106 protein-coding genes, 1 pseudogene and 1 riboswitch (1 of these 108 running past the window's edge) are annotated in these 115,343 nt (G+C 56.5%); of the genes and pseudogenes, 38 read left to right on the top strand and 69 right to left on the bottom strand.

The genetic code is table 11. The features are described from left to right. The 29 genes from tri1 to IM299_RS08450 form a co-directional block, all read right to left on the bottom strand. Positions 1-726, bottom strand: partial view of an ADP-ribosylarginine hydrolase Tri1 gene (gene tri1, locus IM299_RS08590; RefSeq protein WP_193357326.1) — the 5' portion only. Its footprint begins 345 nt before the window's first position; only the first 726 of its 1,071 coding nucleotides appear in the window; its start codon is at positions 724-726; its stop codon lies off the left edge, out of view. After that, positions 723-2,057, bottom strand: coding sequence for a PAAR domain-containing protein (locus tag IM299_RS08585; protein ID WP_193357325.1), 1,335 nt, complete (start codon positions 2,055-2,057; stop codon positions 723-725). Before IM299_RS08585 ends, tri1 begins: the two co-directional genes overlap by 4 nt. A 2-nt stretch (positions 2,058-2,059) precedes the next feature. Next, positions 2,060-2,854 (bottom strand): DcrB-related protein, encoded by a 795-nt coding sequence (locus tag IM299_RS08580; protein WP_193357324.1) that lies wholly within the window; start codon positions 2,852-2,854, stop codon positions 2,060-2,062. 11 nt (positions 2,855-2,865) lie between these two features. Further along, positions 2,866-4,794 (bottom strand): type VI secretion system Vgr family protein, encoded by a 1,929-nt coding sequence (locus IM299_RS08575; RefSeq protein ID WP_193357323.1) that lies wholly within the window; start codon positions 4,792-4,794, stop codon positions 2,866-2,868. A gap of 64 nt (positions 4,795-4,858) precedes the next feature. Beyond that, on the bottom strand, positions 4,859-5,359 hold the full coding sequence (locus IM299_RS08570) for a hypothetical protein (protein WP_193357322.1): 501 nt from the start codon (positions 5,357-5,359) through the stop codon (positions 4,859-4,861). A 189-nt stretch (positions 5,360-5,548) separates the two neighbouring features. Continuing rightward, positions 5,549-6,970, bottom strand: a complete 1,422-nt coding sequence (locus tag IM299_RS08565) for a serine/threonine-protein kinase (RefSeq protein WP_193357321.1) — start codon at positions 6,968-6,970, stop codon at positions 5,549-5,551. A 24-nt stretch (positions 6,971-6,994) separates the two neighbouring features. Then, positions 6,995-9,610: a type VI secretion system ATPase TssH gene (gene tssH, locus IM299_RS08560; protein WP_193357320.1), complete on the bottom strand. Its 2,616-nt coding sequence runs from the start codon at positions 9,608-9,610 to the stop codon at positions 6,995-6,997. 35 nt (positions 9,611-9,645) lie between these two features. Beyond that, a complete protein-coding gene (gene tssG, locus IM299_RS08555; RefSeq protein WP_193357319.1) occupies positions 9,646-10,689 on the bottom strand; it encodes a type VI secretion system baseplate subunit TssG in 1,044 nt (347 codons plus the stop codon). Continuing rightward, positions 10,686-12,557 carry a type VI secretion system baseplate subunit TssF gene (gene tssF, locus IM299_RS08550; RefSeq protein ID WP_048956575.1) on the bottom strand — a complete coding sequence of 624 codons (1,872 nt, stop codon included), beginning with the start codon at positions 12,555-12,557 and terminating at the stop codon, positions 10,686-10,688. Before tssF ends, tssG begins: the two co-directional genes overlap by 4 nt. A gap of 2 nt (positions 12,558-12,559) precedes the next feature. Beyond that, on the bottom strand, positions 12,560-13,123 hold the full coding sequence (gene tssE / locus IM299_RS08545; RefSeq protein WP_028013485.1) for a type VI secretion system baseplate subunit TssE: 564 nt from the start codon (positions 13,121-13,123) through the stop codon (positions 12,560-12,562). Then, positions 13,116-13,928 (bottom strand): type VI secretion system accessory protein TagJ, encoded by an 813-nt coding sequence (locus IM299_RS08540; protein WP_193357318.1) that lies wholly within the window; start codon positions 13,926-13,928, stop codon positions 13,116-13,118. The genes tssE and IM299_RS08540 overlap by 8 nt, the downstream gene beginning before the upstream one ends. Positions 13,929-13,937: 9 nt before the next feature. Continuing rightward, positions 13,938-14,936, bottom strand: a complete 999-nt coding sequence (locus tag IM299_RS08535) for a hypothetical protein (protein ID WP_193357317.1) — start codon at positions 14,934-14,936, stop codon at positions 13,938-13,940. Between the two features lie 16 nt (positions 14,937-14,952). Next, a complete protein-coding gene (locus tag IM299_RS08530) occupies positions 14,953-15,750 on the bottom strand; it encodes a PP2C family serine/threonine-protein phosphatase (protein WP_023336024.1) in 798 nt (265 codons plus the stop codon). Next, a complete protein-coding gene (tagH, locus tag IM299_RS08525; RefSeq protein ID WP_193357316.1) occupies positions 15,747-17,507 on the bottom strand; it encodes a type VI secretion system-associated FHA domain protein TagH in 1,761 nt (586 codons plus the stop codon). The genes IM299_RS08530 and tagH overlap by 4 nt, the downstream gene beginning before the upstream one ends. A gap of 88 nt (positions 17,508-17,595) precedes the next feature. Then, positions 17,596-18,012, bottom strand: a complete 417-nt coding sequence (locus IM299_RS08520) for a hypothetical protein (protein WP_045630830.1) — start codon at positions 18,010-18,012, stop codon at positions 17,596-17,598. 110 nt (positions 18,013-18,122) lie between these two features. Beyond that, entirely contained in the window at positions 18,123-18,476 is a 354-nt protein-coding gene (locus tag IM299_RS08515) for a T6SS amidase immunity protein Tai4 family protein (RefSeq protein WP_048956571.1), read from the bottom strand. Next, on the bottom strand, positions 18,473-18,964 hold the full coding sequence (locus IM299_RS08510) for a type VI secretion system amidase effector protein Tae4 (protein WP_045630811.1): 492 nt from the start codon (positions 18,962-18,964) through the stop codon (positions 18,473-18,475). The genes IM299_RS08515 and IM299_RS08510 overlap by 4 nt, the downstream gene beginning before the upstream one ends. Positions 18,965-19,044: 80 nt before the next feature. Further along, positions 19,045-19,452, bottom strand: a complete 408-nt coding sequence (locus tag IM299_RS08505) for a putative T6SS immunity periplasmic lipoprotein (protein ID WP_072050489.1) — start codon at positions 19,450-19,452, stop codon at positions 19,045-19,047. Next, on the bottom strand, positions 19,443-19,985 hold the full coding sequence (locus IM299_RS08500) for a hypothetical protein (protein ID WP_045630810.1): 543 nt from the start codon (positions 19,983-19,985) through the stop codon (positions 19,443-19,445). The genes IM299_RS08505 and IM299_RS08500 overlap by 10 nt, the downstream gene beginning before the upstream one ends. A gap of 57 nt (positions 19,986-20,042) precedes the next feature. Continuing rightward, complete coding sequence (locus tag IM299_RS08495) at positions 20,043-20,525, bottom strand: type VI secretion system tube protein Hcp (protein WP_008502640.1); 483 nt, start codon at positions 20,523-20,525, stop codon at positions 20,043-20,045. Between the two features lie 225 nt (positions 20,526-20,750). Next, positions 20,751-22,250 carry a type VI secretion system contractile sheath large subunit gene (tssC, locus tag IM299_RS08490; RefSeq protein ID WP_006810956.1) on the bottom strand — a complete coding sequence of 500 codons (1,500 nt, stop codon included), beginning with the start codon at positions 22,248-22,250 and terminating at the stop codon, positions 20,751-20,753. Positions 22,251-22,253: 3 nt separating this feature from the next. Next, the gene (gene tssB / locus IM299_RS08485; protein ID WP_022648413.1) at positions 22,254-22,778 is read right to left on the bottom strand and encodes a type VI secretion system contractile sheath small subunit; all 525 of its coding nucleotides are present in this window, start codon (positions 22,776-22,778) and stop codon (positions 22,254-22,256) included. Positions 22,779-22,853: 75 nt separating this feature from the next. Further along, positions 22,854-23,870 (bottom strand): type VI secretion system protein TssA, encoded by a 1,017-nt coding sequence (gene tssA / locus IM299_RS08480; protein ID WP_193357315.1) that lies wholly within the window; start codon positions 23,868-23,870, stop codon positions 22,854-22,856. 11 nt (positions 23,871-23,881) lie between these two features. Beyond that, positions 23,882-24,598 (bottom strand): type VI secretion system-associated protein TagF, encoded by a 717-nt coding sequence (gene tagF, locus IM299_RS08475; RefSeq protein ID WP_028013492.1) that lies wholly within the window; start codon positions 24,596-24,598, stop codon positions 23,882-23,884. A gap of 16 nt (positions 24,599-24,614) precedes the next feature. Further along, positions 24,615-28,235, bottom strand: a complete 3,621-nt coding sequence (gene tssM, locus IM299_RS08470) for a type VI secretion system membrane subunit TssM (protein WP_193357314.1) — start codon at positions 28,233-28,235, stop codon at positions 24,615-24,617. Positions 28,236-28,237: 2 nt separating this feature from the next. After that, positions 28,238-29,476 carry a DotU family type VI secretion system protein gene (locus tag IM299_RS08465; RefSeq protein WP_193357313.1) on the bottom strand — a complete coding sequence of 413 codons (1,239 nt, stop codon included), beginning with the start codon at positions 29,474-29,476 and terminating at the stop codon, positions 28,238-28,240. A gap of 17 nt (positions 29,477-29,493) precedes the next feature. Next, on the bottom strand, positions 29,494-30,837 hold the full coding sequence (gene tssK / locus IM299_RS08460; RefSeq protein ID WP_193357312.1) for a type VI secretion system baseplate subunit TssK: 1,344 nt from the start codon (positions 30,835-30,837) through the stop codon (positions 29,494-29,496). Between the two features lie 28 nt (positions 30,838-30,865). Next, positions 30,866-31,369 (bottom strand): type VI secretion system lipoprotein TssJ, encoded by a 504-nt coding sequence (gene tssJ, locus IM299_RS08455; protein ID WP_193357311.1) that lies wholly within the window; start codon positions 31,367-31,369, stop codon positions 30,866-30,868. Between the two features lie 23 nt (positions 31,370-31,392). Beyond that, a complete protein-coding gene (locus tag IM299_RS08450) occupies positions 31,393-31,887 on the bottom strand; it encodes a hypothetical protein (protein WP_045630807.1) in 495 nt (164 codons plus the stop codon). Positions 31,888-32,865: 978 nt separating this feature from the next. Between IM299_RS08450 and IM299_RS08445 the strand changes: the two genes are divergently transcribed. Continuing rightward, positions 32,866-35,154, top strand: coding sequence for an FdhF/YdeP family oxidoreductase (locus IM299_RS08445; protein ID WP_193357310.1), 2,289 nt, complete (start codon positions 32,866-32,868; stop codon positions 35,152-35,154). 23 nt (positions 35,155-35,177) lie between these two features. After that, positions 35,178-36,074, top strand: a complete 897-nt coding sequence (locus IM299_RS08440; protein WP_063437361.1) for a LysR family transcriptional regulator — start codon at positions 35,178-35,180, stop codon at positions 36,072-36,074. On the opposite strand, the gene IM299_RS08435 is transcribed toward IM299_RS08440, so the two are convergent. Beyond that, on the bottom strand, positions 36,053-36,811 hold the full coding sequence (locus IM299_RS08435; RefSeq protein ID WP_193357309.1) for a phosphate/phosphite/phosphonate ABC transporter substrate-binding protein: 759 nt from the start codon (positions 36,809-36,811) through the stop codon (positions 36,053-36,055). The genes IM299_RS08440 and IM299_RS08435 overlap by 22 nt on opposite strands. After that, entirely contained in the window at positions 36,804-37,775 is a 972-nt protein-coding gene (locus IM299_RS08430; RefSeq protein WP_193357308.1) for a fatty acid desaturase, read from the bottom strand. The genes IM299_RS08435 and IM299_RS08430 overlap by 8 nt, the downstream gene beginning before the upstream one ends. A gap of 148 nt (positions 37,776-37,923) precedes the next feature. On the opposite strand from IM299_RS08430, the gene IM299_RS08425 reads away from it, so the two are divergent. Continuing rightward, positions 37,924-38,904, top strand: coding sequence for a GlxA family transcriptional regulator (locus tag IM299_RS08425; RefSeq protein ID WP_047364876.1), 981 nt, complete (start codon positions 37,924-37,926; stop codon positions 38,902-38,904). A 78-nt stretch (positions 38,905-38,982) separates the two neighbouring features. Then, positions 38,983-39,993, top strand: a complete 1,011-nt coding sequence (gene gap, locus IM299_RS08420; protein ID WP_193357307.1) for a type I glyceraldehyde-3-phosphate dehydrogenase — start codon at positions 38,983-38,985, stop codon at positions 39,991-39,993. Between the two features lie 40 nt (positions 39,994-40,033). Here the strand turns inward: gap and IM299_RS08415 are convergent, their stop codons facing one another. Next, the gene (locus tag IM299_RS08415) at positions 40,034-41,221 is read right to left on the bottom strand and encodes an MFS transporter (RefSeq protein ID WP_193357306.1); all 1,188 of its coding nucleotides are present in this window, start codon (positions 41,219-41,221) and stop codon (positions 40,034-40,036) included. Between the two features lie 115 nt (positions 41,222-41,336). Between IM299_RS08415 and IM299_RS08410 the strand changes: the two genes are divergently transcribed. After that, positions 41,337-42,293, top strand: coding sequence for an AraC family transcriptional regulator (locus IM299_RS08410; RefSeq protein ID WP_047364871.1), 957 nt, complete (start codon positions 41,337-41,339; stop codon positions 42,291-42,293). 102 nt (positions 42,294-42,395) lie between these two features. Next, positions 42,396-44,081, top strand: a complete 1,686-nt coding sequence (locus tag IM299_RS08405; RefSeq protein WP_193357305.1) for an alpha,alpha-trehalase — start codon at positions 42,396-42,398, stop codon at positions 44,079-44,081. Positions 44,082-44,141: 60 nt separating this feature from the next. Here IM299_RS08405 and IM299_RS08400 read toward each other — a convergent pair whose 3' ends face one another. Both IM299_RS08400 and IM299_RS08395 read right to left on the bottom strand, forming a co-directional pair. Continuing rightward, the gene (locus IM299_RS08400) at positions 44,142-46,244 is read right to left on the bottom strand and encodes a TonB-dependent siderophore receptor (RefSeq protein ID WP_193357304.1); all 2,103 of its coding nucleotides are present in this window, start codon (positions 46,242-46,244) and stop codon (positions 44,142-44,144) included. A gap of 112 nt (positions 46,245-46,356) precedes the next feature. Then, on the bottom strand, positions 46,357-46,611 hold the full coding sequence (locus IM299_RS08395) for a GlsB/YeaQ/YmgE family stress response membrane protein (protein WP_028013508.1): 255 nt from the start codon (positions 46,609-46,611) through the stop codon (positions 46,357-46,359). A 207-nt stretch (positions 46,612-46,818) separates the two neighbouring features. Here IM299_RS08395 and IM299_RS08390 point away from each other — a divergent pair, with 207 nt between their 5' ends. Continuing rightward, positions 46,819-47,550, top strand: coding sequence for a flagellar brake protein (locus IM299_RS08390; RefSeq protein ID WP_045630797.1), 732 nt, complete (start codon positions 46,819-46,821; stop codon positions 47,548-47,550). A gap of 36 nt (positions 47,551-47,586) precedes the next feature. On the opposite strand, the gene emtA is transcribed toward IM299_RS08390, so the two are convergent. Further along, on the bottom strand, positions 47,587-48,198 hold the full coding sequence (emtA, locus tag IM299_RS08385) for a membrane-bound lytic murein transglycosylase EmtA (RefSeq protein WP_028013510.1): 612 nt from the start codon (positions 48,196-48,198) through the stop codon (positions 47,587-47,589). A gap of 106 nt (positions 48,199-48,304) precedes the next feature. On the opposite strand from emtA, the gene ldcA reads away from it, so the two are divergent. Together ldcA and IM299_RS08375 are read left to right on the top strand one after the other, a co-directional pair. Further along, on the top strand, positions 48,305-49,219 hold the full coding sequence (ldcA, locus tag IM299_RS08380; RefSeq protein ID WP_193357303.1) for a muramoyltetrapeptide carboxypeptidase: 915 nt from the start codon (positions 48,305-48,307) through the stop codon (positions 49,217-49,219). A gap of 88 nt (positions 49,220-49,307) precedes the next feature. Continuing rightward, entirely contained in the window at positions 49,308-51,041 is a 1,734-nt protein-coding gene (locus IM299_RS08375; RefSeq protein ID WP_041909504.1) for a potassium/proton antiporter, read from the top strand. Positions 51,042-51,087: 46 nt separating this feature from the next. On the opposite strand, the gene dadX is transcribed toward IM299_RS08375, so the two are convergent. Both dadX and IM299_RS08365 read right to left on the bottom strand, forming a co-directional pair. After that, positions 51,088-52,158 (bottom strand): catabolic alanine racemase DadX, encoded by a 1,071-nt coding sequence (dadX, locus tag IM299_RS08370; protein ID WP_059355711.1) that lies wholly within the window; start codon positions 52,156-52,158, stop codon positions 51,088-51,090. Between the two features lie 9 nt (positions 52,159-52,167). After that, the gene (locus IM299_RS08365; protein ID WP_041909503.1) at positions 52,168-53,466 is read right to left on the bottom strand and encodes a D-amino acid dehydrogenase; all 1,299 of its coding nucleotides are present in this window, start codon (positions 53,464-53,466) and stop codon (positions 52,168-52,170) included. A 321-nt stretch (positions 53,467-53,787) separates the two neighbouring features. Here IM299_RS08365 and IM299_RS08360 point away from each other — a divergent pair, with 321 nt between their 5' ends. Then, positions 53,788-55,320 carry a SpoVR family protein gene (locus tag IM299_RS08360; protein WP_023293929.1) on the top strand — a complete coding sequence of 511 codons (1,533 nt, stop codon included), beginning with the start codon at positions 53,788-53,790 and terminating at the stop codon, positions 55,318-55,320. A gap of 45 nt (positions 55,321-55,365) precedes the next feature. On the opposite strand, the gene fadR is transcribed toward IM299_RS08360, so the two are convergent. Next, on the bottom strand, positions 55,366-56,085 hold the full coding sequence (gene fadR / locus IM299_RS08355; protein WP_028013515.1) for a fatty acid metabolism transcriptional regulator FadR: 720 nt from the start codon (positions 56,083-56,085) through the stop codon (positions 55,366-55,368). A gap of 201 nt (positions 56,086-56,286) precedes the next feature. On the opposite strand from fadR, the gene nhaB reads away from it, so the two are divergent. Together nhaB and dsbB are read left to right on the top strand one after the other, a co-directional pair. Next, a complete protein-coding gene (gene nhaB, locus IM299_RS08350) occupies positions 56,287-57,825 on the top strand; it encodes a sodium/proton antiporter NhaB (RefSeq protein ID WP_193357302.1) in 1,539 nt (512 codons plus the stop codon). 46 nt (positions 57,826-57,871) lie between these two features. Next, positions 57,872-58,402: a disulfide bond formation protein DsbB gene (gene dsbB, locus IM299_RS08345; protein ID WP_028013517.1), complete on the top strand. Its 531-nt coding sequence runs from the start codon at positions 57,872-57,874 to the stop codon at positions 58,400-58,402. A gap of 33 nt (positions 58,403-58,435) precedes the next feature. On the opposite strand, the gene IM299_RS08340 is transcribed toward dsbB, so the two are convergent. The 3 genes from IM299_RS08340 to IM299_RS08330 all read right to left on the bottom strand — a co-directional run bounded on the left by IM299_RS08340 (position 58,436) and on the right by IM299_RS08330 (position 59,952). Further along, positions 58,436-58,876, bottom strand: a complete 441-nt coding sequence (locus IM299_RS08340) for a YcgN family cysteine cluster protein (RefSeq protein WP_041909501.1) — start codon at positions 58,874-58,876, stop codon at positions 58,436-58,438. 93 nt (positions 58,877-58,969) lie between these two features. After that, positions 58,970-59,629 carry a fumarylacetoacetate hydrolase family protein gene (locus tag IM299_RS08335; RefSeq protein WP_028013519.1) on the bottom strand — a complete coding sequence of 220 codons (660 nt, stop codon included), beginning with the start codon at positions 59,627-59,629 and terminating at the stop codon, positions 58,970-58,972. Positions 59,630-59,676: 47 nt separating this feature from the next. Beyond that, entirely contained in the window at positions 59,677-59,952 is a 276-nt protein-coding gene (locus IM299_RS08330; protein ID WP_041909499.1) for a YcgL domain-containing protein, read from the bottom strand. A gap of 123 nt (positions 59,953-60,075) precedes the next feature. Between IM299_RS08330 and minC the strand changes: the two genes are divergently transcribed. The 3 genes from minC to minE are packed head-to-tail and all read left to right on the top strand — an operon-like array spanning position 60,076 to position 61,892. Further along, entirely contained in the window at positions 60,076-60,783 is a 708-nt protein-coding gene (gene minC, locus IM299_RS08325) for a septum site-determining protein MinC (RefSeq protein ID WP_028013521.1), read from the top strand. 23 nt (positions 60,784-60,806) lie between these two features. After that, positions 60,807-61,619, top strand: a complete 813-nt coding sequence (minD, locus tag IM299_RS08320; protein ID WP_028013522.1) for a septum site-determining protein MinD — start codon at positions 60,807-60,809, stop codon at positions 61,617-61,619. A gap of 3 nt (positions 61,620-61,622) precedes the next feature. Further along, positions 61,623-61,892 (top strand): cell division topological specificity factor MinE, encoded by a 270-nt coding sequence (gene minE / locus IM299_RS08315; RefSeq protein WP_010432714.1) that lies wholly within the window; start codon positions 61,623-61,625, stop codon positions 61,890-61,892. A gap of 74 nt (positions 61,893-61,966) precedes the next feature. On the opposite strand, the gene rnd is transcribed toward minE, so the two are convergent. The 5 genes from rnd to IM299_RS08290 form a co-directional block, all read right to left on the bottom strand. Beyond that, positions 61,967-63,094, bottom strand: a complete 1,128-nt coding sequence (gene rnd, locus IM299_RS08310; protein WP_028013523.1) for a ribonuclease D — start codon at positions 63,092-63,094, stop codon at positions 61,967-61,969. Positions 63,095-63,165: 71 nt separating this feature from the next. Next, positions 63,166-64,851, bottom strand: a complete 1,686-nt coding sequence (fadD, locus tag IM299_RS08305; RefSeq protein ID WP_193357301.1) for a long-chain-fatty-acid--CoA ligase FadD — start codon at positions 64,849-64,851, stop codon at positions 63,166-63,168. A gap of 203 nt (positions 64,852-65,054) precedes the next feature. Continuing rightward, entirely contained in the window at positions 65,055-65,636 is a 582-nt protein-coding gene (locus tag IM299_RS08300; protein ID WP_193357300.1) for a Slp family lipoprotein, read from the bottom strand. Between the two features lie 37 nt (positions 65,637-65,673). Next, the gene (tsaB, locus tag IM299_RS08295) at positions 65,674-66,369 is read right to left on the bottom strand and encodes a tRNA (adenosine(37)-N6)-threonylcarbamoyltransferase complex dimerization subunit type 1 TsaB (protein WP_047367799.1); all 696 of its coding nucleotides are present in this window, start codon (positions 66,367-66,369) and stop codon (positions 65,674-65,676) included. A gap of 66 nt (positions 66,370-66,435) precedes the next feature. Further along, the gene (locus IM299_RS08290) at positions 66,436-68,346 is read right to left on the bottom strand and encodes an ATP-dependent DNA helicase (RefSeq protein ID WP_045630788.1); all 1,911 of its coding nucleotides are present in this window, start codon (positions 68,344-68,346) and stop codon (positions 66,436-66,438) included. Positions 68,347-68,479: 133 nt separating this feature from the next. Here IM299_RS08290 and IM299_RS08285 point away from each other — a divergent pair, with 133 nt between their 5' ends. Beyond that, positions 68,480-68,824, top strand: coding sequence for a RidA family protein (locus IM299_RS08285; RefSeq protein ID WP_028013528.1), 345 nt, complete (start codon positions 68,480-68,482; stop codon positions 68,822-68,824). A 6-nt stretch (positions 68,825-68,830) separates the two neighbouring features. Here the strand turns inward: IM299_RS08285 and IM299_RS08280 are convergent, their stop codons facing one another. Then, positions 68,831-69,013 carry a YoaH family protein gene (locus IM299_RS08280; RefSeq protein WP_008500497.1) on the bottom strand — a complete coding sequence of 61 codons (183 nt, stop codon included), beginning with the start codon at positions 69,011-69,013 and terminating at the stop codon, positions 68,831-68,833. Between the two features lie 61 nt (positions 69,014-69,074). Between IM299_RS08280 and pabB the strand changes: the two genes are divergently transcribed. From pabB to sdaA, 3 genes are all read left to right on the top strand, one after another. After that, complete coding sequence (gene pabB / locus IM299_RS08275; protein WP_193357352.1) at positions 69,075-70,403, top strand: aminodeoxychorismate synthase component 1; 1,329 nt, start codon at positions 69,075-69,077, stop codon at positions 70,401-70,403. A 2-nt stretch (positions 70,404-70,405) separates the two neighbouring features. Further along, on the top strand, positions 70,406-70,984 hold the full coding sequence (locus tag IM299_RS08270; RefSeq protein ID WP_028013530.1) for a CoA pyrophosphatase: 579 nt from the start codon (positions 70,406-70,408) through the stop codon (positions 70,982-70,984). A gap of 184 nt (positions 70,985-71,168) precedes the next feature. Next, entirely contained in the window at positions 71,169-72,533 is a 1,365-nt protein-coding gene (gene sdaA, locus IM299_RS08265; protein ID WP_028013531.1) for an L-serine ammonia-lyase, read from the top strand. A gap of 240 nt (positions 72,534-72,773) precedes the next feature. Here the strand turns inward: sdaA and yoaE are convergent, their stop codons facing one another. Then, a complete protein-coding gene (gene yoaE, locus IM299_RS08260) occupies positions 72,774-74,333 on the bottom strand; it encodes a CNNM family cation transport protein YoaE (RefSeq protein ID WP_049138823.1) in 1,560 nt (519 codons plus the stop codon). 462 nt (positions 74,334-74,795) lie between these two features. Between yoaE and manX the strand changes: the two genes are divergently transcribed. From manX to mntP, 5 genes are all read left to right on the top strand, one after another. After that, on the top strand, positions 74,796-75,764 hold the full coding sequence (gene manX / locus IM299_RS08255; protein ID WP_028013533.1) for a PTS mannose transporter subunit IIAB: 969 nt from the start codon (positions 74,796-74,798) through the stop codon (positions 75,762-75,764). Between the two features lie 47 nt (positions 75,765-75,811). Continuing rightward, complete coding sequence (gene manY / locus IM299_RS08250; protein WP_003859914.1) at positions 75,812-76,612, top strand: PTS mannose transporter subunit IIC; 801 nt, start codon at positions 75,812-75,814, stop codon at positions 76,610-76,612. Between the two features lie 12 nt (positions 76,613-76,624). Further along, entirely contained in the window at positions 76,625-77,476 is an 852-nt protein-coding gene (locus IM299_RS08245) for a PTS mannose transporter subunit IID (protein WP_006810994.1), read from the top strand. 54 nt (positions 77,477-77,530) lie between these two features. Next, positions 77,531-77,989 carry a DUF986 family protein gene (locus tag IM299_RS08240; protein ID WP_047367801.1) on the top strand — a complete coding sequence of 153 codons (459 nt, stop codon included), beginning with the start codon at positions 77,531-77,533 and terminating at the stop codon, positions 77,987-77,989. Positions 77,990-78,187: 198 nt separating this feature from the next. After that, positions 78,188-78,378, top strand: a riboswitch (yybP-ykoY riboswitch). 10 nt (positions 78,379-78,388) lie between these two features. Further along, positions 78,389-78,955, top strand: a complete 567-nt coding sequence (mntP, locus tag IM299_RS08235) for a manganese efflux pump MntP (protein ID WP_193357299.1) — start codon at positions 78,389-78,391, stop codon at positions 78,953-78,955. Here mntP and rlmA read toward each other — a convergent pair. The 7 genes and pseudogenes from rlmA to mgrB form a co-directional block, all read right to left on the bottom strand. Continuing rightward, entirely contained in the window at positions 78,952-79,767 is an 816-nt protein-coding gene (gene rlmA / locus IM299_RS08230) for a 23S rRNA (guanine(745)-N(1))-methyltransferase (protein WP_193357298.1), read from the bottom strand. The genes mntP and rlmA overlap by 4 nt on opposite strands. A 67-nt stretch (positions 79,768-79,834) precedes the next feature. After that, complete coding sequence (gene ftsI, locus IM299_RS08225) at positions 79,835-81,553, bottom strand: peptidoglycan glycosyltransferase FtsI (RefSeq protein WP_193357297.1); 1,719 nt, start codon at positions 81,551-81,553, stop codon at positions 79,835-79,837. Between the two features lie 217 nt (positions 81,554-81,770). Further along, positions 81,771-81,980 (bottom strand): transcription antiterminator/RNA stability regulator CspE, encoded by a 210-nt coding sequence (gene cspE / locus IM299_RS08220; protein ID WP_001062678.1) that lies wholly within the window; start codon positions 81,978-81,980, stop codon positions 81,771-81,773. 13 nt (positions 81,981-81,993) lie between these two features. Then, positions 81,994-82,138: pseudogene (locus IM299_RS08215) on the bottom strand (DUF2627 domain-containing protein). Positions 82,139-82,662: 524 nt separating this feature from the next. After that, positions 82,663-83,652, bottom strand: a complete 990-nt coding sequence (locus IM299_RS08210) for an MBL fold metallo-hydrolase (protein ID WP_193357296.1) — start codon at positions 83,650-83,652, stop codon at positions 82,663-82,665. Positions 83,653-83,675: 23 nt separating this feature from the next. Next, the gene (locus IM299_RS08205; RefSeq protein WP_193357295.1) at positions 83,676-83,966 is read right to left on the bottom strand and encodes a YebO family protein; all 291 of its coding nucleotides are present in this window, start codon (positions 83,964-83,966) and stop codon (positions 83,676-83,678) included. 74 nt (positions 83,967-84,040) lie between these two features. After that, complete coding sequence (gene mgrB, locus IM299_RS08200) at positions 84,041-84,184, bottom strand: PhoP/PhoQ regulator MgrB (protein WP_006175995.1); 144 nt, start codon at positions 84,182-84,184, stop codon at positions 84,041-84,043. A gap of 159 nt (positions 84,185-84,343) precedes the next feature. Between mgrB and IM299_RS08195 the strand changes: the two genes are divergently transcribed. Next, on the top strand, positions 84,344-84,583 hold the full coding sequence (locus IM299_RS08195; RefSeq protein ID WP_041909477.1) for a YobH family protein: 240 nt from the start codon (positions 84,344-84,346) through the stop codon (positions 84,581-84,583). A 65-nt stretch (positions 84,584-84,648) separates the two neighbouring features. Here IM299_RS08195 and kdgR read toward each other — a convergent pair whose 3' ends face one another. Next, positions 84,649-85,440 (bottom strand): DNA-binding transcriptional regulator KdgR, encoded by a 792-nt coding sequence (gene kdgR / locus IM299_RS08190; RefSeq protein WP_059353968.1) that lies wholly within the window; start codon positions 85,438-85,440, stop codon positions 84,649-84,651. Positions 85,441-85,618: 178 nt separating this feature from the next. On the opposite strand from kdgR, the gene IM299_RS08185 reads away from it, so the two are divergent. Beyond that, positions 85,619-86,992, top strand: coding sequence for an MFS transporter (locus IM299_RS08185; RefSeq protein ID WP_193357294.1), 1,374 nt, complete (start codon positions 85,619-85,621; stop codon positions 86,990-86,992). Positions 86,993-87,042: 50 nt separating this feature from the next. On the opposite strand, the gene htpX is transcribed toward IM299_RS08185, so the two are convergent. From htpX to IM299_RS08165, 4 genes are all read right to left on the bottom strand, one after another. Then, positions 87,043-87,924, bottom strand: coding sequence for a protease HtpX (htpX, locus tag IM299_RS08180; protein WP_193357293.1), 882 nt, complete (start codon positions 87,922-87,924; stop codon positions 87,043-87,045). A gap of 192 nt (positions 87,925-88,116) precedes the next feature. Next, entirely contained in the window at positions 88,117-90,165 is a 2,049-nt protein-coding gene (gene prc / locus IM299_RS08175) for a carboxy terminal-processing peptidase (protein ID WP_028013542.1), read from the bottom strand. Between the two features lie 19 nt (positions 90,166-90,184). Further along, positions 90,185-90,871, bottom strand: a complete 687-nt coding sequence (gene proQ, locus IM299_RS08170) for an RNA chaperone ProQ (RefSeq protein WP_028013543.1) — start codon at positions 90,869-90,871, stop codon at positions 90,185-90,187. 96 nt (positions 90,872-90,967) lie between these two features. Beyond that, a complete protein-coding gene (locus tag IM299_RS08165; protein ID WP_008500476.1) occupies positions 90,968-91,465 on the bottom strand; it encodes a GAF domain-containing protein in 498 nt (165 codons plus the stop codon). 132 nt (positions 91,466-91,597) lie between these two features. Between IM299_RS08165 and yebS the strand changes: the two genes are divergently transcribed. From yebS to IM299_RS08145, 4 genes are all read left to right on the top strand, one after another. Next, positions 91,598-92,881 (top strand): membrane integrity lipid transport subunit YebS, encoded by a 1,284-nt coding sequence (gene yebS, locus IM299_RS08160; protein WP_041909475.1) that lies wholly within the window; start codon positions 91,598-91,600, stop codon positions 92,879-92,881. Next, positions 92,850-95,483 carry a PqiB family protein gene (locus IM299_RS08155; RefSeq protein WP_045630782.1) on the top strand — a complete coding sequence of 878 codons (2,634 nt, stop codon included), beginning with the start codon at positions 92,850-92,852 and terminating at the stop codon, positions 95,481-95,483. Before yebS ends, IM299_RS08155 begins: the two co-directional genes overlap by 32 nt. 71 nt (positions 95,484-95,554) lie before the next feature. Beyond that, positions 95,555-97,003, top strand: coding sequence for a 16S rRNA (cytosine(1407)-C(5))-methyltransferase RsmF (gene rsmF / locus IM299_RS08150; protein WP_320701374.1), 1,449 nt, complete (start codon positions 95,555-95,557; stop codon positions 97,001-97,003). A gap of 105 nt (positions 97,004-97,108) precedes the next feature. Then, on the top strand, positions 97,109-97,348 hold the full coding sequence (locus IM299_RS08145) for a YebV family protein (RefSeq protein WP_041909472.1): 240 nt from the start codon (positions 97,109-97,111) through the stop codon (positions 97,346-97,348). 34 nt (positions 97,349-97,382) lie between these two features. Here IM299_RS08145 and pphA read toward each other — a convergent pair whose 3' ends face one another. After that, positions 97,383-98,027, bottom strand: a complete 645-nt coding sequence (pphA, locus tag IM299_RS08140; protein ID WP_041909471.1) for a protein-serine/threonine phosphatase — start codon at positions 98,025-98,027, stop codon at positions 97,383-97,385. A gap of 168 nt (positions 98,028-98,195) precedes the next feature. On the opposite strand from pphA, the gene IM299_RS08135 reads away from it, so the two are divergent. Further along, positions 98,196-99,137 (top strand): VirK/YbjX family protein, encoded by a 942-nt coding sequence (locus tag IM299_RS08135; RefSeq protein ID WP_045260308.1) that lies wholly within the window; start codon positions 98,196-98,198, stop codon positions 99,135-99,137. A gap of 172 nt (positions 99,138-99,309) precedes the next feature. After that, positions 99,310-100,185: a benzoate transporter gene (locus IM299_RS08130; protein ID WP_028013549.1), complete on the top strand. Its 876-nt coding sequence runs from the start codon at positions 99,310-99,312 to the stop codon at positions 100,183-100,185. Between the two features lie 441 nt (positions 100,186-100,626). Here the strand turns inward: IM299_RS08130 and IM299_RS08125 are convergent, their stop codons facing one another. Genes IM299_RS08125 through yobA form a run of 3 tightly spaced genes read right to left on the bottom strand, consistent with a single transcriptional unit; the run spans position 100,627 to position 102,224 of the window. Next, positions 100,627-100,965 (bottom strand): YebY family protein, encoded by a 339-nt coding sequence (locus IM299_RS08125; RefSeq protein ID WP_028013604.1) that lies wholly within the window; start codon positions 100,963-100,965, stop codon positions 100,627-100,629. A 16-nt stretch (positions 100,966-100,981) separates the two neighbouring features. Beyond that, positions 100,982-101,851 (bottom strand): copper homeostasis membrane protein CopD, encoded by an 870-nt coding sequence (gene copD / locus IM299_RS08120; RefSeq protein ID WP_193357291.1) that lies wholly within the window; start codon positions 101,849-101,851, stop codon positions 100,982-100,984. 1 nt (position 101,852) lies between these two features. Further along, positions 101,853-102,224 (bottom strand): CopC domain-containing protein YobA, encoded by a 372-nt coding sequence (gene yobA / locus IM299_RS08115; protein ID WP_045260311.1) that lies wholly within the window; start codon positions 102,222-102,224, stop codon positions 101,853-101,855. Between the two features lie 136 nt (positions 102,225-102,360). Between yobA and IM299_RS08110 the strand changes: the two genes are divergently transcribed. The 3 genes from IM299_RS08110 to exoX all read left to right on the top strand — a co-directional run bounded on the left by IM299_RS08110 (position 102,361) and on the right by exoX (position 104,039). Then, a complete protein-coding gene (locus IM299_RS08110) occupies positions 102,361-102,591 on the top strand; it encodes a DNA polymerase III subunit theta (protein ID WP_008500465.1) in 231 nt (76 codons plus the stop codon). A gap of 110 nt (positions 102,592-102,701) precedes the next feature. Continuing rightward, complete coding sequence (locus tag IM299_RS08105; protein WP_045260312.1) at positions 102,702-103,352, top strand: nitrilase-related carbon-nitrogen hydrolase; 651 nt, start codon at positions 102,702-102,704, stop codon at positions 103,350-103,352. Between the two features lie 24 nt (positions 103,353-103,376). Next, a complete protein-coding gene (gene exoX, locus IM299_RS08100; RefSeq protein ID WP_025756911.1) occupies positions 103,377-104,039 on the top strand; it encodes an exodeoxyribonuclease X in 663 nt (220 codons plus the stop codon). Here exoX and ptrB read toward each other — a convergent pair. Continuing rightward, positions 104,036-106,096, bottom strand: coding sequence for an oligopeptidase B (ptrB, locus tag IM299_RS08095; protein WP_045260313.1), 2,061 nt, complete (start codon positions 106,094-106,096; stop codon positions 104,036-104,038). The two genes, exoX and ptrB, sit on opposite strands and share 4 nt — an antisense overlap. 85 nt (positions 106,097-106,181) lie before the next feature. After that, positions 106,182-106,832 carry a tellurite resistance TerB family protein gene (locus tag IM299_RS08090; protein ID WP_193357290.1) on the bottom strand — a complete coding sequence of 217 codons (651 nt, stop codon included), beginning with the start codon at positions 106,830-106,832 and terminating at the stop codon, positions 106,182-106,184. 170 nt (positions 106,833-107,002) lie between these two features. Between IM299_RS08090 and purT the strand changes: the two genes are divergently transcribed. Further along, complete coding sequence (purT, locus tag IM299_RS08085; protein WP_163332585.1) at positions 107,003-108,181, top strand: formate-dependent phosphoribosylglycinamide formyltransferase; 1,179 nt, start codon at positions 107,003-107,005, stop codon at positions 108,179-108,181. A 42-nt stretch (positions 108,182-108,223) separates the two neighbouring features. Here the strand turns inward: purT and kdgA are convergent, their stop codons facing one another. The 3 genes from kdgA to zwf form a co-directional block, all read right to left on the bottom strand. Continuing rightward, complete coding sequence (gene kdgA / locus IM299_RS08080; RefSeq protein WP_014884307.1) at positions 108,224-108,865, bottom strand: bifunctional 4-hydroxy-2-oxoglutarate aldolase/2-dehydro-3-deoxy-phosphogluconate aldolase; 642 nt, start codon at positions 108,863-108,865, stop codon at positions 108,224-108,226. 39 nt (positions 108,866-108,904) lie between these two features. Next, positions 108,905-110,716 carry a phosphogluconate dehydratase gene (gene edd, locus IM299_RS08075; RefSeq protein WP_041909456.1) on the bottom strand — a complete coding sequence of 604 codons (1,812 nt, stop codon included), beginning with the start codon at positions 110,714-110,716 and terminating at the stop codon, positions 108,905-108,907. Between the two features lie 234 nt (positions 110,717-110,950). Continuing rightward, positions 110,951-112,426, bottom strand: coding sequence for a glucose-6-phosphate dehydrogenase (gene zwf, locus IM299_RS08070; RefSeq protein ID WP_028013613.1), 1,476 nt, complete (start codon positions 112,424-112,426; stop codon positions 110,951-110,953). Between the two features lie 358 nt (positions 112,427-112,784). Here zwf and IM299_RS08065 point away from each other — a divergent pair, with 358 nt between their 5' ends. Further along, positions 112,785-113,654 carry a MurR/RpiR family transcriptional regulator gene (locus IM299_RS08065; RefSeq protein WP_041909454.1) on the top strand — a complete coding sequence of 290 codons (870 nt, stop codon included), beginning with the start codon at positions 112,785-112,787 and terminating at the stop codon, positions 113,652-113,654. A 139-nt stretch (positions 113,655-113,793) separates the two neighbouring features. Beyond that, positions 113,794-115,236 (top strand): pyruvate kinase, encoded by a 1,443-nt coding sequence (gene pyk, locus IM299_RS08060; RefSeq protein ID WP_028013616.1) that lies wholly within the window; start codon positions 113,794-113,796, stop codon positions 115,234-115,236. The last annotated feature ends 107 nt before the right edge of the window (positions 115,237-115,343 follow it).

Genomic DNA, 115,343 nt, shown 5'->3' with positions numbered 1-115,343 from the left:
CGAAAAAGCTTCTTCTTTTTGATAACCGTTGATTAAATAGTGCAATACCAATCCGAGAAATTGGCATGCGTTAATTGATTCTACCGCGCCATGCGTTGCTCGACTCTGAGCCTGTGATTCGAAGTAAATCGCACGCAGCGATTTTCGACGAAAGATAGACACAGGTGCTTGACGAATAACCCCAGCATTACCAGCAGTGTGTTTCTCTGTATTACCATACCAGGAAGGTCCGACACGCATATACTGTTCAAGCGCGAATCGCGTCGTATTCCCGATATCGAAGCACCGACCATTACTGCTATTATCTCCGTCAAGATACCATTTCAGGAGATATTTTCTAAGCACATCGGTGTGCATTCTGTTTTCTGAAAGATAAGTCTCTGCCAGACATAATGCCATGGACGTATCATCTGTCCATTCACCAGGTTTTAATTGAAAAGGCCCGCCACCAATCATATCTGCTACATGTTCACTGTCTCTTTTCTTAAACTCAAGAGTGGTGCCGACGGCGTCCCCAACAGCCAATCCCACAAACGCCCCAAGCGCTTTATCACGTGAAACATCTTCAGTCGTAATTAAAGGTAAAGTTGCATCCCAGGCTTGTGAAGAACTCAAATCATCAATACTGTTGCTCCTTATTGCCTTACGAACATTAACTGGCATGTATGTATGATAGCGATCAGCATAATGATTGATTACTGAGTCTTCGGAATGAAGGTCGATCATGGTATTTCCTTTAATTCTATATTCGTTATCCCAAGTTCATCTGACCTGCTGATAACCTCAAACGATGTATTCGGCTTAAACAGCACTTCAGTCTCTGTTGCATTGAACTCTGAAAGGAAGTCAATTTTCCTACCGGAAAAACCTTCAATACGCATTTGGATAGGACCGCTGAAGCCTCGATTAACATCAGTACTAAGAAAGGCGGGATCGATAACTGTTTTGCCCGGAGTATATCCTTCCAATATGTGCGAAGGTAGGCTGTTCATCCCGCGGTATGTCTCGCCACTAAAAGTAGGAAGCTGGTCTAAGCCATCATTTATATGTTGAGTAAATGCTTCCATTTCTTTAGTCATTGGTTTCATACCTCGTAACGCTGGGTTTACCATTTGGTAGCCTGGATCGGTAGTATAACCATACAATGCACCTACTTGCTCATCACTGAGTAAAGCAGACAGAGCAGGATCTCGATTATCCGCCAATTCTCTGCCACGAGTAATCCATTTTTCGGCTCGTTGTTTCCCCACGGCTTCGCTTAAGCTCATCCTTGGCGAAGCTGAAGCTGTAACAGGTTCCGCACTAACGCGCGGCATTGATTTACCAGCCCGCCACGCATCAAACCGTGCCCCGCCTTTCATGCCAGCCCCGCCGCCGATAACGGAGCCGATCAGCATCCCCCATTTCTGACCGTCGCTACCTTCGCCACACAGCATTCCACCCGCGTAGCCACCAATAGTCCCACCGCCCATCGCACCGAGGGTACTCAGAAGTGCGATTGCCGGACTGGCCAGCACCGCCATGGCTCCGGCACCAACGGCGAGCATCGTCCAGTTCACCCATTCCGGGATTTCAGGACTTATTTCATCGGTCTGAACCTTGCTTCCACCGATAATAACATTTCGCGATCCCTGGCTAATCTCAGCGCTGCATGTCAGCTTATCGCCAGTGCGAGAGGCGGGAAAGTTGTTGATGTAAACTTTTATCGAACCTTCGGCAACCCGTTGCAGACTACCGCTGTGTTCGTCACACTCTCCGGCTGACAGATGAGCGCGGATAGCCTTTCGGCTGTTGATAAAGACATTGGGTGAACCTTCTTTTAGCGTACCGGTAGTATGGCGTGGAGCCCATGACATACTGCCGAGGAGCTCACCCAACCCACCCGCAGCGCATGCCCCAGCCGCAACGGCAGAAACAGCAACCAACGCGGTTCCTCCAGTGACGACAACGGCAGCTGCGCCCAGAATGGCCCCGCCCACCAATCCTGCAATCATCCAGCCTTTTGAGGCTGTATGTGCAATCTCATCATCTACGCGAGCAGCCTGACATTCGGACATGGCTATTCGGCTCGCTGTGCCATCAGATACTTACGGATCCGGTCGGCTGTATCAAGCGGGTCAGAACCAGACACCTGGCGGCATACGGAAAGCTGTGAAAGTAGGTGATGTGATTTGTCTGCGAAAGTCGTCCACAGTGCGTAACGAAGGGGTTGGCTCCCCGGAACGGGTGCAATACTGAGTGGTTTGCCACGCTTTTCAAAAAGCAAATACTGCCCCTCTTTCGCCCGCTGAAGCGAAAGGTGTCCATACAGTTCCTGAATGTTTTCAAAGACACTCAATTCCTTACTCTCACTATCAAGCGCAAAAAATGGCCCCTGGCTGTCGGCAGCGAGCATTTCTTGGGTTTCAGTCTGAGCCGGTTTGTGGAACTTAATACTGCGGATAATTTCCTGATATTGATTATGATAATAATCGCTAAACTCGCCCGGGCAAGTACCGATATAACACACCATCTTTTGGCCGCCAGGATGGTCACCGAGCAAAATAACGGTCTGCCTCTGGAAAATGATCGCATTATCATTTTTGAACTGATAAAAAAGCTCAACCGCCGGGAGACCATCAACAGAGGTCATCTGCGAGGATTCGAGACGAAAGTCGGGCACCGTAATTTCCAGTTCACGTACCAAACGGGTTGCCGCATCATGGACTTTATCTTCGTTTTTAGCACTCGCACGAGAAACAACAAAAGTAAACTCGCTGGCTCCGTTATCACTCAGGGTAAATAAATTCATGGTTCTGTCTTTAAACACATCAGGTAAGGCGAGGGATGCTTCCTGAAGAATATATTCAGCCATTCGGGTTACTCTTATTTATTGCCATTAATAACAAAAAAACTATCCACTTCCTGCTGGATTTCCCCCTGAAGGGATGCGCCAGGCGGATCAATGACGTTTTGTCCATCATCAGGGTTCAGGTGCAATTCGCCGGAAAGCGTATTAATTTGCGCATTCTGTTTCGCAGTAAAGTTAAAATTATTACCAATGATATGAACACTACCGTCTTTTGAAAGCTCGATGGCGCTTTCACCACATTCCAGTCTCAGCGAATTTCCTGCGGAAAGGATATAATTATTAACGACTTTATCGTTCCGACTGTTCCCCGTCAGACATACCACATCGCCTTTAATCCCTGATTTCTGGTTTTTCGCTACCCGTAAGGTTTCATCTTCGCCAACAAACTGTGTACGATTTTTTTCAGTAGAATGTGACTCGTCGTTTTTGACGTTAATATCCAGATTCCGCTCGGCCTGGATCCACACCTGCTCCGCGCCCGCCTTGTCCTCAAAGCGCAGGGCGTTGGCATTGTCCACGGAACCGTCTTTGGTGCGGCTCATAAAGCCCATCTGCGTCGCCGCAGCCGGCAGCGCCCACGGCGGCATGCTCGCGTCGTTGTACACGCGCCCGGTAATAATCGGACGGTCCGGGTCGCCGTTGATAAAGTCCACCACTACCTCATCGCCCACGCGCGGGATCTGCACCCCGCCGTAGCCCTGGCCCGCCCACGCGCTCGACACGCGCACCCAGCAGGAGCTGGTGTCATCGCCTTTCGCCAGACGGTCCCAGTGGAACTTCACCTTCACGCGGCCGTATTTGTCCGTCCAGATACTTTCCCCCTTCGGCCCCACCACTTTCGCCGTCTGCGGGCCGTAGGTGCGCGGCCACGCCGTGGCCTGCGCCGGACGGTACACCACCGCCGACGGGATGACCGTGAAATCGGTGCGGTGAATGGTCTCCCCCTCGCCGCTGGCATAGCGGTTCTCTTCGAGGTGGTAACCCGCGGCAGTGACCAGATACTCGCCGTTGTCGCTGAAGAACGGCGCGTTGGTTAAGGTGAAGGTGTGCCCGGGCGCAATCCCCGCCGCCGTCGCGGTGGCCTGAATCTGCTGATGCTCCACCTGCCAGCGCTCCTGACGGATACGGGCATAAAACTCCCCGTGCCCCTTGTCCACAAAGCGCCCCGGCCAGTCGTACACGTCAATGCTGCCCGGCGTCGGCGACGCCGGGTTCTGCTGGGCCTGGAACAGCCACGCGTTCGGCTTGCGGAAATCATAGTCGTCGAGGCTGTAAATACCCGGCGTCACGCTGTCCTCCAGCGCCCACTGGCTGATACCCTCTTCATCCGTACTGCCGCCGGACGGCGTCTGGTGGTAAGGAATGACCTCATAGCCGCTGAACGGCTGATGCTGCGTGGCGGCGTCAGTCAGCACCAGGGTGTGCTTGTCCGCCTCATGGCGGAAGTGATAGGCAATCCCCTCCAGCTCCATCAGGCGGCTGATAAAGTCCAGGCTCGACTCCTGATACTGCACGCAGTAGTCCCACACCCGGTAGCTGCCGGTGAGCTTATCCTCAACGTTGACCTGATGCTCACCCAGCAGGGTTTTCACAATCTGCGGCACCGTCTGCCCCTGGAAGATACGCAGGTTACGGTCGCGCTTCATCGGCCACAGGTCCGGCTCCACCGTCAGCTGGTACACCGCATAGCGGGTGCCCGTCAGCTCAACGGCGCTCACCGCCACGCGGGTAATCTTGCCGTTAATATAGCGGGAGGTCAGCAGGCTCTGCGTCGGGATGGTCACCGTGACCGGCTGGCCCAGCAGCTTACTGCGGTCAATGCGCGCGTCCGTGCCGAGCACGGTCAGCGTCAGCGCGAACGACTCGGACATGGCCTCGCGGCCCGTCAGTTTCCAGAACAGAAGCCCCTCCACCGGGAGCTGAACGGTAATTCGGTTGAGCATAATCTTTATTCCATTTAGCTTATGCGATGCAAAAAAGCGGGTCGCATCTCTGATAAAGCATCATTCAAGAAAGGGGCTTTTCCCGCTCGTTCATCCAAAAAACAAGAGAGTAGATTTTCAGTGACTCTGATGTGACAAATAACCCTACATTCAACCAGACGTTTGAAATTCCAAACACGCTTACTAAAAGAGGGACAAATGAGACTGAACATCTGAATGAAATCAAACGAAATAATTCCTGAGCAAGAGCAAATTTGACTGCACCGTTCTTTCGTTTGAAGAATAACCAGGCCGAAGTAAACAAAGAGAGTAGTAAAAGTAAGTCAAGCACAAAAAAAAGCATGACCAAAATGCTGAAACCATCACCTGCAAAATAATTCAACGAAGCACTAAATGCTTTTGCGTCAGAAAGAAATGGGATTCTGTTGTGGCGTACTGAATTCGCGCAATAAAGTAAAATTGCGAGAAGATCCATACTTCCCCAGAAATACCCTGATTTACTCTTTAAATAAGCAACATTTTGTTTATGCACGTAATTAACACTGACAAAAATGGAATTCCGCATCTTCGCTTCAGCTAACTCCCCGGGGTCGGAGATTAATGGGCCTGTCGTTTTTCACTGACGGTGGTCAATTAAGACCACCGCTACTGAGCCAACTGAGCTTTCAATCCTAAAGCGATTTTGTACATAAAGAGAAGAGACGATCTTCGAACACCTTTGGAATAAGTCTCTGGCCTTGAAGATCGTGCATTACTAAGGATTCACCAGCCAGGTGCCCGGCTTGCTGATATCCAGCGTCTGGCTGCGCGTTCTCCCGTTGCCCTGCAGTTCAATCTTCGTCTCACCCGCTGGCAGCTTGAGCGAGGCATAGCCGTTGGTCGCCGGACGCAGCGCTTTTGGTTCACCGTTCACTTTAAGCGTTTCACCGTCCTGGATACGGATATAAACCAGCGCGACCGGGCTGGCATCGGCAGGTGGTGGCGTCTGTTGCGCCGTCGCTGGCTCGCTCACCGTCGCCGTTTCTGGCTTCACCTCTGGCGCGTTCGCGGCAGTTTCTGTCGGACGCGTCTCTGACGGAGCCTGGGCAGTCTGCTCAGGCGCATCATTCCCACCGCTGAACAGCATCGCCCCGGCGACAACGCCCACCAGCACGCCCGCGGCAACCATGCCCGGGATCTTATAGCGACGCCAGTCGAGCACCGAAGCTGGCTTCTCTTCCTCAACAGGAACCAGCATGGTGCCGGTCTTTTTGGCGGTGAGCACGTCGTTGATCCCGGCGACCGGCATCTCAATCAGCGCCGCGAATTCGTCGATAGACTGCGGACGGTCCTCCATGTGCAGCGCCAGCGCGCGGTCGATGGCCTGCAGCAGCGGGATGGAGTAGCCCTGCGGCATGATTTCCACCAGCGGCTTACAGGTGTCCTGGATGGAGCGCACCACGCTGACCGGCGGCGGAGAACCCACAATCAGGGTACGCAGCACCGCGCCGAGGGCGTAAATATCCGTCCACGGCCCCTGCTCGCTCTCGTTGTCGTCGGTGTACTGCTCAATCGGCGCAAAGCCGGGGCGCAGCATGGTTTCCGTTTCGTCGGAAAGGTTACCGATGGTGCGGCGCGCGGAGCCGAAATCGAGCAGCACCGGCAGGCCGTTATCCTGGATCTGAATATTATCCAGAGAGATATCACGGTGCAGATAGCCTTCGTCGTGGATGGTCTTGATCGCCCCGAACAGCATCGGCAGCGTGCGGCGGATCCAGGCCTCGTTGATCAGCTCCGGCTTTTCTTCGCGCAGACGTGAAAGCGTGGTGCCGCTGTAAAACAGCGTCCCCATGTAGGCCGTGTCGTTTTGCACCCAGAAACGCAGGACGTGCAGCAGGTTTGGGTGGTTAAAACGCGCCAGCAGACGCGCTTCCTGAATAAAGCTGTTCAGGCCCGCGGAAAATGCTTTGCCAAAGCGCTCGCTGCGCAGCACCAGGGTCATGTCGTCGCCGCGCACGGCGAGCGAGGAAGGCATAAATTCTTTGATAGCGATAGTGCGTTCGAGCTGGTGATCCCACGCGCGATAGACAATGCCAAAACCGCCGCCGCCGATCACCTCTTTGATTTCAAACTCGTTGAAGCGGTACCCGACCGGGAGCGCGTTTGGGACAGTCCGATTGTTATCATTATCCGTCATCTTTTACAGTTCTCTTGATGATTATTACGCGGCAAACTGACAGTGAAACTCGCCCTGCTCGCAGGTGACATGCAGGCGTCGGTACTGCTCGTCGCTGCGGCTGGCGGTAAGTAAGATCTGGCTCATCTGAGGCAGCAGGGTGTTAGTCAGGATAGCATCTACCATGCGGCCGCCGGACTCCACCTCGGTGCAGCGCTGAACAATCTGTTCCACCACGCTGTCGTCAAACTCAGAAATAATGCTGTGATTCTCTTCCAGACGACGCTTAATGCGCTTGAGCTGCAGGCGCACAATCTGCCCGAGCATCTCGTCGCTGAGCGGGTAGTACGGCACCACCAGCAGGCGGCCCAGCAGCGCCGGCGGGAATACTTCCAGCAGCGGCTGGCGCAGCGCGCTGCTTAACGCGTCAGGCTCCGGCATCAGCTCCGGATCGGCGCACATGGCGCTTATCAGCTCGGTACCCACGTTGGACGTCAGAATGATAATGGTGTTACGGAAATCAATGTGGCGCCCCTCGCCGTCCTCCATCCAGCCTTTGTCGAAGACCTGGAAGAAGATCTCATGGACGTCCGGGTGCGCTTTTTCAATTTCGTCCAGCAGCACCACGCTGTAGGGGCGACGGCGCACGGCCTCGGTTAACACGCCGCCTTCACCATACCCTACGTATCCCGGAGGCGCACCTTTTAAGGTGGAAACGGTGTGCGCTTCCTGGAACTCGCTCATGTTGATGGTGATGACGTTCTGCTCGCCGCCGTACAGGGATTCCGCCAGCGCCAGCGCGGTTTCGGTTTTCCCGACGCCGGACGGGCCGCACAGCATAAAGACGCCCACCGGTTTGTTCGGATCGTCGAGCTTCGCCCGCGAGGTTTTCACGCGGCGGGCAATGAGATCCAGCCCGTGACGCTGGCCGATAACGCGCTGGTTCAGCGTATCGGCAAGGTTCAGCACCGCGTCGATCTCGTTTTTCACCATCCGGCCCAGCGGGATCCCGGTCCAGTCAGAGACGACTGCGGCGACCACGTTTTCATCTACCGCCGCAAACAGCAGCGGCTCGTCACCCTGTAAGGCGTTCAGCGCCTGCTGCTGCTCCGCCAGCTGGCTGCGCAGCTCGGCGGTCTCTTCCTCGCCCGCCGCAAACAGCGCGGCGCGCAGGCGGATAATCTCCTGCACCAGGCCGCGCTCGTCTTCCCAGCGCCGGGCCAGGGCTTCGCGTTTTGTTTCATACGCGTCGCGCTCTGTGATTAATGCCGTTACGCGCTCTGCGTCACCGGCGCCGACGCGCGCTTCGCGTTCAGCAATTTCAATTTCCACGTCCAGCGCGGCAAGATGGCGCAGGCAGTCTTCCAGCTGCGCCGGCGGCGCGCTCTGGCTGACCGCCACGCGGGCACAGGCGGTATCGAGCAGGGCTACGGCTTTGTCCGGCAGCTGACGCGCCGGAATGTAGCGATGGGACAGCTTCACCGCCGCGCTGACCGCTTCGTCGAGCAGCAGGACCTGGTGGTGCGTCTCCAGCGGCGACACGGTACTGCGCAGCATCAGAATGGCTTTCGCTTCATCCGGCTCGTGAACCTGCACCGTCTGGAAACGACGGGTCAGCGCCGGGTCTTTTTCAATGTACTTTTTGTATTCCGCCCAGGTGGTGGCGCCGATGGTGCGCAGCTGACCGCGCGCCAGGGCCGGCTTCAGCAGGTTCGCCGCATCGCCGGTTCCCTGCTGGCCGCCTGCACCAATCAGAGTGTGGATCTCATCGATAAACAGAATAATCGGCGTGGCGCTGGACTGGACTTCGTTAATGAGCGCCTGCAGACGGGCTTCAAACTCACCTTTCATGCCCGCGCCTGCCTGCAGCATGCCGATATCCAGCAGCCACAGCTGAATGTTCTGCAGCGGCTCCGGCACGTCGCCGTCGGCGATACGCAGCGCCAGCCCTTCAACGACTGCTGTTTTGCCGACCCCGGCCTCCCCGGTCAGCAGCGGGTTGTTCTGGCGGCGGCGCATCAGGATATCCACCATCTGGCGGATCTCCTCGTCGCGCCCGACAACCGGATCAATCTTCCCGTCGCGGGCCCGGGCGGTCAGGTCCTGGCCGTACTGGGCCAGCGTTCCCTGAGCCGCCGGGACCGCACCCGCCGGTGCATCGACGGCGGCAGCAGCCTGCTGCGTCTCTTTGCTGTCGGCGCAAATAGCGTCGAACTGCTCGATCAGCACTTCGACGTTAAGACGGGTGAACTGCGACGAGATGCTTTTCAGCACGTTGGCCAGATTCCAGGTCTTGAGGATGCCGATCAGCAAATGGCCACCGCGAATGCGGCTGACGCCAAACTTCAGCGAGCCGAAGACCCAGGCGCGCTCCACGGCGCTGTCGATATGTTCGGAGAGATCGGAAACGGAACTTGCGCCGCGCGGCAGAGCGTCCAGCGCCGCCACGATATCGCGCGTTAGCTGCTGTTCGTCGAGGGCAAAGTGGCGGATGACCTGCTGCAGATCGCCATCCTGCTGCTGCATCAGCTGATGCAGCCAGTGCACCAGCTCAACGTAGGGGTTGCCGCGCAGCTTGCAGAAGGCAGTCGCGCTTTCCAGAGAGGTAAATAACAGCGTATCCAGTTTGCCGAAAAGCACGGCACGGCTAATTTCTGACATGTTCGGTTCCGTTGATAACAATGCGTTAGAAAAATTTATCGCTCTGCGCGATACACCAGATCGCCACGGGGGACAGGCTGCGGCTGATGCCCCAGCCAGGTGTTAAAGCCTAATCGCCCGGCGCTGCCGAGCGTGGTACCCTGCACAGCGTCTTCACGCAGGATCACCCGTGTTTCCCATTCAAACTCAATTCCCGCGTACTGGCGCACCCAGTCGCGCAGCTCGGTGACCCACGCTTCGCCCGGCAGAAAGCGGTTGTACTCCTCCGCACTCAGCGGGCCAATCTCGATACGAAACTTATGCTGCACGTCGCGGACGGCGACGCCGAGAAAAGCGGATTCCCCCATGCGCGGCATGCGGCGTCCTGCTCCCAGCTGCGCCTGCTCGCGGGTGGAGAGCGGCATCCACTGCGGCACGTTGCTCACCAGCTTAACCGGCGCTTTAAAATAGCTGCGCAGGATCTTCTCCAGCCCTTCCGGATCCCGCCCGTGGCGGGTCAGGTGCCCGGCGTGGGTAAAGCGGGCATGGGCGCTCAGGCTGCCCTTGTTCATCTGACCCGGCTGCCCCATGCCGATCAGCGACGCCAGGTAGCCCTCAAAGCGCTTATTGTCGGCGCGATCGAGGGAAACGGCAGGCTGCGCATCCGCCCAGGCGCGGTAAAACAGCAGCGCCAGACGATGATGGAACAGATCGGCAAACGCGCTGAGGCTGGTGTCCTGGTGATGATGAATCCGCTCGCGGGCGTACTCGGTCATATGCACCGGCAGCGGGCCATTCGGGCCAAACAGGCCGAAGCTGAGGATAGATACCTCATGCAGCCCGCTTTCCTCCCGCTGACGCACCTGGGCCAGCGTCGACGGCGCAAAACTCATCGACGGCTGCTGGCCGATACGCAGCGGCTCAAATTTCGGCAGCGGCGCGCGTCCCAGCGGGTAGCGCTCGCCACCCTGGGCATCAATGCGCCTTAACAGCTGAAACAGATCGTAGCGCCAGGGTGTCTCGCGGACCCCGTGCCAGAACGTATCCGGCAGCTTCGTCAGGCGATGCACGCGCAGCGGTGCGGTGGCAGCGTCACTCATACCAGCGCCCTTTTACCCATGCGCGGCGCCCAGTAGCCTATCTCGCCGCGCTGCTGACTCTTCAGGGTGAACTCGGTGAAGCTGTTGATGGAGACCAGACGGGCAAAAAGGCGCTCCATCACGCTGCCGAAAAGCCACGGGCTGGCGCCGGAAAACGCCCGCTCGTCCACCGTCAGGGTGATGCCAATTCCGCGGGCGAAAACGACCGGGCCGGGTTCAGGCACGCGGCGGTGTACCGGCTCCAGCACGCAGTGGCGTACCCCCTCCACCTGACGTGCAACCGGCGTTTCGGCCAGGTTGGCGTACAGACCTAACAGCTGGCGCAGCGCCGCTGCCCCCTCTTCATTTTCGCTGTCCATCAGGCTGAGGTAGTTCATCTGCAGCTGGCTGATGAGCCGCCAGGTGCTGAACCCTTCCGCCAGCGCCGGACGCGGCGGCGTCGGGCCTTTGCGCAGGGTTAACCCCTTCACCGGCATGGAGTCGGCCATAATGAACTGCCCGAGCTCCTGCTGGAGCATCAGCGGCAGGTCGCGGCTGGTACAGAGCACCTCGGCAGAGATGTAGCGCAGGTTTTCCTGCCACGGGGCATGCTGTTCATCCACCAGCGAGACAAAGACCTCCGAGCCGATATAGCCGGTACGGGTGCCGTAGCGCAGGGCGTGCTCGGAGAGCACGCGCTGTTCCCGGCGCAGGGAAAAATAGGCCCCGTAGTTGCCCGCGTCGCCGCTCCAGGTGCTCCAGAACGGACGAAACGTCTGGTCGTCGCGCTGGCCGTCGGCGCTGCCAAAAATTTTATTTACCGCATAAATTTCGTAGTCCAGCGGGCGGATGTTATCGACCACCAGATGGTATTCATGCTGGCCTTCATTCAGCTTCTGCCGGGCCGCCACTTTCGGGAACAGGTTGATGACCGGCGTGCAGTGCAGCGCCAGATGGCTGGCGTCGACCACGCGCTCCAGCTGTTCATCTGACTTATCCAGCAGAATGAAGATATCGAAGGCTTTTTCGTTTTCGCAGCGCTGGATAAGCGTGTTCAGACCGCTCAGGCTGATAAAGCGGAAGCGGGCCGGAAACGCAAAATACTCCTGCAGCAGACGGTAGCCGTCAAAGTTGCGCAGATCGTCCGGGAGGAGCGCCTGGTCCGGCGCAAAGCCCTCCTGACGCAGCGCATCCGTTGCCAGCAGCTGTCGCTGCGGCTGCGGGCTGACCGTCTGGCAGACGATCCCGGCGTGGTGCTCCATCACCAGCTCCAGCAGCTTCAGCGCCTCAATGTCCGGGCCGCTGAGGAAAAACTCCAGCCGGTCAAAATTCAGGTGCCCGAGGTTTTGTGGGCCGTCACAGGCAATGCGGATCCGCAAGGCGCTGTTGATCCCCCGCTGGCTTAAGCCGAGCTGCGCCAGCGGCAGGTCAGCGGGCACGCCGCCGAGCTCCACTTTGTCGATTTTCAGCGGCAGCAGATTAACCTCGTGCGCGGTGGTATAGCTGCAGGTTACGCCGGTCTTTTTCAGCGCCAGGCTGTCCATCATGGTGCCGCGCGGCACAATAAAGCCGTTGCTCAGATCGCCGCGGCTGCTGTCGGGCTCAATTTCCGCAATCGCCATGGAAGGGGTTGGCGCGAGGTAGTTCGGCGCGATCATCTCCAGCAGACGCTGGGAGAAACGCGGAAACTCCGCGTCCATTTTCATCTGCACGCGGGAGGTCAGAAACGCGAAACCTTCCATCAGGCGTTCGGTGTACGGGTCCGCCACTTCGATGCCGCGCATGCCCAACCGCCCGGCGACCTTCGGATAGCGTTCGGCAAACTCGGCCCCCATTTCGCGCAGGTAGGCCAGCTCACGGTTGTAATATTCGAGTAGTTTACTTTCCATGATTACCCCGCATCTTTCAGTTCAAAATGGCCGTTTTCCAGATCGACATCGGTGCGAAACAGAAACTCCAGCGGGTACGGCACACACCATAAGCGCCCTTTAATCTCGATGGAGAGCACGTTGTGCAGATCCAGCGAGGAGGTATCCGACACGCAGCGGACCTGCAGCCCCTGCGGCAAAATGCGCGGTTCAAAATTGATGATGGCCTCGGTGAGCTTGCGCTGAATATCGTGCCATTCGATATCCGACATTCTCTTCCCGGCGAGCGGCGCGACGCCGAAGTTAACCACCGAGCGGCTCACGTGCGGTAGCGCACTTAAATCGCCGGAGGCATCGTGGTTAATGGTGTTAAACAGCCACTGCAGATCCCGCAGCACGTTACGACGCAGCGCGGCGTGGGTGATCAGGTTGCTGTTGGCCGGCTCGCGTTTTTTTTCCGGGTCGTTATCGGTGAGGCGATCGAGCAGCGAAGGCTGCATTTTGTCGCGCGCCCCCACCTTCTCCTGCCTGCTGCGGGCTTGCCAGCCGCTGCGCAGCAGATCGCCTTCGCCAGCGGGATTACTCATCGGCTCCATCCGTCGCAAACGACACGAGGCTTAACGACAGCAACGGGCTTTCGCTTTGCTCGCTGAGCCAGGCTTTCTGGCCCATCCCTTCGTACAGGGTGCCGTCCTCATCGAGCGGCTGCCACTCGGTAGTGCGGCCCAGTTTGATCGCATCTGACGCATCGGCAGCAAACGGGTAACGCGCCGGGATCTGACATACCTGCTCCGTACCGTCAGTCAGGCGCACCAGCGCGTGACGCCAGACCAGATCGGTTACGCTGGAAGGCGCCTGGAAACGGATCTCGGCGATAGCGTTAAACGGCAGCCAGAAATAGCGGCCGTTCACGATGGTTTCGCACACCGGGCCGAGACGGGCATCGCCGTCCATCAGCCAGTCAAACGCCTGAGCCTCATCGTTTTCGAGGGTGATGTGGCCGGGAGTGGCCTGCGCCTGGTCAAGCGCTTCCAGGCGCAGCGACCGGGCACGCTCGCCCTCCTCGCGGAGCGCCGCGGCCAGGGTGGTCAGCCACGGCCACTGAGTTTCAGGCATGGCCGGACGCGCCTGCCCCGCCATCACCTGTGCGCGCTGCAGCTCGCCCTGAATGGACTGCTCCAGCAGCGTGACGGTGGGTTTCGCCTGCGGCTTCAGCGCCAGCCAGCTTTTCAGCTGGGTCAGCGCGCGCGTCCCGTTGCCGCTGAGGATTAAAAACTGCACGAACGCGGCGCGGAGGTCTGCATCTGCCGGACGGGCTTTGATCTCCGCTTCAAGACGCGCCAGCGCGTCGTTGAGCGGTTCACCCGCCAGGTGTTGATAGAGGGTATTCATAGCCATTCCTTAATTCGCCGCGCGCCAGGCGCCCACTGCCGGATCGCGCAGCTGAGGACGCAGGGTATCAATCAGAACGATATTCAGCGGGGTGCCTGGGGCAACCCAGGCGCTCCAGGTTTTCTTCACCGCTGCAATACGCGCCTGCAGTTTTGCATCGTCGCTGGCAGTTTCGCGGGAAATTTCTACCGCTACCGTGCCGTTGCTCTTCCAGCTGTTCAGGGCGCTGTCGTAAGGCAGGATCATCCAGCTCTGATCGCTGTCTGGCGTGCTGAATACCATGCGCTCTTTATTGACGGAGGTGATCAGCGCGTTTTCCGGATCGGCGCTCTGATTCAGCCCCATCACCGGGAAGCCGTGAATGTACGTCACCGCCATCTCTTTCTGCCCGCCGTTGCGGGACTGAGAGATAACGGTGTGACCGCTCAGCCAGCTGCCGTTACCGCAGCGGGTGGTGTCAGAATCCGGAATGAAGAGCGCCGGTGCAGAGGCGCCCCCTTCCCAGAATGTACGCAGGTGGCAGCCGTCCTGCAGGGTAAACTCCTGCCACGGCGTACGGTCGGCGGCAACGGTGCGGGAAGCCACGTTCTGATCGGGCGGCAGTAACGCGCCGCTGGCTGGGGTTGCGGTGACGGTCTCAGCAGGCGCGGCCTGCTGCTGTTTCACCACCAGTGCCCAGTCCTGCGCTTTAGCTGCCGTGCCCTGCGCCAGCGTCGTCCCCTCGGGATCGTTGAGCGTCCAGCTGAGTTTATTCACTTTGCTGCACTGGTGTTCCAGCAGCGAGCCAAGACGCGGCACAAAGTTTTCCAGCACGGAGACCTCTTTCTTGCCGTTCGCCACAATGCGCAGCGCCACTTCTGGCTTACACCAGCTTTGCGGGGTGTTGTCTTTGATGTTGTCGATCCAGATATCCAGCTTCTGCGCAGGAGACTGCACGATGCGGAAATTTTCAGCCTGCGCGGTGGAGGTCGCCGCCAGAAGTGCCAAACCCGATAGCCAAAGTTTCATATCGTTCCTTGTGTGTCTAATCAGTTCCGCAGGGAAGAAATTGTGCTGCGTCAGAGAGGGTGTGCAGCAAAGTGGTGTCCTGAGGGTTGCCCATCCATACCGCCAGGGCGGTATAGTTATCCTGCGCATTCCCCTCCTGCTCGCCATTCTTTTGAATGATTTGGTTCATTAAGGTCAGCCACTCCTGCGGCGTATTGACCATGTGCAGCGACTGCTTCATTTGCTCTTCGCTGACGCCGTGCCAGAACCCGTCGGTGCAGAGTAAAAAGGCATCGCCATCTTCTACCTGCACCACGTCGCTGTAGCTCGCTTCCGGTCCGCCGTTTTCAATTCCCAGCGCCAGATAAAGCAGGTTGCTGTTGAGATCGTCCGTCTGATGCCCGGCATCCTTCATCTGCTGCACCAGACTGTGGTCCGTGGTGACGTGCCACAGCCACCCCCGGCGAAACAGGTACAGGCGGCTGTCGCCGGCATGCGCCCAGTACGCCAGCCCGTAGTCCCGGTCAATGAACAGGCTGACCAGCGTCGTACCCATCCGGCGATAGTCCTGAACGGCCTGCTGTTCGCTCAGAATGGTGCGATTCGCCGTCTGCACGTAGTCGCGGATATGCTGCGCGTTGAGGTGCTTGTCGCCATCGAAGCGGGAGATAATGCTGTTACGGGCCAGTTCCGCGGCGACTTCACCACCGGGCAGACCCGCGATGCCGTCGCAGACGACAAAGCAGGCCGAGCGTTCCCCTATGGTTTCTCCCGTCTGATCCTGGTTGCTGGCGCGCGTCCCCTGGCGGGAGAGAGAAGCGGTTGCGATATTCATTTGTCTTCCGATCCGCTCTGTGAGTCTTTGTACTGATTCACCTCCATGTCATACGCATGAAGGAAGGCTTCGCCGAACAGGGTGTGGAAGTCATCCTCAATCTCGCCCGCCGTCTCGCCATAGCTACGAACAAAATAGTCCCACAGGGCGGCTTTGCGGCTGCCCGGCAGCGCCAGACGCGAGGTCATGCCGTTCTGCTTCGCCTGCTCCTCCAGCTGTTCCGGGTTAAAGGACTGCAGCATCGCGGCGATGATGGCGCGGATACCGGAGATCATCCCCAGCTGGTGCGCCTGCAGGTCGATCAGCGCGTCGCGCACCGATTTGGTCGGCGGCATAAAGCCCGGCATCGGGGTGCCGAACATCTGAATTAAGACGGTTTTCCCGGTCGGCAACAGCTTGAACGGGTTGTTGGCATCGTCCAGCACCATGGTCATATCGGCTTTTACGCCGCGTTTCAGGATGGAGCGCGACGAGAGCAGCGCCACTGTGCCCTGCGAGAACATGCCGAGAATCTGCCCCAACTGACGCATATTTTCCCGGTCAAACTGCGGAACAGGCTGCATTTCGCTCAGGCCCATACCTTCAAGCAGCGCCTGCAGCAGCTCGCCCTGCAGCACTTCACCCTTCTCGCCATTATTCGGGCTGGCGGTTGGGGATGCCGCGTTATTGACCGGGTCGATGCGCAGGCGCCCCTTCGGTGCCTGAGCGCTGCTGCGCGCAACGGCCTGCGGCGTAGGCATGGTGAAGCCTGCGTAATCCGGCCGTGCCGGCTCTTCTTCACGTGGCGTTTCCTGCGACTCTGGGGCGAACAACGGAGAATCGGCAAGCACGTCCTCTTCCTGCTCCGGTTCAGGCGTTGGTGCTGGCTTTTCGTCTGCAATATCATCCGGGTGGGTTAACGGTGCTCCGCCCATCAGCCCGAGCGGGTCATCATTGCGCGCGGCTGGCGCGCTGGCCTTTCCACCGAACAGCGCCAGCGGGTCAAGCTCGTCCGCCGCGTCTTCTTTAGGGGCGGGTTGCCCCTCAACCGGCGGCACCAGCGTGGAAGGCGTCACGTCGTCAAAAATGCTCTCTTTTTTGAACAGCGCTTCGTCGCTGAACAGCGTGTCCGGGTCGACGTTCTTGCGCTCAAGCGCTGGATCGCTGTCGTTGAACATCGCCAACGGATCTTCGGCATTACGCTCCGGCGCGGCGGGCTGGGAGAAGGGATCCTGTGAGGCCGCAGGCTGCGGTTTTGCTCGGTTGCTGGAGATGCTGTCGGAGATGGAGAACTCCTGCATCAGGCTGTCCCAGATTTCGGAAGGCACGGCGGTCGGTTCCGCCTTCCCGCGTGGCGCGGGGTTAGCAGGCTTCGCTTGCGCTGCGGGCGCAGCGGGTGCGGCTGTCGGACGCGCCTGCTGCTGCATGCTGGCCGCCATGCGGCTCACCGGCTGTGTGTCGTGGATCAGTTCTGTCACTTCGATACGGTAGTCATCAATACCGAGAATGTCGCCATCCTGCAGTTCAACCTGACGCCCACGCTCCAGCGGAATATCATTCAATACCACGCGGGTGACGCTGCCACGGTTGGTGACGCGGCATTCGCCCTGAGCGTCAACGTGGACAATGGCCTGCAGACGCGAGATGGTGCGGTCATTGTCCGGTAATACCAGATTGTTATCCGTACCGCGCCCAATGGTGCCGCCCGGGGCGTAAAAATCACAGCTGCTTTGCGGCGGCTGATGACCGGGTTTCGTAGAAATAATCGTGAATCGCATGGCGTATTCCTGCTGGTATGATTAGCGCTCAAACGCTGCCGCTCTCGGGGGTGAGAACGGCGGCGTTTGAGAAATTGAATATCAAAAACTATTTAATGAAGATGATAAAATATAATCCAACAATGAGCCATAGAGTGAATATTAACGCCTGTAACTTATAACGGCGATGTAACTTTAGTATCCAGCCAATTTTTTCTTCAGGTAACGACTGTACATATTTATAAGCATCTTCCTGAACAAGCCGTTCACGCGTAAATTTCATTTTAACGCCTTTATAAAGGCGAACAAACCAGATTATTTTTTGATAATTTGCCAACGAACCAAAAAAAGAAGCGTAGTCGGTAACAAGATCCAGGTCATATCCTTTTCGCCGGTACTCAGAAAGTAACTGATTATAATCAGCCTCGTGCTCTTTAAAAAAACGAGAGTTGAACAGGTCCATAATTCCAATGGCCAGGAACAAGACCACAATAAGAAACAATAGTAAATAGTCTATAGATACCATCATTTACCACTACGGCTGGTGAATCTTCACTCATCTTGAGCACCGTCACGGGCTGTGACTTGAAGACGCGAGATGGTGCGGTCAAATCTCCTGGCAATATCGGTGAAACGCTATTTTTGGACGTTGAGCAGACGAATTGCGTCACTATTGGTGATTAAACTGCACTTCAATACCTGATAATCACCCTGTTCAGTACCGCCTACTTTCTCTTTTAGTAGGGTATCAATGATCTTGTCAGCTTTTTCAAAATTCTCCGGAGGGAGATCGCTTGCTTCAAGCCATGCGGCGGCACTGGCTTCTGCATCATTTTTAAGGCTTTTACTGTCCGCAATCTTACTGATGCAACGGTTTTGCACCCAGTTTTCAAAGATTTGTTGCTGAGTAAAAGCGCTGACGGCAGGCAGATTTTGGGCATAAACAGCAGAGGCATTGATAGCCAATACCAGCAGTAATAAACGTTTCATTTCAGGCTCCAGAATGTTGCATTGGTAGGGATAAACGAACCATTACCAGGAGAGCCAAGGAAATGGCAATCATCAGAGCAAATATTTCCATTCCAGAGGGTGACATGCCCGGTAGCGTCGCTCCAGCCGTGCCCGGTGAAGATGATAATGCCCTGTTTGCCTGCAAATTGCGCAGGAGTGGGAGAAGAGACAGACATATCGGCATTGCCCAGTACCGTGGGTAGAAATGCAATCATATCTTTAACGCGGAACATATAGCGTTTTTTGTCGTTTCCGGTCACTGTCGCATATTTACTGTTAGAAGGAATCGGAATGCCACAGTAATTTAAAACGTAGCTCATGCGAATTGGGCAGGCATTTTTAAAAATACCGGCCTCAATATTATGCTGAACTTTTCCACCCAAAAATTTGCCAACCTGTTCTACGCTTACGTTTACTTCTCTGAATCTGTTCCACGCGGCACCAAAAGCAGGACGCATTTGAGACATCTTGTTTCTCCTTGATAAGAAGCTCAGGATGGGGCTGTCGCTCTCGGGGCGAGAACGGCGACGTTTGGGGTTAACACATTCTATTCAGTCTGCGTAAGCTTAAACTGGCCTGAAGGACCTTCTTGTAAGGTGAAACGAGCCGCATAGCGAATAGAATCGTTTTTTCCTGACACTTTCAAGGCAACATCATATTCTCCGGCTTGCCACGCAATCCCTTTCCACTGGTGACACTGTTGTGTCGTTAACGTCACCTCAGGGCTAAACGTTGCCGGCGGCGATATTGCTTTCCATTCATTTCCCGCGCGTTTCATTATGGTGGGCGAATGGCTGGTGACAGGCGCGTCTAACCCGGAATTAGCAGGGATAGCAAAGCAGGGTTCGTTGTTCTTCAGCGTAACCGAAAGCGACTGATACTGTGCAGGATGAGACACGCAGGCAGTTACCGTAAATGCGATTGCAACAACACTGAGTAACTGTTTCATAACCATACCCGCCGATCTTTAGGATTTTGAATAAACAACGATAACACCTGCAGGTATTTATCCTTCAGGTCTGGTCCGATAATCCCTTCAAACCCTGCAATGTTTCGGAAATCACCCAGGCCGTAATTTATCAGATAATAAAAATCTGAAATGATAGAAGCCTGCTGCTCCATACCAAAGTCCGAGAGTTTTTTATCCGGAGGTAAAGAGTACTTATAACTTGCTGCCCAACTGAATGCGCCTCGGGTTCGCACATTCATTCCAATCTGATGCTGTAACACATGCACCATCTCGTGAATAAACCAGTGCTTGTATCGCGGAACCTCTATTGAGAAGTCATCCCGATAATGCGGCTCGCGGAAATAGAGCTCACCATTGGGGGTCATCGCAACATCTGTCGACTGCATATTAAATGGCAAATAACTTTTATTATGGACTTTAACTTCTGAATACTTTATTGCATCACCAAAAACCGAGCGCGCCAGTGCTATTTCGCCAATGGTGAGAGGACGGGCGCCTCCTTCCTGCAAACTTGCCATGCTATCTTCCTTCCCGGTTGATAATGGCCGGGGAAAATTCCCCGGCCACATGCGCAATTACGCTTCTTTGTTCTCTTTGATGTTCCAGCCAGCGCTGCTTTCAGCACCTTTACCACCAGAAGTGGTCTGCTCCCAGTACTGCTGTTTCACTTTCGCAGCCTGGAACGCGTAGGTCACACCAACGGTATCGCCGTTGTCTGCACCGGTGTACTGAACAGAGGTCACCAGCACATCTTCCAGCGTAATGCGGGAGTATTCCACCTGCTGACCGCCCGCTTTACAGACGGACAGCTCAACCTTAGTCAGGTGTTTACCGCTGGCGCAGTGTTTCAGGATAGCGGTGGTGGATTTGTCGATCAGTGCGTTAACGTGCAGGTCGTTAAAGTTAACTTTACCGGCACCGCCGCCACCGCCAACGCTCATATTACCTGGCTGGGAAGCGCCCCAGGAGAAGGAGGTAATATCAGTCCAGCCGGTGTGGTTAGAATCTTTAGATTCGCCCGTAACACCCTCGACCTTCAGAAACATATCAATAGCCATAATATCTACTCTTCGTGGATGAACAATATTGCTTTCGAAAAAGCACTTATATGGCAAACAGGAAAGCATGGGGCTGAATAAAACCGTCCATATTTTACCTCTGCCTCATATCAAATGACCCGTGTCATTTGACAGTCTTACATTCCTCCGAAATAACGGAATGAATGTGAAGTCATTATTACCGTTCCAGCCGTCTTTCTTGCCGGCCCGTGCAAGATGTTGCTCTTACGCGTCTTTCGTCTTCAGCGACGGCAACTTAGATACCAGACGCAGAGAAACGGTCAGACCTTCCAGCTGGTAGTGCGGACGCAGGAAGAACTTCGCGGCATAGTAGCCCGGGTTGTCCTCAATCTCCTGCACCTGCACTTCCGCAGCCGCCAGCGGTTTGCGGGACTTGGTCTCCTGAGAGGAGTTCGCCGGGTCACCGTCGACGTAGTTCATCACCCAGTCGTTCAGCCAGCGCTCCATCTCTTCGCGCTCGCGGAAGGAGCCGATTTTGTCGCGCACGATGCACTTCAGGTAGTGGGCAAAGCGGCAGCAGGCGAACAGGTACGGCAGACGAGACGCCAGGCGCGCGTTGGCGGTGGCATCCGGGTCGTGGTACTCGGCCGGTTTTTGCAGAGACTGTGCGCCGATGAAGGCAGCAAAGTCGGAGTTTTTACGGTGAACCAGCGGCATAAAGCCGTTTTTCGCCAGCTCGGCTTCACGACGATCGCTGATGGCGATCTCGGTCGGGCACTTCATGTCCACGCCGCCGTCATCGCTCGGGAAGGTGTGGCACGGCAGGTTTTCCACCGCCCCGCCGGACTCCACGCCGCGAATAGAGGTGCACCAGCCGTACTCTTTAAAGGAACGGTTGATGTTGGCGGCCATCGCATAGGCCGCGTTCGCCCACGAGTAGCTGTTGTGGTTTGCGCCGTCGGTCTGCTCTTCAAAATCGAAGCTGTCCACCGGGTTGGTGCGAATGCCGTACGGCAGGCGCGACAGGAAGCGCGGCATCACCAGCCCCAGATAGCGGGCGTCTTCGGATTCACGCAGGGAACGCCAGGCGGCGTATTCGGTGTTCTGGAAGATCTTGGTCAGATCGCGCGGGTTGGCCAGCTCCTGCCAGGACTCCATCTGCATCACGCCCGGCGCGGTGCCGGTGATGAACGGACAGTGCGCCGCAGAGCCAATGCGCGCCATTTCCCCCAGCAGCTCAACGTCCTGCGGGCTGTGGTCGAAGTAATAGTCGCCGACGATGCAGCCAAACGGCTCGCCGCCGAACTGACCGTACTCCTGCTCGTAGATTTTCTTGAAGATCGGGCTCTGGTCCCAGCCCACGCCCTTGTAGCGCTTCAGGGTGCGGCCCAGCTCCTGCTTGGAGATACTCATAAAGCGGATCTTCAGCATCTCGTCAGTTTCGGTATTGTTGACCAGGTAGCTCAGGCCGCGCCAGGCGCTCTCCAGCTTCTGAAACTCTTCGTGGTGAATGATCTGGTTCACCTGCTGCGAGAGCTGCTCGTCGATACCGGCAATCAGGTTCTGAATGGTGCGGTAGGTGTCGTTCGAGAAGGTAACGGTATTTTCCAGCGCCTGCTGCGCCAGAGTCTTGACCGCACTCTCCACGGCGGAACGCGCCTGATCGGTTTTCGGGCGGAACTCTTTGTTCAGCAGCGCGCTGAACTCATCCTGGCTGAACGCCTGACCCGCCTGCTGATCGTGTTGTTGAGTCTGGTTGCTCATCGATTATTCCTCGCTACCTTTCGCGCTTTCGTCATTTTTTGGCATCTGGCTCAGGGATTTGAGCAGCGTCGGATCCTGAAGGATTTTTGCGATCAGCTCTTCCGCACCGTTTTTGCCGTCCATGTAGGTCAGCAGGTTAGAGAGCTGCGTGCGCGCCTCCAGCAGCTTGTTCAGCGGCTCAACCTTGCGGGCCACCGCGTCCGGCAGGAAGTCGTCCATGCTGTCGAAGGTCAGATCGACGTTGAGCTTACCTTCGCCGGTCAGGGTGTTATCTACCTGGAACGCCACGCGCGGCTTCAGCGCCTTCATGCGTTCATCGAAGTTATCGATGTCGATTTCCAGGAATTTACGCTCGTCGACGGCTGGCAGGTTTTCCACCGGCTTGCCAACCAGATCGGCCATAACGCCCATCACAAACGGCAGCTGAATTTTGCGTTCTGCACCGTAGATCTCTACGTCGTATTCGATCTGCACGCGGGGAGCACGGTTGCGTGCGATGAATTTCTGTCCACTGTTACTCATTGCCATGATGTTCTCCATCAAAGATGCGCGGTGAAGGTGAAACGGCAGACTCCATGCCTGTCGTCATAATGCCAGGACGCGTCATTCGCGGCGTCCAAAGATGTTTTCCAGTTGGTTAACGCCGTCTGGCGCCAGATCGCGAATAATGTCCATAAAGTTAAGTTCTGACAGCCGCTGCACCCGTTCAATCATCAGCGGTGCGGGGTGGCTCGGTTCGTACTGCGCAAAATACTGTTTCGCTTTCTCCAGCATTAGCTGCGCGTCGGCGCGACTGGTAACCTGCACGCTGCGCCAGTCGGTGACCGGCTGAACGGGCTGCGCTGCCGCAGACTGCGGCTCAGCGTGCTGTTCAGCCTGCGCTTCACGGTTCGGCAGCAGCTTACTGATGTCGGTCACCTGACACGCGCTGGCGACCAGCCCCACGGTTTTCAGCAGCTGTTCCATTTCCGGTACGCCGCTTTCACCGAGATGCCCGGTGAGCAGCTCGCGGATGGCCAGCAGCCGTTCGTTAATGACGATAACCGCTGCGGTTCCCGGCTGGTCGCCGCGGGCCAGCTCGTCAATCAGCCGCGGACGGCCGCCGGGATAGTCCGGACATTCCGTCTTGCTGCCGTCCAGCAGCGCCTGGGCGTCACGCAGCGAAATTTCATCGCCGTTAGAACGCAGCAGCGAGGCGTTACGTACCGCGACGGTGAGCTCGGATTTATCGCTCAGCCCTGCCAGAGCGTTAATGCGATAGAACGGGTCGATTTCGCCATACTCTTCCAGCAGCGGATAGAGCGGCTCCCAGTAGCGCGCGATCGCCTCCTGTACCAGCAACAGTCCGTCGGCGTAGCCCGCAAGACCGCGACGGCGGGTCCAGGCGTGGGTTAACGCCAGCATCACGCGAAGATCTTTGGTGCGGCTCAGCAGGCTGGTAGCGAATTTTTCTACCGTGTTCCAGTCCGCAGGCTCTGCCGGGATGATGGTGTCGCCAAACTGCTGTTCCGCTTTGCCCTGACTGGCCTGGTTCATCGCCTGGAAATCAGCGTCATATTCCAGATTGTCGCCACAGGGCCTGTCGGGACTTATTGGCGCGAGAAATTCTTCGATATTCATGAGATCCCTGCTTATTCAAACATAGGCGGATAGAGACCGTGACGCCCCGGGCGGGCGCCCCCTGCCGGGTCGAACAGCAGGGTAAAAAGCTGCCCGGTGAAGTTGCCGCTGTGAACGTGGGTGTACAGCGGGTAACCGTCGCAGCGGTTGGTCCACCAGTAGCTGGTCTGACGCAGCGGGTCAAAACACTCTGCCGCCTGCGGCCAGCCCAGCGTGCTTTGCCCGTCCTCGTCGTAGCCAATGACGTCGAGGATGTCAGAGCGCTTCTGCGGCTCGACGGGCTGCGGCGCCGGAATGGACATCAGCATCTCATCCAGCTGCGAGGCGGAAAAGCTGTTACGCACCGCGTGCAGCCCCAGACGACCAATTTGCTGATACCAGCTCTCCGCCTGGCTGAGCAGGCTGGTCGACCACTCTGACGGGGCGAAGCTCAGCTGAATGCAGACCGGGTACTGTCGGCCAACGCTGTCGCGGCCGGGCAGCAGGCAGCCCATCTGGATCATCTGGCTGCCCAGCATCGGCGGGACGACGAAATTCCAGACCGGAGCTTTGGTGAACTGGCGCTCGCCGCTGCGTTGCTCTTCCTGCTGCCAGGCCAGCAGGCCAACCTGAAACCAGTGCGACCACTGGCGCTGTAAGGTGTCAGGAAAGCGACGCTGCAGGAAATCTCCGGCGCTGGGTAATTTGCCATACCAGCTGTAGCGGTTCATCGCAGGGGTATTCGTCATACGGCTGTCCTTGCGGTTATGGGCATGAAAAACGGGGAAGCTGGAACGGGTTGCGGATGCTGTTCGGCGCAAACTCCAGCGTGACCTGATGTCCGTCGACGTTGAAGGTGGCCTGACGGCTCAGGCTTCCCGCGCCCGGGCTAGTGCTCGCTTTGTCAAAAAAGCGGTTGAGCGCCCAGGAGCCGTTGGTCACCAGCGTCGCGGTGCTGCCGTTAGCCAGACCCAGCTGCATACGGACCTGGTTGGTGCCGCCCGGCCCCGGCCAGTTCATGATCTGCACCGCCTGCGGACCGTGGCTGTAACGCAGCAGCTGGCCGTCGACATCCAGCGTCAGGTTCAGAATGGTGTTATCCATTCGCACGGTGCGAACCGTCACCTTGAAAGACGGCGTGGTTGCGCCGTTAGCAAAGAAGGCGTCGCGAATCGACTGGGCCTGCTGGAACGGTCTCAGCAGCCCTTCGCTGCCCGGCAGGGTTTTACCGTCGATACCCGGCATAAAGCGCCAGTTTGCCTGCGTCGTATCCACCTTGCTGGTCAGGTTGTCGCGAAAGAAGGTATCCATCAGCCCGGTGCCCGGCGCGAACATGCGGGCGAGATCGTCCGGAGTGACCTCAGTGCTGGCGCTGCGCACCAGCGGGTAGCGACCGGCTATCGCCTGACGGCAGAAACCGCCGACTTCAACGTTGATCCGCTTACGCACGTTTTCCAGATCGCGGCGCTGGGTATCGCTGCTGGCCCCCACCGCCATGTTGCTGAACATGGTTTGCAATCCGCCCGGCAGTCGACCGGCGCTGGCCTGCAGACGGCTGATCGCCTCGCCGCCCGGTGCCGGCATACCGCTGTTGGCGGCGTCCTGCACGGCGGTCAGGTAACGATAAAGCTCGTCCACCTGCTTAAGAAAATCATCAAAGACGATGGTCTTGCCACCCTTTTCCAGCGGCTGGGCCAGCTCAATCATCGGCGCGTAGTGGTCCGTCACCAGCTGCTCCGGCGCCTGAGTAATCGCGGCGGCCTGCGTCGGGGCATTGTCATTATTGCTGAACAGCGCTTCCAGCGTGCGGGTGGCGCGGTTGCTCTGCGCCTGCGCTTTATCGGCATCTTCCGGTGCCGGGGTATCCCGGGAGAGCGTCAGCACCTGGCTCAGGTTCTGCACCAGACGGCGCAGGGGCGAGTTTGCGCCAGAGAGCAGGCGCGCAGTGTTGATGCGCTGGGAGAGATCGGCGCTGTTGTTAAGCTGGATGTCGGCGAGAAAGCGATCCCAGTTCGCGATAAAGTCGCGCATGTAGAGCTGGCGTACGGCGTTATCGATCTGCTGTTTATCTTCCTGCGCGGTCGCGGCGCCCAGCACCCAGGCGTCGTCTTCATGCAGAGCGGTCGTTACGCTGTCAATCTGGCTGTTAAAGCTTTTCCAGTAACCGTCCGGCGTATAAAGACCCGGCACCCCTTCGCTCACCGGCTTACCGCTTTTGCGGGAAAACACCAGTTCGCTCTGTGGCCCGCCCAGGTCGGAAAGGGAGACCGGTTTGAGATTGTCGTCATGTTCCAGCAGGCGCTTCAGGCGACCGTAGACGCGGGTTGAAAGCGGCTGCTGGCCGATCAGCGCTCTTTCACGCGCCACCAGGGATTCGTCCTGCGCGTACGGCGAGGCCTGAATTTTCGGCTCCAGCAGCTGGGTGAGATGCCATTCGAGCTGCTGCAGCTGCGCCTTCGTGACGTTTTGCGGCAGGTTGCGATGCAGGTTGAGCATCACCCAGGAGTGCAGGAATTTGCCGTCGTAGTGCTTCGGCTGATAGAGCATCTGATAGGCTTTCAGCGCCTCATAGCTGTACTCCACGTCGCTGCCGTTGTCGTTGCGCAGCCAGGTGGTGATGTGCATAGCAACGGCGGGCAACAGCAGTTGATCCAGCGCCTTCTGGTACAGGGACTGCGAAGCATCGCTGACGTCATCCCCACGGTAAAGCCCCATGCGGCGGGAGACTGGCGGATCGTTGACATCAAACGCGTCGCTTTTCGGCAGGTCCACCAGGCCATTCAGCAACGGCAGCAGATCGAACAGGTCACGCTGCGGCTGGTTCTGCAACGCTTTGCTCTGCTGGTCCAGCAGCGGCACCTTCGCATCCACCTCTTCCAGATAGGCCTTGTTTTTAGCATAGCTGGTCAGCCACAGCCCGCCGAGGATCGCCAGCAGGGCCAGCAGCGCCGCGTAGCCGGACCAGATCACCGCCCGGTTGCGCAGTTCCCACCAGCGGTTTTCCCCGGCGATCCCGGCTTCCTGGAAAATAACGTTTTGCAGCAGGTTCTTGATGAAGAAACTCTGGCCCTTCGCGCCCGGGATTGGGGCTTCTTTACTGACCGAATCCCAGTTATCGCGCTCTGCCCCTTCCGGCAGGGAGAGCGCGCGGTTCAGTTCGCCCATTACGCGGTCAAACGGCATGCCTTCCTGCGTCCCGCTGGCGAAGTAGATCCCGCGCGGGGAGAACTCAGTTTCGAAGTTGGAGCGCGCAAAGACCGTGCTCAGGTAGTCCGCCAGCAGCGGACGCAGTGCAGCGAACTCCTGCGGGAAGAGATACGCTTCGGCGCGGGTTTTCGCGTCATGCTCCTTGAGCATGGTTTCCGGCAGCCCGGCATCAAGACGCTGCTGTAACAGAGAAAATTCCTGCTGGAAGTTGCCCATCAGGTCGTAATCGGCGTGTTTGGTCTGCTCCCACGGCAGCGTGAAGCCCCAGATCTGGTCGCGCTGCGCTTTATCGTAGTCGGCAAACCAGGCGCGGAAGCCTTTGAGAAGGTCGGCCTTGGTCACCATCACGTACACCGGGAAGCGGATACCCAACTGTTCATGCAGCTCGGACAGGCGCTGGCGCAGGTTCACCGCCTGCTGGCGGGACGCCTCGGCAGACTGGGTCAGCAGGTCCGAAATGCTGATCGTGACAATGACGCCGTTGATCGGCTGGCGGCGACGGTACTTGCGCAGTAGCCCCATGAACTGCAGCCACTCACCGGCATCCTGCGCCTGCTCGCTCTCCTGGGTGGTATAGCGACCCGCGGTGTCCAGCAGCACGGCCTCGTTGGTAAACCACCAGTCGCAGTTGCGCGTGCCGCCAATACCGCGCAGCGCGGTCTTACCGAAACGGTCGGCCAGCGGGAACTGCAGCCCGGAGTTCACCAGCGCCGTGGTTTTACCGGAGCCCGGCGCGCCGATAATGACGTACCATGGCAGCTGATAGAGATATTGCGTGCTGAAGCGCTGGGTCCACTGAGCGCCCTGGCCCGCTTTGCTGAAGTGCGCTTTTTTAAGCATCTGCGCGGCTTCATCAAAACGGCTGGCGAGGATCTGCTCCTCACTGTTCAGGCGCTGCTGCGGATCCGCCGCCTCCGGGCTGGTGGTGTTCTCGTTGAGCTTGTCCATCAGCTTGCGGTTCAGCCAGGCGTTATAAAGGCGCGGCAGAATATGGCCCTGCGCCCACAGCAGGTAGACCACGGCGATACTGATGATGCGGTTCTGTTCGGATTCGAGCGGTCGGGTGTCCACGATGGACAACAGCGGGCCAATCATCCAGATCACCGCCGCCAGCGCCGTGACGCCGAGGAAGCTCCACAGAATGCGGTTGGTCAGAATGGAAAGAAGTGTAGTCAGCATCCTTAGTTTCCTTGCGGCAATCCGTTCAGCTCGGCCTGGGTGTTTTCAGGCGACACCAGCAGAGTAATTTCCACACGGCGGTTACGGGCGCGGTTTTCCGGCGTCGTGTTCGGCGCCACCGGGTTAATCTCGCCCCGCCCTTCCGCCTTCACGCGGCCAGGCTGAGAGAGGCTTCCCTGCAGCATTTTCTGTACGGAGCGCGCGCGTTCCAGTGAGAGCTCGTAGTTAGAGGCAAAGCGCGCGCTGCGGATCGGCACGTTATCGCTGTAGCCCACCACCAGAATTTTGCCGCTGACGTTATTCATCGCCTGCGCAATGCGGTTGATGACCGGTTCATAGCGGTCGCGCACGACGGTAGAGGCGGAGGCAAACAGCCCGTCGCCCTTCAGGATCACGACGCTGCGATCCGCTTCGTCTTTCACCGCCACCAGGCCCGCCTCAATTTCAGGCTTCAGGAAGCCGCGCAGGTTAAGCACCGCGGGCAGCTGACGCGCCGGCTGCTGGATGGTGGTTTCCGGCAGCTGGGACTGATAAATCTTCGCCAGCACCGGGTTGGTGTTGTCGCCAAGGCGCCAGTTAAGCACGATGTAAAACAGGCAGGCGATAAACCCGGCCAGCGCCACGCAGGCCCACAGGGGAACCATCGGCCGCCAGAGCTTGCGCAGCACCGGACGATCTTCCGGATGAGGAGAAAGCGGCGGCGGATAGCTGCCGCGCACGCCGCGGATCATTTGCCACAGCCGCTGCTTGATGGTTTCAAGCTGGGTGCGGCCATTGTCCAGCACCCGATAGCGCCCCTCGAAGCCGAGCAGCAGGCAGTAGTTGATCATCTCCAGCAGCAGGATATGCTCGCGCGGGTTCTGCGACAGGCGCGCCAGCAGCTGGAAGAACTTCTCCCCGCCCCAGGTTTCGTTATGGAACGTCACCAGCAGGCCATTGCTGGACCAGACGCCGCTGCTGCCCCAGGGAGTAAGCGCGGCGGCCTCGTCCAGCGCCGTGCACAGGCAGTAGCGCGCCCCGACGATCACTTCGTAGGGCAGCCCCGCCTGCTGACAGCGGACTTCAAAACGGCGAATCTCATCGATCAGGCGCTGGCGTAACGCCACCTGATCGTCATGTGATACCGAATGACGGATCTGCGGAATCGCGTTGAGCAGCGGATTGGCGGCCGCCACCAGCTGATTGTTGCTACTGGCTCCGGTAAACGCGGCATCACTGCCGCTATCCTGTCGTTCCTGCATATTAAGCGCTCGCTTTATTATTCTGTCGGGCTACGGATGGCCCAAAACTCCATATCCAGCCCCGGGAACTCCCCTGCAAGGTGCAGGGCGAATGCGCCGGACTTATCCATCTCGTGCCACAGCTCGCTGCCCTTCTCCAGCTCGAAGTAGCTGTAGCCGGCATGCCACGGGATCTGCGGCGGCGCGACCGGCATGGCGCGCAGCATAATGCCCGGCAGCTGCAGCTGAACCAGATCGCGAATTTTCGAGACCGGGGCAATTTTCATCTGCGCCGGGAAATGGGTTTGCAGGTGTTCGCCCGGCACGTTGGCTTTCACCGCCAGCACGAAGCCAAATTCGCGCACCATGCTGGTTTCAGGAACGGTGGCGATGTTCAGGCCATGCGAGCGCTCGTTAAGCGGCAGCTGAATGGCGTGGTCTTCCATCACCAGCGATAGCCCCTGGCGCAGCATCAGCATCAGCTTGCTGAAGCAGTTCGCCAGATCGTCGTGATCGTAGATCGGCAGCACGCTCTCAGTGGTGCGCTGCGACGTCCAGGTCGTGAGCTCGGTGGCAAACGGCAGCCAGCTGCGCCAGAGCGTTTCCGGGTGCAGCAGCGGCAGCGTTTTTAAATGTGAAACCTCGCCCAGATGACGGTTCACGAGCGAAAGCAGCGTAAATTCAATCAGTTCAGAGGTGTTAAAGCGGCCAGGCTGACGCAGGCGGCCGCCAATCTGCTGGCTGCGCTGCACCAGCAAACCGTGCAGATCGTTGATCATGCTGTAGATCTGCGGGCTGTTATTGGCGTTCAGCATCGGCGGGATGTAGTTGTTATCCAGCCGCACGTGGTTGTCGTTGCGTTTTTCAGTCACAAACGCCACGCCGATGGATGTCCATTCTGCCGTGAGGTCTTTTTCCAGCATCAGCGTCAGGCGCAGGCGGCCAAACTGGACGGTGGCATCCCCCACCGACATGGCGTTATCGTCCTCCACCTCCTGCTCAAACGCGACGAAGCGGGCCAGTGAGGCGGGCTCTTCGCTGAAAATCACCTCTTCCCGCTCGCCACGACGAACCGGCAGCGCGAGCACCACCTTTTCGTTGGTGAGATTGTCAGGAATTTTTAGCGGCGCGGGACCATTGCGTCCGTTGCGGACCTGGAAAAAGGTGCCGTCCGGCAGTAACCCGCTGCAGTAGCTCAGGGCAATGCAGCCCTGGCGAAGCATCGCTTCGTCCAGTTCTACGTCGAGAAAGCCCCAGAGATAGGAACGCTGCAGCGCACCCCACTCACGAACATGGTTGAGCAGATAACTTTCAGTCCGCTGAAAATGGTGTGGACGCAGGAACATGCCTTCGGTCCAGACGACCTTTTCTGCTTTGGTCATGATGATGTGTTTCCTGTTGTGAAGCGCGTTACTGGCTGATGACCCGAATGCCGTTTACGTCGAGAAAAACGTTGGCCTGGAGTTCATCCGCGGACCATTTCCAGAACTGGTAGATATGATTTTCGCCTGGCACAGGCAGCGGGAGTGAAACGCGCCATTTTTTACCGTCCAGCTTCTGATATTCCGCCATCACGCCGATATAACGCGCCTCAGGATCGCTCTGACCGCTGAGGGTTTTGGACAGCTGTCCCGGCATCAGGAAGAAAACGTCGCTGTTCAGCAGATTCGCGCCAAGCGTTGCTGACGCGTTGTTCTGCAGGGAATAGAAGTCGCTGGACATGAAATCCGCATCGGATTTCAACAACAGCACCCGGACTTTAAGTGGCGCAGAATCATTGATTTGTGGATGAGCCTGAAACTGCAGATTGTAGCGGGAAGGGTCGCTGTGTGAAGACGACGTACAACCACTGACAAAGGCGAAAATCGCCGCGTAAAAGACTAACCACAGCCGATGAAACTTTTTATTATTCATAAAAATACGCCCACGAAAGCCGTTTAGTTCAGGATCCAGGTACCGTTAGCGCTGTCTTTGCAGGCTTTGCTGTTGCCATCCACATCGACACAGGTCGCTTTTTTACGCACCTTAGGACGAATGGCCTGTTTGCGGACGGTGGCTTCGTACTGGTCGGCTTTGATAACGGCACGCATCGGGACGTAGCCAATCAGCTGCTCGTTCCCCTCATCGGCGAGCGCCATCCAGTAGTGTTCAACCTGCCCCAGCACTACATAGGTTTTTCCGGTTTCCAGCGTACGGATAACCTTTCCGCCAAAATCAGGACGGCTCATCAGGGAGGCCGGGTACATGGCACGATAAGGCTCGTTGAGCTGGGTGAATTCCGTTGGTGGCACCACGGCATGACGGTGGGTCAGGGTGACACCGTTGACCTGGCTGGTCACGATCGTGTCGTCAGTGATTGCCGGTTTCTGTGGCGCTTTACAGCCCGCCACCGCCATTACAAACAGAAGTGAAAACAGTACGCGCATTTTCATATGCTTTTCCGTAGCGATATTTTGATGATGGAGATAAGGGGATGAAATTTGACTTAGGTGCTATTGTTAAAATAGTCAGGATAATTTCGGTGCGTTACTAATTTAAAGGCATAGCTACCGCACGAGCCCTTCAGAATAAGGCCCAGCGTCTTCCTGACATATTTTGACAAACGGTAAACAAGTTTACATGAGCTTTGCTTCAATTCAATATTTACCGCAGCGTAAGTGGTGGTAATTGAAGCAGCCAAAACATTATAGGATTAATCTGATAAAAAAACCCGACATGGCCTGGATCTACTTATTTCAACACCTGATAATGATATAACACACTGTTATTAAAGCATAAAATTCAAAAGAGAACGGATTTCATTAACGCAATAACGCTATTATCGCCACTACCATAATTAGTAGAAATGTCGTTTTGGTGATATCAGAAGAAGATATCGACGATGAATTATTTGTTGCACTAACAGGGTATGTTTAATATTGCCGCATCACCTGACCACACCATCGCCATTTAACTTATTGACTGCGCCTTTAATTTCACGACTCAAAATAACTTATATTTCATGTTGTGATAATAACCCTGTAAGTGATTATACATTTCCATTAATCATTAAGCCTGAGTAAACCTTCTCGTCACTATTTCGAATACCAACGTTGCTACAGCGCCTGTCAGCCGCCATGCATCCATTTTTGAGCGACCGTCTCTTTCATTCGAAATTTTACCTGCGCTACATGCTTTCTCTCTCGACGCTATCTATCCTGCCTACCGGATGATAGATACAATTTATTATTAAAATGATAAAATTTCGTTATAATTTCTTTAAATAGTTGCATGCCAACATTTTTAACTCATTGTTATAAAGATAATTACAGGCAAGAGCCGTAACTCGACCGCGTGGATTTCCATCTCCGCCAGTCATTGTTTTTGCTTATTACCCAGCCGTTGCGCGACCAAACACGTCAGGAGTCAGTATGAACACGAAAAGACGCTCAGTTCCCGGTATCAGACACTACGATGGTCCTGCCGGCGGCTGGGGCGCGTTGAAGGCGACGGCCATTGCGGTACGTACCCAAATGGATACCCTGGACGCTCCCGCGACGCTGCTGCGTACCAACCAGCCGGACGGTTTTGACTGCCCCGGCTGCGCGTGGCCCGATAAAGAGCACAAGTCGACATTCCAGTTCTGCGAGAACGGCGCGAAAGCGGTGACCTGGGAAGCGACCAGTAAGCGCGTGACGCTCGATTTTCTGGCGGAAAACAGCGTCTCCTCGCTACTGGCTAAATCAGACTTTGAGCTGGAAGGTTACGGTCGTCTGACGCATCCTCTGCGCTATGACCGGGCCAGCGATACCTTCCGGCCCGTCGACTGGGACGAGGCGTTTCAACGCATCGGGGAAATATTGCGCGGGCTCGAACCGGACCAGGTCGAGTTCTATACTTCCGGGCGCGCCTCCAACGAAGCGGCGTATCTGTTCCAGCTGTTCGCCCGCGAGTACGGCACCAATAATTTCCCGGACTGCTCGAATATGTGTCACGAGGCCACCAGCGTCGGCTTGCCGCGCTCCATCGGAATTGGGAAAGGCACCGTCTCGCTGGACGATTTCGACAAGACTGAGCTTGTAATCTCCATCGGTCACAACCCCGGCACCAACCATCCGCGAATGATGGGTACCCTGCACGAGCTGGCGCGTCGCAATGTGCCGATTATCGTTTTCAACCCGCTGCGCGAGCGCGCCCTCGAACGTTTTGCCGACCCGCAAAGCGTGATTGAAATGGCAACCTATAGCTCTACGGACATCGCCTCAACCTACTTCCAGGTGAAGGCCGGGGGCGATGCCGCCGCGCTGAAAGGCATAGCTAAACACCTTCTGGAGATGGAGGCCGAACGCGGTGACGTGCTTGACCGCGCGTTTATTGCAGAACACACCCGGGGTATTGAAGATTTTGCCGCCGATATCGCGCAGACCCGCTGGGACGACATTGAGCGCGAGTCGGGGCTCAGCCAGGCGGCGCTCAAAAAGGTGGCCGAGGCCTATGCCAAATCAAACGCCACCATCATTACTTACGGAATGGGGATTACCCAGCACAATAAAGGCACGGCGAACGTCCGCCTGATTGCTGACCTGCTGCTTCTGCGCGGGAACATCGGCAAGCCCGGCGCGGGGATCTGCCCCCTGCGCGGCCACTCTAACGTTCAGGGGAACCGGACCGTCGGGATTAGCGAGAAGCCTGCCCCGGCCTTCCTGAACCGCCTGAAAGAGGTGTTTGGCTTTGAGCCCCCTTCCCGTCACGGACACGATGCGGTGCAGGCGACGCGGGCCATGATCGACGGTCGCGCAAAAGCGCTCATTTGCCTCGGCGGTAACTTTGCCGTCGCGATGCCCGACCACGAGAACGGTTTCCCGGCGATGGGTAACCTGGATCTGAGCGTGCACGTCGGGACCAAGCTGAACCGTACCCATCTGCTGGTGGGCAAAGAGACCTTTATTTTCCCGTGCCTCGGCCGCACGGAGCTGGATATGCAGGCCACCGGCCGCCAGTCCATCACCGTCGAAGACTCCATGTCGATGGTGCATGCTTCCTCCGGCAAGCTGAAACCCGCCTCGCCGTTGCTCCGTTCGGAGCCTGCCATCGTCGCTGGCCTCGCAAAGGCTACCCTGCCGGAAACACGCGTGGACTGGCTGACGCTGGTTGAGGATTACGACCGCATCCGCGATTTGATCGAGCAGACCATTCCGGGCTTTGAGAACTACAATGCGCGGATCCGTGTTCCCGGCGGCTTCCGCATGCCGCTGCCTCCAACACAGCGTATCTGGCCGACCGCAACGGGCAAAGCGATGTTCTCGGTATTTGACGGCGTACAGGAAAACGCCAGCGGTGAAGGCGAGCATGTGCTGCGCCTGATCACGCTGCGCAGCCACGACCAGTACAACACCACCATTTACGCCCTGGACGATCGCTACCGTGGCGTATTTGGCCGCCGCGACGTGCTGTTTATGAACGAAGAAGATATGGCGCAGTCAGGGCTGGAACACGGCGATCGCGTGGATATCGAAACCGCCCTCCCCGGCAGCGCGCAGCGGCTGGAAGATATTACGGTGGTGGCGTACAACATCGCCCCGGGCTCCGTCGGCGCGTATTACCCGGAGGCCAACGTGCTGGTGCCGCTCGATTATCTCGATAAGGACAGCGGTACGCCGTCGTATAAATCGGTTCCGGTTCGCATTACCCTGCGCTCGAAAGAGATCCGCATGCTGTAAGGCTTTACGCGCAGAGAAGAGTGATGGACATAAAACAGTTAAAATATTTACTCGCGCTCGACGAGACCCGCCACTTTGGTAAAGCGGCATTGCGGTGCAACATCACCCAGCCGACCCTCTCCATGCGCATCCGCAGCCTGGAAGAGGAGCTGGGGCTGGTGCTGATCGTGCGCGGGCAGCGCTTTGAAGGGTTTACCCCGGAGGGAGAGCGCATCCTCGCATGGGCGCGCGCTCTTCTTGCCGCACACGACGGATTGCAGGCGGAAGCCGCGCTGTGTAAAGGCCAGGTGGTGGGAGAATTACGTCTGGGGATGGTGCCGCTGGCGAGCGTGGATCCGATGATCTTTATCCGCCTGCTTACGCAAAAGTACCCGGAGCTGACCTACAGCCTCTATTCTATGTCTTCGGCGCAGATTGCCGACGGCGTCAGCCGCAATCAGCTTGAGCTGGGGATTTGCTACCTGAACAGCATCGACACCAGCCTGTTTGACATTATTCAGCTTCCTAAAACGAAGATGGGGCTGCTCCACGACACCCGTCATTTCCAGCTTACCCCGGAGACGCTGACCTGGCACGACCTGACAGATTTTCCGCTGGGGTTCCTGACCAAAGGGATGCACTACCGGGCACATATGGAGGCCAGCTTTAAAGCTGCTGGCATCGAACCGACGGCCGTTTTTGAGAGCGACTCCACGTTCCAGATCATTCAGGCGGTTCAGAGCGGTGTATGCTGCGCGGTGATGCCGCTGAATAACGGGCTGGAAGCCCTGAACAGCACTTTCAGGATTGTCCCCATCGCCGACGCGAACATTGAGGCTCCCATCGGCCTGATTATGCGCAGGCAGAAACCCGTCTCTTCGCTGGCGCTGCGCTGCTTTACCGACGCGCAGGCGATTTATCACGCGGGCAAGGAGGCGTAGGCCTGCCGCGTCACCACGCTGAAACCGCCGATCAGCACCGCGGCGCAGACCTCCCGGTATTCCGGCGCACTCACCAGCTCGCGCAGCGCATCGCGAATGGCGCTGAGCGTTTCGGGGGACGTGCGTCGCGACGTGATTAATGGCAGCCCTGGCGTCAGCGGCGTTCGATCGAACGCCGCCAGCCCCGCAAGCCGTTCCGGCTCATGACGCTCCAGCAGCGCCCAGGTCACGCAGTCGATGGCGGCGATATCGCTCTTCCCGCGCTGCACGTCAATCAGCGACTGACGGTGGCTGCCGCTGAAGGACGTTTGTGAAAAAAATGGTCCGTCAACAATCAGGGGAGCCACCTTTTTTCGCAGCGCGTTATAGCCGGACTGCGAGTCTTCCGAATTACAAACCGCCCGACGTCCGCGGAAATCCGCCAGCGTGAGATGCCTTTCCTCCTCGCGCGCTACCAGAAAACTGCGGTACAGGCTCCCTTCGCAGCCCGCGGCGGTGTAGTGAAAACAGCCCACCACCTGTACCTCCGGGAGCTGCGTCACCAGCGGGTAGCCGCATGTCTGGCTGAGGATAAGCTCAGGCTGCTGCCAGTGGGCCAGCAGGTCAGACTCCGGCCAGCCGGGAGCACCACCGACGGGCACGCCACGCGCGGCCAGCAGATGCTGCACCGCCAGCCAGAGCGCGCGGGTATCGCCGCGATCCACGGCGTACATGGGAAACGCCAGCAGGTTACTCATACCTCTCCTCCTGTTGTTTTCCGGGATGGACGGTGACCTCCACTGGCCGGGTCCAGAACTGGCGTAGCCATTCACCGTAGCCCCGGACCACAAAGCCGTGGTTACGCTGCCGGTACGCCTCCCGGTTTTGCCGGTAGATCGTCGGCAACCCGTACCAGGGAACGCCCGGTAAATCGTGGTGAATAGAATGGTAGTTGAGATTCAAAAACAGCACCCGCCAGACTAGCCCGGCCTCGTTAATGACCGAGCGCGCGAGCGGATCGTCCGCCGCCCGATGTTCGTAGAACGAGCGGACCTTGGTCAGCGCCAGCGCCGGATAGCTCACCGTCAGCACAAACCAGACGGGTGAAAAGCCGTGATGCACCATCCACGCGAAAAGTGCCGCCAGCAGCAGAGCGTGAACCAGCCACATCGCCATCGCCCGCAGGTGAAAATCACGAAACGCCGCCACGGCGCCGCCCAGCGCCTGAAGGATATCCAGCAGCGGTGCCAGCACCAGCCGCCCGACGAAAGTATTCCGGGCCCGGATCGCGCGCTTCTGCCACGGGGAAAAGCGCGCCCAGCTCGCCTCGGTAAAATAATACGACTCTGGGTCATCCGCCGGAAAGGTCAGGCTATCGTGACGGTGATGGGCCAGATGGGAATCCCGGTACAGGCCATACGGATACCAGACCGCCAGCGGGAGCGTGCCGAACAGCTGGTTAAGCCAGGCAAAACGGGTGGGATGCCCGTGGATCAGCTCGTGCTGCAGGGACATGTACCAGGCGGTAAACCAGATAAGCAGCAGCGTGGCGGGAAGCAGGCCGAGCGTTTGCCAGAACGCCAGCGTGGCAAACCAGCCCGCATAAATCGTGAACATTAACAGCCAGGTGGGCAGTTCGCTTCGCCAAAAGAAACCCGACGCGAGGCGGTGAATTTGATTGCGTTGTTGCGGATGTAAATAGAGGGAGCTTCGTTTACCCATTCCTTAAGACGCCGTTTCGCCAGAGACAGAGCCCTGACGATCGGGGATTACGCCTGAAATCACAAACAACTTAAATCGCTTTGCTTTGCCAGAAACGTGAAGTGTGGGCACTCTTGACTTATTCTGTATTAAAGGTACTTTTCAGGACATGAAGAAGATCCTGATTATCGTTCCCGACGGCGGCATGCTGTTTGAAGCCGCCGGTATCGCCGACATTCTGATGCAGGCCAACCGGCTGCATCCGGAAGGGCTTGCCCAGCCCCGCTACCGTATCATTATTGCCACCACGCAGCCCCACCAGGTGATCCACGGCCAGTCTGGCCTGAACCTGCTGGCGGACTATCGCCTGCCGGAGCTGGATCCGCGCGAACCGCTGGACACCATTATCATCACCGGACGCGGGATCAACGAGCAGGAGAGCACGGCGGTGGTGGACTGGCTGCACCTCGCTGCCCCGCACGCCCGGCGGGTCGCCTCCATTTGCGGGGGCGCGATGCTGCTTGCCCAGACCGGCTTGCTGGACGGCCGCCGCGCAACCACCCACTGGCGGCTGCTGGAGACGATGCAAGCCCAGTACCCGGCTATCCACGTCGAAGGCGGCCCGCTGTATATTCAGGATGGCCCCATCTGGACCTCCGGCGGCGTGAGTTCCGGGTTCGATCTAACCCTGGCGCTGGTGGAAGACGACTACGGATTTACCCTCGCCCGCGACGTGGCGCAGGATATGGTGATGTATCTGCGTCGCCCCGGCGGACAGCTGCAGTTCAGCCGCTATAGCCTGCAGCAGCCTGGCGCATCGGGGCCTATCAGCGAACTGCAAACCTGGATCCTGCAGAACCTCACCGCCGACCTGTGCGTGGAAAATTTGGCCGAAAAGGTGGCGATGAGCCCGCGCAATTTCACCCGGGTTTTTACCCGCGACGCGGGCGTCTCGCCTGCCCGTTACGTGATGGAAGCGCGCCTGGCCGCCGCCCGACAGCTGCTTGAGCAGACCCATGATCCCCTTGAGCGGGTTGCCGAGCAAAGCGGGTTTGGCACCAGCATTAACCTGCGCCGCGTGTTTGAGAAACAGCTCCACCTCACGCCGGGCGAGTACCGCCAGCGATTCCACTGCCGCAAGATGGCGTAATCTGATCCTTTTTTGTCGTTTACGCCAACCGGCCCCGCGCCTACAGTGACTCCAGACAACAGAGATAAGGAGTGCACCATGGTTAAGGTCGGTATTAACGGTTTCGGCCGTATCGGACGTAATTTCCTGCGCGCGGCGCTGGGTAACCCGGATCTTCAGATTGTGGCCATTAACGATCTGACGGACAGCAAAACCCTCGCCCACCTGCTGAAACATGATTCCCTTCTGGGCAAACTGCCCACGCCCGTTGAAGCTGCTGACGGCGCGCTGCAGGTGGACGGTCAGCGGATTGTGGTGTTTAGCGAACGCGACCCGGCAAATATTCCGTGGCGCGATGTTGGTGTTGACGTGGTAATTGAGGCCACCGGCTTCTTTACCGATCGGGAAAAAGCGGCGGTGCACGTCACGCAGGGTGGCGCAAAGCGCGTCATCATCTCCGCGCCCGGCAAAAATGACGATCTGACGGTTGTGATGGGAGTGAACCACGATCGCTACGACCCGGCTCAGCACGTGGTCGTCAGTAACGGGAGCTGTACCACTAACGGTCTGGCGCCGGCGGCTCAGGTGCTGCATCAGCAGTTCGGGATCGAGCATGGTCTGATGAACACGACGCACGCCTACACCAACAGCCAGGCGCTGCACGACCAGCCGGAAAAAGATCTGCGCGGCGCGCGCGCGGCGGCGCTGTCGATTGTGCCTTACTCCAGCGGCGCGGCGAAAGCGCTGGGCAAAGTGATCCCCTCCCTGGACGGCAAGCTGACCGGGTACTCCCTGCGCGTGCCGGTGCCGGTGGTGTCGATTGTGGATTTAACGGTAACGCTCAGCCGTAGCGTAACCGCCGAAGAGGTGAATGAGGCGTTCCGCAACGCGGCCGCCAGCGGGCCTTTGAAAGGGATCCTGGGCTATAGCGATGAACCGCTGGTCTCCAGCGACTACCAGGGCGACCCGCGCTCCTCCATTATCGACGGGCTTTCCACGCTGGTAATTGGCGGGAACATGGTGAAGATCCTGGCGTGGTATGACAACGAGTGGGGCTTCTCTAACCGCCTGGTGGATCTGGCGGTGCTCATGGATAAGAAAGGGCTGTAAGCCTGGAGCCGGGTGGCGCGAACGCTCACCCGGCAAAAAATCATTCCGCTTTCACTTTCACGCCCATCAACACAATCACCATCGCCGTCACCAGCAGGAACCCGCTTCCGGCGAATACGCCGCTGGCACCGTTAAGGTCAAATACCGCCCCGCCCCCGGCCGCACCGGCGCTTATCGCCAGCTGGATTGAGGCCACCAGCAGCCCCCCTGCACTTTCGGCTTCATCCGGAACGGTGGTGGCAAGCCAGGTTGACCAGCCCACCGGAACCAGACCAAACGCAAAGCCCCACAGCGCCACCAGGAAACCGTCCAGCATTGCCAGATGGCCAAACGCCACCATCGTCAGCGCCAGTATGCCCATGGCGAACGGCACCAGCGCCAGCGTCAGGCGCAGATTACGTGCCAGCAGATGTCCGGCAACGGAAGTACCGGCAAAGTTCGCCAGCCCAAAGCCCAGCAGGATCAGTGAAATGGTCTCAACGTTCGCCTGCCCCACCGTTTCCAGGAACGGGCGCAGGTAGGTAAAGAAGGCGAAATGGCCGCTGAAGATCAGAATAGTGGCCAGCATGCCGCCGATCATGCCCGGTCGCCGCAGCACGCGGAACAGCGTGCTGAGGCTACCGCTGCTCTCGGGCTTCATGGACGGCAGCACCCAGATCTGCCACAGCAACGCCAGTACGCTCGGCAGTATGCAGAGCACAAAGACGTTGCGCCAGCCGATCAGGCTACCCAGATAGCTCCCCAGCGGGGCAGCAACCACGGTGGCAATCGACACGCTGGAGAAGATCACCGCCAGCGCCTTCGGCACTTTATCCGTCGGAACCAGGCGCATCGTGGTGGCCGTCGACATCGCCCAGAAGCCACCGATGGCGACCCCTAACAGCAGGCGCCCCATCAGCAGGACGTGCAGCGTAGGCGCAAAGGCCACCAGCAGGCTGGAGATGATTTGCAGCACGGAGAAAAACATCAGTACCCAGCGACGGTCGATACTTTTGGTCGCCGGCGTAATCAGAAGCCCGGTGACCAGCGCCACCAGCGCGGTGGCGGTGACGGCCTGCCCGGCCATGCCCTCGCTGACGCCCAGGCTCGCGGCCATCGGCGTCAGCAAACTGGCTGGCAGGAACTCAGCCGTTATCAACCCAAACACGCCCAGCCCCAGTGAATAGACGGCCCGCCAGGCGGGTCTGGCAGGCGCCACGGCCTCTCTCGCCACGACACATGAATTCATCTGTTGTTCTCCCGTTATAAAAATGTGACAACTGTCGCAAAAGCATAGAGGGTTCACCGTGGACGATCTATGACATATAATCTCCACTTATTGATTATTCGTCCGGAGTTGCGCCATGACCGTTCAGTCCCCCGATTTGATCAGCGAACTCTTACGCGGCATGCGCCTGTCGGGTGTGAAATACCGACGGATTGAAGCCAGCGCGCCGTTTGGCGTGGCGTTCCACCAGGCGCCCGGTAAGGCGCAGTTCCATTTTGTGAGCCACGGTAGCGCCCTGCTGCGTATGGAGAGCGGTGCGACCTTCGAACTGAGCGGCGGCGACGCGCTGTTTATTCCTGGCGGGAATGCCCACGCCCTGCTCTCTGACGCGCAGGCAGCCATTACCCCGGTGAACGCTTTTCCGAGCGAACCTATCTGCGGCTCGGTGTGCGCCATTACCTGCGAGCCCTGTCCGGAGAGCGAGAACACCATCATCTTTAGCGGGTGTATGGATTTTGAGCTCGGCGGGATGCAGCCGCTGATCAAAGCAATGCCGGAAGTGATGATGGTCAGCCGGCTGATGTCCACCTGGCCGGAAATTCATCCGCTACTGGCGGCGATGGAGCGAGAATCCATGACCCGTCAGGCCGGGTTCGCCGGGATCCTTGCCCGGCTGGCTGATGTGGTGGCGGCGTTAATTGTGCGCGGCTGGGTTGAGGGCGGCTGCGGTAAAGCTACCGGCTGGGTGCAGGTTTTACGCGACCCGCGCCTGAGCCGGGCCATTTACGCCATGCACCAGCAGCCTGGCCTGAACTGGAGCGTGGCGGATCTGGCGAAAGAAGCGGGCACCTCACGCTCCGTGTTTGCCGAACGGTTTCTGGCCGCGACGGGGACGACCCCGGCAAAGTATCTCAGCGAACTGAGAATGCGGCTGGCGATTCAGTACATTCGTCACGAAAATCAGCCGATTGAAACGGTCGCACTTAGGCTGGGTTACGGATCGCTGGCGGCGTTTAGCCGGGCCTTTAAGCGCATCATTGGCCATGCGCCGGGCACGCTGCGGGAAGCCGGTCAGACGCCGGAAGAGGTCTGATAGCGCGGCAATATTTAACGCGAAGCGGGCAATATTCGTCTAAGGTTTTCAGGTGATTGACAACAGCGGTCACGCTGTTTAGTGAAGACAGGAGACGAACTCATGATAAGACCTCGTACACTACGCCCCGCCTTTTTGCCCCTTGCGTTAGGTGGCGCGCTGCTCGGCGTAACGACATTGGGATATGCCGACGATAGCCCCACCGCCCAGACAACTTCACCCGATATTTTACTGGGCCCTCTGTTTAACGACGTGCAGAGTGCCAAACTGTTTCCCGATCAGAAAACCTTTGCCGATGCCGTTCCCAAAAGCGACCCGCTGATGATTCTGGCGGATTACCGGATGCAGCACACCCAGACAAGCTTTGACCTGCGCCACTTTGTGGAGATGAACTTCACGCTGCCTGCGGAAGGTGAAAAATATGTGCCACCAGCGGGACAAAGCTTACGTGAGCACATTGACGACCTCTGGCCTGTGCTGACGCGCACCACGGATAAAGCCAGTAACAAATGGGATTCCCTGCTGCCGTTACCGAAACCTTACGTTGTGCCCGGCGGGCGCTTCCGTGAGGTCTACTACTGGGATAGCTATTTCACCATGCTGGGCCTGGCGGAGAGCGATCACTGGGACAAAATCAGCGATATGGTGGATAACTTTGCGTATGAGATTGATACCTTCGGCCATATCCCCAACGGTAACCGCAGCTACTACCTGAGCCGCTCCCAGCCGCCGTTCTTCTCACTGATGGTTGAGCTGCTGGCGACGCATGACAAAGACGCGCTGAAAAAATACCGTCCACAAATGGAGAAAGAGTACACCTACTGGATGGAGGGTGTAGAAAGCCTTCAGCCTGGGCAAGCTAACCAGCGCGTGGTGAAGCTCGATGACGGTTCCGTACTCAACCGCTACTGGGACGATCGCGATACCCCGCGCCCGGAGTCCTGGCTTGACGATATCACCACGGCGAAGAGCAACCCTAACCGGCCTGCGACGGAGATCTACCGCGATTTGCGCTCCGCGGCGGCCTCGGGCTGGGACTTTAGCTCCCGCTGGATGGACGACCCGCAAAAGCTCGGCACCATCCGCACCACCAGCATTGTGCCCGTCGATCTGAACGCCCTGATGTTTAAAATGGAAAAACTGCTCGCGCTAGCAGGCCAGGAGGCGGGCGACAGCGCGGCGGCGAGTAAATACGAGGCATTAGCAACCGCGCGTCAAAAAGCCATTGAGCGCCACCTGTGGAACGATAAAGAGGGCTGGTACGCCGATTACGATCTTAAGAGTAAGAAGGTGCGTAACCAGCTCACGGCGGCAGCCCTCTTCCCGCTCTACGTGAAGGCGGCGGCACAGGATCGCGCCGATAAAGTGGCCGCGGCCACCTCCGCGCGCCTGTTGAAGCCGGGTGGTATTACCACCACCACCATCAACAGCGGTCAGCAGTGGGATGCGCCAAACGGCTGGGCACCGCTGCAGTGGGTGGCAACGGAAGGGTTGCAGAACTATGGGCAGGATAAGGTTGCAATGGACGTGACCTGGCGCTTCCTGAAGAACGTTCAGCACACTTACGACCGCGAGAAGAAGCTGGTGGAGAAGTATGATGTCTCTTCTACCGGAACCGGCGGTGGCGGCGGTGAATATCCGCTCCAGGATGGGTTCGGCTGGAGTAACGGCGTGACGCTGAAAATGCTGGATCTGGTTTGTCCGAAAGAGAAACCGTGCGACAGCGTGCCGGAAAATCAGCCTGCGGCGAATGATGAGGCTGCGCCGGTGAAAGCTTCGGCGCAGTAAGGGAGTATTGCCGGGTGATGGCTACGCCTTACCCGGCCTTCATTTTGAACTCACAGGGATTTAGAAGCTGTAACTCGCTCCCAGCTGATACGTCCTGTCACGCCCAATCCAGCAGTTAGTCGCATCGTAGCAGGTCAGCGTCTCTTTATTGGTGATGTTCTGCATACTCGCCTTAAGCGTCAGCCCCGCCAGCGAAGGCAGAATTTCGCCCATCCGGTACGACGCCGCCAGATCGTACTGCGTAGTGCCCCCCAGCTTACCCGCATCGTTAGACGGTGAAATCTCCATCGGCCCGGTATAGCGCGCCCCGGCGCCCAGCATCAGCCCCTTCAGCGGCGTGCTCTCGAAGGTGTAGTCCCCCCACAGGTTGAACGCATTTTCCGGCACCTGAGTAGGACGCTTGCCCTGGTATTTATCATCTTCGGTATTCATTACGTGGGTGTAGGCATAGTTGGCAATCAGCGTCAGGTTGTCCGTCGGGCGGCTGATGGCGGAGAGCTCCGCGCCTTTGGATTCCACTTCACCAGTCTGACGGTAGTTCAGGAAGCCCGGGTCGGAGGTGACGACGTTTTTCTGCCGGATGCTAAACACCGAGGCGGTAAACGTCGTGGCGTACTCGGCCAGCAGATATTTTACCCCGCCTTCCACCTGCTTGCTGGTGGTTGGCTTGACGTCTTTCGCCGTGAGCGTCCCCTGCGGCGAGACCGGTGCAAAACCTTCTGAATAGCTGATAAACGGCGAAATACCGTTATCGAAGGCGTAAAGCGCCCCCAGGCGTTTGGTAACGCGATCCTGCGATACCCAGGCCTTATCGCCGTTTTGCAGGTAATCGGTGGTGACGGAGCGGTAATCGTCGTAGCGCAGGCTGCCCAACAGATTTAAGCCGCCAAATTCCACCTGATCCTGCAGGTAATACCCGTTCTGCTGATAGCTGAGGCGGTTTTTCTGGGCGGTGTAGAGCCCCAGCGCGCTTTCGTGGATTTGCGAATAATCCGGATTACGCATATCCATGCCCGGCGTAGTCGACGCGTAGCGGTAGTGGAAATGGGAGTTCAGCCTCTGATAGTCAAACCCGGCCAGCAGATGGTGTTTCCATTCGCCCAGCGCAACGGTTTTAGTCACCTGGTTGTCGATGTTGAAGCTCTTAAGATCTTCATCGGTGGTATAGGCTAAGCGGTTAAGCTGATAGACCTCACTTCCCGTTCCCGTCGCGTAGACGCTGTTCTGGTGGGTATCGACGTCGAAATAGCGCGCTTTCTGATTAAAGCCCCAGCCGCTGTCAAACTCGTGTTCGAAGCTGTAGCCCAGCATCCACTGCCGCTGCTTAAACCCGCTCCACTCATCTCCGGCGTAATCCCGGCGATCGGCATATTTGGACCGCAGATAAGCGAGCGGCAGCGGGTTAGACGGCGTCAGGCTCGGGGAGTTTTGCGCCAGCGCATCCAGGGTGAGGCGGGTTTTACTGTCGGGTTGCCATGTAACGGACGGGGCGACCAGATAATTTTCATAGCGGCTGGTGTGCGGCTGATCGTCATTCTCCGTCGCCTTACCCAGCAGGCGGTAATTCCAGTCGCTGTCGGCAATTTGTCCGGTCGAATCGAGGTAGCCTTCTTTCAGATTACGGTTCCCGGTGTTAAAACCGACCTCGGTTCGGGCTTCCCGCTGCGGCTTTTTGCTTTGAATATTTACCAGCCCGCCCGGCGAACCGCCGCCGTAAAGCACCGATGAAGGCCCTTTCAGGATATCGACGCTCTCTATTAACAGCGGATCGATGCGCGCCTTGGTGTTGCCGGTGACGTTATAGGGTAGCTGCAGTCCGTTGTAAAACTCCTGATCAACGGTAAAGCCACGAATTTTGTATTCGCTCATATAGGAGGTATTCCCCCGCACCTCGGTTGAGACGCCTGGGGCATAGCGCAGGATTTCATTCACGGAGTTCGCGTGACGCTTTTCGATCTCCGGCGCAGAGAGCGTGTTGATAACCTGCGGCGTTTTACTTTCGGCAACGGCCGATTTGGTGGCGCTGTTGGTCCAGGCCGGCAGCGCGCTGCCCTGCTCTGAGCCCGTGACGACAATGGTTGATTCTTCGGCGAAAGCCTGGACCTGCAATGCCAGCGTGACGGCACCCGCCAGGGTGCATAACGTAAAACGTGAGGAGTTCATAATGTCGTCTTGTGATTACATGCAATACGGAACGACAATTATTATCATTTAGATTAGCAAATCAATATAGCGGCAAAAAAAACGGCCCTCCGCAGAGAGCCGTTCTGTCATTTTATGCTCGTCGCAGTAATCTGAATATGCCCAGCACGACAATGGCTCCCACGACAGCGACCAGGAAACTGTGCATGTCGAAACCACTGATGTCACCACCAAAACCAAACATCGTCGCCAGCCAGCCGCCTACAACCGCACCAACGACCCCGAGTACGCAGGTCAGAATAAAGCCGCCGCCATCGTTTCCCGGCATGATCAGTTTTGCGATAGCGCCGGCAATAAGGCCAAAGATAATCCAGGCGATGATACCCATAGCAATGCCCTCTTGCAGATTAAACGCATGTGCAGAAAACCTTCTGCACAGCTAACTTAAGTATAGGTCATCACCGGAAAACCAGTTTCGTCTCACCGACTTATCCTGCGGACAACGGTAAAAAAATCTCACCGGTTTGTATTAAGTTTGAGGGTGAATTGCCGATAACGCTAAGACAGTCTGTCATCAATCAAGGAGCCATCCGGCGTGAGTCATTACAGTGAGCAGTTCCTCAAGCAAAATCCGCTGGCTGTATTAGGGGTATTACGCGACCTGCAAAAAGGCGAAGTGCCGCTGCGCATCAGCTGGTCGAATAATCAGTTCATCAGCAAGATCCTTGACGTCTCGCAGGAGCGACTGGTTATCGATCTGGGTAGCCAGGAGTATGAAAACCGCGCGGCGCTGAAAGCAGAGAATATCGTGGTCATGGCCGAAACCCATGGGGCCAAAGTGGAATTTGTCCTGCCGCGACTGGAATTGAGCGAGTACCAGGGCCTTCCTGCTTTTGTTACCCCCCTTCCTGGCAACCTCTGGTTTGTCCAGCGTCGTGAATATTTTCGCATCAGCGCCCCGCTTCATCCTGCCTATTTTTGTAAGGCTAAAATGCCGGACAAAAAAGAGATCCGCTTCCGTCTCTTTGACCTGTCGCTGGGTGGAATGGGCGCGCTGATGGATACCCCGAAGCCGGAGGGTCTGGTAGAAGGCATGCGGTTCACGCAAATTGAACTGGATATGGCGGGCTGGGGCCGCTTTTATTTCGATGCACAGCTGATTGCCATCAGCGAGCGCACGGTGGTGGACAGCAAAAATGAAACGATTACCACGCCGCGTCTGAGCTTCCGTTTTCTGAACGTCGGGCCCGGCGCGGAGCGCGAGCTGCAGCGCATTATCTATTCGCTGGAACGGGAAGCACGGGAACGTGCGAATAAGGTTCTGTAGGAAAAGTCGGGCAGCGAGCGCCGCCCGTTTGCGGCATTACATGGCATCCATCGCTTTCTGTACTTTCCAGATATAGCGAGGCGCCTGCGGTGCCGGATGATTTTTCGCCACATGCTCGACGAACTCATCTTTGTCCATGTCGTTGATCTCCTCAATCGCCTCTTTGCGGTCAGAGGAGAAGGTTCTGAGCAACGCCCCGGCGCCATTCACGTACGAGACCACCAGCGCGTATTGCATCACTTCCGGATCCTCAATGCCCTTCAGCACGCCGTGTTCCAGAATGCTCAGGTAAGCGGTCCCCATAGAAATGTTGCGTTCCGGGTTCTTCAGCTCGCTGGTCGACGGCTGGCCGCTCCAGCCCATATAGCGGTAGACCTCTCTCCCCGCCGTAGAGGCTTTCAGCTGCATCAGCCCCACCGCGTTGGATTTGCTGACAAGCGTAGGATTGCCACCGGACTCCACCGCAATAATGGCGGTGATCAACCGCGGGCTGACGCCCCATGCCTTCCCGGCTTTTTCACTGATCGGCATCCACTGCATGGCCCGTTTCACCGGCACTTCCGGATTCCAGGGCGGGTTTTGATAATCATGTTTTGAACTACAGCCAGCCAGCAAAACAATCAAAAAAGCAAACCATCTCAATTTCACGTCATCTATCCTTATAGCCGGTCATCGCGGTGCGCCGCCCTTGAAGCAGGCGGCGTATACGCGGCATGATATAGACAATTAGTTTCTCATTCAGCAAGGAATTGCCATGTCTCAGTTTCATCTCATCGCGCCGTCGGGCTACTGTATTAACCAGGACGCGGCGCAGCGGGGCGTTCAGCGCTTACTGGAATCCGGCCATCAGGTAGAAAATCAGACAATGATCCCCCGCCGCCAGCAGCGTTTTGCCGGAACAGAAGCGCAGAGGTTAAATGATATCAATAGCCTGGTGAACCTGAAGGGCGAAAACCGAATAGTCCTTGCGGTGCGCGGCGGCTATGGTGCGAGCAGGCTGCTTGAGAGCATTGACTGGCAGGGCCTGGCGCAGCGCCAGCAGCAGGATCCGCTGCTGATATGCGGCCACAGCGATTTCACCGCCATCCAGCTTGGTCTTCTGGCGCTGCATAACGTCATCACGTTTAGCGGCCCGATGCTGGCCGGTAACTTCGGCGCGCCGGAACTGGACGCGTTCACCATGGAGCATTTCTGGCGCGCGCTGCGCAATCCCACCTACAGCGTGGAATGGCAAGGCACTGGACCGCACTGGGAATGTGAGGGCCAGCTCTGGGGCGGTAACCTGGCGATGCTGGTCTCGCTCATCGGCACGCCGTGGATGCCGCAAATCAAGGACGGCATTCTGGTGCTGGAGGATATTAACGAACATCCGTTCCGCGTCGAGCGTATGTTATTGCAGCTTTATCATGCCGGTATTCTCGATCGCCAGTCCGCGATCGTGCTGGGCAGCTTCAGCGGCTCTGCCCCGAATGACTATGATGCAGGCTACTCCCTGGAAACGATGGTCGATTTCATCCGCTCGCGGCTGGATATTCCGGTTATCACCGGTCTGGATTTTGGCCATGAACAGCAGACCGTTACCCTTGCGCTGGGCGCGCAGGCGACGCTTACACATGATGTTTCGGGTAGTCGGTTAACGATCGGCGGTCATCCGGTCATAAAAGCATAAAAAACCCCCTTAATAAAACGCTGTTGCCGTTGTTAATATGTTAGGGTTTTAGTAACAGCGTTAACATTGAGGTGGGAGTAAGAGAACATTGGATGCCGCAGCGATAATCAGCCTTTTCATTTTGGGTTCTGTACTTGTAACCAGCAGTATTTTATTAAGTTCATTTTCATCGCGTCTTGGCATACCCATTCTTGTTATTTTCCTTGCCATCGGCATGCTGGCCGGCGTTGACGGCATCGGCGGTATCCCCTTCGATAACTATCCCTTCGCCTACATGGTGAGTAACCTCGCGCTGGCGGTGATCCTGCTCGACGGCGGGATGCGCACTCAGGCGAGCTCCTTCCGCGTGGCCTTAGGGCCTGCGCTGTCGCTGGCGACCGTCGGCGTGTTGATCACCTCTGGCCTCACCGGGATGATGGCCGCATGGCTTTTCAATCTCAATCTGATGGAAGGCTTGCTGATTGGCGCAATCGTTGGCTCTACCGATGCGGCGGCGGTCTTTTCCCTGCTTGGGGGTAAAGGGCTTAACGAACGCGTTGGCTCAACGCTTGAGATTGAATCCGGCAGTAACGATCCGATGGCTGTGTTCCTGACCATCACGCTGATAGAGATGATCCAGCAGCACGAGACGGGCCTGAGCTGGATGTTTGCCCTGCATATTCTGCAGCAGTTTGGGCTGGGGATTGTCATCGGCCTGGCGGGGGGATACCTGTTACAGCAGACGATCAACCGCATTTCTCTGCCCTCGGGGCTTTACCCTCTGCTGGCGCTGAGCGGCGGCATTCTCATTTTTGCCGTTACCACCGCGCTGGACGGCAGCGGTATTCTCGCCGTCTACCTCTGCGGGTTCCTGATGGGCAACCGCCCTATTCGCAACCGTCATGCTATTTTGCAGAACTTTGACGGCCTGGCGTGGCTGGCGCAAATCGGCATGTTCCTGGTGCTGGGCCTGCTGGTGACCCCGTCGGACCTGCTGCCGATCGCCGTTCCGGCGCTGCTGCTGTCGGCGTGGATGATCTTCTTCGCCCGTCCGCTGTCCGTGTTTGCGGGTCTGCTGCCGTTTCGCGGCTTTAACCTGCGCGAGCGCGTCTTTATCAGCTGGGTCGGCCTGCGCGGCGCGGTGCCGATTATCCTTGCGGTGTTCCCGATGATGGCCGGCCTCGACAACGCGCGGCTGTTCTTCAACGTGGCGTTCTTCGTAGTGCTGATTTCCCTGCTGTTCCAGGGCACGTCGCTCGGGTGGGCGGCGAAAAAGGCCAAAGTGGTGGTGCCGCCCGTAGGCTGGCCGGTCTCCCGCGTAGGGCTGGACATTCACCCGGAAAACCCGTGGGAGCAGTTCGTCTATCAGCTAAGCGCCGATAAATGGTGCGTGGGGGCCTCGCTGCGCGATTTGCACATGCCGACTGAAACGCGTATTGCCGCCCTGTTCCGCGATAATGTCCTGCTGCACCCGACCGGCAGCACCCGCCTGCGCGAAGGGGATATTCTTTGCGTCATTGGCCGCGAGCGCGACCTGCCCGCGCTGGGCAAGCTGTTCAGCCAGTCGCCTCCCGTGGCGCTGGACCAGCGTTTCTTCGGCGATTTTATTCTGGAAGCCAGCGCCAAATTTGCGGATGTGGCGCTCATTTATGGCCTGGATGAAGGTGCAGAAGACGGTGATAACCCGCAAACGCTGGGCGAAATCATTCAGCAGCGGCTTGGCGCTGCGCCGGTTGTGGGTGACCAGGTGGAGTTTGCCGGGATGATCTGGACGGTGGCAGAAAAAGAAGATAACGCGGTGCGGAAGGTCGGTTTGAGGCCGATGGAAGAGGACGCGGAGTAGTTTTTTTGCCGGGTGGCGGCTTCGCGTCACCCGGCAAAGATACAAGTTACACCGTCACAACCGGCACTCTTGGTGCCAGGGCACACATCAGTTCATACCCTACCGTTCCCGCCGCGGCCGCCACGTCATCAATTTTGATTTCGTTGCCCCACAGCTCGACCGGTGAACCGATGCCCGCCTGCGGGCATGGCGTCAGGTCAACGGCCAGCATATCCATTGAGACGGTCCCCACCGTGCCCGTGCGCACCCCATCCACCCAAACCGGCGTGCCGGTCGGCGCGATACGCGGATAGCCGTCGGCATAACCGCCCGCGACGATGCCAATCCGCTGCTCGCCCTTCGCCCGGAAGCGGCTGCCGTAGCCTACCGTGTCGCCCGCCTTCAGCGTCTGCACGCCGATGATCTCGCTGCGCAGGGTCATGACCGGCCTCAGGCCGCTGTTGGCGATATCCTGCCACTGGCCTGAGGGTGATGCACCGTACAGAACGATCCCCGGACGCACCCAGTTATAGTGGGCTTCAGGATGCCAAAGCGTCGCCGCCGAGTTCGACAGGGAGCGCGGACAATCGAGCCCTTCAGCCGCCTGCTCAATGCGGATCATCGCATCAGCAATGCCGTCCGGTTTTTCCGCATCGGCAAAGTGCGCCATCAGCGTCATTTCGCCGACGTTTTTCAGGCCGCGCAGCTGCTGCCAGACCGTATGCACCCGCTCGGGCTGGAAGCCCAGGCGGTTCATGCCGCTGTTCACCTTGAGATAAATATCCAGCGGAGCGTGGATCTTCGCATCCTGAATGGCTTTAATCTGCCAGTTGCTGTGAACGCTGGTGGTCAGGCGATACTTATCCAGCAGCGGCAGATCGTCCGCGTGGAAGAACCCCTCCAGCAGCAGAATAGGCCCTTTCCAGCCGCGCTCGCGCAGCAGGATGGCCTCTTCCAGATTCAGTAAGGCAAAACCGTCGGTCGCGCCGAGCGCGCTCCATATACGGTCAATACCGTGGCCGTAGGCGTTTGCCTTGACGACTGACCAGACGCGCGAACCAGGTGCTGCCCGGCGAACAATTTGCAGGTTTTCCTTCAGGGCCTGCAGATCCAGCTGAGCCAGAACAGGACGGGACATGACAACTCCTTAATTATGCGCGCCGTGCAGGTGCTGAGGACGCGATGGCGTAAATCCTGATTGATAGCGCGCAGCACTTAAATCGTCAAACGGAATTGCCGGCGTGCGCCCGGAAATCAGGTCGCTCAGCAGCTGGCCCGAGCCGCAGGCCATCGTCCAGCCGAGCGTGCCGTGTCCGGTATTGGTCCACAGGTTTTTGTATGGCGTGCGGCCCACGATTGGCGTGCCGTCCGGGGTCATCGGACGCAGGCCGGTCCAGAACGTCGCCTGTTCCACAAACCCGCCGCGCGGGAAGAGATCGCCCACCACCATCTCCAGCGTTTCACGACGCGGCTGCAGCAGCTCGGTGTTGAAGCCGACAATCTCCGCCATGCCGCCGACGCGAATACGGTTATCGAAGCGGGTAATGGCGATTTTGTAGGTTTCATCCAGGATGGTTGACACGGGCGCCCCGCTCTCCTCTTTCACCGGGATAGTCAATGAGTAGCCCTTGAGCGGGTAGACCGGAATATCGAGGATGCCTTTCAGCATGGCGGTGGAGTAGGAACCAAACGCCATCACGTAGGCATCCGCCTTTATCACCTCGTCGCCGCACTTCACGCCATAAATTTTTTCGCCTTCCGACAGCAGCTTGTCGACGGAGGTATTAAAGCGGAATTTCACCCCAGCCTGCTCGCACATCTGTGCCAGACGCTGAGTAAAGAGCTGACAGTCGCCGGTTTCGTCATTCGGCAGACGCAGACCGCCGGTCAGCTTGTGGGCCACTTCGGCCAGCGCGGGTTCCACCTGCCCCAGCTGGCTGGCTTCCAGCAGCTGATACGGTACACCGGCATCTTCCAGCACGGCGATATCGCGGGTGGCGTTTTCATACTGTTGCTCGGTGCGGAACAGCTGCAGCGTGCCGCCCTGACGGCCTTCGTACTCAATCCCCGTCGACGCGCGCAGGGCTTTGAGGCAGTCACGGCTGTATTCCGCCAGACGCACCATGCGCCCTTTGTTTTCCATGTAGTGCCGGGTGTCGCAATTGCGCAGCATCTGCCACATCCACTTCAGCTGGAACTGCGTGCCGTCAAGGCTGATGGCCAGCGGCGCGTGGCGCTGGAACATCCATTTGATCGCCTTCAGCGGCACGCCGGGCGCCGCCCACGGGGCCGCATAGCCAGGAGAGATTTGACCGGCATTTGCCGCACTGGTTTCAAGCGCCGGGCCGGATTCACGATCGATAACGGTAACCTCATGTCCCGCCTGACTTAAATACCAGGCGCTGGTTACGCCAACGACACCACTTCCCAGTATGACAACACGCATAGCCACTCCATTATGAGCAAAAGAACAATCATCTAATTACAGATTGATAACCTAGTTGAAAATATTATTCAACATACGACTTTTTTATGGTGACTTACCTCACACATCCCCCAGCATCAGGGGACAGGGATAATTTGGGATCTCCTGCTGAGCTTTATTTTTAACCAGCATAAAATTCTGATGGGTGCGCTTTTTTTGCCGTATCAAAAACGGGAAATCGCAAAGAAAAAATTTCTGCGCCAGCACGCTTTTTAACACGTTGATCTATGCTTGAAAGGAGGCTCTCCAGACAGAGAGAGCACCCACAACGAGGGCGCGCTAATGGCTACTATTGATTCCCTGAACAAGGACAACACACGTCTGAGCGATGGACCCGACTGGACCTTCGAGCTGCTGGATGTCTACCTCGCCGAAATCGACCGGGTGGCAAAACTGTATCGCCTGGATACCTATCCCCATCAGATTGAGGTGATTACCTCCGAACAGATGATGGACGCTTACTCCAGCGTCGGGATGCCGATCAACTATCCGCACTGGTCGTTTGGTAAAAAATTCATTGAAACGGAGCGGCTGTACAAGCACGGCCAGCAGGGGCTGGCGTATGAGATCGTCATTAACTCCAACCCGTGTATCGCCTATCTGATGGAAGAGAACACCATTACCATGCAGGCGCTGGTGATGGCGCACGCCTGCTACGGCCATAACTCCTTCTTTAAAAATAACTATCTGTTCCGCAGCTGGACGGACGCCAGCTCCATCGTCGATTACCTGATCTTCGCCCGTAAATACATTACCGACTGCGAAGAGCGCTACGGCGTGGACGAGGTAGAGAAGCTGCTCGACTCCTGCCACGCGCTGATGAACTACGGCGTGGACCGCTATAAACGCCCGCAGAAAATCTCACTGCAGGAGGAGAAAGCCCGGCAGAAAAGCCGCGAGGAGTATCTGCAGAGCCAGGTGAACATGCTGTGGCGCACCTTGCCGAAGCGTGAGGAGGAAAAAACGATTGCCGAAGCGCGTCGTTATCCGTCCGAGCCGCAGGAAAACTTGCTCTATTTTATGGAGAAGAACGCCCCGCTGCTGGAGCCGTGGCAGCGCGAGATTTTGCGTATCGTGCGTAAGGTGAGCCAGTATTTCTATCCGCAGAAACAGACCCAGGTGATGAACGAAGGCTGGGCAACATTCTGGCACTACACCATCCTCAACCATCTGTATGACGAGGGGAAAGTCACCGAGCGGTTCATGATGGAATTCCTCCACAGCCATACTAACGTGGTGTTCCAGCCGCCCTACAACAGCCCGTGGTACAGTGGGATTAACCCGTATGCGCTGGGCTTTGCGATGTTCCAGGATATTAAGCGCATCTGCCAGTCACCAACGGAAGAGGACAAGTACTGGTTCCCGGATATCGCCGGTTCTGACTGGCTGGAAACGCTGCATTTTGCGATGCGCGACTTTAAGGATGAGAGCTTTATCAGCCAGTTCATGTCGCCGAAGATCATGCGCGATTTCCGGTTCTTCACCGTGCTGGACGATGACCGCAACAACTATCTGGAGATTTCCGCGATCCACAACGAGGAAGGGTACCGGGAGATCCGCTCGCGCCTCTCCTCCCAGTACAACCTGAGCAACCTTGAACCCAATATTCAGGTGTGGAACGTGGACCTGCGCGGCGACCGCTCCCTGACGCTGCGCTATATCCCGCACAACCGCGCGCCGCTGGATAAAGGACGTAAAGAGGTGCTCAAGCACGTGCACCGCCTGTGGGGCTTTGACGTGCAGCTGGAGCAGCAGAATGAGGACGGCAGCGTGGAGCTGCTGGAACGCTGCCCGGCGCGGTTGAATACGCTGTAGCGCCACCGGGCGAAAAAAAACCTCTCGATTGAGAGGTTTTTTATTTTAGCGACTCTGAATCGCTAAATCGCCCGGCAGCGTTTTCTGCATACGGTGCCAGATTTCACCGGAGTCGTGGCCGTAGCGGCGTACGGTTTCATAAACCTGATCGTGCAGGCCTTCGGTGCACAGCTTGCTCAGCTTATGGTAGAAGCCCAGCGCCAGACTGCGGGCTTCAGGGTTAGCGAAGTAGTGACGACCAATGCGGGTATAGAGCCCTTTCATACCGTTGAGGATCAGGCCGTAAACCGGGTTGCCGGAGGCAAACGCCAGACCGCGAAACACGTTGTAATCGAGGGTGGCAAAGGCGTCGGCGTGATCTTCAACTTCATTCGCGCTGGCCAGCACCGCAAGCGCATCTTCAGGATGCTGACGGAAAGCGGTACGAATAAAAATAGTCGCGATGTTGGTGCGCACGGAGAGCAGATTATCAATCAGCTGCGGCACGCTTTCATGGTCGAGGCGCGCCAGCGTTTCAAGAATGTTTAGCCCCGAGGTTTCCCAGAAGTTGTTTACCTTTGTTGGCTTGCCGTGCTGGATCGTCAACCATCCATCACGCGCCAGTCGCTGAAGCACTTCACGCAGCGTGGTGCGAGTGACGCCAATCAGTTCAGAGAGTTCGCGTTCAGCCGGAAGAATGGACCCCGCAGGGAAACGATTATTCCAGATGCTTTCAATGATGTACTCTTCCGCGAAACCCGCCGGGCTCTGCGCCTTAATGACCATAGTGAGATTTCCATTACACAGCTTTTTGCAAATTGGACTCATCATACCAGAGGCGTGCAACGGCAGGTAGCGCGGCAAAGTGAGAAAAGAGGGATCGCCGTTTCATTTTTGTGAAATTTACAATGCGGTCTTATCCGCCTCCGGGCCGCGATTTTTGCGTATACTGATGTTTTGTATTACTTAACGGGAAGGACGTCTGTTGTGGAAATTTCTTTTGGGCGCGCGCTGTGGCGCAATTTTTTAGGTCATTCTCCTGACTGGTACAAACTGATACTGCTGGTTTTCCTGGTCGTTAATCCCCTCATTTTTAGCGTGGATCCGTTTATCGCCGGGTGGCTGCTGGTGGCGGAATTTATTTTCACCCTGGCCATGGCGCTGAAGTGTTATCCCCTGCTGCCCGGCGGTTTGCTGGCGTTTGAAGCCGTTGTCATCGGCATGACGTCCGCAGAGCATGTAAAAGCAGAGCTGGCCTCCAATCTGGAAGTGCTCCTGCTGCTCATTTTTATGGTGGCCGGTATCTACTTTATGAAACAGCTGCTGCTGTTTATCTTTACCCGCCTGCTGCTGAGCATTACGTCAAAAACGATCCTCTCGCTGGCGTTTTGCCTTGCCGCCGCCTTTCTGTCGGCCTTCCTGGATGCGCTCACCGTTGTCGCGGTGGTGATCAGCGTCGCCGTCGGATTTTACGGCATTTATCACCGCGTGGCCTCCTCTCGCCCAAGTGAGGATTTACAGGACGATAGCCACGTCGAGGCGCATAACCGCGACGTGCTGGAACAGTTCCGCGCGTTTCTGCGCAGCCTGATGATGCACGCAGGGGTCGGTACGGCGCTGGGCGGCGTGATGACCATGGTGGGCGAGCCGCAAAACCTGATCATCGCGAAAGCGGCTGAATGGCATTTTGGCGAGTTTTTCCTGCGCATGGCCCCCGTCAGCGTGCCTGTGTTGGTCTGCGGGTTAGCGACCTGCATTCTGGTCGAAAAATTCAGGCTGTTCGGCTACGGCGCACAGCTGCCTGAACCGGTTCGCAATGAACTGCATAAATTTGACGAGCAGAGCCGCAAACAGCGTACGCGCCAGGAGACGCTGCGTCTGATTGCGCAGGGGATCATCGGCATCTGGCTTATCGCCGCGCTGGCGTTGCATCTTGCCGAAGTCGGGTTGATTGGCCTCTCCGTCATTATTCTTGCCACCACCTTTAGCGGGGTTACGGACGAACATGCTATTGGTAAAGCCTTTACCGAAGCCCTGCCGTTTACCGCGCTGCTGGCGGTCTTTTTTGCGGTCGTGGCGGTGATTATTGACCAACACCTTTTCGCACCGATTATCGCGTTTGTGCTTCAGGCCTCGCCGGACTCGCAGCTTACGCTGTTCTATCTCTTTAACGGTCTGTTGTCCTCTATTTCCGATAACGTCTTTGTCGGGACGGTGTATATCAATGAGGCCAAAGCGGCGATGGAGCAAGGGATCGTCAGCACCGGGCAGTTCGACCTGCTGGCGGTGGCCATCAACACCGGAACAAACCTGCCCTCCGTTGCAACACCGAACGGCCAGGCGGCATTTCTCTTCCTGCTGACCTCGGCGCTGGCGCCGCTCATACGGCTTTCTTATGGAAGAATGGTCTGGATGGCGCTGCCGTACACGCTGGTGCTCACCGTTGTTGGTTTGCTGTGCATCAAAATTACTCTCGTTCCCTGTACGCAATGGCTGCTACAAGCGGGTATACTTGCGGCGCATTAAAATTCGTTTACACTGCGCTTTCTAAGCATGTTCCAGGGAAATGATTATGTTGAGATTTTTAAACCAGTGCTCCCGCGGTCGCGGAGCGTGGTTGTTGATGGCCCTGACCGCCTTTGCGCTGGAAATGGTTGCGCTGTGGTTCCAGCACGTGATGGGACTCAAGCCCTGCGTGCTGTGCATCTACGAGCGCTGCGCGCTGTTCGGCATTATGGGTGCAGGCCTGGTGGGCGCAATTGCCCCAAAAACGCCGTTGCGCTATGTGGGTATTGCCATCTGGCTGTACAGCGCCTGGAAAGGGATTGAGCTTTCCTGGCAGCACACCATGATGCAGTTGCATCCGTCACCGTTTATGACCTGTGATTTCGCCGCCCGCTTCCCGAGCTGGCTGCCGCTGGATAAGTGGCTTCCGCAGGTGTTTGTCGCATCCGGTGACTGCTCCGTACGTCAGTGGGAATTCCTGACGCTGGAGATGCCGCAGTGGCTGGTGGGGATTTTTGTGGCCTACTTCGTCGTGGCGCTGCTGGTGCTGATCGCTCAGCCGTTCAAACCGAAGAAACGCGATTTGTTTGGAAGGTAAAAGCAAAAACCCGCCCCGGCGGGTTTTTTATTATCACCGATTAGGGTGATTCATGATGTGATCTTCCCAGTCCCGTACCTCGGACTCCTTCACCGCAATGTGGCGTACCGAGATACGCTCGCCGTGCATCGCCGCCTTTGAGCCCGTCAGCAGCGGATGCCAGTTCGGCAGTTCTTTCCCTTCCGCCAGCAGGCGATACGCGCAGGTGTGCGGCAGCCACTCAAAAGTCGGCAGATTTTCACGGGTGAGCTTGATGCAGTCCGGTTCGAACTCGAAGCGGCGTTCGTAGTTGCGGCACTGGCAGGTTTTAATGTTCAGTTGCCTGCAGGCGACGTTGGTGAAATAGATCTCATCGGAGTCTTCATCCATCAGCTTGTGCAGGCAGCACTGCCCGCAGCCGTCGCACAACGATTCCCACTCCGCGTCGGTCATTTGGTCAAGAGTTTTGCTTTGCCAGAAAGGAATGTCGTTCATCAGGATGTCCACACGTCAAAAGAAAGCGCACCTTATAACGAGTCTGGCACGTGGTTGCAAGTTTTGCCGCCCTTTGCAGGCGGCAAGATGCGGTTACAGCACGCGGGTTTTTAGCGACAGGCCGTTAAAACCGACCTCAAGCTCATCGCCGCTGGCGAGCGGGCCCACGCCTTCCGGCGTGCCGGTGAGGATCACATCGCCCGGCTTCAGGGTGAAGAAACGGCTCATGTAGGCGATCAGCGGCACAATCTTGTGGATCATATCTGCCGTGGTGCCCTGCTGGCGGATCTCGCCGTTAACCTTCAGGCTGAGCGGAGTGTCCTGCGGATCGTTGGTAAATTCATTCACCGGAACAAACCCTGAAATCGGACATGCGTTATCAAAGCCTTTGGCTTTTTCCCACGGCTGCCCTGCCTTCTTCATTTTGCCCTGCACGTCGCGTAGGGTCAGATCCAGCGCCACGCCGTAGCCGGCAATCGCTTTCTCGACATGCTCTTCGGAAGCTTGGCGCAGCGTGGCGCCGATCAGCACGGCAAGCTCTACTTCGTGATGCACCGACCCCAGCCCCTGCGGCAGCGCCAGCGGCTGGCGGATGTCGCATAGCGCCGTCTCGGGCTTAATAAACAGGACCGGCTCTTCTGGGGTTGCGCTGCCCATCTCCTGAATATGCTTCGCATAGTTGCTGCCCACGCAGACCACTTTGCTGACGGGATAATCCAGTAATGCACCTTGCCAGTTATGATGTTGATACATGCTCGACCCCTAATCGGTTGATGTGTTATGCCCGAAAACAGCTGAGGCTATTTTTTCCCGGACGCCTCGAGGTGCTGTTTTAATAAATTCTCAGGCGGCGGTGGAAGCTGTAAATAATAGCCCTGCTCGGCTAATGCCGTTTTCACTTTTTCCAGATCGGCATTCACCAGTTTCTTACGGCCGTCCAGCGGCAGCAGCATCGCCAGCTGTGGTCGGCCAAAGTTCTTCATTAATTCTTCCGGCACGCGTGAAAAATCGTCTTTCTTTTCGACATAAAGATAGGTCTGGTCACGGCTTGTACTTCTGTAGATCACACAAAACATGTTTTTACTCTGAATTAATCGGTGGTTGCTTGCCTCAATATACTCCTGACTATAACATGCCTGATACTCTTCGGAATATCGCAGCGAATGGTTGCGGTTAATAGCAAATTGAGTAAGGCCAGGATGTCAAACACGCCCATCGAGCTTAAAGGCAGTAGCTTCACCTTATCAGTGGTTCATTTGCATGATGCAAAACCCGAGGTTATTCGTCAGGCGTTAGAAGACAAAATCGCCCAGGCTCCCGCCTTTCTGAAGCACGCCCCCGTCGTCATCAACGTCAGCGGTCTTGAGGCTCCGGTTAACTGGACACGTCTCCAGCAGGCGGTCTCCTCTACCGGGCTGCGTATTGTCGGCATCAGCGGCTGCAAAGATCCCGAGTTGAAAGCGGAAATCGACCGTGCGGGGCTGCCTCTTCTTAATGAAGGCAAAGAAAAAACCCCACGTGCAGCACCCGCTGCCGTACAAACGCCCCCTCCTGCGGCGCAAAACGTTACCGCTCTCACAAAAACGCGAATGATTGATGTGCCGGTTCGTTCCGGTCAGCGCATTTATGCGCCAAACTGTGATCTAATTGTTACAAGCCACGTCAGTGCTGGCGCAGAGCTTATTGCAGATGGCAATATTCACGTTTACGGTATGATGCGTGGACGTGCGCTCGCGGGCGCAAGTGGCGATCGGGACGCGCAAATATTTTGTACTCACCTGACGGCGGAACTGGTGTCCATCGCAGGTGAATATTGGCTGAGCGACAAGATCCCAGCCGAATTTTATGGCAAAGCGGCTCGCCTGCTTCTGGCAGACGACGCGTTGACCGTTCAACCGTTGAATTAATCCCTTTTTAACAAGGAATTTCTATGGCACGCATTATTGTTGTTACTTCGGGTAAAGGAGGCGTTGGCAAGACCACCTCCAGCGCGGCCATCGCTACTGGTTTGGCCCAGAAGGGAAAGAAAACCGTCGTTATCGACTTCGATATCGGTCTGCGTAACCTCGACCTCATCATGGGATGTGAGCGTCGCGTCGTATATGACTTCGTGAACGTCATTCAGGGTGATGCCACGCTGAACCAGGCGCTGATTAAAGACAAGCGCACCGAGAACCTCTTCATTCTTCCGGCTTCTCAGACGCGTGATAAAGATGCCCTGACCCGTGAAGGCGTGGAAAAGGTGCTCGACGAGCTGAAAAAAATGGAGTTCGACTTCATCGTCTGTGACTCCCCTGCCGGCATTGAAACCGGTGCCCTGATGGCGCTCTACTTTGCTGATGAAGCGATCATCACCACCAACCCGGAAGTCTCCTCCGTGCGTGACTCCGACCGTATTCTCGGTATTCTGGCCTCCAAATCCCGCCGTGCGGAAAATGGCCAGGATCCGATCAAAGAGCACCTGCTGCTGACCCGCTATAACCCGGGTCGCGTGAACAAAGGTGACATGCTAAGCATGGAAGACGTGCTGGAGATCCTGCGCATTAAACTGGTTGGCGTTATCCCGGAAGACCAGTCCGTGTTACGCGCCTCTAACCAGGGCGAGCCCGTGATCCTTGATACAACGGCAGATGCAGGTAAAGCTTACGCCGATACCGTTGACCGTCTGCTGGGAGAAGAACGTCCTTTCCGCTTCATTGAAGAAGAGAAGAAAGGTTTCCTCAAACGCCTGTTCGGAGGATAAGTTATGGCATTACTGGACTTTTTTCTCTCGCGGAAAAAAAGCACCGCCAACATCGCAAAAGAACGCCTGCAAATTATCGTTGCGGAGCGTCGTCGTAGCGACGCCGAGCCTCACTACCTGCCGCAGCTGCGCAAGGACATCCTGGAAGTGATCTGTAAGTATGTGCAGATTGACCCGGAGATGGTCACCGTACAGCTGGAGCAAAAAGACGGGGATATTTCGATTCTGGAGCTGAACGTAACGCTTCCGGAAGCGGAAGAGTCGCGTCCGTAGGTTCCTGGTGTCGTAGCCCCGGTAAGCACAGCGCCACCGGGGAGAATATGCCGGGTATATCGCCCGGCATATTTTTATCGCGGATAACCTTCCAGCAAGGTATTCAGGCGATCGGCCATCAATACCCCGCGCCAGCCAGCCATCAGTTCCGGCACGCCATTCTGCGGTTTCAGCTTCCAGTGCCAGTTCAGCAGCTGGTTAATTTGTCTGCGTGACGCCAGCAGTTCAGCGCTCAGCTTGCTTTCCGTTGCGACATCCTGCACCAGCGCTTTGATATCCTTAAATGCTTTACGATAGCCCGGCATATCCATGAGATTCAGCAGCGTCTCAGGCAGTGCATCCTCCGGCAGCGCCTGCGCTTTGGCGACCAGCGCCAGCAGGGTTTTACCATGGAAACGGATCTCGCTGCCGGAAAGGCCAATGCTGTCCAGCTCGCCCAGGCTGCCCGGCATATAGCGCGCGACCGCCCAGAGATGCTCTTCACGCACCACAAAATTCACGGCCAAATCGCGCTCACGCGCTTTACGCAAACGCCAGTCCGCTAACAGCTGCAGGCAGGCCAGCTGACGCGTGCGAAGCTGCCAGGCGTTGGTGATATCACGCCAGGCCTCTTTCGGGTCAACCACTTCCTGGCGACGCTGCTGCGTCATACGGCACTCATCCAGCGCGGCAGAGAGCCAGCCGGAGGCTTCCGCCTCTTTCATCAGCTGTCCGGCAATCGGCAGCAGGTAAAACACGTCTGCCGCCGCATATTCCAGCTGACGCTCGGTAAGCGGACGCGCCAGCCAGTCGGTACGGGATTCACTTTTATCCAGCGTCAGGCCCGTGTACTCCTCCACCATCGCGGCAAAGCCCCACGACAGCGGACGACCGCTGAACGCCGCGAGGATCTGCGTATCAATCAGCGGCTGAGGCATGATGCCAAAGGTGTTAAGAAAAACTTCCAGATCTTCACTGCCCGCATGCAGATATTTCGTTACCGCAGTATCCAGCAGCAGGTCACGCATCGGCGCCCAGTCGGTAATGCCGAGCGGGTCGATCAGCGAGACGTGCTTACCGTCGTACATCTGTATCAAACCCAGCTGTGGATAATAGGTGCGAGTACGGACAAACTCGGTATCCAGAGCGATGGCAGGAAAGTCGCGCGTCACTTCGCACAGCGAAGCCAGCTCGTCGTTGGTCGTGATCATCTGGTAATTCAAATCGGATTCTCTTTTGTTTGCGCCCATAAAAAACGCCGGCTTAACCGGCGTCTGGGCGATTAACGTGAAGCTCAGGCCTTATTGTCTACTTTGGCACGGGCTTCGTCACGTAATTCTCGTCGTAATATCTTCCCGACGTTGGATTTCGGCAGGTCATCGCGGAATTCCACCAGCTTCGGCACCTTATAGCCCGTCAGCTGACGGCGACAAAACGTTATCAGCGCTTCCTCGGTAAGAGAAGGATCTTTCTTGACCACAAATATCTTCACCGCTTCACCGCTGCTGCCGGAAGGAACGCCCACCGCCGCCACTTCCAGCACGCCGCTGTGCTGCATCACCACGTCTTCGATTTCGTTCGGATAGACGTTGAAGCCGGAGACCAGGATCATATCTTTTTTGCGATCGACGATGCGCAGGAAGCCTTCGTCATCCATCACCGCAATATCGCCGGTGTGAAGCCAGCCGTCTTTAATGATTTCGTCGGTCGCATCAGGACGCTGCCAGTAACCCAGCATCACCTGCGGCCCTCTGACGCACAGCTCGCCCGGCTCGCCGTGAGGCACTTCGTTATCCTCATCATCCACCAGCTTTGCTTCCGTCGACGGGACCGGCAGGCCGATGCTGCCGCTGTGGTAGTCGATATCGTGCGGGTTGACGCTCACCAGCGGGGCACATTCCGTCAGGCCATAGCCTTCCAGCAGATATTGCCCGGTTAGCTTCACCCAGCGCTCGGCCACCGCCTGCTGAACCGGCATGCCGCCGCCCGCGGAGAGATGCAGCGTGGAGAAATCAAGCTGCTGGAACTCTTTGTTGTTGAGCAGCGCGTTAAACAGGGTGTTCACCCCGGTCATGGCGGTAAACGGGTATTTTGCCAGCTCTTTCACCAGACCCGGGATATCGCGCGGGTTGGTGATCAATACGTTTTGCCCGCCCAGCTCGATAAACAGCAGGCAGTTCATGGTCAGCGCGAAGATGTGATACAGCGGCAGCGCGGTGATTACCAGCTCTTTACCCGGATGCAGCAGCGGCCCGTAGGTGGCATTGACCTGCTCAAGGTTCGCCAGCATGTTGCGGTGGGTCAGCATCGCCCCTTTGGCCACGCCGGTGGTGCCGCCCGTGTATTGCAGGAAGGCCAGGTCTTCGGAGACGACTTCAGGCTTGACGTACTGCATGCGATAGCCCGCATGCAGCGCCCGCCGGAAGGAGATAGCATCCGGCAGATGGTATTTTGGTACCAGACGTTTGACGTATTTAACGACAAAGTTCACCAGCGTCCCTTTGGCGGTGGAAAGCTGATCGCCCATGCGCGTCAGGATGACGTGCTTCACCTGGGTTTTGTCGACCACTTTTTCCAGGGTATGGGCAAAGTTAGAAACAATGACAATCGCCACCGCCCCGCTGTCATTCAGCTGATGTTCCAGCTCGCGCGGCGTGTAAAGCGGGTTAACGTTGACGACAATCATCCCGGCACGCAGGATGCCGAACAGCGCCACCGGGTATTGCAGCAGGTTCGGCATCATCAGCGCGACGCGATCCCCTTTTTGCAGCCCAAGTCCTTCCTGCAGATAAGCCGCAAACGCCCGGCTACGCTCCTCAAGCTTACGGAACGTCATCACCTCGCCCATATTTACAAACGCGGGCTGGTCTGCGTAACGTCTTACCGAGTGCTCAAATAATTCCACCAGGGATTGATAACGGTCAGGATTGATCTCCGCAGGCACATCTGCGGGATAACGGTTAAGCCAAACCTTTTGCAATGCATCACCTCTGAAATGAGTGTTCGTCGTCATCACAGCCCCGATAATAAACAGTTTGTTAACATTATATTAACTCAGCGTACCAGTTTATTAATTGTTCAGATTGCAGGTTGCGAAGCGCGTCACTCTTTTTTTTCGTTTTATCCGTAAAAAAACAGAGACAGCGGCTGAGCCGCTGTCTCTTTCTTAACAATAACAGTAAGTTACTCAGTTACGATCGTTTGCACCTGTGCAGGGCCCGGGTTATACCAGCCCCATCCCGGATAACCGTAACGATAAGGATGTGGACCCCACATCCACGGGTCGATTGGCTGAGGCGGCATCACCACCTGCTGGGCGATACGCCAGCGCTTATAGCCGTTCACCTGCATGGTCATAAATTTATACGGCGTGTTGCCGATTTTGCCCTGCACCGAACCGGTAATCGGCCCGACAACGGTTACCAGCTGTCCGCGAAAATCGACCGGGTCGAGGAAACCACTAACGTCGGCATAGATACGTCCGCGAGAGGCGTCACCGAGTACGGGACGCGCGCCGCTGTCGAGCGGTACCGTGGCAATTTCCAGACGGGTTTTCCCCTGCTGGTTCTGCACGTCGATCACTTTCCCACCGAAGCGGGCTTCCTGGCCGACGTAAAGCTCGGGCGCATTCATTACCCGAACCAGATCCTGCTGTGGCGTCGGGCTGCTGCCCTTGATCGCATCAGGTACGGTTACGCAACCGCTCAGTGCTATGGCAACCGCGCCTGCCATAAAAAGGCGTACTACTTTAGTCTGAACCGCCATGATGCGACTCCTTTTTCTCAGTTCCTGTTACTGAGATTCATTCGCGGCCCGGAAGTTTCTTCCACGCGACGGTGTTTCGCAAATAAACCGGCTCCGCATGCTCAACGGCAACGGTTTTTCCTGCTGCAAGCAGTTGACGGGCAATCGGGAGCATATCTTCTGCCGCAGGCAGGAGCATGTTGCCGTCCACCAGCGTCACGCCGGTGCCGCTCGCCATCTCTGGCCACGCCGGCCAGCCCGTGCCGACCGTCGCCCACTCGCCGGACAGCTGCTTCAGGCGCTCAGTAACGGCTTCAGGCTTAAGCACTGCTTCCGTCTCTTCGCCGTGCCAGACGCCGTTTTCATCGCGGGTATATTCCGCCCAGTAAACTTCACCCATGCGAGCGTCAATAGCGGCGAGCACGCGGGTCGCGCCCGTCATGCGCCAGGCTCCCTCGGCCATCGTCGCAAGCGTAGAGACGCCGATCATCGGCAGGTCAGCGCCCAGCGCCAGCCCCTGCGCGATGCCAATCCCAATGCGCACGCCCGTAAAGCTGCCGGGACCGCGGCCAAAGGCCAGCGCGTCGAGGTCGGTTAAGGTGGTGTTGCCCTGGGTTAAAATGGCTTTTACCAGGGGCAGAATACGCTGGGTGTGTTCCCGTGGGCACTCTTCGAAATGAGCAGAAACAGCTCCGTCGTTCAACAGAGCAACAGAGCAAGCCTCTGTCGCGGTATCAATAGCCAGAATTCGCATCAGTCGTCGCGCTCTCGCAAGGGTCAGTCACAAAATGGCGCGCATCTTAGCACACTCCGGAGCGAATTACTCCGCCGTTGGGTTTGCCAGGAAACGCACCGCGCGTTTAATGTCCCGCGTACGCGGGGCGGGCGGCAGGCTGGCGAGGAACGTTGCGCCGTAAGGACGCATCACCAGGCGGTTATCGCAGATCACCAGCACGCCGCGGTCGGTGACGTCACGGATCAGTCGCCCTACCCCCTGCTTAAGCGTGATGACCGCGTCCGGTAGTTGAACGTCGTCGAACGGATCGCCGCCGCGCAGGCGGCAGTCTTCCATCCGCGCCTTGAGCAGCGGATCGTCCGGCGACGTGAACGGCAGCTTATCGATGATCACCAGCGAGAGCGTGTCGCCGCGCACGTCCACCCCTTCCCAGAAGCTGCTGGTTGCCACCAGCAGGGCATTACCGGCGCTGACGAACTGCTGGAGCAGCTGGCCTTTGCTGGTTTCCCCCTGCAGCAGCACCGGGAGGGTCATGGTGGCGCGAAACTGCTCGGCGAGATCGCGCATCATGGCGTGTGAGGTGCAGAGCATAAAGCAGCGCCCGTTGTTGGCCTCAATCATCGGCTTGAGCATCGCCGCGAGATGCCGCGCCGCCCCCGGCTGGTTCGGCAGCGGGAGATTGCGTGGCACGCAGAGTAGCGCCTGCTTTTCGTAATCAAACGGGCTGGGCAGCAGCAGTGATTCCGCCTGCTCAATACCGAGGCGCTCGGTGAAGTGGTGCAGATCGTCATTTACAGACAGGGTTGCGGAAGTGAAGATCCAGCTTCCCGGCTTCTGCGCCATCACCTCTTTGAATTTATCGGCCACCGTCAGCGGCGTGAGCGCCAGGGTAAAGTGGCGCGAGGTGCATTCATACCAGTAGCTGTACCCCGGCTGGTTGATCTCTTTTAGCCGTTTGAGCCGCCCGCGATAGAGCGTGGCGCGCTCGAAGGCGGCGTCAAGCAGCGCGGAGCGTCCGAGGGACAGCTTCGCCACGTCGTAGCAGAGCTCAAGTGCATCATCGAGCAGCAGCAGCGCGCGCTGGATATTTTTGTCCGCCAGCAGTTCGCGCAGGTTGCCGCGATAGCCCGGCTCGCCAAGCTGTAAGCGGAAATCCTGCGCGCTTTGCGCCAGACGGTCGGCACACTTCTGCAGCTGCTGGGTATCTTTGAGTTCGGTCCGGTAGGCAATGGTAAAATCTTTCGCCAGATCCTGTAGCTGGCGGCTGGAGAGCGACTGGCCGAAATACTGGCTGGCGATATCCGGCAACTGATGGGCTTCATCGAAGATCATCACGTCCGCCTCCGGGATAAGCTCGCCGAAACCGCTGTCCTTAACCACCATGTCCGCGAGGAACAGGTGGTGGTTCACCACCACCACGTCTGCGTCCATCGCTGTTTTGCGCGCTTTCACCACAAAACAGTCTTTATACAGCGGGCAGTCGCTGCCGAGGCAGTTGTCGTTGGTGCTGGTCACCAGCGGCCAGGCCGGGGAGTCTTCCGGCACGCTCGCGCAGGTGCTGATATCGCCCTCTTCAGTCTGGTTCGCCCAGGCGCGCAGGATAATGACGTCGCTCAGGGTTTGTACCGGCAGATCGCCGCCGGCCAGCGCCTGCTGTTCAAGTCGCTCCAGGCAAAGGTAGTTCGATCGCCCTTTCAGCAGTGCCAGGCGTCCTTTGTATTTCAGCGCTTTTGCTACGGTAGGCAAATCGCGGCTGTAGAGCTGATCCTGCAGCGCTTTCGATCCGGTGGAAATTATCACCTTCTTTTTCGCCCGCAGCGCCGGCGCAAGGTAAGCATAGGTCTTACCCGTGCCGGTTCCGGCTTCAACCACCAGCGGCTGGGCCTTATCAATGGCGCGGGCAACGGCGTGCGCCATCTGTCGCTGAGGCTCACGGGGCTTGAAGCCGGGGATCGCCTGCGCTAATTGACCTTCAGGGGAAAAATCGTCTGCCACGTTGCTCTCTCACTGTATTTTTGCACAGGGATTATGTCAGCCCATCTTCTCCTGTGCCACCCCAAATAGTGACGACGGCAGAACAATATGGCAGTCTTGCCGCCTGACGACGAAAAATAACGAGGAAACGTTTATGACAATTGTGCGCATTGATGCCGAAGCCCGCTGGTCTGATGTGGTGATCCATAACCAGACGCTGTATTACACCGGTGTACCGTCAAATCTGGACGCGGATGCGTTCGAACAGACGGCGAATACCCTGGCGCAGATTGATGCCGTGCTGGAAAAACAGGGCAGCGATAAATCCCGCATTCTGGATGCGACCATTTTCCTGGCAAATAAAGACGATTTCGCGGCGATGAACAAAGCCTGGGATGCGTGGGTGGTGGCGGGTCACGCGCCTGTACGCTGCACCGTACAGGCCACGCTGATGAAACCGGAATACAAGGTTGAGATCAAGATTATCGCGGCGGTTTAAGCCCGATTACTCTTCATCTTCATCCTCAAAACGCGCCACGATCCGCTCGCCGGTATGGGTGGCGCGCAGCTCCTCCGCCACCTGGGAAATCGCCTGTCCGCTGCTCATCCCCTGGGACATCAGTTCCTGAATTCGCTCAACCGCTTTCTGCTGCTGTTCATGGCTCAGAGAAGGTAAACCTGCAAACATCGTCAACTCCTGCTAAATTATTCGCGCTAATTATTTCACGCTGCCCGGTAGTATGCCATACATGAACATGCGCTTCCCCACTGTTGTTACCTTACCCTGGCGCGCTGACGCCGCTGAGTTCTGGTTTGCCCGTTTGAGCCATCTTCCCTTTGCCATGCTGCTGCACTCCGGCCATGCGGATCACCCGTACAGCCGCTTCGATATTCTGGTGGCCGATCCCCTGAAAACGCTGACGACCGACGATCTGTCGACGAAGGACGATCCGCTGATGCAGCTTCAGCAGGAAATCAACGCGCTGGGCTTATCCGCTACCCCTAACCTGGACCTGCCCTTCCAGGGCGGCGCGCTGGGCCTGTTTGGCTACGATTTGGGTCGCCGCTTCGAGATGCTGCCCGAGCATGCGCAGGCGGATATTGCCCTGCCGGACATGGCCGTGGGGCTGTATGACTGGGCGTTGATTGTGGACCACCAGAAAAAAAGGGTCTCCCTGCTGAGCCATGATGACGTGCAGGCGCGTCTGGCCTGGCTTGAGGCACAACAGCCTGCTCCAGCTGAGGCGTTCACCCTGACCTCCGGCTGGCGCTCGAACATGACCGCGCCGGAATACGCGGAAAAATTCTCCCGCGTGCAGGCCTATCTGCAAAGCGGCGACTGCTATCAGGTTAACCTTGCCCAGCGTTTCCAGGCAGCATACCAGGGGGACGAGTGGCAGGCGTTTACCCGTCTCAATGCCAGCAACAGGGCTCCGTTCAGCGCGTTCGTACGTCTGAAACAGGGGGCCATCCTCAGCCTGTCGCCGGAGCGTTTTATCCATCTGGCGGAAGGGACGATTCAGACCCGCCCGATTAAAGGCACGCTGCCGCGCCTTGCCGATCCGGACGCCGATCGCCAGCAGGCGGACAAACTCGCCGGGTCACCGAAGGATCGCGCCGAAAACCTGATGATTGTCGACCTGATGCGTAACGATATTGGCCGGGTCGCCGAACCAGGCAGCGTGCGCGTGCCGGAGCTGTTCGTCGTCGAACCTTTCCCGGCAGTGCATCATCTGGTCAGCACCATCACCGCGCGTCTGCCCGCCTCTCGCACCGCCTGCGATCTGCTCCGGGCCGCATTCCCGGGCGGCTCCATCACCGGTGCGCCAAAAATTCGCGCCATGGAAATCATCGACGAACTGGAACCGCACCGCCGCAACGCCTGGTGCGGCAGCATCGGCTATATCAGCCTGTGCGGCACCATGGATACCAGCATTACCATTCGCACGCTGACGGCCTGCGGCGGCAATCTGTACTGTTCTGCGGGCGGCGGCATTGTGGCGGACAGCCAGGTCGAGGCGGAATATCAGGAAACCTTTGATAAGGTGAACCGCATCCTGAAGCAACTGGAGAACTAACGGTGGAGAAAGAGAACCTGACGCTGGATGATTTTCTGTCGCGCTTTCAGCTGCTACGGCCGCAGGTCAACCGCGCCACGCTGAATCAGCGTCAGGCGGCGGTGCTGATCCCGGTGGTGCGCCGGGAACAGCCGGGCCTGCTGCTTACGCAGCGTTCGCCGCATATGCGCAAACACGCCGGTCAGGTGGCCTTTCCGGGAGGGGCGGTGGACAGCACCGATGCGTCGCTGATTGCCGCCGCGCTGCGGGAAGCGCAGGAGGAGGTGGCGATCCCGCCTGACGCGGTGGAAGTCATCGGCGTGCTGCCGCCCGTCGACAGCGTGACCGGCTTTCAGGTCACGCCGGTCGTCGGCATTATCCCCCCCAATCTTCAGTATCATGCCAGCGTCGACGAAGTCTCTGCGGTGTTTGAGATGCCGCTTGAAGAGGCGCTCCGGCTAAGCCGCTATCATCCGCTGGATATCCATCGCCGGGGGCATGACCATCGGGTCTGGTTGTCCTGGTATCAGCATTATTTTGTCTGGGGCATGACGGCGGGCATCATTCGTGAACTGGCGCTACAAATCGGCCTGAAGCCTTGACTATACTTTACATTCCAGCCTTTTTTGCAGGTTTGCGATCCGCGTCGCGCTATTAGCAAAACCCATCGTTAACCATTAGTTTAATTCATGTGAATAGTTAAGCCGAGGTTGGTGTTCCCTCTTACACTATGCGCAGTTATAACATCGTTACTGGAACCCCGGTAACCCTGTCAGGAGTGTGAAAGTGATTAGTATATTCGACATGTTCAAAGTGGGGATTGGTCCGTCTTCTTCCCACACTGTAGGGCCGATGAAGGCCGGTAAACAGTTCGTCGATGATCTGGTCGAAAAAGGATTACTGGAAAGCGTTACCCGTGTCGCCGTAGACGTTTACGGTTCACTGTCATTAACGGGTAAAGGCCACCACACCGATATCGCCATTATTATGGGTCTGGCGGGCAATATGCCGGACACTGTTGATATTGATGCCATCCCGGCATTCATCCGCGACGTGGAAGCGCGCGGTCGCCTGCTGCTGGCTAACGGTCAGCACGAAGTGGATTTCCCGCAGGATGACGGCATGCGTTTTCGCAGCGACAACCTGCCGCTGCATGAAAACGGCATGACTATCCACGCCTGGAGCGGCGAAAAAGAGATCTACAGCAAAACCTACTACTCCATCGGCGGTGGCTTCATCGTTGACGAAGAGCATTTCGGTAAAGAGAGCGCGGGCGACGTGAACGTGCCCTATCCGTTCAAATCGGCCACCGAGATGCTGGGCTACTGCAAAGAGACCGGTTTGTCGCTGTCCGGCATGGTGATGCAGAACGAGCTGGCGCTGCACAGCAAAAAAGAGATCGAAGACTATTTTGCCAACGTGTGGCAAACCATGCGCGCCTGTATCGATCGCGGGATGAACACCGAAGGCGTACTGCCAGGGCCACTGCGCGTGCCGCGTCGTGCCTCTGCCCTGCGCCGTATGCTGGTGACCACGGACAAATTCTCTAATGACCCGATGAACGTAGTTGACTGGGTGAACATGTTTGCGCTGGCGGTGAACGAAGAGAACGCCGCAGGGGGGCGCGTCGTGACTGCGCCAACCAACGGCGCGTGCGGGATCGTTCCGGCGGTGCTGGCCTATTACGATCACTTTATCGAGCCTGTGACGCCGGATATTTATATCCGTTATTTCCTCGCGGCCGGCGCTATCGGCGCGCTGTACAAGATGAACGCGTCCATTTCAGGCGCTGAAGTGGGCTGTCAGGGTGAAGTAGGCGTGGCCTGCTCCATGGCGGCAGCCGGTCTGGCCGAGCTGCTGGGTGCAAGCCCTGAACAGGTTTGCGTGGCGGCGGAAATTGGCATGGAGCATAACCTCGGTCTGACCTGTGACCCGGTCGCAGGCCAGGTGCAGGTACCGTGCATTGAGCGTAACGCGATTGCCTCCGTCAAAGCGATTAACGCCTCACGCATGGCGATGCGCCGTACCAGCGAACCACGCGTGTCGCTGGATAAGGTTATCGAAACCATGTACGAAACCGGCAAAGACATGAACGCGAAGTACCGTGAAACGTCGCGCGGCGGTCTGGCCATTAAGGTGCAGTGCGACTAATCCTCTCTTTCGCCCATCCGCAACGGATGGGCGAATTTCTCCCTTCATTCTCGTCTCCTTCTTCTTTCCCCACTACACTTTTACGGTCGCGGCTGCTCGCGCTCGGCCTGGCATCAGGCAGCGGCTAAATAGCGAAGGGGTTGAGAGAGAAGCAGGCGCGGTAGTAACGCCACAATGGCTGGCGGGAAAATCTTCCCCGCCAGAAGATCGTAACGGGCACATCGTACCCGTTAAGCAGACTTATTCGTCTTCGTCGTGTGCAGACTGTTCTTTAACAATGCGGACCAGATCGACGCGGTAGTCGTTAGCTTCAACGATAGTGATGTGCAATGGAGGAAGCTCGATCACATCCCCGACGCGCGGGATCTGACCGTTTACGGCGATAACCAGCCCCGCCACGGTTGCGATGTCTTCTTCATCGTTAACCACGTTTTCCAGCCCCAGCGTATGCGAGAGCGCGTGCAGGTCGGTCGCACCTTTGACCAGCCAGCCTTCGCCGTCGGCCACAATCTCAGGCGTTTCGTCTTCATCCGGGAATTCACCGGCAATCGCTTCAAGCACGTCCAGCGGCGTCACCAGCCCCTGTACCACACCAAACTCGTTGGTGACGATAACAAAGCTACCGCGCGCGCGACGCAATACGCCCAGCAGGTTGATCGGATCCAGCGTTTCCGGTACGACAATCGCCGGCGACGAAGCTGCAATGGCCTCCACGTTGACACCCTCTTCCAGCGCCACCAGCATCTCTTTCGCCCGAACCACGCCGATGATCTCATCCAGCTCACCGCGACACACCGGGAACAGGCTGTGCGGAGATGAGAGCAATTGCTGACGAATTTCATCAACGCTCAGGTTCGCATCGACCCAGCTAATTTCCCCGCGCGGCGTCATGATGCCGCGCAGCGAGCGGGAGGCCAGGGAGAGCACGCCGTTAATCATGTAGCGTTCTTCTTCCACAAACGCCCCTTCCGGAACGGGCACCGGGTTACGGTTTTCAGGGTCAGACTGGACGTTCACCTGACGGCGTCCGCCCATCAGGCGCAGAATGGCGTCCGCCGTACGGGCGCGCAGCGGCTGATTTGACTGCTGCTTAATAAAGTTACGGCGCGCAATCTGGTTGAACAGTTCGATCAGGATCGAGAAGCCAATCGCGGCGTACAGGTAGCCTTTCGGAATATGGAAGCCGAAACCTTCCGCCACCAGGCTCAAACCAATCATCAGCAGGAAGCTCAGACAGAGCACGACCACCGTCGGATGCTGGTTGACGAAGCGCGTCAGCGGTTTCGAGGCCAGCAGCATCACCGCCATCGCAATCACGACGGCCGCCATCATCACCGGCAGGTGGTTCACCATACCGACCGCGGTAATCACCGCATCCAGCGAGAAGACTGCATCCAGCACCACAATTTGCAGCACCACGACCCAGAAGCTGGCGTAGCCCTTACCGTGACCATCATCATGTTGCCGGTTCTCCAGCCGTTCATGCAGCTCTGTTGTCGCTTTGAACAGCAGGAATATCCCCCCGATTAGCATGATCAAATCACGGCCGGAGAAGGTGAAGTCCATGACGGAGAACAGCGGTTTGGTCAGCGTGACCATCCACGAGATCACGGAGAGCAGCCCCAGTCGCATGACCAGCGCCAGCGAGAGCCCAATCAGACGCGCTTTATCACGCTGTTTTGGCGGCAGCTTATCCGCAAGGATGGCGATAAACACCAGGTTATCGATGCCGAGAACGATCTCCAGCACCACCAGCGTGAGCAGTCCCACCCAGATTGACGGGTCCATTAAGAATTCCATGACAAGCTCCTGCTAAAGGAATGACAAAACGGTGCCCCACTCAACGTGGGCAAATAAGAGGCAGACAGAGTTGATACGTGGCGTGGTTCGCCGGTGAAAAAGGCGCGGAATGGCCTGGTAGATGACTGACGTCGGTGACGGTCCATATAGTGGGCTGTAGCCCTATACTCCTGAACAAGTAAACGGAGGCTAAACATATCAGAGAGACTGTGTTTTTAGCAAAGATTTACGTTCCTTTGCAAAGTTCTGTAACACAGCGGCTGTACGCTACAGATAATTCTGTAACGCGTGGCTAAATTACGGATCTTCATCACATAAATTATTTTTTCACTATCTAAAATAATTCGCGGAAGTCTTAGTTTTTTGAACTCTAACCCTTATCTGAATCGATTCGGTTCGCCAATACGATTCTCAGTACGTCTGCCGGGCAGGCGTATTAATGATAATAAAAGGAGGTAGCAAGTGACCATTGCTATTGTCATAGGCACACATGGTTGGGCTGCTGAGCAGCTACTCAAAACGGCAGAGATGCTGCTGGGCGAGCAGGAAAACGTCGGCTGGATCGATTTCGTTCCCGGTGAAAATGCCGAGACGCTGATTGAGAAGTACAACGCTCAACTCGCGAAGCTGGATACCAGCAAAGGCGTGCTGTTTCTCGTCGATACATGGGGCGGCAGTCCGTTTAATGCTGCCAGCCGCATTGTCGTCGATAAAGAGCATTATGAAGTCGTCGCCGGGGTAAACATTCCCATGCTGGTGGAAACCTTTATGGCGCGCGACGATAACCCAGGCTTCGATGAGCTGGTCGCGCTGGCCGTTGAAACCGGCCGCGAAGGGGTGAAAGCCCTGAAGGCCCAGCCGGTTGAAAAACCCGCCCCTGCCCCGGCTGCGGCGGCACCGAAAGCAGCAGCACCGGCAAAACCGATGGGACCGAACGATTACATGGTTATCGGCCTGGCGCGTATTGATGACCGTCTGATTCACGGACAGGTTGCGACTCGCTGGACCAAAGAGACCAACGTACAGCGTATCATCGTGGTCAGTGACGAAGTGGCCGCCGACACTGTCCGTAAAACCCTTCTGACTCAGGTTGCACCACCGGGCGTTACCGCGCACGTGGTGGATGTCGCCAAGATGATCCGCGTTTACAACAACCCGAAATATGCGGGTGAACGCGTGATGCTCCTGTTTACTAACCCGACAGACGTCGAGCGCATTGTTGAAGGCGGCGTGAAAATCACCTCCGTGAACATCGGCGGTATGGCTTTCCGTCAGGGCAAAACGCAGGTCAACAACGCGATTTCAGTTGATGCGAAAGATATCGAGGCGTTCAACAAGCTGAATGCCCGCGGTATTGAGCTGGAAGCCCGTAAGGTTTCCACTGACCAGAAACTGAAAATGATGGATTTGATCGGTAAAGTTGGGAAATAAGCCCGCGCCGGTTTTTCACATAAAGCTTATGTTATAGGAGAAGTACAATGGAGATTACCACTCTTCAGATTGTGCTGGTGTTCATCGTCGCGTGTATTGCGGGTATGGAATCCGTACTTGATGAATTTCAGTTCCACCGCCCTCTGGTGGCCTGTACGTTGATCGGTGCCGTTCTGGGTGATATGAAAACCGGTATCATCATCGGTGGTACGCTGGAAATGATCGCCCTGGGCTGGATGAACATCGGTGCCGCCGTTGCGCCTGATGCCGCACTGGCCTCTATCATCTCAACCGTTCTGGTTATTGCCGGTCATCAGAGTATTGGTGCTGGTATTGCCCTTGCCATTCCTCTGGCCGCAGCAGGCCAGGTGCTGACCATCATCGTTCGTACCATCACCGTGGCCTTCCAGCACGCGGCGGATAAGGCGGCCGAGAACGGCAACCTCACGGCACTCTCCTGGATCCACGTGTCGTCCCTGTTCCTGCAGGCGATGCGTATCGCAATCCCGGCGGTTATCGTTGCGATCTCTGTCGGCACCAGTGAAGTTCAGGGCATGCTGAACGCGATTCCTGAAGTGGTCACCAGCGGTCTGAACATCGCAGGCGGTATGATCGTCGTGGTAGGTTACGCGATGGTCATCAACATGATGCGCGCGGGCTACCTGATGCCGTTCTTCTACCTCGGCTTCGTCACCGCAGCATTCACCAACTTCAACCTGGTTGCGCTGGGCGTGATTGGTGCCGTGATGGCGATTCTCTACATCCAGCTCAGCCCAAAATACAACCGTGTTGCGGGTGCCCCAGCGCAGGCTGCTGGTAACAACGATCTCGATAACGAACTGGACTAACAGGTGAGCGAAATGGTTGATATGACAAAAACTACCACCGAGAAAAAACTCACTCCGGGTGATATTCGTGGCGTGTTCATCCGTTCTAACCTGTTTCAGGGTTCATGGAACTTCGAACGTATGCAGGCGCTGGGCTTCTGCTTCTCAATGGTGCCGGCGATAAAACGCCTCTACCCTGAGAACAACGAAGCACGCCGTCAGGCAATTAAGCGTCACCTGGAATTCTTCAACACCCATCCTTACGTCGCGGCTCCGGTTCTGGGCGTGACGCTGGCGATGGAAGAGCAGCGTGCGAACGGCGCGGAGATTGACGATGGTGCCATCAACGGTATCAAAGTCGGTCTGATGGGTCCGCTGGCTGGCGTGGGCGACCCTATCTTCTGGGGTACTGTTCGTCCGGTCTTCGCGGCGCTGGGTGCCGGGATCGCGATGAGCGGCAGCCTGCTCGGTCCTCTGCTGTTCTTTATCCTGTTCAACGCGGTACGTCTGCTGACCCGTTACTACGGCGTGGCCTACGGCTACCGTAAGGGCGTGGACATCGTTAAGGATATGGGCGGCGGCTTCCTGCAGAAACTGACCGAGGGGGCGTCTATTCTCGGCCTGTTTGTGATGGGGGCGCTGGTTAACAAGTGGACGCACGTGAACATCCCGCTGGTGGTTTCAACCATCACCGGTCAGGATGGTCAAACCCGCGTCACCACCGTGCAGACGATTCTGGACCAGCTGATGCCTGGCCTGGTGCCGCTGCTGTTGACCTTCGCCTGTATGTGGCTGCTGCGTAAGAAAGTGAACCCGCTGTGGATCATCGTTGGCTTCTTCGTCATCGGTATCGCGGGCTACGCTGTCGGCCTGCTGGGCCTGTAAAACATTGCGTTATCGACCGGGGGCTTGCCCCCGGTCTTTTTATCTGGAGGATGAATGACTGTTACGGACATCGTACTGGTGTTGTTTATTGTTGCCCTTCTGGCTTACGCGATCTATGACGAATTCATTATGCCTCGCCGTAACGGCGAGACGCTGCTGACCCTTCCCCTCTTACGCCGTGGACGCATTGATGCATTTATCTTCGCCGGCCTGGTGGTCATTCTGATTTACAATAATGTGACCAGCCACGGTGCAATATTAACCACATGGTTATTATGTGCGCTGGCATTAATGGCGATTTACCTGTTCTGGATCCGCTCGCCGAAACTCATTTTTAAAAAACAGGGATTCTTCTTCGCCAACGTATGGATAGAATATAACCGCATTAAAGAGATGAATTTATCCGAAGACGGCGTGTTAGTGATGCAATTAGAACAGCGCCGCCTGCTCATTCGGGTCAAAAATATTGATGACCTTGAGAAAATCTACACATTACTCGTTAAAACTCAATAAGTTAACATTATAACCTCGGCTATATATTGTGATATTCTTTCGCAAAGAATATAGCCGTTGCTATATCTCCTCTCCTCTTAGACTTATATTTATTAACGATATTTTCACGCATAAACCTAAATGAAAATCGTTATCAAAGACGCAGATAAATTAAGCCTTGCTCGTTGTTGTTTTATATTCTCAAAATATGTTAAGGTTGCGCCCGTCGTTGGGGAGTAGCCGATTTCCTGTACGCAGGAAATGTACGCGTCAACATACTCGTTGAAAAACGTGGCGCGTACGGATCGCTTTCAGCACGCTTACCGTGCAAAAGAGATCAGGCGAGACCATAGATACATCAACTGCTGTTTACTGGGGGCAGTGATGTGTCATATGGATATCCCCGGTCTGGACGCTCTTATGAACATCTCCGCTACGATCCTTCTCGCTTTTGGCATGTCCATGGATGCATTTGCCGCCTCCATCGGCAAAGGCGCCACGCTTCACAAACCTAAATTCACAGAAGCTCTGCGCACCGGTCTGATCTTTGGTGCCATCGAAACGCTGACGCCGCTCATCGGCTGGGGTTTGGGCATGCTCGCCAGCCAGTTCGTGCTGGAGTGGAACCACTGGATTGCGTTCGTCCTGCTGGTGTTTCTCGGAGGCCGAATGATGATTGAAGGTTTTCGCGGGAATGATGATGAAGATGAAGCACCGCAGCACCGCCACGGTTTCTGGCTGCTGGTCACCACGGCAATTGCCACCAGCCTGGACGCCATGGCCGTCGGGGTGGGTCTGGCATTCCTGCAGGTCAATATTATCGCCACCGCGCTGGCCATTGGCTGTGCAACGCTGATTATGTCCACGCTGGGCATGATGGTCGGGCGGTTTATTGGCCCGCTGCTGGGTAAACGCGCCGAGATCTTAGGCGGTATTGTTCTGATCGGCATTGGTGCCCAGATCCTCTGGGCACACTTCGCGCCTTAAGCGTCGCGCTGCCAGACGTGGATACTGAAATCCGTCTGGCAGCCAAACGTCGTCCGAGCCGCTAACGCATCCCATACTTCCGGCTTTGCCCGCCACGCGAACGGCGTCATCTGCAGCAGGGCTACCGCTTCTTCCCCGTTCAAACTCATTTCATACGCCACTGAATGCTCCTGCTTCAGCGTAAAGCCTGTCAGCTGTTCAGAGTGGGGGGCATGCAGACGCACCTCATCGTAAATGAGTCCCTTCAGCTCCATCAGGTGACGCGGGCCCGGCGTGACGGTTATCACCCAGCCTCCGGGCTTCACGACGCGCGCCAGCTCATCTGCTTTACACGGCGCGTAGATGCGGATAATGGCATCCATACTGGCATTATCAAACGGCAGCCGGTGGCTGGATGCCACGCAAAACGTCACGCCAGCGTAACGTTTAGCCGCCGCGCGGATCGCCACTTTCGACACGTCGAGACCGAATGTCACGGCCCCCTTCTCCCGCACCACATCCGCAAACCGTGCGGTGTAGTACCCTTCCCCGCAGCCGATATCAAGCATGGCGGACGCCGAATCAGGCAATAAGTCACCCAGCATCTGCGCTACCGTCTCCCGTAGCGGCAGATAGTGCCCGGCATCGAGAAACGCCCTGCGCGCCTGCATCATCTCTGCGCTATCGCCCGGATCGCGGGAGCGCTTGTGCTGCACCGGAAGAAGATTCACATACCCTTCTTTCGCCATATCAAACTGATGTCCCTGCGGACAGGCATAACTTTTATCTGAGCGCGTCAGTGACGCGTGGCAAAGGGGACAGCTGAAGGACATGGAAACTCCGGGAGATAAACCAAAGGACGAAGTGTACCGCTATTCGCCCTGCTATAAAATGGCTGGATTACCGCATGACGATAAGGTGGTCTGAACCGGCCGGCAGGCCATCGGGTTTAATATTCTCCAGGCGCAGCACGTTGCCCATGATTTCGCTGAAGACCGGCGCGGAAACCGCCCCGCCATAGTAGGCCCCGTTTTGTGGATCGTTAATCACCACCACCAGGGCGAAACGCGGGTCGCTGGCAGGCGCAACGCCTGCGGTATAGGCGACGTATTTATCGACATATTTGCCGCTATCATCAATTTTCTTCGCCGTCCCGGTCTTAACCGCCACGCGATAATCGCGAACGGCGGCCTTAACGCCCCCGCCGCCGGGCAGCGCGACGCTTTCCATCATGTGCTCCACTTCATGCGCGATCTCCTCCGGCATGACGCGGTGGCCGATAACCGGGGGATCGATGCGGGTGATGGAGAGTGGACGCTCAAGCCCGAAGCCGCCAATCGTCGCGTAGACGTGGGCCAGCTGGAGCGGTGTGACCATCAGGCCGTAGCCAAAGGCAAAAGTCGCACGGTCTAGCTGACTCCAGTATTTACGCTGTGGCAACAGCCCGGCGCTTTCGCCCGTTAAGCCAAGCCCCGTGTTGGTGCCAAATCCAAAGTTTCGATAGGTATCAATAAGATGCTGGACAGGCATCGCCAGCGAGAGCCGGGATACGCCGGTGTCGCTCGATTTTTGCAGGATCCCGGTCATAGTCAGCTCAGGATAATAACCCACGTCGCGGATACGATGCCCGTCAAGGGTATACGGGTGGGTATCAATGACGCTGTCCGGCTGGACCAGCCCCTGCTGCAGAGCCGTCATCAACACCAGCGGCTTAACGGTCGAACCGGGCTCGAACGTATCGCTGATTGCCCGGTTGCGAAAATCGTTTATCGTCGCGCCTTCCCGGTTATTGGGATTGAAATCCGGATAGCTCGCCATGGCGAGTATTTCCCCGGTGGGGATATTAATGAGCACCGACGCCCCTGACTCGGCCTTATTCCAGGCGACGGCATTGTCCAGCGCGTCTTCGGTAATGGTTTGCAGCCGCTCGTCAATACTCAACTGGATGTTATGCGCCGGCGTGGGTGCCACTTCCGTCAGGTTTTCAACCACGCGCCCGTAGCGATCCTCCCGGACCTGTCGGACACCCGCTTTACCGGTCAGCTGAGTGTTGAAGCTTTTCTCCACCCCTTCAATGCCCTGCCCGTCAATATTGGTGAAGCCAATCAGGTTCGCCGCCACGTGGCCTGCCGGGTAAAAGCGGCGGGATTCATCGCGCAAATTAATGCCGGGTAAATTGAGCTTATCAATCCACTTCGCCTGAGCAGGATCGACCTGACGCGCCAGGTAGATGAAGCGGCCCTGGGGGTTGGCGTTAATTCGTGATGAAAGGGTGCTCAACGAAAGATGCAGCGCGCTCGCCAGCGCCTGCCAGCGTTCATCAAACCCAACGCCCCCTTTTGCCAGCACCGTTTTTGGATCGGCCCATACGGCCCGGACAGGCACGCTGACCGCCAGCGGTCGCCCTTCACGATCCATAATCATCCCACGCGGCGCATCAATCGCCAGCTGACGGAGGGATCGCATATCTTCTTGCTTCACCAGATTGTCAGGTTTGATGATTTGTAGCCAGGCAACGCGGCTAAGTAAAAAGGCCAGACTGCAGAAAATAGCGAAACAGAGCAGCGCAAAACGCGCCGGCGTGAAATTGCCAGCGGTTAATATCAATTTTTTCTTCACCTGAACCCCAGAGCTGTTAAACAACGCTCTGATTTAACGAGAAAAGATGCGCTTAGGGAGGCGAAACTGTGATACTAACCTCGCAGCTTTGCAACAAGTTGCTAACAAGACCGTAGATAGTAATATTTTGAAAGATAGGGAATAAAAAAGCCCCGCATGATGCGAGGCTTTATGTCTGAGAGTGAAGCGCTATGCGCCCCAGTCAGCAGCGGTTCGATCAGATAGCAGTTACGTTAACTGCAGCTGGGCCTTTCTGGCCGTCCTGAATTTCGAACTCAACGTTCTGGCCTTCGGCCAGAGTTTTGAAGCCGTTACCCTGGATTGCAGAGAAGTGTACGAACACGTCTTTGCTGCCATCAGCAGGAGTAATGAAACCAAAACCTTTAGACTCGTTGAACCACTTAACTTGACCTTTAATCTTTGCCATTTTGCAAAATTCCTTAGAGTGTTTTCTTAGCCCGCAGGCATTAACTGAGATAAAACTGAGACATTACTGCATGAGGCACTAATATAAGGTTCGGCAGAGAAGCGGTATTCAACGACAACGTGTTTACTCAGGACTTCTTTACTGAAAATGCCACACATAAACAGAACTGTACCTCGTTTGACCCAAAACGTGTTATCACACACTATGTTTAATATGGCAAGCCATTTTTAAACATGTCTCGATCCGCCGCACAAATTCGAACACTGTCTGTAAGGAATTGCACAATTATGCGCTTCTCAAACAGACGGCTATACTCCCTTACACAGACTCAACGCTGCTTGCACAACCGCTGTAATCTAAGACTTTTTTAACATAGCTCAATCATTACAATGCGTCCAGCAGTCGGGAAAAGAAATCTTTGGTGTTGATTGAGTTAGAACAAATTGTGAAAACTTATGCTTAAATCATTGTAACGTGACCGTATTGTTTCAGCCAAAAACGATGTTAATAATCCGCACCCTTCTGTATTAAAATCCATCAGGTAATTAGCATTGTTATGCACCAAAATAATGAAATTTTTATGACTCTGCATCAAAACAAGGCAAGCAAAACGTTTCGATAAAATTAAAATTTTCCTGACGACGAATACATACATAATATACGCAACAATTTATCGCTTCGTTTATAAGGGTAAATACTCGCCAACTTTCAGTATCCTGAAAGTATTATTAACTGGTGCTACATTATCCAGCGCATCAGTTAATTCTTTTATGGGGTCATCCAGCGCTTCATCCGCCAGCTCAAACACGCCCCAGTGAACAGGGAACGCCAGCGGGCAACCTAACTGTTGCCACAGCGCAACGGCAGACTGGGGATCCATATGGTGTACGGCCATAAACCATCGCGGAGCATAGGCGCCAACGGGCAATGCTGCAGCATCAATTTTCCCCAAACGTTCCGGTATCAACAGCAGCTCAGGCGAATAGCCGGTATCACCACTAAACCAGAACCGGTGATGCCGCCCTTCAAAGACCCAGCCGCACCACAATGAGCGATTGCGGTTCCAGAGCGTGCGCATACTCCAGTGCTGCGCCGGTACGGCGGATAATGTTATCCCCTGCCAGGTAAAACTCTGCCACCAGTCGAGCTCAACCACCTGTTTTGCGCCCCGGCGGCGAAACCAGCCGCCCAGGCCTAAAGGAACAAACACGCTAACGTCCGGAAAGCGTTTGAGAATGTGGCGAACAGTGAGTTCATCAAGATGATCGTAATGGTTATGCGAAATAACGACCGCGTCAAGCTGGTGCAGTTGATCGACAGAGAGTGCCGGAGGCGTTCTACGCTGCGGTCCTAAGAAAGGAAGTGGAGAAGCGCGCCTTGAAAAAACGGGATCGGTAAGAAGGAAATTGCCGTCCAGCTGCAGCAGTATGCTCGCATGTCCGAGCCACCACGCCCCATCCTGCTGCGGCTGCTGTAGATCGGCCGGTTGCCACCACCGCCGGATAAAGTCATTGTAGCCGAGCGCGGGCGGCTTCGGTAAGCCAGCTGCTTTGCGTTCTTTGCGCCAGCGTTCAAGGTCGCCAGGCTGGTGTCCTGCAGAAGTGGTATTACGAAAACCGTTTGGGGTGTGATGTTTCAGGGAGGGGTCATACCAGGGATTTTTCCAGACCACTGCCACCTCCCGGAATAATACGATTAACGCTCAGCCACCAGGCGGATAAAATCGTCTTGATCGTTGTTCTCGTTAGCGACCGCTTCTTTTTGTGCTTCTTTCTCTTCCGGCTCGTTAGCCTCGCACAGACGACGCAACAGTGCATTCTGCCGTTTTTGCTGCTCAAGCAGCGCTTCCAGCAGTTCGATCTGCTCATTGGTACGTGAACTGGCACGGTTTACGAAAAACCAAATGACCAGCCCCACCAGCAGAACAACCAAAGAGATCGTCAGGGATGCCATATTTAGCAGCCCTGAATTCAGTAACTCACCCATTTCACCACCTCAATAAAAACGTCTATTTTACCACTGGCGCGAAGGAAGGAAATCACCTGAAGAAAAAATGCGTGCTACCACGGAATAAACTTATTGATTGCGCAAACGCCGCTAAAAAACTGTACATCCTGATCGCACATCACGTTGATAGTCTGCGTCCACAACACCACGCACGCTATCAGCACGATAATCAGAATCACCCAGCGTATTTTTTTCACTCCACACTCCGTTTAAAGACCTGATATGACCAGGTTATCACGGTTATCTTAAACAAGGACTAACTGTAGCGCCATCAGGCTCTTTTCAGAATCCTGCACTTGTTTCATTACGTAAACCGGTTAGGCTAGCATCATGATAACAATGATAAAGAGGTAATAATGCGCTTAATTATTCGTACAATTGTTGCACTGGCGATACTCTGGATTGGCCTTCTTTTAACGGGTTATGGCGTGCTGGTGGGAAGCACCGAAAACGCCGCAGGGTTAGGCATTCAATGTAAGTATTTAACAGCACAGGGAGTTAGCACGGCGCAGTATCTCCATTCGGATAGCGGGATCATTGGGTTAACCAACTGCCCGGTACTGCGTAAGACCTCCGTCGTGATTGATAATGGCTGAGTCACAGCGTTAACGACGAATAAAAAACGCCGCAAAGATGCGGCGTTTTTTTATGCTAACCGGGGTTAGAACGGATAGTCGTGGTAACCCATCTGATCAGAAATCTTACGCGCGGCGGTATGCAGAATAGCCACGTACTCGTGCAGGCGCTCTTCCGAGAAGCGAAGCGTTGGGAAAGAGATGCTCAACCCCGCAATCACGACGCCAAAACGGTCAAACACCGGAACGCCAATACAGCGCAGCCCTTCTTCCTGCTCTTCGTTATCTTCGCCATACCCTTGCTCACGCACCTTGTCGAGCACCGTTAATAACTCATCGGTGTTAGTAATGGTGCGTTCTGTACTGCGTTTGTACTCCACGCCATCGAGGATCTGTTTAACTTCTTCACGATCGCGCCACGCCAGCAGAACCTTACCGATTGCCGTGCTGTAAAGCGGGTTGCGACGACCAATGCGCGAATACATACGCAGGTTATACATGGAGTCAATTTTATGGATGTAAACAATACTGTCTTCATCCAGCGCGCCCAGGTGGATAGTCTCTTTGGTCAGGCGGGAGATCTCGCGCATCTGAATATCCGCGCTACGGATCAGATCCACGTTTTGCAATGCCCGGGCACCCAGTTCAAACAGTTTCAGCGTCAGAGAATATTTTTCAGATTCGCCTTCCTGTGCAACGTAACCCAGTGATTTCATGGTTTGCAAAAAGCGGTAAACGGTGCTTTTCGACATCATCACGCGCTGTGACAACTCTGTGATACCAATTTCACGCTCTTCCCCGAGCGCCTGTAAGATGCCAAACACCTTCAGCACGGAAGAAACTGAATCTGGCTGTTTATCCAAATCCGCAATTGCCATTTACCACCTCATAGAGAGTGTTTTATAAAAATCAGAACCGGTTTTTATTATAAATTCCCGTCATGTTACCTGCAATCAATCCGCGTTTACTTCGTTACAAATCTGCGACATAAAACGGTGTTAACGATGCTAAAATAGTTACCCTGAGAATAATTTCACTCTGAGCTATTTATCCCCGATGGAAAAGAACCTTTCCGATGGCCTGCCTTTGCCCCAGCGGTATGGCGCTATCGCTACGATTATTATTGGTATCTCAATGGCCGTTCTTGACGGCGCGATTGCGAACGTTGCCCTTCCCACCATTGCCACCGATCTGCATGCTTCCCCGGCCAGTTCGATATGGATTGTTAACGCCTATCAGATTGCGATTGTGGTTTCCCTGCTCTCCTTTTCTTTTCTGGGCGATATGTTCGGCTACCGTCGGGTATATCAGTGCGGGCTGGTGGTATTTACCTTTACATCACTGCTGTGCGCCCTTTCGGACTCCCTGCATACGCTGACGCTGGCGCGCATCGCGCAAGGTTTTGGCGGCGCGGCGCTGATGAGCGTCAATACGGCGCTAATCCGCTTAATCTATCCGCACCGCCATCTGGGCCGCGGCATGGGGATAAATTCGTTTATTGTCGCGGTCTCTTCTGCCGCCGGGCCAACGATTGCAGCGGCCATTCTTTCTGTCGCCTCGTGGCAGTGGCTGTTCGCCATAAACGTGCCGCTGGGTATCGTGGCCATCTTCTTTGCCCTGCGATTTCTCCCCGCTAACGGCTCGAAAAACACCATGCCGCACTTTGACGTAGCAAGCGCGGTGATGAATGCGCTCACCTTTGGTCTGCTGATTACCGCCCTGAGCGGTTTTGCGCAGGGTCAATCCCTGATGCTAACCGCCGTGGAGCTTGTTGCCCTGCTGGTGACGGGCTTCTTCTTTGTTCGCCGCCAGCTTTCCCTGCCGGTGCCCTTACTGCCGGTCGATCTGCTGCGTATTCCCCTCTTTTCGCTTTCCATCTGCACCTCCGTCTGCTCATTCTGCGCCCAGATGCTGGCTCTGGTTTCTCTGCCCTTCTTCCTGCAAAGCGTGATAGGACGTTCCGAAGTGGAGACCGGGCTGCTGTTAACCCCCTGGCCGCTGGCGACGATGGTGATGGCCCCCCTGGCAGGTTATTTAATAGAACGTGTACATGCCGGTTTGTTGGGCGCGGTGGGGCTGGCCGTGATGGCAACAGGTCTTTTCGCGCTGGCGCTGCTGCCATCATCGCCTGGGGATCTGGACATCATCTGGCGCATGATCCTGTGCGGAGCCGGGTTTGGCCTGTTTCAGTCCCCCAACAACCACACCATTATTACCTCTGCGCCGCGCCACCGCAGCGGAGGTGCCAGCGGCATGCTGGGGACCGCGCGTCTGCTGGGGCAAAGCACCGGTGCGGCGCTGGTTGCCCTGATGTTTAACCTTGCCGGGCAAAACGGCAACCACGTTGCGCTTCTCACCGCAGGTGCGCTTGCCACCCTTGCAGCCATCGTCAGCGGGTTGCGCGTGACCCAACCCGGCGTTCAGGCATAAAAAAAGCCGGGCGGAGTGTTCTCCTGCCCGGCTTATTTAAGCGCTTAGCGTTACTTCAGGTATTCTCCACTGCGCAGCGCTTCAATACGTTTATCCAGCGGCGGGTGAGACATAAACAGCTCGCTCAGCGACTTTGATTTGCCGTTGATGCAGAAGGCCATCATGCTGTTCGCTTCCTGCGGCTCGTAGCTGGTTTTCAGACGCTGCAGGGCGGCAATCATCTTTTCACGCCCTACCAGCTTCGCTGAACCGGCATCCGCATGGAACTCACGGTGACGGGAGAACCACATGGTGATAATGCTGGCCAGAATACCGAACACCAGTTCCAGCACCATCGATACGGCGAAGTAGATCAGCGGATTACCGTTGCTCTCTTCACCTTCATCACGGTTGCCACCCATGAAGCCAGCCGCAATCTGCGCCAGGATACGAGAGATGAAGATAACGAAGGTGTTCACCACACCCTGAATCAGGGTCATGGTCACCATGTCACCGTTGGCGATATGGCTGATTTCGTGCGCGATAACCGCTTCGGCTTCGTCACGGCTCATGTTCTGCAACAACCCGGTGCTCACGGCAACCAGCGACGCATCACGACGGGCACCCGTAGCAAACGCGTTAATATCCGGGGCATGGTAAATAGCAACCTGCGGCATCGCAATGCCTGCCTGCTTAGACTGCTGTGCCACCGTATTCATCAGCCACTTTTCCATGTCGTTACGCGGCTGTTCAATCACCTCACCGCCTACGGATTTCAGCGCCATCCACTTTGACATCAGCAGGGAAATGAAAGAGCCACCAAAACCAAACAGCAGCGCCATAATCAACAGACCCTGAACGCTGCTCGACTGAATTCCCGTCAGGCTTAGCACTAGCCCGAAAACCACCATCACCGCCAGGTTGGTGAGCAGGAAGAGCGCGATTCGCATCATAATTTTCTTTTAACCTCAGTTTAACAAAACGCACTATGCGATTACCCACATCGTATGGGTATTACGGCTATTTTCAAGCATCCGGTGGGCGTAAGTCACCAGAAAGACACAACTTTACACAATTGGAAATCAGCCTGACGGAAGGATGCAGAACAAAAAGAACAGGCACAATTTCTTGTGCCTGTTGGGAGATTATTTTGCCGGAGCGGGCTGTACGGCAGGCTTCTCTTTTTCCAGATTCGCCAGGTCGAGCGCGATATGCACCGTCTCGTCCAGGTACGGATCCGGCTCCTGGTAATCTTTTGGCAGATCGTCCAGTTTCTTGAGCAGAGGCTTACCTTCTCGCTTGAAGCGATCGTTGATACGCGCCAGACGCGTTGCGTCGTCCTCGTTGTTCTCTTTTTCACGCTGAGCGTAGTTCAGAGAAACAATATTCCGCTTATCTTTCAGGGCATTGAAACGCGCAATGTCCTTCATGATGTACTGGAATTCCGGATCTTTCGCGATGCGTTCATTATGCGCTTTCAGCAGCTCAGGGCCAAACTGCGTCATATCACCTGCCTTCACGAATGTCGCAGCATTGATGCTGTCCCACGGCAACGCGTTATCTTCAAACTTCTCGCCGGTTTCGGTCTCTTCCGTGCCGGTCGGCATCATGATATCCGGCGTGACGCCTTTACGCTGCGTACTGCCGCCGTTAACGCGGTAGAACTTCTGAATGGTGTACTGAACGGAGCCCAGCGCAGGCCATTCCGGACGCAGCATCTGATCGTAAATACGGTTCAGCGAGCGATACTGCTGAACAGTACCTTTGCCGAAGGTGGGCTCACCCACGATTAGCGCGCGGCCATAGTCCTGCATTGCAGCGGCAAAGATTTCAGATGCGGATGCGCTGAAGCGGTCAACCAGGACCACCAGCGGGCCTTTGTAATAGACCACACCGTCGTTATCAGCATCTTCACGAACTTTACCGTTGTTATCACGCACCTGTACAACCGGGCCAGACGGGATAAAAAGGCCTGAGAGCGACACCGCTTCGGTCAGCGCACCACCACCGTTCGTGCGCAGGTCGATAATGACGCTGCTCACGTTCTGCTTCTCAAGTTTCTGCAGCTGAACTTTTACATCGTCGGTCAGCCCCACGTAGAAGCCAGGGATATCCAGGACACCCACCTTCTCTTTACCCACGGTTTTCACCGACATTTTCACCGCGCGGTCTTCCAGACGAATACGCTCGCGGGTCAGGGTCACGATACGGGTTTTGGTGCCTTTACCGGCAGGCAGAATTTCCAGACGAACTTTGCTGCCTTTCGGACCTTTGATCAGCGCAACCACATCGTCCAGACGCCAGCCAATGACATCAACCATGCTCTGACCGGTTTGTCCTACCCCCACAATGCGATCGCCTACGCTTATCGCTTTGCTTTTGGATGCCGGGCCGCCCGCGACCATGGAGTTGATCACCGTGTAGTCATCATCCATTTGCAGTACCGCGCCAATACCTTCCAGAGACAGGCTCATCTCAGTATTGAACTGTTCGGTATTGCGTGGAGAGAGATAGTTGGTGTGCGGATCGATTTCGTGCGCAAAGGCGGTCATCGCCAGTGAGAAAACATCTTCACTGTTGGTCTGCGCCAGACGGCGAATGGCAAATTTGTAACGACGCGTCAGCGTGTCGCGGATCTCTTTTTCATCTTTGCCGGTCAGCTTGAGGCTTAGCTCATCGTATTTGACCTTTCCATCCCACAGCGCGTTCAGCTCGGCTTCGTCTTTCGGCCAGGGCGCTTTGCTGCGATCGAGATTAAAGGTGTCGTTGCCGGTGAAGTCCATTGGACGTTCCAGCACTTTCAGCGCGTACTGATAGCGTTCGAAGCGGCGCTTTTGCGACAGGTTGTAGAGATCGTAGAACAGATCCAGCTTGCCTGACCGCAGCTCATCACCCACCTCGGATTTGCGCTTAGCGAACTGCTCGACATCGCTGGCGAGCAAAACGTTATGGCTGTAATCCAGCAAGTTCAGATAGCGGTCAAAGATTTTGGCCGAAAAGGCCTGATCGAGATCGAACTGACGATAGTGCGAGCGGGTAAAGCGAGAGGTTACACGCTCGCTTACCGTCGCGTGCTGCGTCTCTTCCTTGAGTACCGGAATTTGATCAACACGCGTGATATCGTCCACTGCGAAAGCGTGACCTGTTATGGCAAACAGGCCCGCCAGCGCGGTGAGCTTAAAAAAAGTGTTCATGCCAGGCTTGGCCTCCGTTTCAGAACAACAAGTGTTCTGCGCGTACAATCATTGACATACCAGAAGTCAGCTGTACACGAACGCCATCTTTGGTGATTTCCAGTACGGTGGCGTCCATTGCGTTGTTGCCCGCTTTTACCTTCAGAGCCTGACCCACGCTCAGGGCGTTAATGTCAGAAACCGGAGTATGGCGCTGCTCTTCACGAGGCGCACGAGGGGCTTTCGCTGCTGGTTTGTCTGCACGCGGTTTGCGATCGTTATTGTCGTGACGACGCGGCGCAGGACGTGGTTTACGCTCACGACGAGGCGCTTCTTCCTGACCGTTTGCCGCTGCGGCTTCGCGTTTTTTCGCCTGCTGTTCTGCACGTTGTGCCTGAACGCGTGCTTTGGCTTCTTCCAGCTGCTTGCGCGCGTGTTCTACGTGCTGCTCGTCCAGCTCGCCGCAAGGGTTGCCGTCGAGATCCACGCGGGTCGCGCCCGGTTTGATACCGTACAGGTAACGCCAGCTCGAAGTATAAAGACGTAAGGCAGAACGCAGCTGAGTTTTGCTGAGGTTCATTTCCCCTTCAACACGCGCTACCAGATCCTGAAAAATACCGACTTTCAGGGGACGTGCTTCACCTTCCGCGCTGAAGCACTGCGGGAAACGCTCGGCCAGAAATGCGATAACTTCTTTACTGCTATTCAACTTAGGTTGATTTTCCATGAAATTTCCTGATTACAACGGACGTTGCCAACAAGCGCAGGCATGAACAGGCGTCATTATAATGACGCTATCAGTAAATGCTACGTTATCCGTTGATTATCCTGCGACGCTCGCAAAGAATTTTTGATAATCGGTTGCAGCGAGGACGTTTTCCAGATTCGCCACCAGCTCACGCAGCCCCTGTTCGTCCTCGGTTGTAAAGCGACTGAAGACCGTACTGTCGATATCCAGAACGCCAATAATCTGATTTTTTACCACCAGCGGCAGAACGATCTCTGAATTGCTGGCAGCATCACAGGCGATATGCCCGTCAAACGCATGAACATCTTCCACGCGCTGAACCTGATTCTCGGCCACCGCGGTACCGCATACGCCGCGCCCTACCGGAATACGCACGCAGGCCAGTTTGCCCTGAAACGGACCCAGCACCAGCGTTTCACCTTCCAGGAGGTAAAAGCCAGCCCAGTTCACATCGGATAGCCGTTCGAACAGCAATGCGCTAGTATTTGCCAGAGTGGCTAAGAAGCTGGTTTCACCTGCCATCAATGCCTTAAAATCGCGGTTCAGATCCGCGTAGAATTCTGTTTTGTTCATTATTCAATCACTTAGTTGTCTTACAAAATTACCGCATAGCCTATTAAAATAAGCAATAAATGCGCTCATGCTCAAGATGAATCCGTTCATGAGTTAATATAACGTTCAACAATACTTATTTGCGCGCAGCTGATGGCCTTAAAAACAACCAAAATTACGCCGACAAAAAAGATAACTGTCCATACGGTAAGCGACGCTTTGCCTCGTGCACATTATCAGCGTTGCCCCCAGTGCGATACGCTTTTTATGTTGCCGAAGATGAAATCGCACCAAAGCGCCTTTTGTCCCCGCTGTGACGCTAAAATTCGTGACGGCCGCGACTGGTCGTTAACCCGCCTTGCCGCTATGGCTGTTACCATGCTGCTGCTGATGCCTTTCGCCTGGACCGAGCCGCTTCTGAAGCTTTACCTGCTTGGTGTGCGCATTGACGCCAACGTGCTGCAGGGTATCTGGCAGATGACGAGCCAGGGCGATCCTCTCACCGCCGCCATGGTACTGTTCTGCGTGGTCGGCGCGCCGCTGGTGCTGGTTGCAGCCATTGCCTACCTGTGGTTTGGTAACATCCTCGGAATGAACCTGCGTCCGGTATTGCTGATGCTGGAAAAGCTTAAAGAGTGGGTCATGCTGGATATCTATCTGGTGGGCGTGGGCGTGGCATCAATCAAGGTGCAGGACTATGCCTTTCTGCAGCCGGGCGTCGGGCTTTTTGCCTTTATTTGCCTGGTATTGCTCAGCATCCTGACACTGATCCACCTGAACGTTGAGCAGCTTTGGGAGCGTTTTTACCCGCAGCGCCCTGCCACCCGCCCGGATGAAAACCTCCGCGTCTGTCTGGGATGCCATTACACCGGGTTGCCCGACAAGCGTGGACGCTGCCCGCGCTGCCATATACCGTTGAGGTTACGACGCAACAACAGCCTGCAAAAATGCTGGGCGGCGCTGATTGCCTCCCTGGTGTTTCTGTTCCCGGCCAATATGCTGCCGATATCCATTATTTACGTGAACGGTGGCCGTCAGGAGGATACTATCCTCTCCGGTATTATCTCTCTTGCACACAGTAACGTTGGGGTGGCGGCCATCGTCTTTATTGCCAGTATCCTGGTTCCCTTTACCAAAGTGGTGGTGATGTTTACCCTGCTCGTCAGCATTCACTTTAAGTGTGAACAAGGTTTACGTACCCGTATTCTGCTTCTGCGATTCGTCACCTGGATTGGCCGCTGGTCAATGCTGGATCTGTTTGTGATTTCGCTGATGATGTCGCTGATCAATCGCGACCAGCTTCTTGCTTTTACTATGGGACCCGCGGCTTTTTATTTCGGCTCTGCGGTGATATTGACTATTCTTGCTGTGGAATGGCTGGATAGCCGCTTACTTTGGGATGCACATGAGTCAGGAAACCCCCGCTTCGCCGACTGAAGCGAGAATTAAAACTAAACGCCGCATTTCGCCATTCTGGTTGCTGCCCGTCATCGCCCTGATGATTGCAGGCTGGCTTATCTGGACGAGCTATGAAGATCGCGGCAGTACCGTCACCATTGATTTTCAGACCGCCGACGGCATCGTCGCCGGACGAACCCCCGTTCGTTTTCAGGGGGTCGAAGTCGGTACGGTTCAGGACATCTCCCTTGGAAAAGGGCTTAACAAGATTCAGGTGCGGGTCAGTATTAAATCTGACATGCAGGATGCTCTTCGCAGCGAAACGCAGTTCTGGCTGGTGACGCCGAAAGCTTCTCTGGCCGGCGTGTCCGGGCTGGATGCGCTGGTTGGCGGCAACTACATCGGCATGATGCCGGGCAAGGGTGAACCGCAGGATCACTTTGTCGCGCTGGATACGCAGCCGAAATACCGCCTCAATAACGGCGATCTGATGATCCATCTTCAGGCACCGGATTTGGGCTCGCTGAACAGCGGCTCGCTGGTCTACTTCCGCAAGATTCCGGTTGGCCGCGTGTACGATTACAGCATCAACCCGAATAAACAGGGCGTCACCATTGATGTGCTGATCGAGCGTCGCTTCACCAATCTGGTGAAAAAAGGCAGCCGCTTCTGGAATGTCTCCGGCGTGGATGCCGACCTCAGCCTGAGCGGTGCAAAAGTGAAGCTTGAGAGTCTGGCCGCCCTGGTTAACGGTGCCATTGCCTTTGACTCCCCGGAAAACTCAAGCCCTGCCACGGCCGATGACACGTTCGGTTTATACCCGGATCTGGCGCACAGCCAGCGTGGCGTGATCGTTAAGCTCGTTCTGCCTGATGCCAAAGGGCTGAAAGCGGGGTCAACGCCGCTGATGTACCAGGGACTGCAGGTCGGCCAGCTCACCAAAATGACGCTCAATCCGGGCGGCTCGGTCACAGGCGAAATGACGGTCGATCCGAGCGTGGTCGATCTCCTGCGGGAGAAAACGCGCATCGAGATGCGCAGCCCTAAACTCTCTCTGAACGATGCCAGCCTCAGCACGTTGCTGACCGGAAATACCTTTGAACTGATCCCCGGTGAAGGTCAGCCCAGCAATAGCTTCGTCATTGCCCCGGCGGATAAAGCGCTGCTGCAAAAACCGGGCGTCGTGACGGTTACGCTCAATGCGCCTGAAAGTTACGGCATTGAGGCCGGTCAGCCGCTGATTCTGCATGGCGTACAGGTGGGTCAGGTGCTGGAGCGAACGCTCTCCGAAAATGGCGTGAGCTTCTCGGTAGCTATCGATCCGCAATACAGCAACCTCGTCCATGGCGACAGTAAGTTCGTGGTGAACAGCCGCGTCGACGTGAAGGTGGGTCTGGACGGCGTGGAGTTCCTCGGCGCCAGCGCCAGCGAATGGGTTAACGGCGGCATTCGCATTTTGCCGGGCAACAAAGGCCCCGTTCGCGACAGCTACCCGCTGTACGCCAACCTGGACAAAGCGATTGAAAACAGCCTGAGCGATATGCCAACCACGACCCTGACCTTAAGCGCCGAGACGCTGCCTGACGTTCAGGCGGGCTCCGTGGTGCTCTACCGCAAGTTTGAGGTTGGGGAGGTGATCGCCGTTCGCCCGCGTGCGGACGCGTTTGATATCGAACTGCATATCAAGCCCGAGTACCGCAAGCTGCTGACCCCAAACAGCGTCTTCTGGGCCGAGGGCGGCGCGAAGGTGCAGCTTAACGGCAACGGCCTGACCGTGCAGGCCTCCCCGCTCTCGCGCGCGCTGCGCGGGGCGATCAGCTTTGATAACCTCAGCGGCGCGGGCGCGAACCTGCGTAAAGGCGATAAGCGAATTCTCTTCCCATCCGAAACTGCCGCGCGTGCCGTGGGTGGGCAGATTACCCTGCATGCGTTCGATGCCGGCAAGCTGGCGGAAGGCATGCCAATTCGCTACCTGGGCATTGATATCGGGCAGATCCAGAAGCTGACGCTCATCACCTCGCGCAACGAGGTGCAGGCCACCGCCGTGCTTTATCCGGAATATGTGCAGACCTTCGCCCGCTCGGGTTCCCGCTTCTCGGTGGTGACCCCACAGATTTCGGCCGCGGGCGTTGAGCATCTCGACACCATTCTGCAGCCTTACATCAACGTCGAGCCCGGTCAGGGCAAAGCCCGTCGTGATTTCGAGCTGCAGGAAGCTACCATTACCGACTCGCGCTACCTTGGCGGCCTGAGCATTGTAGTGGAAGTGCCGGAGGCGGGCTCGCTTGGCATCGGTACGCCGGTGCTGTTCCGCGGCATTGAGGTGGGTACGGTAACGGGCCTCACGCTCGGCACGCTCTCCGACCGCGTGATGGTGGCGCTACGCATCAGCGAGCGTTACCAGCATCTGGTGCGTAATAACTCGGTGTTCTGGCTGGCATCCGGCTATTCGCTGGACTTCGGCCTGACGGGTGGCGTGGTGAAAACCGGTACCTTCAACCAGTTCATCCGCGGCGGTATTGCCTTTGCCACCCCGCCGGGAACGCCGCTGGCGCCAAAAGCGCAGCCGGGTAAACACTTCCTGCTGCTGGAAAGCGAACCGAAAGAGTGGCGCGAATGGGGAACGGCCCTGCCGCGTTAATCTGACAGGCTCCGGTGTCAACGCACCGGAGCCTTTATGTTACACTGCGCACCTGAACTTTTCCCTGTGGTGTGCTCGTGGCTCAAAACTCCGTATTTCTTCCCGATCAATTCCTGGCGCAGATGCGCGAGGCGCTTCCCTCTCATCTGTCGCTGGACGATTTTATCGCCGCCTGCCAGCGTCCGTTACGCCGCAGCATTCGCGTCAACACCCTGAAAATCAGCGTCGAGGATTTTCTGGCCCTGGTTTCTCCGTACGGCTGGCAACTTACGCCGGTTCCGTGGTGTGAAGAGGGATTCTGGATCGACCGCGATGACGAAGACGCGGTGCCGCTGGGAAGTACCGCAGAACATCTGAGCGGTCTGTTTTATATTCAGGAAGCGAGCTCAATGCTACCGGTTGCCGCCCTGTTCGCCGACGGCAACGCGCCTGAACGCGTGATGGATGTCGCCGCCGCGCCCGGCTCGAAAACCACGCAGATTGCCGCGCGCATGGGCAATCGCGGAGCAATCCTCGCCAACGAATTTTCCGCCAGCCGCGTGAAGGTGTTGCATGCCAATATCAGCCGCTGCGGTATTCATAATGTCGCTCTTACGCACTTCGACGGTCGCGTCTTTGGCGCCGCCCTGCCGGAAATGTTTGATGCCATCCTGCTGGACGCCCCCTGCTCCGGTGAAGGGGTAGTGCGTAAAGATCCCGATGCGTTAAAGAACTGGTCCGTGGAGAGCAATCTTGAGCTCGCCGCCACGCAGCGCGAGCTGATCGACAGCGCGTTCCACGCCCTGCGCCCCGGCGGCACGCTGGTCTATTCAACGTGTACCTTAAACCGCGATGAAAACGAAGACGTCTGCCTGTGGCTGAAAGCGCAATATCCGGATGCGGTCGAGTTCCTGCCGCTTAACGATCTGTTTTCCTCGGCACAGGAGGCGGTCACGCCGGAAGGTTTCCTCCACGTGTTCCCGCAGATTTACGACTGCGAAGGGTTCTTTGTGGCGCGTCTGCGTAAAACGCAGGCGGTTGCTCCCCTGCCCGCCCCCAAATTCAAGGTCGGCAACTTCCCGTTTGCGCCGCTTAAAGGCCGCGACGTCGCGCAGCTTGAAGCCGCAGCCAGCAAGGTCGGGTTGGAGTGGGATGAGAGCATGCATCTCTGGCAGCGGGACAAAGAGGTTTGGCTTTTCCCGGCGAATATCGAGCCACTGATTGGCAAAGTGCGTTTTTCCCGAATCGGGATCCGCCTGGCGGAAGTGCATAATAAAGGCTATCGCTGGCAGCATGAGGCCGTCATCGCGCTTGCCGGACACGAGAATACCTTTGCCCTGACGCATCAGGAAGCCGAAGAGTGGTACCGTGGCCGCGATGTTTATCCTGACAGCTCGCCTTCCGCAGATGAAGTGGTGGTGACCTATCAGGGATTCCCGCTGGGGCTGGCCAAAAAGGTCGGTTCAAGACTCAAAAACAGCTATCCACGCGAACTGGTCCGGGATGGCCGACTGTTTACCGGTAACGATCGCACCGCCTGAAAAAAGCGCATTTTTTTACTGGCGATTTTGCTCTCCTTGTCTACGATCAAAAATGGATGCCCATACTGGTCATACCAGATTTTGACAACCGACCCGGAGAGCACTATGACGAAAACCAGCGTGCGTATTGGCGCTTTTGAGATCGACGACGCAGAGCTGCGCGGCGAAGCACAAGGCGATCGAACGTTAAGTATTCCCTGCAAATCCGACCCGGATTTGTGCATGCAGCTCGATGCATGGGATGCAGACACCAGCGTCCCGGCAATACTTGATGGCGAACATTCTGTCCTTTACCGTGAGCATTACGATAGTAAAGCCGATGCCTGGGTCATGCGTCTTGCCTGACCTAAAGAGAACCCGCCCGAAGGCGGGTTATTTATTACTGCAGCTGCGCCAGCGTAAAGTAACCGTCAAATACGGCCCCCGTATCAATGTAGTGCAGATTGTCAAAATCATACCTTCTGTCGACGGGCGTATGTCCGAACCAGAAATGATCCGCCCCGCTAATTCCCTGCCCTTTGCCCACCATAAACCCCATCAGGCGGTCGCGATCCCATAACACGCGCTGGGCGCTTACCGGTTTTTCCCAGCGGTATTCCTCCGCCGGGTAATCAGCATGAGCAATAACGTTCAATCCGTTCGCGCAGGTAATTTCGATAATATGCGGTAACGCACGACATGCGTTAAGTAACGAGCGCGCCCGCTGCTGCTCCTCATGCTCAAGCCGCGAAAACCACATTCCGCCATTCATTGTCCAGAGCGCAAAATCATTATTATCCAGGCTATCTATTGCCATTTGCTCATGATTGCCCCGCACTGCTCGAAACCATTTCTCATTGATGAGCTGCAATGATTTCACGCTGTCCGGACCACGATCGATCAGATCGCCAACGGAAATAAGTAAATCCTCATAAGGATTGAAATGACGGCGTTTCAGTTCCTCCATGAGCCTCTGGTAACAGCCGTGTATGTCGCTGACAACCCATACGTGACGCCACTCTCCACCTTCTATTCGCTGATACATAAGGCCTCCCTTTAACAGTATAGCCGCCGTCAAAAGCGCAAGAAGATCAGCGCAGCCCTTACAAAGTAAAACAAACGGTAAACCAAAGAGAAATAAAGATCCGCGCGCTCTTAATCCCTTTTTACTGGCTCCTTAGAATAAGGGGAGATAAAAACGAGAGGTCTTCACGTGTCTAATACACAGCTACATAACGATGTTTTCTATCCGCATCGCACGAATATTATTTCCGAGCTGGTGAACGGCAAACGCGTCCCGGGGCCAATCTGGCGGAAACGCGACTACCGACTGAAGTTCCTTTTACGTTCCCTGCTCTTTTGGTCTTCCACCCACCGTATGCTGGAAGCCCTCTCTGGCCGTGACGATTTCGACAAACTACTGACATCGCAAATTACGTTGCCCAGCAAGACCCATCGGCAGTACCTGATGCGCGGTCTGACGGCAAACGATCGCGCCGACGCTATCGTTAACCATTACTACTGGATCGATCGCCTGAAGGAGAGCCGTCTTGCCCAGGCTATGACCGGCGCGCAGGAACAACCTATTGCGCAGTTCCACGTCAAAGACGGCGTGACCTACACGGTTAATGCGTCCTCAGCTGGCAAAGCTGAGCGTGAAGGTGAGAGTACGCTCTGGCTGCGCGACAACGAGGATACGCTTCTGGCCAGCCTGACCTTTAGCGTCGCCCGCAGCAATGGCCAGCCCGTTATGGTCATTGGCGGACTTCAGGGCCCCCGTCGCTGCGTGTCACGAGATGCCATTAAACTGGCAACTCGCGCCTGCCATGGCCTGTTTCCCAAGCGCGTGCTGATGGAGGTACTTTTCCAGCTGGCAGCGCAGTCATCTGTTCGGGCCATTTTTGCCGTCAGCGATGAGGGACACGTTTTCCGCGCGCTGCGCTATCGCCTCAGCAAAGGCCGTCATTTCCACGCCAGCTATGACGAATTCTGGGATTCTTTGGGTGGAAAAAAACTTTCCGCCTTCTGCTGGCAGCTGCCGCTGCAGATGGAGCGCAAATCCCTCGACGAGATAGCCAGTAAAAAACGCGCTGAATACCGTCGTCGCTTTGAACTGCTTGATGAAATTGAGGCGTCCGTTAAGTCCCATTTCTAATCGCGACAAGCGTTTTCGCTCTCAGCACAGAGAATGCACTCGGTTTGAAAAAGGAATGATAAAGCAGAGCACTCTTGCATATGCCAGGGGTGCTCAGTTAGCATTGCGCGAAATGAAAATAGCGAATGCGTTGGAAAAGCGCAGTGTAGACGCAAATTTAAGGACTTTAATGATGATTTACGACTGCTTCTTGTATTACGATGAAGATATGCTTCTTGATATCAGGCTGAATACGCTAGCAGGCGTTGTTGATCGCTTCGTTATTGTTGAGTCAACGCATACCTTTACCGGCAAAAAGCGGCAGCTTCACTTTGACATAAATAAATACGGTCCTTTTAAAGATAAAATTATTTATGTTGTGCATGATGAAACACCTCTCATGAAAGCCTCTGACGGCGGCGATCAGCATCAGGACGGTCTGGTGGTGGATGCATGGGCGAATGAAGCCGCGCAGAGAAATGCCATCATGCAGGGCCTCAAAAGTGCTAAAGATGATGATTTGATTTTAATTTCCGATGTGGACGAGATTTTTTCACCACAGGTTATCGGCTCTATCAACGCGAATAAACTCTGCACAACGCTTTATCAAAACTTTTATAATTATCAGTTTAATCTGCAGGTTTTTAATACAGATAACACCCCAAGAAAATGTAAACTGCCGAGAGCCACAAAATATAAAAACCTCGTTCATTTTTTTGGCGGCGAGCCTGAGTCGTTCAGAAATCTTAAACGCACCAGAAGCGTCAAAAACTGGTCCTGGCTTAAATGGAACTGGTTCAAACTTAACAATCGCATCATTGAAAATAGTGGCTGGCATTTCTCATGGGTTATGACCCCTGAACGCATATCAGAAAAAATGTCCACCATCTCCCACACGGAATACGATCTGCCTGAGTTCAACAACCCGGAACATATCATGAAGGTGATAAAAAACGCCGAAGATATCTGGGGACGAGACAGGAAGTTAATCAGGCAAGAGCTGTCGGCAGACAGTTTCCCCGAGTATATCGTTAACAACAAAGATAAATTCAGGGAATTCATTATTTAACTATCAGGCCGGGCCTTTACTTCACCGACGAAGATTCCACAGCGATCGCCAGGACACAATTTTTTAACAAAGATGCCAAAAAACCCTGGACGTACGCGGTCCTGAGTATGTTATGGTTTAGTCAGGATAGGGAACTGTCCAGCCATTCTCGGGGTTTTCGGTCCATAACCAAAGAAATCTTTTGAGAAACATAGAGATAAAAAGAGACCGAATACGATTCCTGTATTCGGTCCAGGGAAATGGCTCTTGGGAGAGAGCCGTGCGCTAAAAGTTGGCATTAATGCAGGCTAAGTCGCCTTGCCTTTTAAGAATAGATGACGACGCCAGGTTTTCCAGTCCACAGCAAAAGTGGCCTGAAAAAAAGCGTCAGAGCATCATTAAAAGTGAAAAACCGCAGTGCTCTGGCGAGCATCTGCGGTTTTTTTATTGGAAACCTGAACGTCAGCAGAGCTTGTCAGCGCGCTCGATAAACGGTGCCAGGCTCATCTTCTGCCCCGGGTTGGCCGGGTCATCAATCTGAATCACGCTGACTGGCTGACCGCTGCTCTTGCCGCTGGCGACCTGCTGCTCAGCGGTATCGTTGAGCGGGTACTGGACCAGCGTGCTCGGGTTGATCGCATACAGCGCATGGCCCGGACGACAGGTCAACATCACCTCTTCGCGATTAAAGGCCCATTTGTCTTTGCCCACTTCAAAGCGGCTTACGGTGATTACCTGCGGTGCCGCCAGAGCGCTTCCCGCGCAGGCCAGCAGTAAGAGAGAAAGTACTGTCTTTTTCATTTAATAGTTAACCTTGTCAGAAGGGTTCCCAGGTAGCAAACAGACTGACCGTTGCCAGAACCAGCGCGCCCAGCACCACCTCTGCCTGTGTCATCCTGATAAACATCTGTTGTGCGCGCCCGGAATCCGGACGGAACCGTGGCACCAGAAAATACCGATTTGCCAGCGCAATTGCCACCATCAACGCCACGAGAGCACATTTGAACAACAAAAACTGCACGTAGCCAGCCTGCCAGGGAATATGGATGCCCAGAATCAACAGCGCATTCACTACGCCGGTAAGCAGCACGCCTGCGACGGCATAATGCCCCACGCGCGAGAAACGCATCATGGTATAGATGGCTGCGTTCTGCCAGCGTCCTTTCGCCAGACGCATGCAGAACAGCAGCGGCAGCAATCCACCCACCCAGGTTGCGGCACACAGCAGGTGAACAGCATGATTGAGTCGCTGTATCGCCCCCATCGGGCCGTCGCTCATCGCCGCGTGCCCTACCCCTGCCAGCAGGATAAGCTGGCCCATGGCGAGCAGCAGCAGGCGCGAGCCTTTCAGCGGCGCGAGCCACGCGACGACAAGGGTGATGGCAGCAAGGATAATTTGCCACAACCAGACGCCACCAAACCGCGTTCCCAGCACGCTGTACCAGATTTGCGGGTTAAACACATCGCCCCAGCCGTTGCCCATTAAGCCGCCCTGAAGCATAAACATCAGGATCGCAGCGGTCAGGCTGACGATGGATGCCACTCTCTGCTGGAGCTGGAAACGCCGGGCCATCAGGCGGTGCAGCCCGGAAGGCGCAAACCAGACGCTGTAAAGCGCGTTGCCAAAAACGAGCATTAGCGCCGCAAAATGGATAAAGCGCAATCCTACGTATAACAGTCCCAGCATGCTATTTCACGCTGAAGCGATAGCTGCCTTTGGTTTTATGGCCGTCGACGGAAACCACGTGCCAGTCCACCCGGTAAGCCCCCGGCGCCAGCGTCTGTTCCAGCGGAACGGTCAGCTGTGCTTTGTTCTTTTCGTCTCGCGTGGCGGTACCGGTTTTGATCACCTGCTTTTGCGCATCCGTCACCACGACGCCGCTAAATCCGGGCTCGATACCTTCGGAGAAATTCAGCGTCAGCACCTGCGGTGACGCCACCTGGCTGTCCGCTGCCGGGCTCTGCTGCTCAAGATGCGCATGCGCCAGCACGGAGGGTGAGATTACCGTTGAGGCCAAAAAAACCAGTGCGCATACCGCGCGGGAAGCGGATAAACCCATCACAATCATTCCTTTTTGTTATGTCTGTATGCTAAAGAATAACGCTGTATAATAAACGAGTCGAGGATCATCCCGCTCTGCTTGTCATCGTCGCGCAATCGCGGTAACGTTGCCGCCGCAAAATAAGGAGAAGGTAATGAAGATTAATCTGGCCGCCCTTCCTCAGGACGAGATGGATAAAGTGAATGTCGATCTCGCTGCCGCTGGCGTCGCCTTTAAAGAGCGTTACAACATGCCCGTCGTGGCTGAAGTGGTGGAGCGAGAACAGCCCGCCCATCTGCGTGACTGGTTTCGCGAAAGGTTAATTGCCCACCGTCTCGCCTCGGTCAACCTCTCCCGCTTGCCGTACGAGCCGAAAGTTAAATAAGCTTAACGACTCGTTACACTTCCTTACGCGGAATCTGGCAGGATAAGAAAACCCTGATTAAATTAGGTGTACTCTTTAATCCCTGCGACTCTGTGTATAAGGAAGTCACGATGTCACATTGGAATATTGCGGCAGCCCAGTATGGCGGGCAGCATCACAGCGTAGATGACCATATTGCGCACCATCTCCACTTTATTGCCGAAGCAGCACAGCATCAGTGCGATTTGCTGGTTTTTCCGGAACTCTCATTAACCGGCCCGGGCGCGACGGCATTACCGCTCCCGCCCGAAGACGATCGACTACAGCCGTTGCTTGATGCCGCGCATTTTTACCGCATTACCCTCATTGCAGGGCTTCCCGTTGAACGAAACGGTCAGCGCCAGAAAGGCCTTGCGCTGTTTATCCCCTCCCGCGATCGTATTCTGCGTTACCCTCAGGGGAGCGGCGCCAGCCTGGTGCCGGGTGATAAACAACTCACGATTATCGATGGGCAAAGCGATTCCCCGAATCTTGATCCGCAGGCAACACTCTTCACCAGCTGCCAGTCGGTGAGGGATTACCGCTGGCGACAGTCCATCAATACCCTGCAACGCTTTGCGCACAGGTATGCCATCGCGGTGTTAATGGCAAATGCCGGCGCGGGCAGCGCGTTATGGGATGAAAAAGGCCAGTTGATCGTTCGGGCAGATAAGGGTGAGCTCCTGTTGACCGGCACGCGCAACGGACAGGGTTGGCAAGGCGATATCATTCCTTTAGGCTAAGCGTTTTAAGCTCAGGAGATTTTCATGCTGCGCGTCATTGATACCGAAACTTGCGATCTTCAGGGCGGAATTGTGGAAGTGGCCTCGGTCGACGTGGTTGATGGAAAAATCGTCAACCCGATGAGCCATCTGGTGCGTCCCGATCGTCCTATTAGCCCACAGGCCATGGCTATCCATCGCATTACAGAATCAATGGTGGCGGATAAACCCTGGATAGAAGACGTTATCCCGCACTACTACGGCAGCCCATGGTACGTTGCCCACAACGCCAGCTTTGACCGTCGGGTACTCCCCGAAATGCCCGGGGAGTGGATTTGTACCATGAAGCTGGCGCGTCGCCTCTGGCCAGGGATCAAGTACAGCAATATGGCGCTGTATAAATCCCGCAAGCTCAGCGTCAGAACCCCTGAAGGGCTGCACCATCACCGCGCCCTGTATGACTGCTATATCACCGCCGCGCTGCTCATAGACATTATGAACACATCGGGCTGGACGCCGGATGATATGGCAACGATCACCGGACGCCCTGCGCTGCTGACGACGTTCACCTTCGGCAAATACCGCGGGAGAGCGGTATCGGATATTGCAGATAAAGATCCGGGCTATCTGCGCTGGCTGTATAACAACCTCGACAAAATGAGCCCGGAGCTGCGCTTAACCCTGAAACACTATCTGGGCGAAGCTTAACGCTGCACACGGCCTGGCAACGTATCCTGCGCCAGGCCTATCAAAAAGGCATACTCCAGGGCCACTCCTTCGTAGGATTTGAATCGACCCGATTTCCCCCCGTGCCCTGAGTCCATATCGGTGCAGAGTAGCAGCAGGTTGTCATCGGTTTTCAGCTCCCGCAGCTTTGCTACCCATTTTGCCGGTTCCCAGTATTGCACCTGTGAATCGTGCAAACCGGTCGTCACCAGCATGTGCGGGTACGCTTTCGCTTCCACGTTGTCATACGGGCTGTACTCTTTCATATAGCGATAATAGGTTTCATCCTGCGGGTTGCCCCACTCCTCAAACTCCCCGGTCGTCAAAGGGATGGACTCATCGAGCATGGTGGTAACCACATCGACAAACGGGACCTGCGCAACAATGCCCTTAAAGCGATCGGGCCGCTGATTGATGACCGCCCCCATCAGCATCCCCCCCGCGCTACCGCCCATGCCGAAGCAAAGCTGAGGATCGCCATAGCCTTGCTCAATCAGCGCATCGCAGACGTCGAGATAGTCGTTGAAGGTGTTTTTCTTTTTCAGGAATTTCCCGTCTTCATACCAGTGCTGCCCCAGCTCGCCGCCGCCGCGAATATGGGCAATGGCGAAAACAAAGCCGCGGTCGAGCAGGCTTAATCTGCTGCTGCTGAAGTCGGCATCCATGCTGGAGCCATAGGAGCCGTAGCCGTAGACCAGGATCGGATTTTTACCCTTCTGGAAATGCGCCTTGTGATAAACGAGCGAAACAGGTACCTCCACGCCATCGCGCGCGGTGACCCACAGGTGTTCGCTGCGGTAATTGTCGGAATCAAAGCCCTTCACTTCGGTTTGCTTAAGTACCTGGCGCTGTCCGGTATCCATATCCAGCTCAAAGAGCGTATCCGGCGTGGTCATGGACGAGTAGCCGTAGCGCAGCCGGGACGATTCAGGTTCCGGGTTAAAGCCGATCCACGTGACGTAGGCCGGATCGTCGAACGCAATCCCTATCACCTCACGCGTTTTACGGTTGATCTGCCGGATACTGGTCAGCCCCCGCTGGCGCTCCTCCACCACCAGCCAGTCGGTAAACAGCGTGAACCCTTCCAGCATCACCTGATCCCGCGCGGGAATGAGCACCTCCCACTTGCGCTCGTCGCGCACCTTGGTTTTGTACAGACCAAAGTTCTTGCCTTCACGATTCGAACGCAGATAAAAGCTGTGCTGGAAGTGATCCAGGCTGTACTCGTGATCCTTGCGGCGCGGCAGGAAACAGAGCGGCTGGGCGTCAGGCAGTTCGGCATCCAGGAGCAGCACTTCCGAGGTGGTGGCGCTGGCGAGGAAGATAATCACATAGTGGCGCGAGGAGGTTTTATGCAGGCTGACATAAAACGTTTCGTCTTTCTCTTCATAGACCAGCTCGTCATCGGCTGAGTCCGTGCCTACGGTATGCCGCCACACCTGATAAGGCAGCAGCGTGGAGGCGTGCTTTTTAACGTAGTAGACCGTCTCGGAATCGTTCGCCCAGACAAAATCCGGGGAGACGTTTTCCAGCATTTCCGGATACCAGTTGCCGGTTTCCAGATTGCGAAAACGCAGGCCGTACTGGCGCCGGGAGAGATAATCCTCCGCCAGTGCCATGATGGTGTTGTCCGGGGAGATGGACATACCGCCCAGGGTATAAAACTCGCTGTGGGCGGCACGCTGGTTCGCATCCAGCAAAATGTCCCATTCATCCCACTCGGCGCTTAATACCGACTGTCGTTGATAGATGGGATACTCGTTGCCCGGCTCATAGATATGGCGATAGCGATAGCCGTTTTTGGTCCAGGGCGCGGAGATGTCGCGCTGGGGAATACGCTGCACCATTTCGTTCAGCAGCTGGTCCTGCAGCGCCTGCTGGCTGGCCATGACCCTGCGGCCATAGTCGTTTTCCTCGTGCAGGTAGTCGAGCACCTCTGGCCGGGAACGCGAATCGTCCCGCAGCCAGTAGTAGTTGTCTATGCGCGTATCGCCATGCGTGACGATCGCATAAGGAGTACGTCGGGCTTTCGGTGGCATGTCATCATTCTTTTAAGTTTTACACCCTATAAGGTTGGCAAAACCCGCGCATGATGCAAGCGAAACATGACCCCGGGGGCGCGAGTTAGCCCTGTAGCGCCTGTTTTTGTTCCCCGATATCTTTTTCTATCCCCTCGCGCACATCCTGAGGGATCTTCAGCGCGTCACCGAGGGCGTTAAGGTAGCTACGCTCCATAAAGTGATCGATATCTATGGCGGCACAGCTGAGAAAATAGAGTTCCAGCGCCTCTTCCTCATTTTTCACGCTCAGTGCCAGACGCTGCGGATCGAGCGGCTGTTCAATGGCCTGCGCCACCAGCGTTCTGCCCTGTTCTTCAACACCCGCCTCGCGCAGGTGCTGTTCGATAGCCGCTCTCTCATTATCATCAATATGCCCGTCGCTTTTGGCGGCAAACACCAGCGCAAGGATGAGCCGCTCCGTGCGCAGATCCAGCGGAGAAGTATGCTCCCCATAGTGAGGTTCATCGCGGTGCGCCGCTCGCACCCTGTCCTTATATTTGTTCCACAGCACGGTGCCGGCGATAGCGCCGCCCCCGGCCAGCAGCGCGCCGGTACCGTACTTCGCCAGCAGCTTGCGTGAGGATTTATTGGCAACCAGCAGCCCTGCCAGCCCACCGAGCGCCCCCGGTACCAGCAGTTTGCTCAGCCCCTGTTCGCCGGAACCAGACGTTTTCTGCCCTAACATGGATTGCAGTTGATTTAACCAGCCTGACATGGTTTCCCTCGCTTAACGGTTAACATGTTCTCCAGCGTAAGCGAGCAGGCGTCAGGAAATGTCCATCAAGCCTAAAGAAGCGCAAATTTCTGGTCTGCCCTTTTGCCGTGCGCAAGACAGACGCAAACGTTTTCGTTTATACTGCGCGCATCTTTTTCAGGGGGAATGTTATGACTCGTTTAGGAACCGCGCTGCGACCTGCGGCGACGCGCGTAATGCTGTTGGGATCGGGCGAACTGGGTAAAGAAGTCGCCATTGAGTGTCAGCGTTTAGGGGTGGAGGTGATTGCCGTAGACCGCTACGCCGACGCGCCCGCCATGCACGTCGCCCATCGTTCTTATGTGATTAACATGCTGGACGGTGATGCCCTGCGTACGCTCATTGCACGGGAGAAACCGGATTTTGTCGTGCCGGAAATTGAAGCTATCGCAACCGATACGCTGATCGCCCTTGAGCAGGAAGGCCAGCGCGTGGTGCCCTGCGCGAAAGCCGCAAAGCTGACCATGAACCGTGAAGGCATTCGCCGCCTGGCGGCGGAGGAGCTGGGGCTGCCTACTTCAAGCTACCGTTTTGCGGGTGACAAAGCCGCATTCCTGCAGGCCGTTGAAGAGATTGGCTACCCGTGCATCATTAAGCCGGTGATGAGCTCTTCCGGGAAAGGTCAGAGCTTTATTCGCGACAGCAGCGCGCTGGACAGCGCGTGGGATTATGCGCAACAGGGTGGCCGTGCCGGTGCCGGTCGCGTGATCGTCGAAGGCGTGGTGAAGTTTGATTTCGAAATCACTCTGCTCACCGTCAGTGCCGTGGACGGCGTCCATTTCTGCGACCCGATTGGCCACCGCCAGGAAGATGGCGATTATCGTGAATCCTGGCAGCCGCAGCAGATGAGCGACCTGGCGCTGGAGCGTGCCCGGGAGATTGCCCGTAAGACCGTTCTGGCCCTGGGCGGTTATGGCCTGTTCGGCGTGGAGCTGTTCGTCTGCGGTGACGAAGTGATCTTCAGCGAAGTTTCCCCTCGCCCGCACGACACCGGTATGGTCACGCTCATTTCGCAGGATCTCTCGGAGTTCGCCCTGCACGTGCGCGCCTTCCTCGGCCTGCCGGTTGGCGGCATCCGCCAGTACGGCCCGGCGGCGTCGGCGGTGATCCTTCCGCAGCTGACCAGCCAGAATGTGACGTTTGATAACGTCGAAGGCGCGGTGGGCGCAGGCCTGCAGGTCCGTCTGTTCGGCAAGCCGGAGATCGACGGTACGCGTCGTCTGGGCGTGGCGTTAGCCACCGGGGATAACGTTGACGAGGCCGTAGTAAGAGCAAAAGCGGCGGCTGCGAACGTTCAGGTAGCAGGATAAAAAAAACGGGCCGAAAGGCCCGTTTTTCATGCTGCATATGGCTTACTGCTTCGCGCCTTCAACCGCTTCACGAGCCAGTTTCGTGATGCGATCCCAGTCACCCGCTTCCAGCGCATCCGCCGGAACCAGCCATGAGCCGCCGATGCACAGCACGCTTTTCAGCGCCAGGTAGTCGCGGTAGTTAGCCGGGGAGATACCGCCCGTCGGGCAGAAGCGTACCTGAGAGAAGGGACCGGCAATCGCCTGCAGCGCTTTGGTGCCGCCGTTCGCTTCCGCCGGGAAGAATTTGAACTCTTTCAGACCGTAGTCCATGCCCAGCATCAGTTCAGAAACGGTGCTGATGCCCGGGATCAAGGGAATGGTGCCTTCGGTCGCGGCCTTCAGCAGCGGCTCGGTCAGACCCGGGCTGATGGCAAACTGTGCGCCGGCTTCGGTCACTTCCGCCAGCTGCTGCGCGTTGAGAACGGTACCCGCACCGATGATGGCGTCCGGCACTTCTTTAGCGATGGCGCGGATGGCATCCATCGCGCAGGCGGTACGCAGGGTCACTTCCAGAACGCGAACGCCGCCCGCAACCAGCGCTTTCGCCATTGGCACAGCGTGCTCCAGCTTGTTTACCACGATAACCGGCACGACAGGGCCAGTGGTCAGGATTGCTTCTGCACTTGTTTTCCAGTTTTTCATCAGAGTTCTCTCTCGCCAGATCGTTAAAATCAAGTCGTCTTAAAACGTAATACAGGTTGCGCCCTGCTCCGCACCGGAGAGCTTCTCACGCAGCGCGCTGAACATTTCGCGTCCGGTCCCCACGCGCGATGCGCTCAGGTCAGGAATATGAGGCTGACGTGCCGCCAGCTCCGCGTCATCCACCAGCAGGGTTAACTCGCCAGTCTGGCCGTTCACGCGGATCATGTCGCCGTCGCGCACTTTCGCCAGCAAGCCGCCGTCGTAGGCTTCAGGCGTGACGTGGATGGCGGAAGGCACTTTGCCGGATGCGCCTGACAGGCGGCCATCGGTCACTAACGCAATTTTGAAACGGCGGTCCAATAATACACCAAGTGGTGGCATAAGTTTATGTAATTCTGGCATGCCGTTCGCTTTTGGCCCCTGATGACGCACGACCACCACGCAGTCTTTATCCAGCAGACCGGCGTCGAAGGCAGGCAACACGTCGTGCTGGCTTTCAAACACTACCGCCGGGGCCTCGATAACCTGGTTCTCTTCCGGCACGGCAGAGGTTTTCATCACCGCGCGGCCAAGGTTGCCGCTCAGCACTTTGGTACCGCCGTGGTGGGAGAACGGTTTGTCGATAGTGGCAATCACCTGCGGATCAAGAGACGCGGTTGCCCCGTCGCGCCAGTCCAGCTCGCCGTTGTTCAGCCACGGTTCCTGGGTGTAGCGCTGTAGGCCAAATCCGGCCACGGTGTTCACGTCTTCATGCAGCAGACCGCCTTTCAGCAGCTCGCGCATCAGCAGCGGCACGCCGCCCGCGGCCTGGAAGTGGTTGATGTCCGCCGGGCCGTTCGGGTACAGACGCGCCATCAGCGGTACCACGGAGGAGATGTCGGAGAAGTCATCCCAGTTAATCAGGATACCCGCCGCGCGCGCCATGGCTACCAGGTGCATGGTGTGGTTAGTTGAACCGCCGGTCGCCAGCAGGGCGACGATACCGTTGACGATCACTTTTTCGTCGACCATTTTGCCCATCGGCATCCATTCATTGCCGTTTCCTGTCAGGCGCGTCACCTGACGGGCCGCGGCCTCGGTCAGCGCCTGGCGCAGCGGCGCGTCCGGCTGGATGAAGGACGAGCCCGGAAGCTGCATCCCCATGAACTCCACCACCATCTGGTTGGTGTTGGCCGTGCCGTAGAACGTACAGGTGCCCGGCGCATGGTAGGACGCGGCTTCGGCTTCCAGCAGCGCCTGACGATCGGCTTTGCCTTCCGCATACAGCTGGCGGATACGCACTTTTTCTTTATTCGGCAGACCGCTGGCCATCGGGCCGGACGGCACGAAAATCGCTGGCAGATGACCAAACGACAGCGCTGCCATCACCAGGCCCGGGACGATTTTGTCGCACACGCCGAGATACAGCGCACCATCAAACATGTTGTGTGACAGGCCCACAGCCGCAGACATCGCAATCACTTCGCGGCTCAGCAGCGACAGCTCCATACCATCCTGCCCCTGCGTCACGCCGTCGCACATGGCCGGGACGCCCCCTGCCACCTGCCCGACCGCGTTCACGCTGTGCAGCGCTTTACGAATGATGTTGGGATAGACCTCATACGGCTGGTGCGCGGAGAGCATATCGTTATAGGACGTGATAATAGCGATATTGTTACGCAACATGCTTTTCAGGGAGGCTTTGTCATCGGGCTGGCAGGCGGCGAAGCCGTGGGCCAGGTTACCGCAGGCCAGCTGGGAGCGGTGAACGGTGTTGCTTTTCGCCTGTTCAATGCGGGCGAGGTAGGCCGAACGGGTCTCTTTCGAGCGCTCGATAATGCGTTGTGTTACGCGTAACAATACAGGATTCATAAAAGCTCCTTTAATTTATCTGTCCGGGCTCGGGAGTTTACAAAGTCACTGGCGGTTGTTAACAACGCTGAAACGCTTGCTGTCCGGAGCTCAGGGGCAAAATCACTTCCGGCAGTGTAATAAAAAAAGCCCCGCGGGTGAATCCACGCGGAGCTTAAAAGTATAAAAATTGTGCCACTAGCTGTGTTAGATCATGTTACCGGTAAAATAACACTTTCGGGCTAGCGGAATATCCTACTCAAACTCGTTCCAGGAGCGGCCATCGCGGGTGATCATCGCCACCGACGCCACAGGCCCCCAGGTACCCGCCTGATACGGTTTTGGCGCATCCTGATCGGCGGCCCAGGCTTCGGTGATGGAATCGACCCATTTCCACGCCTCTTCCACTTCGTCGCGACGCACGAACAGCGCCTGGATACCGCGCATGGTTTCCAGCAGCAGACGCTCGTAAGCATCCGCAAGGTGCGTCTGGTTGAAGGTTTCGGAGTAGCTCAGATCCAGCTTGGTGGTCTGCAGGTTGTGCTTATGATCCAGGCCCGGCACTTTGTTGAGGATCTGGATATCCACCCCTTCGTCCGGCTGCAGACGGATGGTCAGCTTGTTCTGCGGCAGCTCCTGCCAGGACTCTTTGAACAGGTTCAGTTCCGGGTTCTTAAAGTAGACAACCACTTCGGAACACTTCGTCGGCAGACGCTTACCGGTGCGCAGGTAGAACGGCACGCCCGCCCAGCGCCAGTCGTCGATATCCACGCGGATCGCCACAAACGTCTCGGTATTGCTGGACTTGTTCGCGCCCTCTTCTTCCAGGTAGCCTGGCACCTTTTTGCCTTGCGCAAACCCGGCAGTGTACTGGCCGCGAACGGTTTTCTCGCGCACGTTGGAGCGGTCGATGCGGCGCAGCGACTTCAGCACTTTCACTTTGGCATCGCGGATGCTGTCAGCCGTCAGGTCAGACGGTGGAGACATGGCAATCATGCACAGAATTTGCAGCAGGTGGTTCTGGATCATGTCGCGCATCTGGCCGGCCTGGTCAAAGTAACCCCAGCGACCTTCAATCCCCACCTCTTCCGCCACGGTAATTTCCACGTGGTCAATGGTACGGTTGTCCCAGTTATTCACAAACAGGGAGTTAGCGAAACGCAGCGCCAGCAGGTTCAGTACCGTCTCTTTACCGAGATAGTGGTCGATACGGTAGACCTGGCACTCTTCAAAGAACTCGCCCACCTGGTCGTTGATTTCACGGGAGGTAGCCAGCGACGTCCCCAGCGGCTTTTCCATCACCACGCGCGCCGGCTTGGCGTTCAGTTTGGCTTCGCCCAAACCTTTGCAGATGGCGCCAAAGGTGCTTGGCGGCATGGCGAAATAGTTAATGGTGACACGGTTTTTCTGATCCAGCATGGCACCCAGACGGGAAAACGCGCTGACGTCGTTAACGTCCAGGTTGCAGAAATCGAGACGACCGCTGAGGGTATCCCACAAACTTTCATCAATTTTTTCCTTCATGAAAGTTTCGAGCGCCTCGCGGACGACTTTGGTATAAGCGTCCTTGTCCCAGTCGGCGCGCCCAACCCCCAGGATACGCGTATCCGGATGAATTTGGCCCGCTTTCTCCAGTTGATACAGGGAAGGCAGCAATTTTCGGCGTGCAAGATCGCCTTTCGCGCCGAAAATGACCAGGTCACATGCCTGGGCTGTTTGCGTTACCGCCATGTCATTCTCCTCAGTTGGATCACCTGGTGCTTCTGCCAGGTATCGTTGTAATTTTATTACAATGCACTGTACTGCTTTTACGTCATTCCCGAAACCATTAGCGCTTATCGTCTCGTGCGATACGGCGATTTTTCGCCATTCAGCCGATTATGGCGACGTAATGACGCAACAGCCGTCGATAATTTGCGCAACAGGGTCATAGCAAAACCCGACATCGATCAAGTAATGAAAAAAAACAACAACATTATCTTGTCGACTGTTACCCTTTAGGGAAGCCACAGGGGTAATATCGGCTAATCGAATCAAGATTTCATCAATGAGTGAAATCGTTTCCACCCCCATGAGCGCCTTGTTAACAATGAACATGCTTGAAAAAATCCAGTATCAACTGGAACACCTTAGCAAATCCGAGCGAAAAGTGGCTGAAGTCATTCTGGCCGCGCCCGGTCAGGCGATTCATTCAAGCATCGCCGCTCTGGCTCAGGAAGCGGGCGTCAGTGAACCGACGGTCAACCGCTTCTGCCGCAGCCTGGAAACGCGCGGCTTTCCTGATTTTAAACTGCATCTGGCACAAAGTCTGGCAAACGGCACCCCCTATGTTAATCGTAATGTGGATGAAGACGACAGCGTAGATGCCTATACGGCAAAAATATTTGAGTCGGCCATGGCCACGCTCGATCACGTTCGTCAAAGTCTGGATATGAGTTCAGTAAACCGCGCGGTGGATTTACTCACCCAGGCCAAACGCATTGCGTTCTTCGGTCTTGGCTCGTCAGCCGCCGTGGCGCACGACGCCATGAATAAATTCTTCCGCTTTAACGTGCCGGTTATTTATTCCGATGACATTGTGCTGCAACGCATGAGCTGTATGAATTGCAGTGAGGATGACGTCGTGGTACTGATTTCGCACACTGGCCGCACCAAAAGCCAGGTTGAGCTGGCGCAGCTGGCCCGTGAAAACGATGCCATGGTAATCGCCCTCACCACCGCCGGCACGCCGCTGGCGCGGGAGGCGACTCTCGCCATTACCCTTGACGTGCCTGAGGATACCGACATGTATATGCCAATGGTGTCTCGTCTGGCGCAGCTCACGGTAATCGACGTACTGGCGACCGGATTTACCTTACGCCGGGGCGCAAAATTCCGAGATAACTTGAAGCGAGTCAAGGAAGCGCTGAAGGAATCGCGTTTTGATAAAGAATTGCTTATAAAGAGCGATGTTCCCTGAAAGTAGATAACGAAGACGTAACCCATAATTAGATGTAACGATTTTCGGCATTCGGCCCCCTCTTTGCTGCCTTGCGGTAGATGAAGGCCGATTCAATGTTCACGCAACACCAAAGTTGTTTCAGTCAACGGAGTATTACATGTCCAGAAGGCTTCGCAGAACCAAGATCGTCACCACCTTAGGCCCGGCCACCGATCGCGATAATAACCTCGAAAAGATTATCGCCGCTGGCGCCAACGTGGTACGTATGAACTTCTCTCACGGTACGCCAGAAGACCATAAATTGCGTGCCGATAAAGTGCGTGAGATCGCCGCTAAGCTGGGCCGCCACGTCGCTATCCTCGGCGACCTGCAGGGTCCAAAAATTCGTGTATCAACCTTTAAAGAAGGTAAAGTTTTCCTCAATATCGGCGACAAATTCCTGCTGGATGCCAACCTCGGCAAAGGCGAAGGCGATAAAGAGAAAGTCGGGATCGACTATAAAGGCCTGCCGGCTGATGTGGTCCCTGGCGATATCCTGCTGCTCGACGACGGTCGCGTCCAGCTGAAGGTGCTGGAAGTTCAAGGGATGAAAGTGTTCACTGAAGTCACCGTCGGCGGCCCGCTCTCCAACAATAAAGGCATCAACAAACTGGGCGGCGGCCTCTCTGCGGAAGCCCTGACCGACAAAGACAAAGCGGATATCGTAACGGCGGCCCAGATCGGCGTTGACTATCTGGCGGTCTCCTTCCCACGCTGTGGCGAAGATCTGAACTATGCGCGCCGCCTGGCCCGTGACGCAGGCTGTGATGCCAAAATCGTCGCTAAGGTTGAACGCGCGGAAGCCGTGTGCGATCAGGATGCGATGGACGATGTGATCCTCGCCTCTGACGTGGTGATGGTTGCCCGTGGCGATCTGGGCGTGGAAATCGGCGATCCTGAACTGGTCGGTATCCAGAAAGCGCTGATTCGTCGCGCACGTCAGCTGAACCGCGCGGTGATCACCGCCACCCAGATGATGGAATCCATGATCACTAACCCAATGCCAACCCGTGCGGAAGTCATGGACGTCGCTAACGCCGTGCTGGACGGTACCGATGCGGTGATGCTGTCAGCGGAAACCGCGGCAGGCCAGTATCCGGCAGAAACCGTGGCCGCAATGGCGCGCGTCTGCCTGGGCGCGGAGAAGATCCCAAGCATTAACGTCTCCAAGCACCGCCTGGATATCCAGTTCGACAATGTGGAAGAAGCGATTGCGATGTCCGCCATGTATGCGGCCAACCATCTGAAAGGCGTTACGGCGATCATCACCATGACCGAATCTGGCCGCACCGCGCTGATGACCTCTCGCATCAGCTCCGGCCTGCCGATTTTCGCCATGTCACGCCACGAGCGTACGCTGAACCTGACGGCGCTGTACCGCGGTGTTACCCCAGTACACTTCGACAGCACCAATGACGGCGTAGCCGCGGCGCACGATGCCGTAAACCTGCTGCGCGATAAAGGTTACCTGGTGTCTGGTGATATCGTCATCGTGACGCAGGGTGACGTGATGAGCACCATCGGCTCAACCAATACCACGCGCGTACTGACCGTAGAGTAAGATCCGCTCCCCTCTCCCCTAAGGGGTGTACAGTCCGGGGACATAGTGAACACTTGTTCGGGGACATGGTAGACACTTACAACTAAGGCATAAGAACCCGTCTATGG

The organism is Enterobacter cloacae complex sp. P47BA (genome assembly GCF_014930485.1).
Classification (GTDB): Bacteria; Pseudomonadota; Gammaproteobacteria; order Enterobacterales; family Enterobacteriaceae; genus Enterobacter; species Enterobacter bugandensis.
This window is presented reverse-complemented; position numbering and strand designations above follow the sequence as displayed.

Excerpts from the sequence above, each read along its gene's own strand:
- IM299_RS08585 (WP_193357325.1), bottom strand. The coding sequence starts at position 2,057 with ATGTCCGAATGTCAGGCTGCTCGCGTAGATGATGAGATTGCACATACA.
- IM299_RS08580 (WP_193357324.1), bottom strand. The coding sequence starts at position 2,854 with ATGGCTGAATATATTCTTCAGGAAGCATCCCTCGCCTTACCTGATGTG.
- IM299_RS08575 (WP_193357323.1), bottom strand. The coding sequence starts at position 4,794 with ATGCTCAACCGAATTACCGTTCAGCTCCCGGTGGAGGGGCTTCTGTTC.
- IM299_RS08570 (WP_193357322.1), bottom strand. The coding sequence starts at position 5,359 with ATGCGGAATTCCATTTTTGTCAGTGTTAATTACGTGCATAAACAAAAT.
- IM299_RS08565 (WP_193357321.1), bottom strand. The coding sequence starts at position 6,970 with ATGACGGATAATGATAACAATCGGACTGTCCCAAACGCGCTCCCGGTC.
- tssH (WP_193357320.1), bottom strand. The coding sequence starts at position 9,610 with ATGTCAGAAATTAGCCGTGCCGTGCTTTTCGGCAAACTGGATACGCTG.
- tssG (WP_193357319.1), bottom strand. The coding sequence starts at position 10,689 with ATGAGTGACGCTGCCACCGCACCGCTGCGCGTGCATCGCCTGACGAAG.
- tssF (WP_048956575.1), bottom strand. The coding sequence starts at position 12,557 with ATGGAAAGTAAACTACTCGAATATTACAACCGTGAGCTGGCCTACCTG.
- tssE (WP_028013485.1), bottom strand. The coding sequence starts at position 13,123 with ATGAGTAATCCCGCTGGCGAAGGCGATCTGCTGCGCAGCGGCTGGCAA.
- IM299_RS08540 (WP_193357318.1), bottom strand. The coding sequence starts at position 13,928 with ATGAATACCCTCTATCAACACCTGGCGGGTGAACCGCTCAACGACGCG.
- IM299_RS08535 (WP_193357317.1), bottom strand. The coding sequence starts at position 14,936 with ATGAAACTTTGGCTATCGGGTTTGGCACTTCTGGCGGCGACCTCCACC.
- IM299_RS08530 (WP_023336024.1), bottom strand. The coding sequence starts at position 15,750 with ATGAATATCGCAACCGCTTCTCTCTCCCGCCAGGGGACGCGCGCCAGC.
- tagH (WP_193357316.1), bottom strand. The coding sequence starts at position 17,507 with ATGCGATTCACGATTATTTCTACGAAACCCGGTCATCAGCCGCCGCAA.
- IM299_RS08520 (WP_045630830.1), bottom strand. The coding sequence starts at position 18,012 with ATGGTATCTATAGACTATTTACTATTGTTTCTTATTGTGGTCTTGTTC.
- IM299_RS08515 (WP_048956571.1), bottom strand. The coding sequence starts at position 18,476 with ATGAAACGTTTATTACTGCTGGTATTGGCTATCAATGCCTCTGCTGTT.
- IM299_RS08510 (WP_045630811.1), bottom strand. The coding sequence starts at position 18,964 with ATGTCTCAAATGCGTCCTGCTTTTGGTGCCGCGTGGAACAGATTCAGA.
- IM299_RS08505 (WP_072050489.1), bottom strand. The coding sequence starts at position 19,452 with ATGGTTATGAAACAGTTACTCAGTGTTGTTGCAATCGCATTTACGGTA.
- IM299_RS08500 (WP_045630810.1), bottom strand. The coding sequence starts at position 19,985 with ATGGCAAGTTTGCAGGAAGGAGGCGCCCGTCCTCTCACCATTGGCGAA.
- IM299_RS08495 (WP_008502640.1), bottom strand. The coding sequence starts at position 20,525 with ATGGCTATTGATATGTTTCTGAAGGTCGAGGGTGTTACGGGCGAATCT.
- tssC (WP_006810956.1), bottom strand. The coding sequence starts at position 22,250 with ATGAGCAACCAGACTCAACAACACGATCAGCAGGCGGGTCAGGCGTTC.
- tssB (WP_022648413.1), bottom strand. The coding sequence starts at position 22,778 with ATGGCAATGAGTAACAGTGGACAGAAATTCATCGCACGCAACCGTGCT.
- tssA (WP_193357315.1), bottom strand. The coding sequence starts at position 23,870 with ATGAATATCGAAGAATTTCTCGCGCCAATAAGTCCCGACAGGCCCTGT.
- tagF (WP_028013492.1), bottom strand. The coding sequence starts at position 24,598 with ATGACGAATACCCCTGCGATGAACCGCTACAGCTGGTATGGCAAATTA.
- tssM (WP_193357314.1), bottom strand. The coding sequence starts at position 28,235 with ATGCTGACTACACTTCTTTCCATTCTGACCAACCGCATTCTGTGGAGC.
- IM299_RS08465 (WP_193357313.1), bottom strand. The coding sequence starts at position 29,476 with ATGCAGGAACGACAGGATAGCGGCAGTGATGCCGCGTTTACCGGAGCC.
- tssK (WP_193357312.1), bottom strand. The coding sequence starts at position 30,837 with ATGACCAAAGCAGAAAAGGTCGTCTGGACCGAAGGCATGTTCCTGCGT.
- tssJ (WP_193357311.1), bottom strand. The coding sequence starts at position 31,369 with ATGAATAATAAAAAGTTTCATCGGCTGTGGTTAGTCTTTTACGCGGCG.
- IM299_RS08450 (WP_045630807.1), bottom strand. The coding sequence starts at position 31,887 with ATGAAAATGCGCGTACTGTTTTCACTTCTGTTTGTAATGGCGGTGGCG.
- IM299_RS08445 (WP_193357310.1), top strand. The coding sequence starts at position 32,866 with ATGAACACGAAAAGACGCTCAGTTCCCGGTATCAGACACTACGATGGT.
- IM299_RS08440 (WP_063437361.1), top strand. The coding sequence starts at position 35,178 with ATGGACATAAAACAGTTAAAATATTTACTCGCGCTCGACGAGACCCGC.
- IM299_RS08435 (WP_193357309.1), bottom strand. The coding sequence starts at position 36,811 with ATGAGTAACCTGCTGGCGTTTCCCATGTACGCCGTGGATCGCGGCGAT.
- IM299_RS08430 (WP_193357308.1), bottom strand. The coding sequence starts at position 37,775 with ATGGGTAAACGAAGCTCCCTCTATTTACATCCGCAACAACGCAATCAA.
- IM299_RS08425 (WP_047364876.1), top strand. The coding sequence starts at position 37,924 with ATGAAGAAGATCCTGATTATCGTTCCCGACGGCGGCATGCTGTTTGAA.
- gap (WP_193357307.1), top strand. The coding sequence starts at position 38,983 with ATGGTTAAGGTCGGTATTAACGGTTTCGGCCGTATCGGACGTAATTTC.
- IM299_RS08415 (WP_193357306.1), bottom strand. The coding sequence starts at position 41,221 with ATGAATTCATGTGTCGTGGCGAGAGAGGCCGTGGCGCCTGCCAGACCC.
- IM299_RS08410 (WP_047364871.1), top strand. The coding sequence starts at position 41,337 with ATGACCGTTCAGTCCCCCGATTTGATCAGCGAACTCTTACGCGGCATG.
- IM299_RS08405 (WP_193357305.1), top strand. The coding sequence starts at position 42,396 with ATGATAAGACCTCGTACACTACGCCCCGCCTTTTTGCCCCTTGCGTTA.
- IM299_RS08400 (WP_193357304.1), bottom strand. The coding sequence starts at position 46,244 with ATGAACTCCTCACGTTTTACGTTATGCACCCTGGCGGGTGCCGTCACG.
- IM299_RS08395 (WP_028013508.1), bottom strand. The coding sequence starts at position 46,611 with ATGGGTATCATCGCCTGGATTATCTTTGGCCTTATTGCCGGCGCTATC.
- ldcA (WP_193357303.1), top strand. The coding sequence starts at position 48,305 with ATGTCTCAGTTTCATCTCATCGCGCCGTCGGGCTACTGTATTAACCAG.
- dadX (WP_059355711.1), bottom strand. The coding sequence starts at position 52,158 with ATGTCCCGTCCTGTTCTGGCTCAGCTGGATCTGCAGGCCCTGAAGGAA.
- IM299_RS08365 (WP_041909503.1), bottom strand. The coding sequence starts at position 53,466 with ATGCGTGTTGTCATACTGGGAAGTGGTGTCGTTGGCGTAACCAGCGCC.
- IM299_RS08360 (WP_023293929.1), top strand. The coding sequence starts at position 53,788 with ATGGCTACTATTGATTCCCTGAACAAGGACAACACACGTCTGAGCGAT.
- fadR (WP_028013515.1), bottom strand. The coding sequence starts at position 56,085 with ATGGTCATTAAGGCGCAGAGCCCGGCGGGTTTCGCGGAAGAGTACATC.
- dsbB (WP_028013517.1), top strand. The coding sequence starts at position 57,872 with ATGTTGAGATTTTTAAACCAGTGCTCCCGCGGTCGCGGAGCGTGGTTG.
- IM299_RS08340 (WP_041909501.1), bottom strand. The coding sequence starts at position 58,876 with ATGAACGACATTCCTTTCTGGCAAAGCAAAACTCTTGACCAAATGACC.
- IM299_RS08335 (WP_028013519.1), bottom strand. The coding sequence starts at position 59,629 with ATGTATCAACATCATAACTGGCAAGGTGCATTACTGGATTATCCCGTC.
- IM299_RS08330 (WP_041909499.1), bottom strand. The coding sequence starts at position 59,952 with ATGTTTTGTGTGATCTACAGAAGTACAAGCCGTGACCAGACCTATCTT.
- minC (WP_028013521.1), top strand. The coding sequence starts at position 60,076 with ATGTCAAACACGCCCATCGAGCTTAAAGGCAGTAGCTTCACCTTATCA.
- minD (WP_028013522.1), top strand. The coding sequence starts at position 60,807 with ATGGCACGCATTATTGTTGTTACTTCGGGTAAAGGAGGCGTTGGCAAG.
- minE (WP_010432714.1), top strand. The coding sequence starts at position 61,623 with ATGGCATTACTGGACTTTTTTCTCTCGCGGAAAAAAAGCACCGCCAAC.
- IM299_RS08300 (WP_193357300.1), bottom strand. The coding sequence starts at position 65,636 with ATGGCGGTTCAGACTAAAGTAGTACGCCTTTTTATGGCAGGCGCGGTT.
- tsaB (WP_047367799.1), bottom strand. The coding sequence starts at position 66,369 with ATGCGAATTCTGGCTATTGATACCGCGACAGAGGCTTGCTCTGTTGCT.
- IM299_RS08285 (WP_028013528.1), top strand. The coding sequence starts at position 68,480 with ATGACAATTGTGCGCATTGATGCCGAAGCCCGCTGGTCTGATGTGGTG.
- IM299_RS08280 (WP_008500497.1), bottom strand. The coding sequence starts at position 69,013 with ATGTTTGCAGGTTTACCTTCTCTGAGCCATGAACAGCAGCAGAAAGCG.
- pabB (WP_193357352.1), top strand. The coding sequence starts at position 69,075 with ATGAACATGCGCTTCCCCACTGTTGTTACCTTACCCTGGCGCGCTGAC.
- yoaE (WP_049138823.1), bottom strand. The coding sequence starts at position 74,333 with ATGGAATTCTTAATGGACCCGTCAATCTGGGTGGGACTGCTCACGCTG.
- manY (WP_003859914.1), top strand. The coding sequence starts at position 75,812 with ATGGAGATTACCACTCTTCAGATTGTGCTGGTGTTCATCGTCGCGTGT.
- IM299_RS08245 (WP_006810994.1), top strand. The coding sequence starts at position 76,625 with ATGGTTGATATGACAAAAACTACCACCGAGAAAAAACTCACTCCGGGT.
- IM299_RS08240 (WP_047367801.1), top strand. The coding sequence starts at position 77,531 with ATGACTGTTACGGACATCGTACTGGTGTTGTTTATTGTTGCCCTTCTG.
- mntP (WP_193357299.1), top strand. The coding sequence starts at position 78,389 with ATGAACATCTCCGCTACGATCCTTCTCGCTTTTGGCATGTCCATGGAT.
- rlmA (WP_193357298.1), bottom strand. The coding sequence starts at position 79,767 with ATGTCCTTCAGCTGTCCCCTTTGCCACGCGTCACTGACGCGCTCAGAT.
- cspE (WP_001062678.1), bottom strand. The coding sequence starts at position 81,980 with ATGGCAAAGATTAAAGGTCAAGTTAAGTGGTTCAACGAGTCTAAAGGT.
- IM299_RS08205 (WP_193357295.1), bottom strand. The coding sequence starts at position 83,966 with ATGGGTGAGTTACTGAATTCAGGGCTGCTAAATATGGCATCCCTGACG.
- IM299_RS08195 (WP_041909477.1), top strand. The coding sequence starts at position 84,344 with ATGCGCTTAATTATTCGTACAATTGTTGCACTGGCGATACTCTGGATT.
- kdgR (WP_059353968.1), bottom strand. The coding sequence starts at position 85,440 with ATGGCAATTGCGGATTTGGATAAACAGCCAGATTCAGTTTCTTCCGTG.
- IM299_RS08185 (WP_193357294.1), top strand. The coding sequence starts at position 85,619 with ATGGAAAAGAACCTTTCCGATGGCCTGCCTTTGCCCCAGCGGTATGGC.
- htpX (WP_193357293.1), bottom strand. The coding sequence starts at position 87,924 with ATGATGCGAATCGCGCTCTTCCTGCTCACCAACCTGGCGGTGATGGTG.
- prc (WP_028013542.1), bottom strand. The coding sequence starts at position 90,165 with ATGAACACTTTTTTTAAGCTCACCGCGCTGGCGGGCCTGTTTGCCATA.
- proQ (WP_028013543.1), bottom strand. The coding sequence starts at position 90,871 with ATGGAAAATCAACCTAAGTTGAATAGCAGTAAAGAAGTTATCGCATTT.
- IM299_RS08165 (WP_008500476.1), bottom strand. The coding sequence starts at position 91,465 with ATGAACAAAACAGAATTCTACGCGGATCTGAACCGCGATTTTAAGGCA.
- yebS (WP_041909475.1), top strand. The coding sequence starts at position 91,598 with ATGGCCTTAAAAACAACCAAAATTACGCCGACAAAAAAGATAACTGTC.
- IM299_RS08155 (WP_045630782.1), top strand. The coding sequence starts at position 92,850 with ATGAGTCAGGAAACCCCCGCTTCGCCGACTGAAGCGAGAATTAAAACT.
- IM299_RS08145 (WP_041909472.1), top strand. The coding sequence starts at position 97,109 with ATGACGAAAACCAGCGTGCGTATTGGCGCTTTTGAGATCGACGACGCA.
- pphA (WP_041909471.1), bottom strand. The coding sequence starts at position 98,027 with ATGTATCAGCGAATAGAAGGTGGAGAGTGGCGTCACGTATGGGTTGTC.
- IM299_RS08130 (WP_028013549.1), top strand. The coding sequence starts at position 99,310 with ATGATTTACGACTGCTTCTTGTATTACGATGAAGATATGCTTCTTGAT.
- IM299_RS08125 (WP_028013604.1), bottom strand. The coding sequence starts at position 100,965 with ATGAAAAAGACAGTACTTTCTCTCTTACTGCTGGCCTGCGCGGGAAGC.
- copD (WP_193357291.1), bottom strand. The coding sequence starts at position 101,851 with ATGCTGGGACTGTTATACGTAGGATTGCGCTTTATCCATTTTGCGGCG.
- yobA (WP_045260311.1), bottom strand. The coding sequence starts at position 102,224 with ATGGGTTTATCCGCTTCCCGCGCGGTATGCGCACTGGTTTTTTTGGCC.
- IM299_RS08110 (WP_008500465.1), top strand. The coding sequence starts at position 102,361 with ATGAAGATTAATCTGGCCGCCCTTCCTCAGGACGAGATGGATAAAGTG.
- IM299_RS08105 (WP_045260312.1), top strand. The coding sequence starts at position 102,702 with ATGTCACATTGGAATATTGCGGCAGCCCAGTATGGCGGGCAGCATCAC.
- exoX (WP_025756911.1), top strand. The coding sequence starts at position 103,377 with ATGCTGCGCGTCATTGATACCGAAACTTGCGATCTTCAGGGCGGAATT.
- ptrB (WP_045260313.1), bottom strand. The coding sequence starts at position 106,096 with ATGCCACCGAAAGCCCGACGTACTCCTTATGCGATCGTCACGCATGGC.
- IM299_RS08090 (WP_193357290.1), bottom strand. The coding sequence starts at position 106,832 with ATGTCAGGCTGGTTAAATCAACTGCAATCCATGTTAGGGCAGAAAACG.
- purT (WP_163332585.1), top strand. The coding sequence starts at position 107,003 with ATGACTCGTTTAGGAACCGCGCTGCGACCTGCGGCGACGCGCGTAATG.
- kdgA (WP_014884307.1), bottom strand. The coding sequence starts at position 108,865 with ATGAAAAACTGGAAAACAAGTGCAGAAGCAATCCTGACCACTGGCCCT.
- edd (WP_041909456.1), bottom strand. The coding sequence starts at position 110,716 with ATGAATCCTGTATTGTTACGCGTAACACAACGCATTATCGAGCGCTCG.
- zwf (WP_028013613.1), bottom strand. The coding sequence starts at position 112,426 with ATGGCGGTAACGCAAACAGCCCAGGCATGTGACCTGGTCATTTTCGGC.
- IM299_RS08065 (WP_041909454.1), top strand. The coding sequence starts at position 112,785 with ATGAACATGCTTGAAAAAATCCAGTATCAACTGGAACACCTTAGCAAA.
- pyk (WP_028013616.1), top strand. The coding sequence starts at position 113,794 with ATGTCCAGAAGGCTTCGCAGAACCAAGATCGTCACCACCTTAGGCCCG.